Source organism: Paractinoplanes durhamensis (assembly GCF_016862175.1).
Classification (GTDB): domain Bacteria; phylum Actinomycetota; class Actinomycetes; order Mycobacteriales; family Micromonosporaceae; genus Actinoplanes; species Actinoplanes durhamensis.
Genome location: NZ_BOML01000005.1, coordinates 113,209 through 216,861, shown reverse-complemented (window position 1 = coordinate 216,861; position 103,653 = coordinate 113,209). Strand labels below are relative to the sequence as shown.

The 103,653-nt window shown below is 70.5% G+C and carries 95 protein-coding genes and 1 tRNA gene (1 of these 96 only partly in view); 52 read left to right on the top strand and 44 right to left on the bottom strand.

Going from position 1 to position 103,653, the window contains the following annotated elements; genetic code table 11:
• The 5 genes from Adu01nite_RS02920 to Adu01nite_RS02900 all read right to left on the bottom strand — a co-directional run.
• The coding region (locus Adu01nite_RS02920) for an AAA family ATPase (RefSeq protein ID WP_203724627.1) at positions 1 to 859 on the bottom strand (859 nt) is incomplete at its 3' end.
• Positions 849 to 1,025 carry a DUF6104 family protein gene (locus Adu01nite_RS02915; RefSeq protein WP_203724626.1) on the bottom strand — a complete coding sequence of 59 codons (177 nt, stop codon included), beginning with the start codon at positions 1,023 to 1,025 and terminating at the stop codon, positions 849 to 851. The genes Adu01nite_RS02915 and Adu01nite_RS02920, both read right to left, overlap by 11 nt.
• A gap of 55 nt (positions 1,026 to 1,080) precedes the next feature.
• On the bottom strand, positions 1,081 to 4,818 hold the full coding sequence (locus tag Adu01nite_RS02910; RefSeq protein WP_438871063.1) for a multifunctional oxoglutarate decarboxylase/oxoglutarate dehydrogenase thiamine pyrophosphate-binding subunit/dihydrolipoyllysine-residue succinyltransferase subunit: 3,738 nt from the start codon (positions 4,816 to 4,818) through the stop codon (positions 1,081 to 1,083).
• Between the two features lie 126 nt (positions 4,819 to 4,944).
• Entirely contained in the window at positions 4,945 to 5,763 is an 819-nt protein-coding gene (locus Adu01nite_RS02905; protein WP_203724625.1) for an ABC transporter permease, read from the bottom strand.
• Positions 5,760 to 6,677: an ABC transporter ATP-binding protein gene (locus tag Adu01nite_RS02900; RefSeq protein WP_203724624.1), complete on the bottom strand. Its 918-nt coding sequence runs from the start codon at positions 6,675 to 6,677 to the stop codon at positions 5,760 to 5,762. The genes Adu01nite_RS02905 and Adu01nite_RS02900 overlap by 4 nt, the downstream gene beginning before the upstream one ends.
• Before the next feature lie 161 nt (positions 6,678 to 6,838).
• Here Adu01nite_RS02900 and Adu01nite_RS02895 point away from each other — a divergent pair, with 161 nt between their 5' ends.
• The 8 genes from Adu01nite_RS02895 (at position 6,839) to Adu01nite_RS02855 (ending at position 17,922) form a co-directional block, all read left to right on the top strand.
• Positions 6,839 to 7,600 carry a GNAT family N-acetyltransferase gene (locus Adu01nite_RS02895; RefSeq protein WP_203724623.1) on the top strand — a complete coding sequence of 254 codons (762 nt, stop codon included), beginning with the start codon at positions 6,839 to 6,841 and terminating at the stop codon, positions 7,598 to 7,600.
• Complete coding sequence (locus Adu01nite_RS02890; RefSeq protein WP_239132089.1) at positions 7,597 to 8,367, top strand: lysophospholipid acyltransferase family protein; 771 nt, start codon at positions 7,597 to 7,599, stop codon at positions 8,365 to 8,367. The genes Adu01nite_RS02895 and Adu01nite_RS02890 overlap by 4 nt, the downstream gene beginning before the upstream one ends.
• 75 nt (positions 8,368 to 8,442) lie before the next feature.
• On the top strand, positions 8,443 to 9,156 hold the full coding sequence (locus Adu01nite_RS02885; RefSeq protein ID WP_275414612.1) for a response regulator transcription factor: 714 nt from the start codon (positions 8,443 to 8,445) through the stop codon (positions 9,154 to 9,156).
• 10 nt (positions 9,157 to 9,166) lie between these two features.
• Positions 9,167 to 10,717 (top strand): sensor histidine kinase, encoded by a 1,551-nt coding sequence (locus Adu01nite_RS02880; RefSeq protein ID WP_203724621.1) that lies wholly within the window; start codon positions 9,167 to 9,169, stop codon positions 10,715 to 10,717.
• Between the two features lie 87 nt (positions 10,718 to 10,804).
• Entirely contained in the window at positions 10,805 to 12,361 is a 1,557-nt protein-coding gene (locus Adu01nite_RS02875; protein WP_203724620.1) for a S1C family serine protease, read from the top strand.
• A 216-nt stretch (positions 12,362 to 12,577) separates the two neighbouring features.
• Positions 12,578 to 15,745, top strand: a complete 3,168-nt coding sequence (locus Adu01nite_RS02870) for a zinc metalloprotease (RefSeq protein ID WP_203724619.1) — start codon at positions 12,578 to 12,580, stop codon at positions 15,743 to 15,745.
• Between the two features lie 264 nt (positions 15,746 to 16,009).
• Entirely contained in the window at positions 16,010 to 16,510 is a 501-nt protein-coding gene (locus Adu01nite_RS02860) for a hypothetical protein (protein ID WP_203724618.1), read from the top strand.
• 50 nt (positions 16,511 to 16,560) lie between these two features.
• Positions 16,561 to 17,922 carry a chitinase gene (locus Adu01nite_RS02855; protein WP_438871065.1) on the top strand — a complete coding sequence of 454 codons (1,362 nt, stop codon included), beginning with the start codon at positions 16,561 to 16,563 and terminating at the stop codon, positions 17,920 to 17,922.
• 154 nt (positions 17,923 to 18,076) lie between these two features.
• Here the strand turns inward: Adu01nite_RS02855 and Adu01nite_RS02850 are convergent, their stop codons facing one another.
• The gene (locus Adu01nite_RS02850; RefSeq protein ID WP_203724616.1) at positions 18,077 to 19,387 is read right to left on the bottom strand and encodes a serine hydrolase domain-containing protein; all 1,311 of its coding nucleotides are present in this window, start codon (positions 19,385 to 19,387) and stop codon (positions 18,077 to 18,079) included.
• 73 nt (positions 19,388 to 19,460) lie between these two features.
• On the opposite strand from Adu01nite_RS02850, the gene Adu01nite_RS02845 reads away from it, so the two are divergent.
• Both Adu01nite_RS02845 and Adu01nite_RS02840 read left to right on the top strand, forming a co-directional pair.
• Positions 19,461 to 20,324: a patatin-like phospholipase family protein gene (locus Adu01nite_RS02845; protein WP_203724615.1), complete on the top strand. Its 864-nt coding sequence runs from the start codon at positions 19,461 to 19,463 to the stop codon at positions 20,322 to 20,324.
• A complete protein-coding gene (locus Adu01nite_RS02840; RefSeq protein ID WP_203724614.1) occupies positions 20,324 to 21,400 on the top strand; it encodes a 1-acyl-sn-glycerol-3-phosphate acyltransferase in 1,077 nt (358 codons plus the stop codon). Before Adu01nite_RS02845 ends, Adu01nite_RS02840 begins: the two co-directional genes overlap by 1 nt.
• Here Adu01nite_RS02840 and Adu01nite_RS02835 read toward each other — a convergent pair.
• On the bottom strand, positions 21,379 to 22,167 hold the full coding sequence (locus tag Adu01nite_RS02835) for an LppX_LprAFG lipoprotein (RefSeq protein WP_203724613.1): 789 nt from the start codon (positions 22,165 to 22,167) through the stop codon (positions 21,379 to 21,381). The genes Adu01nite_RS02840 and Adu01nite_RS02835 overlap by 22 nt on opposite strands.
• 140 nt (positions 22,168 to 22,307) lie before the next feature.
• On the opposite strand from Adu01nite_RS02835, the gene Adu01nite_RS02830 reads away from it, so the two are divergent.
• A complete protein-coding gene (locus Adu01nite_RS02830; RefSeq protein WP_203724612.1) occupies positions 22,308 to 23,462 on the top strand; it encodes an FHA domain-containing protein in 1,155 nt (384 codons plus the stop codon).
• Here the strand turns inward: Adu01nite_RS02830 and rocD are convergent.
• The 4 genes from rocD to Adu01nite_RS02810 form a co-directional block, all read right to left on the bottom strand.
• A complete protein-coding gene (rocD, locus tag Adu01nite_RS02825) occupies positions 23,459 to 24,667 on the bottom strand; it encodes an ornithine--oxo-acid transaminase (RefSeq protein WP_203724611.1) in 1,209 nt (402 codons plus the stop codon). The genes Adu01nite_RS02830 and rocD overlap by 4 nt on opposite strands.
• An 85-nt stretch (positions 24,668 to 24,752) precedes the next feature.
• Positions 24,753 to 25,541, bottom strand: coding sequence for a dimethylargininase (gene ddaH, locus Adu01nite_RS02820; RefSeq protein ID WP_203724610.1), 789 nt, complete (start codon positions 25,539 to 25,541; stop codon positions 24,753 to 24,755).
• Positions 25,542 to 25,729: 188 nt separating this feature from the next.
• Positions 25,730 to 26,320, bottom strand: a complete 591-nt coding sequence (locus Adu01nite_RS02815) for a hypothetical protein (protein WP_203724609.1) — start codon at positions 26,318 to 26,320, stop codon at positions 25,730 to 25,732.
• Between the two features lie 107 nt (positions 26,321 to 26,427).
• Complete coding sequence (locus tag Adu01nite_RS02810) at positions 26,428 to 27,021, bottom strand: ATP-dependent Clp protease proteolytic subunit (RefSeq protein ID WP_203724608.1); 594 nt, start codon at positions 27,019 to 27,021, stop codon at positions 26,428 to 26,430.
• 130 nt (positions 27,022 to 27,151) lie between these two features.
• Here Adu01nite_RS02810 and Adu01nite_RS02805 point away from each other — a divergent pair, with 130 nt between their 5' ends.
• Entirely contained in the window at positions 27,152 to 27,958 is an 807-nt protein-coding gene (locus Adu01nite_RS02805; RefSeq protein WP_203724607.1) for an Fpg/Nei family DNA glycosylase, read from the top strand.
• Here the strand turns inward: Adu01nite_RS02805 and Adu01nite_RS02800 are convergent.
• The 3 genes from Adu01nite_RS02800 to Adu01nite_RS02790 form a co-directional block, all read right to left on the bottom strand.
• The gene (locus Adu01nite_RS02800) at positions 27,949 to 29,277 is read right to left on the bottom strand and encodes a polysaccharide deacetylase family protein (protein ID WP_239132088.1); all 1,329 of its coding nucleotides are present in this window, start codon (positions 29,275 to 29,277) and stop codon (positions 27,949 to 27,951) included. The genes Adu01nite_RS02805 and Adu01nite_RS02800 overlap by 10 nt on opposite strands.
• A 123-nt stretch (positions 29,278 to 29,400) precedes the next feature.
• The gene (locus tag Adu01nite_RS02795) at positions 29,401 to 30,771 is read right to left on the bottom strand and encodes an FAD-dependent oxidoreductase (RefSeq protein ID WP_203724606.1); all 1,371 of its coding nucleotides are present in this window, start codon (positions 30,769 to 30,771) and stop codon (positions 29,401 to 29,403) included.
• A gap of 10 nt (positions 30,772 to 30,781) precedes the next feature.
• Positions 30,782 to 31,963 carry a carboxylate-amine ligase gene (locus Adu01nite_RS02790; protein WP_203724605.1) on the bottom strand — a complete coding sequence of 394 codons (1,182 nt, stop codon included), beginning with the start codon at positions 31,961 to 31,963 and terminating at the stop codon, positions 30,782 to 30,784.
• A 42-nt stretch (positions 31,964 to 32,005) separates the two neighbouring features.
• Here Adu01nite_RS02790 and Adu01nite_RS02785 point away from each other — a divergent pair, with 42 nt between their 5' ends.
• From Adu01nite_RS02785 to Adu01nite_RS02765, 5 genes are all read left to right on the top strand, one after another.
• The gene (locus Adu01nite_RS02785) at positions 32,006 to 32,269 is read left to right on the top strand and encodes a DUF6412 domain-containing protein (RefSeq protein WP_203724604.1); all 264 of its coding nucleotides are present in this window, start codon (positions 32,006 to 32,008) and stop codon (positions 32,267 to 32,269) included.
• Positions 32,270 to 32,658: 389 nt separating this feature from the next.
• Positions 32,659 to 33,318 (top strand): YidC/Oxa1 family membrane protein insertase, encoded by a 660-nt coding sequence (locus Adu01nite_RS02780; RefSeq protein ID WP_203724603.1) that lies wholly within the window; start codon positions 32,659 to 32,661, stop codon positions 33,316 to 33,318.
• A 107-nt stretch (positions 33,319 to 33,425) separates the two neighbouring features.
• On the top strand, positions 33,426 to 34,823 hold the full coding sequence (locus Adu01nite_RS02775) for a carbohydrate-binding protein (protein WP_203724602.1): 1,398 nt from the start codon (positions 33,426 to 33,428) through the stop codon (positions 34,821 to 34,823).
• A 167-nt stretch (positions 34,824 to 34,990) separates the two neighbouring features.
• Positions 34,991 to 36,235, top strand: a complete 1,245-nt coding sequence (locus tag Adu01nite_RS02770) for a chitinase (RefSeq protein ID WP_203724601.1) — start codon at positions 34,991 to 34,993, stop codon at positions 36,233 to 36,235.
• A gap of 14 nt (positions 36,236 to 36,249) precedes the next feature.
• The gene (locus Adu01nite_RS02765; protein WP_203724600.1) at positions 36,250 to 37,443 is read left to right on the top strand and encodes a chitinase; all 1,194 of its coding nucleotides are present in this window, start codon (positions 36,250 to 36,252) and stop codon (positions 37,441 to 37,443) included.
• Here the strand turns inward: Adu01nite_RS02765 and Adu01nite_RS02760 are convergent.
• Complete coding sequence (locus tag Adu01nite_RS02760; protein ID WP_203724599.1) at positions 37,440 to 38,096, bottom strand: DedA family protein; 657 nt, start codon at positions 38,094 to 38,096, stop codon at positions 37,440 to 37,442. The two genes, Adu01nite_RS02765 and Adu01nite_RS02760, sit on opposite strands and share 4 nt — an antisense overlap.
• Positions 38,097 to 38,166: 70 nt before the next feature.
• Between Adu01nite_RS02760 and Adu01nite_RS02755 the strand changes: the two genes are divergently transcribed.
• The 7 genes from Adu01nite_RS02755 (at position 38,167) to Adu01nite_RS02725 (ending at position 46,195) form a co-directional block, all read left to right on the top strand.
• On the top strand, positions 38,167 to 38,514 hold the full coding sequence (locus Adu01nite_RS02755; protein ID WP_239132087.1) for a PadR family transcriptional regulator: 348 nt from the start codon (positions 38,167 to 38,169) through the stop codon (positions 38,512 to 38,514).
• Positions 38,511 to 39,434 carry a hypothetical protein gene (locus Adu01nite_RS02750; RefSeq protein WP_203724598.1) on the top strand — a complete coding sequence of 308 codons (924 nt, stop codon included), beginning with the start codon at positions 38,511 to 38,513 and terminating at the stop codon, positions 39,432 to 39,434. The genes Adu01nite_RS02755 and Adu01nite_RS02750 overlap by 4 nt, the downstream gene beginning before the upstream one ends.
• Positions 39,431 to 41,077: an alpha-amylase family protein gene (locus tag Adu01nite_RS02745; RefSeq protein ID WP_203724597.1), complete on the top strand. Its 1,647-nt coding sequence runs from the start codon at positions 39,431 to 39,433 to the stop codon at positions 41,075 to 41,077. Before Adu01nite_RS02750 ends, Adu01nite_RS02745 begins: the two co-directional genes overlap by 4 nt.
• A 42-nt stretch (positions 41,078 to 41,119) precedes the next feature.
• Positions 41,120 to 41,884: a 3-oxoacyl-ACP reductase FabG gene (gene fabG / locus Adu01nite_RS02740; RefSeq protein WP_203724596.1), complete on the top strand. Its 765-nt coding sequence runs from the start codon at positions 41,120 to 41,122 to the stop codon at positions 41,882 to 41,884.
• A 39-nt stretch (positions 41,885 to 41,923) separates the two neighbouring features.
• Complete coding sequence (locus tag Adu01nite_RS02735; RefSeq protein ID WP_239132086.1) at positions 41,924 to 42,337, top strand: hypothetical protein; 414 nt, start codon at positions 41,924 to 41,926, stop codon at positions 42,335 to 42,337.
• 2 nt (positions 42,338 to 42,339) lie between these two features.
• Positions 42,340 to 43,803, top strand: a complete 1,464-nt coding sequence (locus Adu01nite_RS02730; protein ID WP_203724594.1) for a glutathionylspermidine synthase family protein — start codon at positions 42,340 to 42,342, stop codon at positions 43,801 to 43,803.
• A gap of 301 nt (positions 43,804 to 44,104) precedes the next feature.
• Positions 44,105 to 46,195, top strand: coding sequence for a tetratricopeptide repeat protein (locus Adu01nite_RS02725; RefSeq protein ID WP_203724593.1), 2,091 nt, complete (start codon positions 44,105 to 44,107; stop codon positions 46,193 to 46,195).
• On the opposite strand, the gene Adu01nite_RS02720 is transcribed toward Adu01nite_RS02725, so the two are convergent.
• On the bottom strand, positions 46,192 to 46,641 hold the full coding sequence (locus Adu01nite_RS02720; RefSeq protein ID WP_203724592.1) for a hypothetical protein: 450 nt from the start codon (positions 46,639 to 46,641) through the stop codon (positions 46,192 to 46,194). The two genes, Adu01nite_RS02725 and Adu01nite_RS02720, sit on opposite strands and share 4 nt — an antisense overlap.
• The gene (locus Adu01nite_RS02715; protein ID WP_203724591.1) at positions 46,634 to 46,999 is read right to left on the bottom strand and encodes a hypothetical protein; all 366 of its coding nucleotides are present in this window, start codon (positions 46,997 to 46,999) and stop codon (positions 46,634 to 46,636) included. The genes Adu01nite_RS02720 and Adu01nite_RS02715 overlap by 8 nt, the downstream gene beginning before the upstream one ends.
• 85 nt (positions 47,000 to 47,084) lie before the next feature.
• Here Adu01nite_RS02715 and Adu01nite_RS02710 point away from each other — a divergent pair, with 85 nt between their 5' ends.
• Entirely contained in the window at positions 47,085 to 47,990 is a 906-nt protein-coding gene (locus Adu01nite_RS02710; RefSeq protein WP_203724590.1) for a Gfo/Idh/MocA family protein, read from the top strand.
• On the opposite strand, the gene Adu01nite_RS02705 is transcribed toward Adu01nite_RS02710, so the two are convergent.
• The 3 genes from Adu01nite_RS02705 to Adu01nite_RS02695 all read right to left on the bottom strand — a co-directional run bounded on the left by Adu01nite_RS02705 (position 47,971) and on the right by Adu01nite_RS02695 (position 50,121).
• Positions 47,971 to 49,191, bottom strand: a complete 1,221-nt coding sequence (locus Adu01nite_RS02705; RefSeq protein WP_203724589.1) for a hypothetical protein — start codon at positions 49,189 to 49,191, stop codon at positions 47,971 to 47,973. The two genes, Adu01nite_RS02710 and Adu01nite_RS02705, sit on opposite strands and share 20 nt — an antisense overlap.
• Complete coding sequence (locus Adu01nite_RS02700) at positions 49,188 to 49,715, bottom strand: SigE family RNA polymerase sigma factor (protein WP_203724588.1); 528 nt, start codon at positions 49,713 to 49,715, stop codon at positions 49,188 to 49,190. Before Adu01nite_RS02700 ends, Adu01nite_RS02705 begins: the two co-directional genes overlap by 4 nt.
• A 115-nt stretch (positions 49,716 to 49,830) precedes the next feature.
• Entirely contained in the window at positions 49,831 to 50,121 is a 291-nt protein-coding gene (locus Adu01nite_RS02695) for a hypothetical protein (protein ID WP_203724587.1), read from the bottom strand.
• Between the two features lie 231 nt (positions 50,122 to 50,352).
• Between Adu01nite_RS02695 and Adu01nite_RS02690 the strand changes: the two genes are divergently transcribed.
• Positions 50,353 to 50,718 carry a hypothetical protein gene (locus tag Adu01nite_RS02690; RefSeq protein ID WP_239132085.1) on the top strand — a complete coding sequence of 122 codons (366 nt, stop codon included), beginning with the start codon at positions 50,353 to 50,355 and terminating at the stop codon, positions 50,716 to 50,718.
• A 14-nt stretch (positions 50,719 to 50,732) separates the two neighbouring features.
• Here the strand turns inward: Adu01nite_RS02690 and Adu01nite_RS02685 are convergent, their stop codons facing one another.
• Positions 50,733 to 51,737, bottom strand: a complete 1,005-nt coding sequence (locus Adu01nite_RS02685; RefSeq protein WP_203724586.1) for an AraC family transcriptional regulator — start codon at positions 51,735 to 51,737, stop codon at positions 50,733 to 50,735.
• A gap of 285 nt (positions 51,738 to 52,022) precedes the next feature.
• On the opposite strand from Adu01nite_RS02685, the gene Adu01nite_RS02680 reads away from it, so the two are divergent.
• Positions 52,023 to 52,379 (top strand): STAS domain-containing protein, encoded by a 357-nt coding sequence (locus Adu01nite_RS02680; RefSeq protein WP_203724585.1) that lies wholly within the window; start codon positions 52,023 to 52,025, stop codon positions 52,377 to 52,379.
• Between the two features lie 78 nt (positions 52,380 to 52,457).
• Here the strand turns inward: Adu01nite_RS02680 and Adu01nite_RS02675 are convergent, their stop codons facing one another.
• Together Adu01nite_RS02675 and Adu01nite_RS02670 are read right to left on the bottom strand one after the other, a co-directional pair.
• A complete protein-coding gene (locus tag Adu01nite_RS02675; protein WP_498371272.1) occupies positions 52,458 to 54,104 on the bottom strand; it encodes an MDR family MFS transporter in 1,647 nt (548 codons plus the stop codon).
• 1 nt (position 54,105) lies between these two features.
• Positions 54,106 to 54,714 carry a TetR/AcrR family transcriptional regulator gene (locus Adu01nite_RS02670; protein ID WP_203724584.1) on the bottom strand — a complete coding sequence of 203 codons (609 nt, stop codon included), beginning with the start codon at positions 54,712 to 54,714 and terminating at the stop codon, positions 54,106 to 54,108.
• A gap of 90 nt (positions 54,715 to 54,804) precedes the next feature.
• Here Adu01nite_RS02670 and Adu01nite_RS02665 point away from each other — a divergent pair, with 90 nt between their 5' ends.
• Positions 54,805 to 55,263 (top strand): VanZ family protein, encoded by a 459-nt coding sequence (locus Adu01nite_RS02665; protein WP_203724583.1) that lies wholly within the window; start codon positions 54,805 to 54,807, stop codon positions 55,261 to 55,263.
• Here the strand turns inward: Adu01nite_RS02665 and Adu01nite_RS02660 are convergent.
• Positions 55,214 to 56,014, bottom strand: coding sequence for an alpha/beta hydrolase (locus Adu01nite_RS02660; RefSeq protein WP_203724582.1), 801 nt, complete (start codon positions 56,012 to 56,014; stop codon positions 55,214 to 55,216). The genes Adu01nite_RS02665 and Adu01nite_RS02660 overlap by 50 nt on opposite strands.
• A 71-nt stretch (positions 56,015 to 56,085) precedes the next feature.
• Between Adu01nite_RS02660 and Adu01nite_RS02655 the strand changes: the two genes are divergently transcribed.
• The gene (locus tag Adu01nite_RS02655; RefSeq protein ID WP_203724581.1) at positions 56,086 to 56,436 is read left to right on the top strand and encodes a winged helix-turn-helix transcriptional regulator; all 351 of its coding nucleotides are present in this window, start codon (positions 56,086 to 56,088) and stop codon (positions 56,434 to 56,436) included.
• Here the strand turns inward: Adu01nite_RS02655 and Adu01nite_RS02650 are convergent.
• Together Adu01nite_RS02650 and Adu01nite_RS02645 are read right to left on the bottom strand one after the other, a co-directional pair.
• Positions 56,417 to 56,764: a VOC family protein gene (locus tag Adu01nite_RS02650; RefSeq protein WP_203724580.1), complete on the bottom strand. Its 348-nt coding sequence runs from the start codon at positions 56,762 to 56,764 to the stop codon at positions 56,417 to 56,419. The genes Adu01nite_RS02655 and Adu01nite_RS02650 overlap by 20 nt on opposite strands.
• 56 nt (positions 56,765 to 56,820) lie before the next feature.
• Positions 56,821 to 57,294: a hypothetical protein gene (locus Adu01nite_RS02645; RefSeq protein ID WP_203724579.1), complete on the bottom strand. Its 474-nt coding sequence runs from the start codon at positions 57,292 to 57,294 to the stop codon at positions 56,821 to 56,823.
• A gap of 32 nt (positions 57,295 to 57,326) precedes the next feature.
• On the opposite strand from Adu01nite_RS02645, the gene Adu01nite_RS02640 reads away from it, so the two are divergent.
• The 3 genes from Adu01nite_RS02640 to Adu01nite_RS02630 all read left to right on the top strand — a co-directional run bounded on the left by Adu01nite_RS02640 (position 57,327) and on the right by Adu01nite_RS02630 (position 60,957).
• Entirely contained in the window at positions 57,327 to 58,490 is a 1,164-nt protein-coding gene (locus Adu01nite_RS02640) for a serine hydrolase domain-containing protein (RefSeq protein WP_203724578.1), read from the top strand.
• Between the two features lie 112 nt (positions 58,491 to 58,602).
• Complete coding sequence (locus Adu01nite_RS02635) at positions 58,603 to 58,962, top strand: nuclear transport factor 2 family protein (protein WP_203724577.1); 360 nt, start codon at positions 58,603 to 58,605, stop codon at positions 58,960 to 58,962.
• A gap of 114 nt (positions 58,963 to 59,076) precedes the next feature.
• On the top strand, positions 59,077 to 60,957 hold the full coding sequence (locus Adu01nite_RS02630; RefSeq protein WP_239132084.1) for a protein kinase domain-containing protein: 1,881 nt from the start codon (positions 59,077 to 59,079) through the stop codon (positions 60,955 to 60,957).
• On the opposite strand, the gene Adu01nite_RS02625 is transcribed toward Adu01nite_RS02630, so the two are convergent.
• On the bottom strand, positions 60,897 to 63,704 hold the full coding sequence (locus tag Adu01nite_RS02625) for an AfsR/SARP family transcriptional regulator (RefSeq protein ID WP_239132094.1): 2,808 nt from the start codon (positions 63,702 to 63,704) through the stop codon (positions 60,897 to 60,899). The two genes, Adu01nite_RS02630 and Adu01nite_RS02625, sit on opposite strands and share 61 nt — an antisense overlap.
• A gap of 356 nt (positions 63,705 to 64,060) precedes the next feature.
• Positions 64,061 to 65,941 carry a serine/threonine-protein kinase gene (locus tag Adu01nite_RS02620; RefSeq protein ID WP_203724574.1) on the bottom strand — a complete coding sequence of 627 codons (1,881 nt, stop codon included), beginning with the start codon at positions 65,939 to 65,941 and terminating at the stop codon, positions 64,061 to 64,063.
• A gap of 268 nt (positions 65,942 to 66,209) precedes the next feature.
• On the opposite strand from Adu01nite_RS02620, the gene Adu01nite_RS02615 reads away from it, so the two are divergent.
• Positions 66,210 to 66,608, top strand: a complete 399-nt coding sequence (locus tag Adu01nite_RS02615; protein ID WP_203724573.1) for a hypothetical protein — start codon at positions 66,210 to 66,212, stop codon at positions 66,606 to 66,608.
• Positions 66,609 to 66,611: 3 nt separating this feature from the next.
• On the opposite strand, the gene Adu01nite_RS02610 is transcribed toward Adu01nite_RS02615, so the two are convergent.
• A complete protein-coding gene (locus tag Adu01nite_RS02610) occupies positions 66,612 to 66,812 on the bottom strand; it encodes a hypothetical protein (RefSeq protein WP_239132083.1) in 201 nt (66 codons plus the stop codon).
• A 63-nt stretch (positions 66,813 to 66,875) separates the two neighbouring features.
• Entirely contained in the window at positions 66,876 to 67,829 is a 954-nt protein-coding gene (locus Adu01nite_RS02605; RefSeq protein ID WP_203724572.1) for an ArsR family transcriptional regulator, read from the bottom strand.
• Positions 67,830 to 67,901: 72 nt separating this feature from the next.
• Between Adu01nite_RS02605 and Adu01nite_RS02600 the strand changes: the two genes are divergently transcribed.
• Positions 67,902 to 68,684 carry an isocitrate lyase/PEP mutase family protein gene (locus tag Adu01nite_RS02600; protein ID WP_203724571.1) on the top strand — a complete coding sequence of 261 codons (783 nt, stop codon included), beginning with the start codon at positions 67,902 to 67,904 and terminating at the stop codon, positions 68,682 to 68,684.
• A 199-nt stretch (positions 68,685 to 68,883) separates the two neighbouring features.
• Here the strand turns inward: Adu01nite_RS02600 and Adu01nite_RS02595 are convergent, their stop codons facing one another.
• Positions 68,884 to 69,543, bottom strand: a complete 660-nt coding sequence (locus Adu01nite_RS02595; RefSeq protein WP_239132082.1) for a type 1 periplasmic-binding domain-containing protein — start codon at positions 69,541 to 69,543, stop codon at positions 68,884 to 68,886.
• Positions 69,544 to 69,717: 174 nt separating this feature from the next.
• Between Adu01nite_RS02595 and Adu01nite_RS02590 the strand changes: the two genes are divergently transcribed.
• The 4 genes from Adu01nite_RS02590 to Adu01nite_RS02575 all read left to right on the top strand — a co-directional run bounded on the left by Adu01nite_RS02590 (position 69,718) and on the right by Adu01nite_RS02575 (position 75,425).
• Positions 69,718 to 70,914 (top strand): HupE/UreJ family protein, encoded by a 1,197-nt coding sequence (locus Adu01nite_RS02590; protein ID WP_203724570.1) that lies wholly within the window; start codon positions 69,718 to 69,720, stop codon positions 70,912 to 70,914.
• 115 nt (positions 70,915 to 71,029) lie between these two features.
• A complete protein-coding gene (locus Adu01nite_RS02585; RefSeq protein ID WP_203724569.1) occupies positions 71,030 to 72,991 on the top strand; it encodes a purple acid phosphatase family protein in 1,962 nt (653 codons plus the stop codon).
• A 58-nt stretch (positions 72,992 to 73,049) separates the two neighbouring features.
• On the top strand, positions 73,050 to 74,081 hold the full coding sequence (locus tag Adu01nite_RS02580; protein ID WP_203724568.1) for a WxL protein peptidoglycan domain-containing protein: 1,032 nt from the start codon (positions 73,050 to 73,052) through the stop codon (positions 74,079 to 74,081).
• A gap of 138 nt (positions 74,082 to 74,219) precedes the next feature.
• Positions 74,220 to 75,425: a helix-turn-helix domain-containing protein gene (locus tag Adu01nite_RS02575; protein ID WP_203724567.1), complete on the top strand. Its 1,206-nt coding sequence runs from the start codon at positions 74,220 to 74,222 to the stop codon at positions 75,423 to 75,425.
• A gap of 103 nt (positions 75,426 to 75,528) precedes the next feature.
• On the opposite strand, the gene Adu01nite_RS02570 is transcribed toward Adu01nite_RS02575, so the two are convergent.
• The 6 genes from Adu01nite_RS02570 to Adu01nite_RS02545 form a co-directional block, all read right to left on the bottom strand.
• Positions 75,529 to 76,104: a GTP-binding protein gene (locus tag Adu01nite_RS02570; protein WP_203724646.1), complete on the bottom strand. Its 576-nt coding sequence runs from the start codon at positions 76,102 to 76,104 to the stop codon at positions 75,529 to 75,531.
• Positions 76,085 to 76,423, bottom strand: a complete 339-nt coding sequence (locus Adu01nite_RS02565; RefSeq protein ID WP_203724566.1) for a DUF742 domain-containing protein — start codon at positions 76,421 to 76,423, stop codon at positions 76,085 to 76,087. The genes Adu01nite_RS02570 and Adu01nite_RS02565 overlap by 20 nt, the downstream gene beginning before the upstream one ends.
• The gene (locus Adu01nite_RS02560) at positions 76,420 to 76,845 is read right to left on the bottom strand and encodes a roadblock/LC7 domain-containing protein (protein ID WP_203724565.1); all 426 of its coding nucleotides are present in this window, start codon (positions 76,843 to 76,845) and stop codon (positions 76,420 to 76,422) included. The genes Adu01nite_RS02565 and Adu01nite_RS02560 overlap by 4 nt, the downstream gene beginning before the upstream one ends.
• Positions 76,842 to 79,121 (bottom strand): sensor histidine kinase, encoded by a 2,280-nt coding sequence (locus Adu01nite_RS02555; RefSeq protein WP_239132081.1) that lies wholly within the window; start codon positions 79,119 to 79,121, stop codon positions 76,842 to 76,844. Before Adu01nite_RS02555 ends, Adu01nite_RS02560 begins: the two co-directional genes overlap by 4 nt.
• Before the next feature lie 875 nt (positions 79,122 to 79,996).
• Positions 79,997 to 80,671, bottom strand: coding sequence for a permease prefix domain 1-containing protein (locus Adu01nite_RS02550; RefSeq protein WP_203724563.1), 675 nt, complete (start codon positions 80,669 to 80,671; stop codon positions 79,997 to 79,999).
• Positions 80,653 to 80,991, bottom strand: coding sequence for a PadR family transcriptional regulator (locus Adu01nite_RS02545; protein WP_203724645.1), 339 nt, complete (start codon positions 80,989 to 80,991; stop codon positions 80,653 to 80,655). The genes Adu01nite_RS02550 and Adu01nite_RS02545 overlap by 19 nt, the downstream gene beginning before the upstream one ends.
• 99 nt (positions 80,992 to 81,090) lie before the next feature.
• Here Adu01nite_RS02545 and Adu01nite_RS02540 point away from each other — a divergent pair, with 99 nt between their 5' ends.
• From Adu01nite_RS02540 to Adu01nite_RS47520, 3 genes are all read left to right on the top strand, one after another.
• Entirely contained in the window at positions 81,091 to 83,172 is a 2,082-nt protein-coding gene (locus Adu01nite_RS02540) for a PEP/pyruvate-binding domain-containing protein (RefSeq protein ID WP_203724562.1), read from the top strand.
• The gene (locus tag Adu01nite_RS02535; RefSeq protein ID WP_239132080.1) at positions 83,169 to 83,348 is read left to right on the top strand and encodes a PEP-utilizing enzyme; all 180 of its coding nucleotides are present in this window, start codon (positions 83,169 to 83,171) and stop codon (positions 83,346 to 83,348) included. The genes Adu01nite_RS02540 and Adu01nite_RS02535 overlap by 4 nt, the downstream gene beginning before the upstream one ends.
• 94 nt (positions 83,349 to 83,442) lie before the next feature.
• On the top strand, positions 83,443 to 83,613 hold the full coding sequence (locus tag Adu01nite_RS47520; RefSeq protein WP_239132079.1) for a hypothetical protein: 171 nt from the start codon (positions 83,443 to 83,445) through the stop codon (positions 83,611 to 83,613).
• Positions 83,614 to 83,917: 304 nt separating this feature from the next.
• Here Adu01nite_RS47520 and Adu01nite_RS02520 read toward each other — a convergent pair.
• From Adu01nite_RS02520 to Adu01nite_RS02510, 3 genes are all read right to left on the bottom strand, one after another.
• Positions 83,918 to 83,989, bottom strand: a tRNA-Arg gene (locus tag Adu01nite_RS02520).
• A 49-nt stretch (positions 83,990 to 84,038) separates the two neighbouring features.
• On the bottom strand, positions 84,039 to 84,707 hold the full coding sequence (locus Adu01nite_RS02515; RefSeq protein ID WP_203724561.1) for a DUF305 domain-containing protein: 669 nt from the start codon (positions 84,705 to 84,707) through the stop codon (positions 84,039 to 84,041).
• Positions 84,707 to 85,510: a thioredoxin-like domain-containing protein gene (locus tag Adu01nite_RS02510; protein ID WP_379131128.1), complete on the bottom strand. Its 804-nt coding sequence runs from the start codon at positions 85,508 to 85,510 to the stop codon at positions 84,707 to 84,709. Before Adu01nite_RS02510 ends, Adu01nite_RS02515 begins: the two co-directional genes overlap by 1 nt.
• An 85-nt stretch (positions 85,511 to 85,595) precedes the next feature.
• Here Adu01nite_RS02510 and argS point away from each other — a divergent pair, with 85 nt between their 5' ends.
• The 5 genes from argS (at position 85,596) to thrC (ending at position 91,502) form a co-directional block, all read left to right on the top strand.
• On the top strand, positions 85,596 to 87,260 hold the full coding sequence (argS, locus tag Adu01nite_RS02505; RefSeq protein ID WP_203724559.1) for an arginine--tRNA ligase: 1,665 nt from the start codon (positions 85,596 to 85,598) through the stop codon (positions 87,258 to 87,260).
• 3 nt (positions 87,261 to 87,263) lie between these two features.
• The gene (gene lysA / locus Adu01nite_RS02500; protein ID WP_203724558.1) at positions 87,264 to 88,649 is read left to right on the top strand and encodes a diaminopimelate decarboxylase; all 1,386 of its coding nucleotides are present in this window, start codon (positions 87,264 to 87,266) and stop codon (positions 88,647 to 88,649) included.
• Positions 88,646 to 90,001, top strand: coding sequence for a homoserine dehydrogenase (locus Adu01nite_RS02495; RefSeq protein ID WP_239132078.1), 1,356 nt, complete (start codon positions 88,646 to 88,648; stop codon positions 89,999 to 90,001). Before lysA ends, Adu01nite_RS02495 begins: the two co-directional genes overlap by 4 nt.
• 3 nt (positions 90,002 to 90,004) lie before the next feature.
• A complete protein-coding gene (locus Adu01nite_RS02490) occupies positions 90,005 to 90,376 on the top strand; it encodes a VOC family protein (RefSeq protein WP_203724557.1) in 372 nt (123 codons plus the stop codon).
• 76 nt (positions 90,377 to 90,452) lie between these two features.
• Positions 90,453 to 91,502, top strand: a complete 1,050-nt coding sequence (gene thrC / locus Adu01nite_RS02485) for a threonine synthase (protein ID WP_203724556.1) — start codon at positions 90,453 to 90,455, stop codon at positions 91,500 to 91,502.
• Between the two features lie 12 nt (positions 91,503 to 91,514).
• Here thrC and Adu01nite_RS02480 read toward each other — a convergent pair whose 3' ends face one another.
• Complete coding sequence (locus Adu01nite_RS02480) at positions 91,515 to 91,961, bottom strand: MarR family winged helix-turn-helix transcriptional regulator (RefSeq protein ID WP_203724555.1); 447 nt, start codon at positions 91,959 to 91,961, stop codon at positions 91,515 to 91,517.
• Between the two features lie 142 nt (positions 91,962 to 92,103).
• Here Adu01nite_RS02480 and Adu01nite_RS02475 point away from each other — a divergent pair, with 142 nt between their 5' ends.
• The 6 genes from Adu01nite_RS02475 to Adu01nite_RS02450 all read left to right on the top strand — a co-directional run bounded on the left by Adu01nite_RS02475 (position 92,104) and on the right by Adu01nite_RS02450 (position 101,748).
• Positions 92,104 to 95,349: an efflux RND transporter permease subunit gene (locus Adu01nite_RS02475; RefSeq protein ID WP_203724554.1), complete on the top strand. Its 3,246-nt coding sequence runs from the start codon at positions 92,104 to 92,106 to the stop codon at positions 95,347 to 95,349.
• Positions 95,350 to 95,564: 215 nt separating this feature from the next.
• On the top strand, positions 95,565 to 96,800 hold the full coding sequence (locus tag Adu01nite_RS02470; RefSeq protein ID WP_203724553.1) for an MFS transporter: 1,236 nt from the start codon (positions 95,565 to 95,567) through the stop codon (positions 96,798 to 96,800).
• 23 nt (positions 96,801 to 96,823) lie between these two features.
• Positions 96,824 to 97,735: a homoserine kinase gene (gene thrB / locus Adu01nite_RS02465; protein ID WP_203724552.1), complete on the top strand. Its 912-nt coding sequence runs from the start codon at positions 96,824 to 96,826 to the stop codon at positions 97,733 to 97,735.
• A gap of 330 nt (positions 97,736 to 98,065) precedes the next feature.
• Entirely contained in the window at positions 98,066 to 100,030 is a 1,965-nt protein-coding gene (rho, locus tag Adu01nite_RS02460) for a transcription termination factor Rho (protein WP_203724551.1), read from the top strand.
• Between the two features lie 133 nt (positions 100,031 to 100,163).
• Positions 100,164 to 101,333, top strand: coding sequence for a nitric oxide synthase oxygenase (locus tag Adu01nite_RS02455; RefSeq protein WP_203724550.1), 1,170 nt, complete (start codon positions 100,164 to 100,166; stop codon positions 101,331 to 101,333).
• A 19-nt stretch (positions 101,334 to 101,352) separates the two neighbouring features.
• Positions 101,353 to 101,748 (top strand): VOC family protein, encoded by a 396-nt coding sequence (locus tag Adu01nite_RS02450; RefSeq protein WP_203724549.1) that lies wholly within the window; start codon positions 101,353 to 101,355, stop codon positions 101,746 to 101,748.
• Positions 101,749 to 101,761: 13 nt separating this feature from the next.
• Here Adu01nite_RS02450 and Adu01nite_RS02445 read toward each other — a convergent pair whose 3' ends face one another.
• The 3 genes in view from Adu01nite_RS02445 to Adu01nite_RS02435 are tightly spaced (at most 3 nt apart) and all read right to left on the bottom strand, a layout consistent with a single transcriptional unit that may run on beyond the window.
• Positions 101,762 to 102,379: an RNA ligase family protein gene (locus tag Adu01nite_RS02445; protein WP_203724548.1), complete on the bottom strand. Its 618-nt coding sequence runs from the start codon at positions 102,377 to 102,379 to the stop codon at positions 101,762 to 101,764.
• A 3-nt stretch (positions 102,380 to 102,382) separates the two neighbouring features.
• On the bottom strand, positions 102,383 to 103,279 hold the full coding sequence (locus Adu01nite_RS02440) for a phosphatase domain-containing protein (protein ID WP_203724547.1): 897 nt from the start codon (positions 103,277 to 103,279) through the stop codon (positions 102,383 to 102,385).
• Positions 103,276 to 103,653, bottom strand: partial view of an RNA ligase gene (locus Adu01nite_RS02435; protein WP_203724546.1) — the 3' portion only. The gene runs 696 nt beyond the window's last position; the window shows 378 of its 1,074 coding nt (coding positions 697-1,074); its start codon lies off the right edge, out of view — the gene reads right to left on this strand; it ends in the stop codon at positions 103,276 to 103,278. Before Adu01nite_RS02435 ends, Adu01nite_RS02440 begins: the two co-directional genes overlap by 4 nt.

Genomic DNA, 103,653 nt, shown 5'->3' with positions numbered 1-103,653 from the left:
GAGCCAGCTGGACGCCAAGGTGGGCCAGCTGGTGGGTCACCTGAGCGTGCAGGTGGATCAGCTGAGCACGCAGATGACCCAGGTCATCGGGCTGCTCCAGCCGCCACCCGCGCCGGAGGTAGCGGCTGCCAACTGACTGGAGGAGCCGCCGCAGGTATGCCTCCGGGTCGGTGAGGAAGAGGCGCCAGCGGTTGGTCAGCTCCAGGTCGGGCCAGGTGGTGCGGCGGATGCCGTGGCCGCCCAACTCGAGGATCGTGGCGCCGGGCAGGGCGGTCAGCAGCGGGGAGTGGGTGGCCACCACCACCTGGGCGCCCGCCCGGCGCAGCGTGTCCAGGTGGGCGACCAGCCGCAGCGTGGACGTGAACGACTGCGGGGCCTCCGGCTCGTCCATCAGGTAGAAGCCGAAACCCCGGAACTTGCGTTCCAGCAGCTCCAGGAATCCCTCGCCGTGGCTGCGTTCGTGCAGGTCGTCGTCCGGCGAGCAGGGGAGGTTCTCGAGGTACGTGTAGAGGCCGTGCATGGTCTCGGCGCGCAGGAAGTACGAGTTGACCCGCTTGCCGGGTGTCCGGATCACCCGCAGGGCGTCGGCCAGCGGCGCCTCGGTCACCCGGGTGGAGTGCATCGCGCCGCGGGAGCCGCCCTCCGGGTTCAGCCCGTGCACGCCGGCCAGGGCCTCGATCAGCGTCGACTTGCCCGAGCCGTTCTCGCCGACCAGGAAGGTCACCCCGGCCGGAAGGTTCAGCCCATGGTCGAGGACGGCCGCGACCGCCGGGATCCGGGCCCACCACACGGCGCGGTCGATCTCGGCGCCGGGCGCCCGCTCGACCCGCCGGATCGGCGGCGGGGTCCTACTCGTCATCCTCGTCGTCGCGGGCCAGCCAGGTGGCGAACCGCTCGATCGGGGTCTCGAACTCGGGGTTCTGGTCGACGAACGTGCGCAGCTGCTCGCCGAGCCACTCCAGTGTCACGGACTCCTCGCCGCGCCGCTGGACCAGTTCCTCGATGCCCCGGTCGGTGAAATACACAGATCCTCCAATGAAAAAGGGGCGCCCTGGGGCGCCCCTTTTTATAGCAAGCTGCTTACGGCCGGGGGAGCGCCGCCTCGATCAGGGCCGACTGCTCGGCGTCGTGCATCTTGGCCGAGCCGACCGCGGGCGCGGCCGCGGCCGGGCGGGAGATCCGGCGCAGCCGGACACCCTCCAGGTGCTCCAGCAGGTTGAGCGCCACGAACGACCAGGCGCCCTGGTTGGCCGGCTCCTCCTGGACCCAGGCGAAGTCCTCCGCGTTCGGGTACTGCGCCAGCACCGCCTTGAGCTCGGCCACCGGCAGCGGGTAGATCTGCTCCATCCGGATGATCGCCGTGTCGGTGATGCCGCGCTCGGCCCGGGCCTGGAACAGGTCGTAGTAGACCTTGCCGGAGCAGAGCAGGACCCGCTTCACCTCGGCGGCCTCCAGCGGCGTGCCGTTGACGCCGGCGTCGGCGAGGATCGGCTGGAACGTGCCGGTGGTGAAGTCGGCGACCGACGACACCGCCAGCTTGTGCCGCAGCAGCGACTTCGGCGAGAACACCACGAGCGGCTTGCGCTTGCTCGAGAGAGCCTGGCGGCGCAGCAGGTGGAAGTAGTTGCCGGGGGTGGTCACGTTCGCCACCCGCATGTTGTCCTGCGCGCAGAGCTGCAGGAACCGCTCGGGCCGGCCGGACGAGTGGTCCGGGCCCTGGCCCTCCTGGCCGTGCGGGAGCAGCAGCACCAGCGACGACTGCTGGCCCCACTTGACCTCGCCGGAGGAGATGAACTCGTCGACGATCGACTGGGCACCGTTGGCGAAGTCGCCGAACTGGGCCTCCCAGAGGACCAGCGCCTCCGGGTTCTCCACCGAGTAGCCGTATTCGAAGCCCATCGCGGCGTACTCGCTGAGCAGCGAGTCGTGCACGAAGAACCGGGCGTTGCCGGTGGCGAGCGTGGACAGCGGCAGGAAGTCCTTGCCGGTCTTGGAGTCGACGATCGACGCGTGCCGGGAGACGAACGTGCCGCGCCGCGAGTCCTGCCCGGCGAGCCGGACCGTCACGCCCTGGTTGAGCAGCGAGCCGAACGCGATCAGCTCGCCGAACGCCCAGTCGATGCCGCCCTCGGCGGACATCTTGGCGCGCCGCTCGAGCAGCTGCTGCACCCGCTTGTGCGGGGTGAAGCCCTCGGGCAGCTCGAGGTGCGACTGGCCGACCGCGCCGACCGCGGCCGCGTCGATCGCGGTGTCGACCTGCGGCTCCGGCTCCTCGGAGATGACCCGCGGCCGCGGCGGCGTGCCGGCCGCGTCCCGAGTGGCCTTGAAGACCTGCTCCAGCTGGGACTGGTAGTCGCGCAGCTGCTCCTGGGCGTCGTCGACGGTGATGTCGCCGCGACCGATCAGCTCCTCGGTGTAGAGCTTCCGCACCGAGCGCTTGGTGTCGATGATCTGGTACATCCGCGGGTTGGTCATCGACGGGTCGTCGCCCTCGTTGTGACCACGGCGGCGGTAGCAGACCATGTCGATGACGACGTCCTTGTTGAACGCCTGGCGGTACTCGAAGGCCAGCTTGGCGACCCGTACGACGGCCTCGGGGTCGTCGCCGTTCACGTGGAAGATCGGCGCCTGGATCATCCGGGCCACGTCGGTCGAGTACATCGAGGAGCGGCTGTACTCCGGGGCGGTGGTGAAGCCGACCTGGTTGTTCACGATCACGTGCACGGTGCCGCCGGTGCGGTAGCCGCGCAGCTGGGAAAGGTTGAGCGTTTCGGCGACCACGCCCTGACCGGCGAACGCGGCGTCGCCGTGCACCAGGAGCGGCAGCACCGTGTAGCCGTGCAGACCGAGGTCGAGGCGGTCCTGCTTGGCCCGGACGATGCCCTCCAGGACCGGGTCGACGGCCTCCAGGTGGGACGGGTTGGCCACCACGCTGACGGTGGTCGAGTGCTCGCCGTCGGGCGTCGTGTACTTCCCGGTCTGGCCCAGGTGGTATTTCACGTCACCGGAGCCGTGCGAGGACTTCGGGTCCATCTGGCCCTCGAACTCGCTGAAGATCTTCTCGTACGGCTTGGCGACGATGTTGGCGAGCACGTTGAGCCGGCCGCGGTGCGCCATGCCGATGACCATCTCGTCGAGGCCGGCGTCGGCCGACGACTCGAGAACGGCGTCCAGCAGCGGGATCAGTGACTCGCCACCCTCCAGCGAGAACCGCTTCTGGCCGACGAACTTCGTCTGCAGGAAGGTCTCGAAGGCCTCGGCGGCGTTCAGCCGGTTGAGGATGTGCTTCTGCTCGTCCTGGTCCGGCTTGGTGTACTTGATCTCGATGCGGTCCTGGATCCAGCGCCGCTCCTCGGGACCCTGGATGTGCATGTACTCGATGCCGACCCGGCGGCAGTAGGTGTCGCGCAGGACGCCCAGCACGTCGCGCAGCTTCATCCGCTGCTTGCCGGCGAAACCGCCGACCGGGAACATCCGGTCGAGGTCCCACAGGGTCAGGCCGTGCTGGAGCACGTCGAGGTCGGGGTGGCGGCGGATCTCGAATTCGAGCGGGTCGGTGTCGGCCATCAGGTGGCCGCGCACGCGGTAGGCGTGGATCAGCTCGACGACCCGGGCGGCCTTGTCGATCTGGCCCTCGGAGGTGCGGGCCACGTCGCGGACCCAGCGGACCGGCTCGTACGGAATCCGCAGCGAGGTGAAGATCTCGTCGTAGAACCCGTGGTCGCCCAGCAGGTATTCGTGCATGGCCTTGAGGAACTCGCCGGACTGCGCACCCTGGATGACCCGGTGGTCGTAGGTGCTGGTCAGCGTGGTGACCTTGCTGACGCCGTGGTCGACGAGGGTGTCGTCGCTCATCCCGGCGTAGGGCGCGGGGTACTCCATCGCGCCGACGCCGATGATCGCGCTCTGCCCGGTCATCAGGCGGGGGATGGAGTGCACGGTGCCGATGCCGCCGGGGTTGGTCAGCGAGATCGTGGTGCCGGAGTAGTCGTCCATGGTGAGCTCGTTGCGCCGGGCCCGCCGCACGACGTCCTCGTACGCCTGCCAGAACTTACGAAAGTCCATCCCCTCGCAGTTCTTGATGGAGGGCACGACCAGGGCGCGGCTGCCGTCCTTCTTGGCGAGGTCGATCGCGATGCCGAGGTTGATGTGCTCGGGCTGCACCAGGGCGGGCTTGCCGTCGATCTGGGCGAACGAGTTGTTCATCTCGGGGTGCTTGATCACCGCGCGGACCAGCGCCCACCCGATCAGGTGGGTGAAGCTGACCTTGCCACCGCGCCCGCGGGCGAGGTGGTTGTTGATCACGATGCGGTTGTCGACCATCAGCTTGGCCGGGACGCCGCGCACCGAGGTGGCGGTGGGCACCTCCAGGGAGGCGTCCATGTTCTGCACGATCTTGGCGGCGACCCCACGCAGGGTGGTGACCTTGGCGCCTTCCGGCGCCTTGCCGTTCGAGGCGGCCGAAGCCGGGGCCGGCTTGGCCGCCGGCGCGGGCTTCGGTGCAGGCTTCGCAGTGTCGGGCACGGTCGGCTTTACCGGGGCGACGGTCGCGGCCGCCGGAGCGTCCGTGCCGGCCCGCGCCGCCGACGCGGTCGCGTTGGCCGCGGTCGCCTCGTCGGGGGTGACGATCGAACCCGTGGCCATCGCCGGCTTGTAGTCGGCGAAGAAATCGTGCCAGGCAGGGTCGACGCTGGTGGGGTCGGCCAGATAGCGCTGGTACATCTCGTCGACGATCCACTCGTTGGGACCGAAATCCGCGAGTGGGTTCTCATGCGAAGTCTGCTGGGTCGACACTTTCGTGTTCGCCTCTTTCACCATGTCTGTCAGCATGCGACTGCTTCTGGCCGCATGGGACGGGGAAGGATTCGGTGTCTAAGGCTACGCCGTGCGGGGACGGAGTCCGTCCCCGCGTCGGCTCTACGAAGGCGTAAAGATTATGTTGCTCTACGAGATGTCGCGACGTTTGGTGATCAGCGTCCCCACGACCCCGGCCACGATCGCGTAGCCGATCAACACCGCGGCACCGACCCATCGCGGGGGGTTACCGGGGAGTTCGGTTCCGGAGATCATCAGCGCCGACGCCGTGGTCGGCACGAGCACCTGCAGGTTCTCGAACCAGTGCGCCACGTACTGGGTGAGCAGGTAGAAGATCAGCCCGACCACCGAGGTGCCGATCACGTAGACGATGCCCAGGATGAGCGTGGCCGCCAGCTGGTTGCGGATCAGCACACCCAGGCCGACGCCGAGCACCGCCCACAGCACGAAGGCCAGCAGGTTGAGCCCGATCGCCCGCCACACCGCGCCCTCGCCGAGCTGAGTGCTCAGGTCGAGCTGGCTCATGATCGGCGGGACCACGATCATGTTGAGCACCGTGGTGAGCAGCCAGACGAACACGCCGACGATCGCCGCCGCGCCGAACTTGGCCAGGATCACCGATTCCCGCTTCGGGGTGACCAGGAACGTGGTGGTCGCGGTGAGGTGGAAGAACTCACTGGTCACGATGATCGCCGAGAGCAGCAGGACGATCAGGATGCCGAAGAACTGCCCACTGGTGTAGAGGCTGGTGGCCACGTTGATCGGCTCGAGGGCCGCGCGGACCTGCTCGGCCTGGTCGGTGCCGGCCGCGTCGTCCGGCGAGGTGTTGGCGAACTGGGCCCAGTTGGCCAGCACGCTCGCCGCGTACAGCGGAAGCAGGACGATGCCCATGATCCACCAGATCGCGGTGGTGCGGAGCTTGAAGAGCTCGGCGTTGATCAGGTTCATCGGATGCCCGCCATTCCGGCCGTGAGCTGCAGGAAGACCTGTTCGAGGTCGCCGCGTTCGCTGACGAGCTCGTGCAGCTCGACCGACGCGGTGAAGGCGGCATGGCCGACCGCGGCCGCCTCGGCCCCGCTGACCAGCAGCGAACCGTCGGACTGCGGCGAGACCTTGGCGTCGATGGCGGCGAGCGCGGTGGTGAGCTCGGCCGCCTGCGGGGTGCGCACCCGGACCTGGGCGGCGCCCATCGAACCGAGCACCTCGTCGACCGGGCCCTGCCGGATCAGCTTGCCGGCCGCCACGATCACCACGTCGTCGGCGAGCAGCTGCATCTCGCCCAGCAGGTGGCTGGAGACCAGCACCGTGCGGCCCTCGGCGGCGAGCGCCTTGAGCAGGTCACGCATCCAGCGGATGCCCTCGGGGTCGAGGCCGTTGGCCGGCTCGTCGAGGATCAGCACCTTCGGGTTGCCGAGCATGGCCGCGGCGATGCCCAGCCGCTGCTTCATGCCGAGCGAGTAGCCCTTGAACTTGCGCTTGGCGGCCGGGGTGAGCCCGACCAGCTCGAGCGTCTCGTCGGCCCGCGAGTCGGGCAGGCCGGCGGCGCGGCAGATCATCCGCAGGTGGTTGCGGCCGCTGCGGCCACGGTGCGCGCTGGAAGCCTCCAGCACCGCGCCGACCTGCCGGATCGGGTCGTGCAGGTCGGTGTATTTCTGGCCGCCGAACGTGGCGTTGCCCGCGGTCGGCGTCACCAGGCCCAGCAGCATGCGCAGGGTGGTGGTCTTGCCGGCGCCGTTGGGGCCGAGGAATCCGGTCACCCGCCCGGAACGCACGCTGAAGCTCAGATCGTCCACGGCTCGAAGTTTTTTGTACTGCTTGGTCAGGTGATCGACGACTATGTCGTCGCTCGCCGGGGCGCCCATCGACGGTGCTCCTTTTCGGCAGGTCGGAGAAGGGATCAACGTACTAGGTCGGGGCCACTCACGTGGGCCCGTGGGCGAAAGCACAAGGCGTTCATGTTTCGGCCATTCATCCCCACCAAGGCCGACATTCCATCGGCAGGTCTCGCCCTTACACAGATCACATGGCCGTTCTCCTGACCGCTCCCGCATCTACCGGGACCAGCGGTTACACCCTGCTCATCGCCGACGACCCCAACCAGGTCGCCGCCGCGCAGCGGCTGCGCCACGACGTCTTCGCCGGCGAACTCGGCGCCACCCTGCACGGTGCGGTGGAGGGGCGCGATGTCGACGAGTTCGACGAACACTGCGACCACCTGATCGTGCGCGACGATGCGACCGGTGACGTGGTCGGAACCTACCGGATGCTTCCCCCCAAGGCCGCCGAACGGGCCGGGCGCCGCTACGGCGACGGCGAGTTCGATCTGAGCGGGCTCAGCCCGCTTCGCGACCAGCTGGTCGAGACCGGGCGCTCCTGCGTCCACCCGGATCACCGCACCGGCGCGGTGGTCAACCTGATGTGGGCCGGCATCGCCCGGTACATGCACCTGAAGAACCTGCGCTGGCTCGGCGGCTGCGCCTCGGTGCCGCTGGACGACGGCGGCGTGACCGCGGCCGGCGTCTGGGCCCGGGTGCAGTCGAAGCACCTCGCGCCGCCGGCGCTGCGGGTCACCCCGCGGATCAACTGGCTGGAGCGCACCGAGCTGGTCGGCGACCCGAAGACGCAGCCGCCCGCGCTGCTCAAGGGCTACTTGCGGCTGGGCAGCTGGATCTGCGGCCAGCCGGCCTACGACGCCGATTTCGAGTGCGCCGACTTCTACGTGCTGTTCTCGATGGACCGGCTCGACCCCCGCTACCGCCGGCACTTCCTGGGGGCGGAGCGATGACGATGATGATGTGGCAGCCCGTCTCCGGGTGCGGGGACGACTGCCGGGACGGCGCCGACATGCGCGCCTTCCCGGGCCTGGCGGCCCTGCGCATGGTCACCCTGGCCGGCGTACTCCTCGGAGGGTTTCTGCTGGTGCCGCTGCTGCGCGGAAACGCGCTGCGGACCCTGGCCCGGGCCATGCTCGCGGTCCTCGGTATTCGACTCGTGCGGCAGGGGCCGGCAATGAAGCCGGGCAGCCTGCTCGCCGCCAACCACGTCTCCTGGCTGGACATTCTGGTGCTGCTCGCGGTGGCGCCGGTCCGGCTGGTGGCGAAGGGCGAGGTGGGTGGCTGGCCGGGGATCGGCGCGCTGGCCGGTCTCTCCGGCGCGATCTTCATCGACCGGTCGCGTCCGAAAGCGCTGCCCAGGACGGTGGCCGAGGTGACTGCCGCGCTGAAAGCCGGCCGGACGGTGGCGGCCTTCCCGGAGGGTACGACGTTCTGCGGCGCCAACCAGGGACAGTTCCGCCCGGCCCTGTTCCAGGCGGCGATCGACGCGAACGCGCCGGTGGTTCCCGCCTCGATCCGCTACGACACGACCGCGGCCGCGTTCATCGGCGACGACACGCTGTGGGATTCGGTCCGCCGGGTGGCCGCGCTACGGTCGCTCACGGTGACCCTGGTGACCGCCCCGGCCCTGCGCCCGGCCGTCGACGCTGACCGCCGCACCCTGGCCCGGGCAGCGCAGTCCTCGCTCGGCCCGAGCGGCTACCGACTGGCCGCCTAAAGGCTGGGTATTTTCCCAGACAACTTTCAGCCACCGTGCAGCGAAGGTGCAGCGTACTGATAAAGAATGGCCACCATGGCCGTTCAGACCCAGCCCAAGCAGAGCGAAGCGAAGCTCCTCGTCGTCGAGGACGACGCGAACATCCTCGAGCTGCTTTCCGCCAGCCTCCGCTTCGCCGGGTTCGACGTCAGCACCGCAACCAGTGGGAGTGCGGCCGTCAGCGCGGCGAAGAACGCGACACCCGATCTGGTCGTTCTCGACGTCATGCTCCCTGACCTCGACGGTTTCGAGGTCATCCGGCTGATGCGCGAGGGCGGCCAGCGTACGCCGGTGGTCTTCCTGACCGCCCGGGACGGCACCGAGGACAAGATCCGGGGCCTGACCCTCGGCGGCGACGACTACGTGACCAAGCCGTTCAGCCTCGAGGAGCTCACCGCCCGCATCCGGGCCGTGCTGCGCCGCACCACTCAGGGTGAGGACGAGCCGTCCCGCCTGGTCTTCGCCGACCTCGAGCTCGACGAGGAGACGCACGAGGTCTACCGGGCCGGCCAGCGCGTGCAGCTGTCGCCGACCGAGTTCAAGCTGCTGCGCTACCTGATGCTGAACGCCAACCGGGTGCTCTCCAAGGCGCAGATCCTGGACCACGTGTGGAAGTACGACTTCCGCGGTGACGACAACATCGTCGAGTCGTACATCTCGTACCTTCGGCGCAAGGTCGACAACGTGCAGCCGCGCCTGATCCACACGCTGCGTGGCGTCGGCTACGTGCTGCGCAAACCCGCGGTCTGAGTCCGCGGACATGACGCTGACCGAGCGGGTTCGTAATTCGATCCCGCCGCAGCCCAGCCTGCGCCAGGTGTCGCTGCGGACCAAGCTGATCGCGTCGGTGCTGATCCTGGTGGTGGCGGCACTCACGCTGATCAGCTCGGCCAGCACCTACGCGCTGCACAACTACCTGCTCCAGCGGCTCGACGACTCGCTGCAGATCTACGCGCAGACCCTGGCCGGCACCCGGGCCGGCAACATCCCGGTGCCCGGCGACTACTACGTGTCGTTCAGCTCGATCGACGGCGTGCGCCGCAACGACCCGATCGCCGGCGACCGGTCGCTGGAAGCGAAGGACTTCCCGCCCCTGGTGACCGGCCTGGAGAACGTCTACGCCGTGATGGGCCAGCCATACACGGTGCGGTCGCCCAACGGCAAGGTCTACTGGCGGGTCCTGGTCGACACCAACAACGCCGGCACGGTCATCCAGGTCGCCGAGAAGCTGTCGGTGATCGAGAAGGCGATCACCTGGATCGTCTGGGTCGACGTGCTGGTCGGCGTCGGGGTGCTGATCGCACTCGCCTCGGTGGGCGCGGCCATTGTCCGGCAGAGCCTGATACCGCTCGTCCAGATCGAGAGAACGGCGGCCGCGATCGCGGCCGGCGACCTCACCCAGCGGGTGCCCGATCCGGAGGCGCACGACGGCGAACCGGTCACCGAGCTGGGCCGGCTGTCCCGCGCGCTGAACGCGATGCTGACCCAGATCGAGGCGGCGTTCACCGCCCGGGCCGAGTCCGAGTCGGCGGCCCTCGCTTCCGAGGCGATCGCGAAGGACGCGGCCGGGGCCGCGCTGGCCTCCGAGTCCCGCGCGGTGCGCTCCGAGGCCAAGATGCGGCAGTTCGTGGCGGACGCCTCGCACGAGTTGCGGACGCCGCTGACCACCATCCGCGGTTTCGCCGAGCTCTACCGCCAGGGCGCGGTGACCGGTGCGGAGGACGTGGCCCGCCTGGTCCGCCGGATCGAGGACGAGGCGTCCCGGATGGGTCTGCTGGTGGAGGACCTGCTGTTGCTCGCCCGGCTCGACCGGGAACGCCCGCTCGAGCTCGGCCCGGTCGAGCTGCCGGTGCTGGCCCTGGACGCGGTGCACGCGGCCCGGGCGACCGCGCCGGACCGCTCGATCGAGCTGGAGATCCGCGACGAGCCGGAGCACCTGGTGGCCGTCGGCGACGAGCTCCGGCTGCGGCAGGTGATCGGCAACCTGATGACGAACGCCCTGGTGCACACGCCGCCGGAGGCCGCCGTGGTGGTCCGGCTGTTCGCCGCGCCGGACAACCGCGCCGTCATCGAGATCGCGGACACCGGCCCCGGCCTGTCCGCGGAGCAGAAGGCGCACGTCTTCGAGCGGTTCTACCGGGCCGACGAGGCTCGCACCCGGCGGGTCGACCGCACCGAGACCGGCACCGGCCTGGGGCTCGCCATCGTGGCGGCGATCGTGCACGCCCACGACGGCACGGTCGAGGTGGACAGCGAGCCGGGCGCGGGCGCGACATTCCGGGTCACTCTGCCCGCCGTGGCGCCCTCCTGATCCTCTTTTGCGCCCGATGTTCGACTCACAGAAGACGTTCAGGCGCTCTACAGGTATGGCCGAGCATGCTGGGGCAATCTAGTCCCCATGAACGAGAACGAGACCGACCCGCGCCCCGTGGACGCCTCCGCCGAGAGCAGCAGCCCGGAGCGGGGACAGTCCGAGCATGCGGCAACCGCCGCACAGCCGGCCGCCGCCGCGGCCCCGCAGTGGAGTGCCCCCGTGTCGAGCGCCCCGCAGTCCGGCACGCCGTGGCCGCAACAGCCGCCGCAGCCGCCGCACTCGCCGTGGCAACAGCCCGCCGGCTACCAGCCGAACCCGGGCTACCCGCCGCCCGCCGGTTACGGCCAGCACCCCGGTTACCAGCAGTATGCCCAGCAGCCGTCCTACGCCGGTGCGGGCGCCTGGTCCGGCACCGCCACCCCGACCACCGCGCAGCCGGCCATCGAGGGGCAGGCGACCTGGCAGGGTGACCAGCCCGGCCAGCAGCCCTGGCAGAACGCCGAGGGCCAGCCCGCCTGGGCGGTGCCGGTCGGCACCGACCAGCGCCCGCCGTCCTCCGGCCGGGGTCGCAAGATCTTCGTGGCCGGCGCCGCCGCCGTGCTGATCGCGCTCGGTGCGGGTGGGGTCGGCGCCGCCACGGCACTGGCCTTCGACGACAACGGCAGCAGCCCGAAGGTGCAGACCGGCAACTCGTCGGTCACCCGGGTGGTGGACCGGTCCTCGCTGGCGGAGATCGCCTCGGCCGTGCAGGACAGCGTCGTCTCGATCACCACCGAGTCCGGTGAGGGCTCCGGCGTGATCCTCTCCGCCGACGGCTACATCGTGACCAACAACCACGTGGTCGCCACCGCCCAGGGCTCGACCGTCACGGTCATCTTCGCCGACGGCAAGAAGGCCCAGGCCACCATCGTCGGCACCGACGCGCGCACCGACCTCGCCGTGGTCAAGGCGACCGGCGTCTCGGACCTGAAGGCCGCGAAGTTCGGCAAGAGCGCCGACATGCAGGTCGGCGACACGGTGCTGGCGATCGGCAGCCCGCTCGGCCTGGAGGGCTCGGTGACGGCCGGCATCCTCAGCGCCAAGGACCGCACCATCCAGTCCAGCAGCGAGGAAAACCAGCAGCAGAGCCCGTTCGGCAGCAACAACCAGCAGCAGTCGTCCGGCGCGACCACGATGTCCGGCCTGCTGCAGACCGACGCGCCGATCAACCCGGGTAACTCGGGCGGCGCCCTGGTCAACACGAACGGCGAGGTCATCGGCATCAACTCGGCGATCGCCACCCAGGGCTCGAGCTCCGGCAACATCGGCCTCGGCTTCGCCATCCCGAGCGACAAGGCCAAGCAGGTCGCCGACGACCTGATGGCGGGCAAGAAGGTCAGCCACCCGGCCCTCGGCGTCAGCGTCACCGACGCGGAGAACGGCGGCGCTCTGGTCAGCACCGTCACCGCCAAGAGCGCGGCCGCCACGGCCGGTCTCCAGCAGGGCGACGTCGTCACCGCGGTGGACGGCAAGACCATCGATGGCTCCGACGACCTGGTCGCCGCCGTGCAGGGCGGCACCGTCGGGCAGAAGATGACCATCGACTTCACCCGCAACGGTGCCAAGAAGCAGGTCACGGTCACCCTGTCCGAGGCCGACTGACACCACGGACCAGAAATCCCTCCCCGCTGCGGCGGGCGGTGTGACAAGGGGGTTGTCACGCCGCCCGCCGCACGTTTGGCTATGCCGTTATCCAGGAACATTCGGGACAAGCGGCTCTTTTAGTCACCGAGGACTCGCGCAGGTCACGGCCAAGCGCTTAATCTCCAATCCGCTATCGGCGGCTCCCCCGCCACCGAGCATGGAGAGGCCGCTCAGGTGACCTACGTCGAGACCCGGATGAACGTCTGGGAAGCCCTGGCCGGACGGGCTCCGGGTGAGCCCGGTGGCCCCGTCGACCCCGGTCTGTGGGGTGCTGTCGTCGACCGGCTCAACCCGGTCCGGGCGCGGCCCGTCCTGCGAGCCGGCATCGAGGCTGTTCAGCTGACCTCTGCCCGTGGCGAGGCGTACATCATGCTGCGCTCGCCGGACACCGGCACCCGGGCCGGCTATCTGCGCCTCACCCCCGAGGAGTGGCAGCTCGCCCTGCTGATGGACGGGGAGAACACGGTCGCCCGCCTGGTCGCCGAGTTCGCCCGCATCGCCGGCCGGCTCGCCCCCGACCAGGTCCGCCGGGTGGTGGCCGACCTGGCCGGCAACCGGATGCTCGACGAGCTGCCGATGGACGCGTTCCGTCCGGTCGAGGAGACCCGGCGCAAGGCGCTGCCGGAGCGCGTCGGCAACTCGATGCTGGCCGCCGCGCGCGGCCGCCGGATGCTCGTCTTCGACGTCGACAGCCTGGTCACCGCGCTCTACCGGGCCGGCGGCCGGTTCTTCTTCAGCACCGCCGCGTTCTGGGCCACCGGCATCCTCGCCGTCCTCGGCCTCGGGCTGTTCGTGGCCACCTGGTCACGCGGCAGCCGGTCGCTGTTCCTGACCGGCGACTCCTACCTGGTCGGCGCGATCGTCCTGGTCGTGCTCAACGGCTTGGTGCTGGGCACGCACGAGCTGGCCCGGGCGCTGGCCGCCAAGGCCGCGGGCCGCGAGGTCCCGGCCGCCGGCCTGCTGGTCTATTTCGGCATCCCGTCGTTCTTCGTGGACACCACCGACGTGTGGATGGCCGGCCGCCGGGCCCGGATGCTGGTGGCCGCGGCCGGACCGGGCAGCGCGCTGCTGCTCGGCGCGCTGGTCCAGCTGGGCGGCCTGGCCGTACCGGCCCTCGGCGGCCTGGCCTTCAAGCTCGCCTTTTTGTGGTATTTGAACGCCTTCTTCCAGCTCAGCCCGTTCCTGCCGCTCGACGGGCAGTACCTGTTGATGGACTGGCTGGAGATCCCGCAGCTGCGCGCCCGCGGTCTCGCCTGGGTCGGCGCCCGGCTGCGCGGCCGCCCGCCGCGCTGGTCGGTGCTCGACCGCGAGGGCCGGCTGGTGGCGCTCTACGGCATTCTCTCGGTGGCCTGGCTCGCGGTCGCCGCGGTGCTGGCCTTCCGGATCTGGGAGGACCGGGTCTCCGGCCTGGCCACCGGCCTGTGGCAGACCGGGCTGTTCGGCGGCCTGCTGCTCCTGCTCGTGGTGCTCGGCCTCGGCGCACCCGCCGTCTTCTTCCTGCTCGGCCGGCTGACCCGCTGGTGGCGCCGCTCCCGGCAGCGCAGTGCCGAGGGCGACCGCGAGGCGGACAGCCCGCGCCGGCTCGCCGCGCTGCGCGCCTCCGACCTCGGCGGCCTGCCCGAGCCGGCGCTGCAGGGCCTGGCCGCCCGGGCCCGCTGGGAGCACCCGTCCACCGGCCGCCCGCTGATCCTGGCCGGTGGCTCGCAGTCGGCCGTCTACGTCGTGGTCGAGGGCGCGCTGACCGCCCGTAAGCCCGGCGATCCGCCCGGCACGGTCCGCCACCACGTCGGCCCCGGCGGGGTCGTCGGCCTGGTCAACGCGCTCACCGGCCGGGCCACCCAGCTCGATTGGTACACGTCCGGCACCAGCCTGCTCTACATCCCGAGCGCCACCGTGGCCACCGTGGTCGGGCCGCTGCCCGGCCCGCCGCCGCAGGACCGCGCCGAGGCCGAGTCGCTGTTCGCCGACACCCCCGCGCTCTCCGGCCTCGCGGTCGACCAGCGGCTCGCGCTGATCGCCTCGGCGCACCCGGTCGACCTCGAGCCGGGCGCACCGGTGATCCTGCCCGGCCCCACCCACGCGGTGGTGGTCGAGTCCGGCGTGATCGCCATGGCCGACGGCACCGAGCTGCGCCGCGGCACCCTGGTCGGCCCGGTCGGCGACGGCAGCCCCGGCATGGTGGCGCAGACCCTGACCACGGTCCGCCTCTGGGTCCTCCCGGACGCCTCCGACCTGCCCCCGCTGGTCGGTGCCACCCACCGGCCCGGTTCGCCGATGCCGGTGGTCGCGGTCAACGGCGGGCTCCGGCCCGGCGCGCCCGCCCCGGACGCGTACCCGCCGCTCGCCGTTCCGCCCGGCCCGCCGGAGGGGCACGACAACCAGTCGGTCGACCGTCGTTTCGAGAGCCGCCTCTGGTGGCTCACCGTGGTGCTGCTGGTGATCGCCCTGGTGTTCACCGTGATCAGCTTCCGGCCCGGGCCGGCCTGGGCCGAGATGCCCCGCGACCGGGTGCTGATCACCGTCGACCAGGGCCGCGCCACCACCCAGGGCGACGACGGCGACCTGATCACGGTCGAGCCGGGCGGCGAGCGTTACCTGAACCAGGGCACCGAGGTCGACGTGCCGGCCCAGTCGACGGCCCGGCTCACCTTCCCGGGCGGCGGCGTCACCGTGCTCTGCGCGAGTTCGCGGATCATGGTCAGCGCCCTGTCCGTCGACGGTGGCCGGCACCAGACCCCGCGCGGCGGCCTCACCCTGCAGGCCGGCCGGGTGCTGGCCGACACCACCGGCACGAGCGGGGCGTTCAACCCGCTCGTCCTGAGCGTGACCCGTCCCGACGGCAAGGTGACCAACGCCGGTGCCGCCTGGTATTCGGTGGACCCGAGCGCGGTCACCGTCTCGACCGGCAAGGTGTCCGTCGCCGGCGCCGCCACCGAGGGCAACGGTGCCAAGCTGAGCTGCGGCGACGGCGTCGAGGTCACCCAGCCGTCGGAGGAGGCCACGCCCAGCGAGGAGCCGGTCCCGTCCGATGCGGCGACCGTGGACCCGTCGGCGAGCGTGGTGCCGTCGGTGAGCGCCGCCACCAGCGCGACGGCCGACCCGGCCGCCACCGGCGACTCGACCACCGAGCCGACCGAGGCCACCACCACGACGAGGGCCCCGACGACCCGGCCCACCACGATCCGGCCGCCGACGACCACGAACCCGACCACCAGGCCGACGACGGCGCCGACGACCGCACCGACCACCGCCGCCACCACGGCTCCGACGACCACTCCGACCCCGGAGGACACCGGAACCAATCCGTCGGTCTCACAGGTACAGGAGAGCCCCTCGGCATAGGTAATGTCTGAGGCATCGGAAGGGGAGCCGATGCTCTGCTGGTTCTGTGCCGAGGCCGCCCGTGCGAGTTGCCGCTTCTGCGGGCGTGCCGTCTGTCCCGACCATGCCCGCTTCGGGCCCTACCTTCTCCAGGTGAGTCGTTCCGAGATCCGGCAACGGGTCGAGGCGCTCGTCGTGGAGGACGCCGTGCAATGCGGCACCTGCCGGCCGAGACCACACCCGGTGGCGATGCCCGAACTGGACTGAACGCCGTACCGTCTAGGCATGACCCAACAGGACGCGGACGGCGACGACCTCGGCATGTGGTCGGAGTTCGGCACGGCGGCCGCGATGGCGGCTGCCCAGGTGCCCGAAGGGCGGGCGGGGGCGGGCGACCATCCCGATCACCCCGACCTCGACGGCCTGCCGGCCGTGCAGGGGCTGGGCGACGCTCCGTCGATCGGCCTCGACGAGGCGGTCCGGCACGCCACCGCGGCGGTGACACAGGCCGCCGCCCCCAAGGGCTATCACAACCGGGTCGACGCCGACGGCGACGGCCATCTGGACGCGGCCACCTACCGGGGTGACGGGCACGGCGGCGCCGAGATCCTGGTCGATCTCGACGGCGACGGAAAGGTCGACTTCATCGGCCACGACACCGACCTCGACAACCGGGTCGACTTCGCCGACTACGACAAGGACCACGACGGCGTCTTCGAGAAGCGGATGATCGACGACAACCACGACGGCTACCTGGACCGCGCGGAGTTCGGGCACGGCAGCTGACTCTTTACAACTACAGTTAATAATCCTAATAATTGGCCATGCGCCGATCGATGATCATCGTCATGGCCGCCGTCCTCGCCGCGGGCGGCACGACCGTCTACCTCGCCTCGACCGCGAGCGCCGCCACCGCGTGCGCGCCCGCCTGGAGCGCCGCCCAGGTCTACGTCGGTGGCAACTCCGCTTCGCAGAACGGCCACAACTACGCCGCCAAGTGGTGGACGCAGAACGAATCCCCGGCGACCCACTCCGGCCAGTGGGACGTATGGGCAGACAGCGGGGTGTGCGGGGGCACGACGCCGCCGACCACCAGCCCCACGACGGCACCCCCGACAACGACGCCCACCACGGCGCCGACGACTCCGCCGACCAGCTCCCCGGTCGGCGGCATCCCGAAGCACGCCCTCATCGGCTACCTGCACGCGAGCTTCGCGAACGGCTCCGGCTACCTGCGGATGGCCGACGTCCCCGCCGACTGGGACATCATCAACCTGGCCTTCGGCGAGCCCACCAGCGCCACCTCCGGCGACATCCGCTTCACGCTCTGCCCCGCGACCGAGTGCCCCGGCGTCGAGACCGAGGCCGCCTTCATCGCGGCGATCAAGGCGAAGCGGGCGGCCGGCAAGAAGGTCCTGCTCTCCATCGGCGGCGCCAACGGCCAGGTCCAGCTGACCACCACCGCGGCCCGCGACACGTTCGTCAGCTCGGTGAGCGCGATCATCGACAAATACGGCCTGGACGGCGTGGACGTCGACTTCGAGGGCCACTCGCTGTCCCTGAACACCGGCGACACCGACTTCAAGAACCCGACCACCCCGGTGATCGTCAACCTGATCAGCGCCCTGAAGAGCCTGAAGGCCCGCTACGGCACCAACTTCGTGCTGACCATGGCCCCCGAGACGTTCTTCGTCCAGCTCGGCTACCAGTACTACGGCTCCGGCCCGTGGGGTGGCCAGGACCCGAGGGCGGGTTCCTACCTCCCGGTGATCTACGCCCTGCGCAACGACCTGACGATCCTGCACGTCCAGGACTACAACTCCGGTTCGATCATGGGCCTGGACAATCAGTACCACTCGATGGGCGGAGCCGACTTCCACATCGCCATGACCGACATGCTGCTGGCCGGCTTCCCGGTGGCCGGCAACACCGCCAACGCCTTCCCCGCGCTGCGCGAGGACCAGGTGGCGTTCGGCGCTCCGAGCTCGGTGAGCGCCGGCAACGGCTACGTGGCTCCGGCGGCGGTCCAGCAGGCGGTCGGCTGCCTGGTGAGCGGCGCGAACTGCGGCGGCTACACGGTCCGCAGCGGCACCAACCCCAGCTTCCGCGGCCTGATGACCTGGAGCATCAACTGGGACAAGTTCTACAGCTGGGAGTTCCAGCTCCAGAACGGCAAGTTGGTGAAGGCGCTGCCCTAGAAGGTCAAAATCAGGATGTCGTGCCTGGGTGGTGGGTGACGGACCGTCGCTCACGCCGAGGCCGGGCCGGGGCCCAGCAGAGCTGGCCCTGGCCCTGACTTCATTCTGCGTGCGTGGCAAATTCAAAACCTGAGCACCCGATCGCCACGGCGGCTCAGCCGGCGATGGCGTTGTGCACGGCGACGCGGTGGGTGTCGGGGTTGGACCATGACCAGTTCGGGTGGGCGCGGTTGGTCAGCAGCACCACCACCGTCTGGCGGGCCGGGACCACCAGCAACGACGTACCCGTGAAGCCGGTGTGGCCGAAGGCCGTGGCCGAGGCCAGCTTGCCCATGAACCACGGCTGGTTCATCTCCACGCCGAGGCCGTGGTCGGCGGAGCGGCCCGGGCGTTCGGCGTCGATGGCCGGCTTGCCCTTGTTCACGTCGGTCAGCATCTGCTTGACCGTTGCGGCCGACAGGATGCGCTTGCCGTGGTAGGTGCCGCCGTTCAGCAGCATCTGGCCGATCACCGCCACGTCGCGGGCGGTGCCGAAGACGCCGGCATGGCCGGCCACCCCGCCCAGGGTGTTGCACACGTCGTCGTGGACGGTGCCGCGCAGCAGGCCACGGGACGTGCGGGCATCGGTGGCCACCAGGCGCTGCTTGTCGGCGACCCACTTCAGCGGCTGGAAGCCGGTGTCCTTCAGGCCCAGCGGGGTGGTCAGGTTGTCGCGCAGTGCCTTGTCCAGGGACTTGCCGGTGAATTTCTCGACCAGCCGGCCCAGCACCATGAGCCCGGTGCTGGAGTAGCGGAACGTGGTGCCGGGGACCCCGCCCTTGACCAGCGGCGTCGTCATCACCGACTGCCAGCGCGCGGTGTTGCCGGCGAAGCCGGTCACCTTGGCGCCGACCGGCAGCGCGCTGGTGTGCGCCAGCAGCATCGCCACCGTGATCTTGTCCTTGCCGGCGCCGGTGAAGTCGGGCAGGTACTTCAGCACGGGCGCGTCCAGCGCGATCTTGCCCTGGTCGACGAGCTGCAGCGTGAGGATCGCGGTGTAGACCTTGGTGAGCGAGGCCAGGTCGAAGATCGAGTCGGTGCGCATCGCCACGCGTTTGGCCGCGGGCAGGTCGACCGGGCCGGCTCCGTAGCGCAGGGCGTGCCCGACCGCCGTGGTCATCCGGGTGCTGCCGTCCTGCATGACGAGCGCGACCGCACCGGCGTACCCCGGATGCTTGGGGTTGTCCTTGGTGGGTTTCAGATATTTCGTCAGGGTGTCCTTGACCTTGGCGCCGTAGGGCGCCGGGGCCGACCGGGTGGCGGCGGTCGTGGGCCGGGCAGCCGCCGACGGGCCCGCGGCGGCGGCCAGCGGTTCCGACGTGGCCACCGGTTCGCCCCAGGTGGGGGTGGTCGAGGCGGCCCGGCCGCAGCCGGCGAGGCCGGCGGCCAGTCCGGCGGCGAGGACGGCGCGGCGCGGAAGGGTCACGGCGACGATGATGACACGGCTGAGGGTCAAAAGCAGAGGTGGGGACGCCAGTGGATCGTGACACGATGAGGTCATGGTCGACAGTTCGGTGGCGTTCGTGCTCGGTGGTGGCGGTGTTCTCGGCGCGGTCGAGGTGGGGATGCTGCGGGCGCTGTTCCGAGCCGGCTTCCGGCCGGACGTGGTGGTCGGCACGTCGATCGGCGCGGTGAACGGCGCCCTGGTCGCGGCCGACCCCAGCGAGTCGGTCACCGACCGGCTGGTCCGGCTGTGGACGTCGCCGGAGGCGGCCGCCGTCTACGGCGACTCGATCGGGCGCCAGGTGCGCCGGTTCGCGGCCCGCACCCACCTGCACTCGCCGATGCCGCTGCGCCGCCTGCTGGAGAGTGAGCTGGGCGAGCACACCACGTTCGGCGACCTGAAGATTCCGTTCCGCTGCTGTGCGGCCAGCATCGAGCGGGCCGCCGAGCACTGGTTCGACAGCGGGCCGCTGGTCGACGCGGTCCTGGCGTCGTCGGCGGTGCCGGGTCTGCTGCCCCCGATGGAGATGGACGGGGAGCACTATGTGGACGGTGGCATCGTCAACTCGATTCCGATCGGCGAGGCCGTCCGGGTCGGTGCGAAACTGATCTTCGTGCTCCAGGTGGGGCGGGTGGAGCGCCCGCTCAGCGTGCCCCGCCGGCCGTGGGAGGTGGCACAGGTGGCGTTCGAGATCGCCCGCCGGCATCGGTTCGCGCGCGAGCTTGCCGCGCTGCCCGACGATGTACGGGTGCATGTCCTGCCGAGCGGCAGTGGCGAGGGCCGCGACGACTCGCCGTGGGCCTACCGCGACATGGCCGCGGTCGGCCGCCGGATCAGCCGCGCCTACGTCGCCTCCCGCCGCTACCTGCACGCCAACGTGCATCCGCTGCCCGGGAGAGAAAGGCCAGGCGACAGCTGATGCCGCTGCCTCCGGTCTGGGTCCGCCGGCTGATCTTCGCGCCGTTCGTGGTGCTGCTCGCGATCGGGCTGCTCACCACCCTCCCGGTCTGGCTGCTGCTCGCACTCGCGGCGTCGCCGCTGGTGCCGGGCCATCTGCGGGTGCCCCGCCTGGTCTTCCTGGCCATCGTCTACGTGGTCTGGGACGCCGCCGCCCTGGTGGCGCTGGCCGCGCTGTGGGTGGCGTCCGGCTTCGGCTGGAGGATCCGCGGCCCGGCCTTTCAGCGCGCCCACTACGTGCTGACCGGCAAGTTCCTGGGCGTGCTGTTCTGGCTGGCCCGCTGGTCACTGCACCTGACCGTGGACGTGGTCGGCACCGACCCGGACACGGCGATCCCGGGCCGACCGGAGATCGTGGTGAGCCGGCACGCCGGGCCGGGCGACTCGTTCATCCTGATCCACGGGCTGGTCAACTGGTTCGACCGCGAGCCGCGGATCGTGCTGAAGGCGACCCTGCAGTGGGACCCGGCGGTGGACGTGCTGCTCAACCGCCTGCCGAGCCGCTTCATCATGCCGGGCCGAGCCGCCCCGGGGCGCAAGAGCCTGGAGGACGAGGTCGGCGAGCTCGCGGTCGGCCTGGACGAGAACGACGCGTTCGTGATCTTCCCGGAGGGCGGCAACTTCACGCCCCGGCGCAAGGTCCGGGCGATCGAGTGGCTGCGGTCCCGTGGGCTGTTCGACGAGGCGACCCGGGCCGCGAAGCTGCGCAATCTGCTGCCGCCGAAGCCGGGTGGCCTGTCCGCGGCGATCGACGCGGCCCCGGACGCCGGGGTGATCTTCGTGGCGCACACCGGGCTCGACCGGATGGTGACGGTCGCCGACGTGTGGCGCGAGCTGCCGATGGACAAGCAGCTCATCATGCGGTTCTGGAGCGTCGAGCCGGAGGACGTGCCGGCCGGCGAGGAGGAGCGGGTGGCCTGGCTCTACGACTGGTGGGCCCGGATCGACGCGTGGATCGAGGAGAACCGGCCGGCGGTCCGTCCGCTGGGCACGGACTGGACCGCCCGCCGGCGGTCTCAGGAGCCGAGCGAGCTGTAGAAGCTGTCCGGCGCTTCGGTCACCTCGGCGGCGGCCGGGGCGGTGGCGTTCACCGGCGCACCGTAATCGGCGTAGGTCACGTCGATCGGGTCACCCTGCGGGACCGTGATGGTCAGCTTGGACAGCCGGCCCTGGTCGTCGAGGGTCGCGGTGAACGGCACGTTCTGGGCGGCGGTGCCGTACCCGTCGATGGTCACCTGGCTCAGGCCGGCGAGACCGGCCGCCTTGGTGAGATCGAGCGAACCGGCGTACGTGTTGGTGCCGGTCTCCTTGACGTCGGTGGCGGCGCCGAGCAAATTGGCCGTACCCACCGGGTCGATCTGATTCGGCCGCAGGCCGATGGTGGTCCCGGCCGGCAGCCGGGAGCCGTCGAGGTGAGTCCAGGTGCCGGCCTTGGTGATCCCGGGAACCTGGGCGTAGAGGTCGTTGCCGATCAGCAGCGTCTTGATGTTGATCTCGGCGTTCGGCCCGCTCGCGGTGAGCTGGGCGGTCCCCTTGCCACCGGGCGCGTCGATCGCGCCGGTCAGCTTGAAGCCCGTCCCGGAGGTCGCGGTGAGGCCGAAGCTGGTCGTGCCGAGCAGGGCTGTCGCCTTCGACAGGGCCGAGACCGCGCCCGCATCGGCGGCGCCCGAGGAGGGGCCGGCCGCCACGCTCGGCGCCGGCGCACTGGAGGCAGGAGTAGCGCTGCCGTTGTCGCACCCGGCCATCGCGAAGGCGGCCGTGGCCACCGTCGCGAGACCCAGCCCGGTGAGCCGTGGTGTCCGCATGTACGTCCTCCCTGACGTTGCCGGAGCAAGGGGGATGTGGGCTCCGGCTCATCTACATCAATTCCCGACCGGGCCGCTGGGCAAACGGCACCTTCCGGGTACGGCATGATGGGGCCGAGGCAAGAACACCTGGAGGATCCGTGAGATTCGAGGTCAGCAAGGTCCTCGATGCGATCGAGGCGCGGCTGTCCACCGATCCGGCGCTGGCGCGCGCGGTGGTCGACCTGTCGGAGATCGTGCGTTACGCCGACCTCGACGGCGGTCGCCCGGCCAGTTCGGTGCGCCTCGGTCTGGTCGTCGACGCCCTCGGTCGCTACTTCGCCGAGGAGAATGTGCCGGTTTACGTGGTGTCCCCGCGGGGCCTGCTCTCCGACACCGACCTGACCTCGAACGAGCGGATGGTGATCCGCCGCTGGGCCGACGACGGCAAGGTCGAGGTGGTCCCGGTGCTCGACGACCGGGTCTTCGAGGTGGCCGAGATGCTCGGCGTGCCGGTGCTCACCCGCACCCGGGGCGAGCAGTTCCGCGGCCGCCGCCAGTGGGTGGACGAGCCGGGCCGGCTGCTGGCCGCGGTGGCCGGCGAGGGCGGCACCCCGGTGCTGGTCTCCCGGGTGGGCCGCGGCGACCCGGGCAAGCAGGCCGAGCGCACCCCGATGGCCGAGCGGTTGCTGGCCCGGGTGTGGAGCTGCCCGGAGTCCAACTGCACGAGCTTCGGCACGGGCATCGACACCGACAGCCCGTTCGCCGACATGCGCACCTACACCAGCCCGGTCGCCCAGCCGCCGCCTGCGCTGCGGGCCGGGGCGCCGACCTGCCCCCGGCACGGCGCGAAGCTCAAGGACGCGGGCCCGCGCCCGGCGGTGGAGGTGCTGTCGGTCCGCATCGACGGCGTCGTCCGCAAGCGATTCGTGGTCTCCACCGAGTCGCCGGTGGTGGTCGGCCGGGCCCCGGAGGGCGGCCAGGGCGTGATGCTCGGCCAGTGGCTGAGTGAGGACGCCCGGAAGTGGATCAGCCGCGGGCACGTGAAGTTCACGCTGCGCGAGGACGGCACGCTGACCGTGCAGGACGTCAGCACGAACGGCTCCGGCATCCGCCCGGGCGGCTCGAGCGACGACGACGAGCGCGTGACGCTGGGCCGCAGTGAGAGCCGCCCGCTGGCCCCGGCGGACGTGGTGGAGCTGTACGCCGGGGTCAACGTGGGCCGGTCGAAGATGTGGGCCACCGGCGGGGTCGTCCAGCCGGCCTCGGTGATGGGCGAGGCCCCGACGATGGCCCTGCGTAAATTCGAGCGCTAAAGGATGGCGGCCAGCTGGGCCACCGCGTGGTCCAGCTCCTCCGCCGTCACCACGAGCGGCGGGGCCAGGCGGATCGTCGACCCGTGGGTGTCCTTGGCCAGCACGCCACGCTCGGCGAGCCGCTCGCAGGCCTGCCGGCCGGTCATCAGCGCCGGGTCGATGTCGACCCCGGCCCACAGGCCGCGCCCGCGCACCGCGAGCACACCCTTGCCGATCAGCGCGTTGAGCCCGGCGTGCAGGCGGTCGCCGAGCTCCTCCGAGCGCTTCTGGAACTCGCCGGTGGCCAGCAGGCGCACCACCTCGGCACCGACCGCGCAGGCCAGCGGGTTGCCGCCGAAGGTGGAGCCGTGCTCGCCCGGCTTGAGCACGCCGAGCACGTCGGAGTTGGCGGCCACCGCGGAGACCGGCACGATGCCGCCGCCGAGGGCCTTGCCGAGCACGTACATGTCCGGCACGACCTCTTCGTGCTCGATCGCGAACGTGCGGCCGGTACGGCCCAGGCCGGACTGGATCTCGTCCGCCACGAACAGGGCGTGGTGCGCGTCGCACAGCTCCCGGACGCCGCCGAAGTAGCCCTCCGGCGGCACCAGCACGCCGGCCTCGCCCTGGATCGGCTCCATCAGCACGGCCACGGTGTTGGGCGTGAAGGCGTCGGCCAGCGCGGCCAGGTCCCCGTACGGCACGATCGTGAAGCCCGGGGTGTACGGCCCGAAGTCGGCCTTGGCGTCCGGGTCGGTGGAGAAGCTGATGATCGTCGTCGTACGCCCGTGGAAGTTGCCCGCCGCCACGATGATCTCGGCCTGCCCGTCCGGCACGCCCTTGACCTGGTAGCCCCACTTGCGGACCACCTTGATCGCGGTCTCCACCGCCTCGGCGCCGGTGTTCATCGGCAGCACCAGGTCTTTTCCGCAGAGCTCGGCGAGCCCGTGGCAGAAGTCGGCGAACTTGTCGTGCACGAACGCCCGGCTGGTCAGCGTGACCCGGTCGAGCTGGGCGTGCGCGGCCGCGATCAGGCCGGGGTGCCGGTGCCCGAAGTTGAGCGCCGAGTAACCGGCCAGGAAGTCGAGGTAGCGGCGCCCGTCGACGTCGGTGACCCAGGCCCCCTCGGCCTCGGCCACCACGACCGGCAGCGGGTGGTAGTTGTGTGCGGTCCAGCGCTCAGCGTCCGCCAAAGCGATGGCCGTACGCGTGTCGACACTTGTCATGCTGTGCCTCCTTTAGGCATGCCCTTTTGGCCCTCGCCTGCGGCCTGGGCGTGCAGCTCACCCACGTGCCGCTTGGTGCAGGCGGTCATGCCCTGACCTCCAACGTGCAGCACTTGGGGCCGCCACCGGCTTTGCGCAGCTCGGAGACGTCGACCCCGACGGTCTGGTAGCCGGCCGACTGCAGCTCAGCGGCCAGGTGGGTGGCCTGGACCGGCAGGACCACGGTACGGCCGTTACTGACCGCGTTGAGGCCCAATACCGCGGCATCCTCCGCATTCGCGATCACCGCGTGCGGGTAGAGCTGGCGGAGCACGGCCTGCGAGCCGGGCGAGAACGCCGACGGCAGGTAGGCGATGTTGGTGTCGTCGAGCACGCAGAGCGCGGTGTCGAGGTGGTAGTAGGCCGGGTCGACCAGCTGCAGGGTGATCACCGGCCGCTGCAGCACCTCCTGGGTCTCGGCGTGCGATGCGTGCGAGGTGCGGAAGCCGGTGCCGGCCAGCAGCACGTCCCCGGCGAGCAGGATGTCGCCCTCGCCCTCGTTGGTGTGCTTGGGCTCGGTGACGTCGAAGCCGCGCTCGCGGAACCAGGCCGCGTAGGCCGGGGCCTCGTCGGCCCGCTCGGCGTCGCGGAACTGCACGGCCAGCACCCGGCCGTCGACCACGGTGGCGCCGTTCGCCGCGAACACCATGTCGGGCAGGCCGGGCAGCGGGTCGATCAGCTCGACGGTGTGACCCAGGTCGAGGTAGGTCTGCCGGAGCGTCTCCCACTGCCGGACGGCGAGGGCGTTGTCGTACGGCGCCGTGGGGTCCATCCACGGGTTGATCCGGTACGTGACCGCGAAGTGGGTGGGGCGGCACATCAGGTATCGGCGCATGACTCAAACGCTAGGGCCGTTCGGACGTACGGACCCATGGCTCGATCATGCGTTCCGCAGCGATTCGTTGCGTCATTTTCAGGACAGCCGGAGATTCGTTGCAAACGCCGAAGGGCGGCTCACCATTGAGCCGCCCTCCGAGGAATGTCGTGGTCGCGAACCGCTGACCACGAACGATCCAATGCCCGTCAGAAACGGTTGACAAACTGTGAATCAAGCCACTCACGCAGGTTGTTCACCGGCTGCACATCGGTGCCCAGCCAGTAGAGCGAGCCGGTCAGGGCGAGCACGCCGAGCACGATCGCGCCGAGCGAGAGCACCATGCCGATGAGGGCGTCGGTCTTGCCGGCCACGTGCCGCTTGCCGGTGGCGTGGATGCCGCTCAGCGAGAGAATCAGGGCCAGACCGGCCACGCCGATGCCGTAGCCGAGCAGCGGCCCGGAGAGCACCAGCAGCACGGCCGCGACGCTGAGGATCAGCCCGAGCGTGGCGAGCAGGCTGGCCCGCGGCTTGGGTCCGGTGACGACCGGGGCCGGCTTCTCGACGACGGCCGGCACCTTGTCGATCTCGGCCGTGTCCCGGTTCTCCGGCCAGCGCTTCACGGCGGTCGGCGGGGGCGGCGGGGTCACGGTGCGGTCGGCCGGCCGCAGGTCGGCCGTGGTGTCGTCGGTCCGGGGCCGGACCGGTGAGGTAGTGGTGGTGACGGGGCCCGCCGTGCTCGGGCGGTCCGCCTCCGCGGTCTCGGTCTCGGTCTGGCGAGAGAACGTCGGGAGCCTCACGTCAGTACCTCCTTGACGTTGTGGGGGATGACACGCCTATACCCCGATCTCCCACAGGCCACACAAAGGGCGCGCGGCAACGGCCGCGCGCCCGGTGAAACAACTGGTCAGGCGGGCAGAGCCACCACGTCGCTGGCCCGGCTGATCACGTGGTCGACCATCCCGTACGCCTTGGCCTCGTCGGCGGTGAACCAGCGGTCGCGGTCGGCGTCACGCTCGATCTCTTCGGCGGTGTGCCCGGTGTGGAACGCGATCCGCTCGTTCATCACGTGCTTGACGTGCAGCATGCTCTCGGCCTGGATGGCGATGTCGGCCGCGGTGCCGCCGATGCCGCCGGAGAGCTGGTGCATCATCACCCGGGCGTGCGGCAGGGAGTAGCGCTTGCCGGGGGCGCCCGCGCACAGCAGGAACTGGCCCATCGAGGCGGCCATGCCGAGCGCGATGGTGGCCACGTCGTTCTTGATGTACTGCATCGTGTCGTACACCGCCATGCCGGCGCTGATCGAGCCGCCCGGCGAGTTGATGTAGAGCGCGATGTCCCGCTCGCTGTCGTTCGAGGCCAGCAGCAGCATCTGCGCGCAGATCCGGTTGGTGACCTCGTCGTTCACCTCGCTGCCCAGGAAGATGATCCGCTCCCGGAGGAGCCGCTCGTAGACCTGGTCGTCGAAGGATCCACCACCGCGCATCGTCAGCTCGTTCATGCCCCCACCCTCTCGCATCAGCCGTGGGGCGTCCCAACCGGCCCGTCAGTTGACGTCCCCCAGCTTCGCTCAGCAACAGGGGTCACACCCAACGATTCCCCTCTGGGCAGAACGGATAGCGTTGCCCCTCGTGCCAGAGGGACACACGATTCATCGACTCGCCGCCCGGCATCGGGAGCTCTTCGCCGGGCAGCCGCTCTCGGTCAGCAGTCCGCAGGGACGCTTCACGGCCGGCGCCGCCCTTGTCGACGGGCGCACGCTGCGCGACACCGAGGCGTACGGCAAGCATCTGTTGCATCACTACGACGGCGATCTCAGCGTGCACGTCCACCTGGGACTTTACGGAAAGTTCGCGGACGGCGAGCGGCCCGTGCCGGAGCCGGTCGGGCAGATCCGGATGCGGCTGGCCGGCGACCGGCACTGGCTGGAGCTGCGCGGCCCGACCGCGTGCGAGGTGTTCGATCCGCTGCAGGCGCAGCGGCTGCGCGACCGGCTGGGCGCCGACCCGCTGCGCGACGACGCCGACCCGGCCGCCGCGTTCCGGAAGATCGGCACCAGCACCAAGCCGATCTTCGCGCTGCTGATGGATCAGTCGATCGTGGCCGGCTGCGGCCTGATCTACGCGAACGAGGTGCTGTTCCGGGCCGGGCTGGCGCCGACCACGGCGGGGCGCCTGGTCGGTGCCGAGGGCTGGGACGCGCTCTGGGCCGACCTGCGGGCGCTGATGAAGGAGGGCGTGGCGCGCGGCCGGATCGACACCGTGCACACCGCGCACACGCCGGAGGCGATGCGCCGGGCACCGCGGGTCGACCGGCACGGCGGCGAGGTGTACGTCTACCGCCGTCCCGGTCAGCCGTGCCTGGTCTGCGGCACCGCGGTGAGCCGCGGCCCGCTGGCCGGCCGCAACCTCTACTGGTGCGGGGTCTGTCAGGCCTGAGGGGCGGCGGACGGAACCGTGGAGGCCGAGGGGTCGGGGGTGGCCGGCGTCTCGGCGGGGGTGGGCTCGGTGGTCGGCGCGGACGTGACCGGCGCGGGCTGACCGGGGATGCCGAGGGTGAAGTTCTCCTTCAGCCAGGGCAGCAGCTTCTGGTACGCCGCGATGGTGTCCGGCTGGTTGAAGTCGTGCGACAGCACGATCGAGCCGGGCTTCACGTGCTTCTTGACCTCGGCGATCACCCGGGCGATGTGCGCGTCGTCGGTCTCGCCCACCCTGTGGTCCCAGTCCTGCGGGTCGACCTGCCAGTAGAGCGAGGTCATCCCGTCGGCCGCGGCCACGCCGACCAGCCGGTCGGTGAAGTTGCCGCCGGGCGCCCGGAAGAACGGGACGGCCGCACCGGGCACCGCCGCCTCGATCGCGGCGTTGGTGCGGGCCAGGTCCGCCTGGATCTGCGTCGGCTTGTCCTTACCGATAGTGAGGCTGTGACTCCAGGTGTGGTTGCAGAGCGTGTGCCCCGCGGCCACGATCTGTCGCACGATCTCGGGGTGCTTCTGCACCTGCTGGCCGACCAGGCAGAAGGTCGCCTTGATCTGGTACTGGTCCAGCAGGGCCAGGATGCGCGGCGTCTGCGCCGGGTCCGGCCCGTCGTCGAAGGTGAGCGCGACCGCGGTGGTGCCGGTGACCAGCAGCGAGTTGCCCGGCCCGGTGTGCTTGGCCTCGGTGGCCTGCACCGGGGTGTCGGCGGTGGTGGACGCGGTCGGCGCCGGGGCGGACGCCGCCGGGTCGGCGGCCTTGCCGTCGGCGGAGTCGTCCTTCTGCCCGGACGAGTCCGAGCCGCCGCCGGGCTTGGTCTTCTGCGCGGCGTGCGTGCCGGCCGCCCGCTGGGCGGCGGCGTTCACCGCGTCGATGCTGTTGTCGTTGTTTCCGCCGCCGGGCACCGCGACCAGCAGCAGGCCGGCCGCGACCAGGGCGGCGAGCAGCACCTGCTGCCGCTTCTTGCCCATCAGCAGCCAGGACTCGATCGGCAGGGTGCCGGGGGCGCGGTGGCTGCCGGTGACCGGCCGCTCGTTGCGGTGCCGGGCGGACCGGGTGTTGCGCGGCCCCATGGCACTCAGCGCGGTCAGTTGATCCAGCACGTTGCGCTGGGCTGGAGCGACACGCTGGTGCCGCCCGCTGCGCGAAGCGGCAACCCGTGGCGGCAGGTCGTAGGTGACGCGCGGCCGGGCGTCCTCAAGGGACTCGGCGCGGCGGTGTCGGCCGCCCGGCTCGGCGACGTCGCCGGACGCCGAACTCGGGTACGTGAGGGATTGCGGCGACATGCTGCATGCCTACCGTGTTGCAAGATCGAGCGCGATACCAGATCGGTGATTCCGTATTTACGGCGCGTAGTAACGCCTGCTGGCGCTCTGTGACCCCGAAAACACAAAATCGACCAAGTCGGCCTACATCGCCTTGTGCACCGCGTCGGTCGCCTTGCGCGCCGCGATCAGCACCGGGTCCCACACCGGGGCGAACGGCGGCGCGTAGCTGAGGTCGAGCGCCGTCATCTCCTCCACGGTCATCCGGTTCCACACCGCGACGGCGAGCGCGTCGATCCGCTTGGCCGCCTCGGCCTTGCCGACGATCTGCGCGCCGAGCAGTGTCCCGGTGCGACGCTCGGCGATCAGCTTGATCATCATCTTGCTGGCGCCCGGGTAGTAGCCGGCCCGGCTGGTCGACTCGACCCGGGCGGTCACATAGGCGAACCCGGCCCGCGCCGCCTCCTTCTCGGTGAGGCCGGTCCGGGCCACCTCGAGCTCGCAGACCTTGGTCACCGCGGTGCCGATCACCCCCGGGAACGTGGCGTAGCCGCCGGCCAGGTTGATGCCGGCCACCCGGCCCTGCTTGTTGGCGTGGGTGCCGAGCGGCACGTGCACCGGTTCCCCGGTGATCAGGTGCCGGGACTCCACACAGTCGCCGGCCGCCCAGATGCCGTCGGTGCCCTCGACCCGCATCCGCCGGTCGGTGCGCAGGCCACCGGTGGGTCCGACCGGCAGGCCGGCGGCGGTGGCGAGCGCGGTGTTCGGGCGTACCCCCAAGCCCATCACCACGATGTCGGCCGGCAGCGAACCGCCCGGGGTGACCACCGCCCGCACCCGGCCGCCCTCGGTCTCCAGCGAGTCCACGTGCGCCTCGGTGACCACCTTGATGCCCTGGCCGCGGATCGCCTCGGCGACCAGCTCGCCGACATCCGGGTCGACCGTCTTGCCCATCGGCTGCGCCGACTTCTCCAGCAGGGTGACGTCGAGACCGCGTTTCAGCAGCGCCTCGGCCATCTCCACGCCGATGTAGCCGCCGCCGATCACCACCGCGGTGCGCGGCGCCGGGTCGCTCGCCAGCCACTCCTGAATGGCGGCGCCGTCGTCCAGGGTCTGCACGCCGAACACGCCGGACGCGGTGACGCCGGCCCACTCGGGGATGACCGGGGTCGCTCCCGTCGCGTACATCAAGTGGTCGAAGTTTTCCCGGACCTCGCCGCCGCCGGCGAGATCGCGCGCGATGACCAGCCGTCGATCCGGGTCGATGGTGACCACCTCGTGCCGCAACCGGACGTCGATGCCGGCCTCGCGGTGCACCTCGGGCGTGCGGGCGATCAGCTTCGCCCGCTCGGTGACCGCGCCGCCGATCCAGTAGGGGATGCCGCACGCCGAGTAGGAGGTGAAATGCCCCCGCTCGAACGCGACGATCTCCAGCTGGTCAGGGCCGAGGCGCTTGCGGGCCTGCGACGCCGCCGACATGCCGGCCGCGTCACCGCCGATCACGACGAGCTTCACGCGGTCCAACTTACGTCGCGGTGGCGTCCTCGGGGTCACTTCCGCCGCGGGTGGCCCGGGCCAGCCAGTCGACCACGTCGGCGACCGTGCCGTCCCGGTTGAGGATCGCGCGCTGCCGGGCGGCGCCGGTGCCGTGCGACCGCAGCCGTCCCATCAGGACGGTGGTCATCTCCAGGTCGCCGTGCCGCTCCAGCTCGGGCCGGACGTAGTCGAAGAGCTGCCGCATCAGGCGCCAGGCCGGCCGCGGTTCCCGGGTGGCCAGGTCGAGCAGCTGACCCTCGAGCCCGTCCCGGGCGGCCCGCCAGTGCGCGGCCATCAGCAGCGGATGCGGCACGTCCGGCGCCGGGGCGCCCTCGCGGATGTTCCGCAGCAGCGTCGCCACCAGGCCCCGGGCCAGGGCGGCCAGCAGCATCGCGTCGTCCAGGCTGGGCATCACGTCGCCCATCCGGATCTCCACGGTGGGGTAGCTCGCGGAGAGCCGGGCATACCAATAGAGCATGCCCTCGTCGAGCATGGCGCCGCTCGCCCGCAGGTCGGCGACCAGCGTCTCGTAGTGCTCGGGCGATTCGAGGTGCGGCGTCGGGCCGACCGTCGGCCAGCGCTCCCAGAGCATCGAGCGCCAGCTCGCGTAGCCGGTGTCGCGTCCGTCGGCCAGCGGCGAGTTCGCGGTGGCGGCCTGGAAGACCGGAAGCCACGGCCGCAGGTGGTTCAGCACGTGGATGCCGCTCTCCGGGTCCGGGATGCTGACGTGCACGTGCGTGCCGCACATGCCCTGACCGGGGGAGAGGTCACCGAAACGCTCCCGCATCCGGTGGTAGCGCGGCCGGTCGACGAGCCGGGCGACGGGCCCGGCCGCCGGTCCGGTGCCGACCGCGACGAGGCGCACGCCGGCCTGCTCGGCCGCGCCGGACACCACGCCGCGGAGTTCCTTCATGGCTTCGTAGAGGGTCGCGAGGTGCAATTGCGGCGGGCTGGCCACCTCGATCTGGGTGCGCAGATATTCGTGCTGCACCGCTTCGGCGTACTCGGCCGGGATGTGGTCGAGAACGTCCTCGACCGCCTCCACGCCGCGCGGTTCGACCGCGTCGACCAGGAGGTATTCCTCCTCCACGCCGAGCGTGAGAAGGTCCTGCGCCTCGGCCTCCTGGGCCATCTCGTCGGAGATCGTCGTACCACCGGAAGCCGCATCCATGCGCCCCCGTTACCCGTTGCGGAACGGAGCTAAGCTTCGCCCATGCTGCTCGAGGGTTTCTGGGCCCTTCTCGACCCCACCACCTTCGGGGCGCCGACGCAGCTCGTCCTCGGCCTGGCGCTGGTCGCCGCCGCCATTCTCCTGGTCGCCACCACCGCGCTTCCGGCGCTGGCAGCGATCATGGCGCCCGCGACCTTCGCTTTCGCCCGCCGAGCCCGCATCGCGACCCGCCCTCGCCTGGCCGACCCGGACGCACCCGGTCGCCCGCGCTCCCGAGCCCCCGCCATGAGTCCCGCGGCAGCGTAAGGCTCTTTTTCCGGGCAACATCAACATCAAGATCCAGCTGTCGTGCCGGGGTGGTGGGTACAGACCGTCGCTCCCGCCGGGACCGCGGCGGGGCGAGCTGGCCGCTGACGCGTCCAAACCACTCACCCCACCACGGCGACGTGCGTGCGTGGTTGCGCCCAAACCCCCACCCGGCCGCCCCGCGTTCCGGCGTCGCACTCGCGGCTGGATCGTGGATCGGCCGAACCCGCGCTCCGATGCCGCGATCGCGGCTCGATCGCGGGTTGGTCGAACCCGCGCGTGGGTGTCGTTCGTGGGTCGACCCCGTCCATCTTGATCTTGAGCTTTCGGATACTCGCCTTTCTGCCGCCTCTGCGTTCTCGTCTCTTCGGACCGCAAGGGGTCGCACCATGTCTGTTTCGCACGCTTTCGGGGCCGTGGTCGGCGCCGCTCACTCCGCCATCGAAGCCCTCGCCACCCTGCTCACCCCGCTGGCCGGAAACCTCGCCACGGCCGCCGCGATCATCGTCTTCACCCTGCTGATCCGGCTGCTGATCAGCCCGATCACCTACCTGCAGGTCCGCGGTGAACGCCGTCGTGCCGCCCTCAACCCGCAGATCGAGAAGCTGCGCGAGAAGCACGGCAGCGACCCGATGGTGCTGGCCACCGAAACCCTGGCCCTGCAGCGGGCGAACGGCATCAACCCGTTCGCCGCACTCCTGCCCGCTCTGGCCCAGGCTCCGTTCTTCATGATCATGTACCGGGTGGCGATGACCGCCCCGGCCGGCGCGGTCTTCGGCATCCCACTGACCGCCCACCTGATGGCCGGCCTGCCGATCTTCGCCGCGTTGCTCGCCATCGCCGTCCTCATCGCTCGTTGGTCGGCCCGCCGGATGCCGGCCGAAGCCCCGAAGTTCCTGAAGGCGATGCCCTATTTCACGGTCGCGGTGGTCGCCTGGATGCCCCTGGCCGGCGCCCTCTACCTGGTCACCTCGACGTCGTGGACCGCCTTGGAGCACGCCGTCCTGCGGCGCCCGAAAACCGCCGCGGTCAAAACGGGCAATCAATGATCGCCAATATTGACAACCTCCCCGTAACAAGCGTGAAATCTGCTGAGAGCGCTCTCACAGCGCTCCGACTCCCGCCAAACCGACCCCCCTGCGGAAAGGCGCAACCCATGTCCCGTTCCCGGAAGAGACTCCGCGGTCTCCTCGCGATCGCGACCGCCACCGTCGCGGTCGCCGCGACCGCCGTCTTCACGATGGATGCCAACGCGGCCGTCCCCGCCGCCCCGTCCGGCATGACCACCGTCTTCAGCGACGACTTCACCGGCGCGGCCGGCACCGGCCTGAACCGCACGAACTGGCTCTACGACATCGGCACCGGATACGCGGGCGGCGCGGCCAACTGGGGCACCGGCGAGATCGAGACGATGACCGACTCGACCAGCAACGTCTACCAGGACGGCAGCGGCAACCTGGTGATCAAGCCGATCCGGGACTCGGCCGGCAACTGGACGTCCGGGCGGGTCGAGACACAGCGCACCGACTTCGCGGCGCCGGCCGGTGGCAAGGTGCGGATCGAGGCGCGACTGCAGCAGCCGAACGTGAGCGGCGCCGCGGCGGCCGGCTACTGGCCGGCGTTCTGGGCGCTCGGCGCGGCCGCCCGCCCGGTGGGTGCGAGCAACTGGCCGAGCATCGGCGAGTGGGACATCATGGAGGACATCAACGGCCGGTCCTCGGTCTTTGCGGCCCTGCACTGCGGCACCAACCCGGGCGGTGTCTGCAACGAGACCACCGGCCTCACCAGCGGTGAGAAGGCCTGCTCCGGCTGCCAGACCGCGATGCACACGTACGCGGTGGAGTACGACCGCAGCGTCTCGCCCGAGCAGATGCGGTGGTATCTGGACGGCGTCAACTACTTCACCCTCAACTCGTCCCAGATCGACGCGACCACCTGGAACAACGCCACCCAGCACGGCATGTTCGTGATCCTCAACGTGGCGATCGGCGGCGGCTTCCCGGCCGCGTTCGGCGGCGGCCCCACGTCGGCGACGCAGTCCGGCGTGCCGATGACCGTCGACTACGTGGCCGTCTACCAGTCCTCGGGCGGCACGACGACCACTCCGCCGACCACGTCGCCCACCACGGCGCCGACCAGCGGCACCACCCGGGACGCCTTCGCCAAGATCGAGGCCGAGTCGTTCAACGCGCAGTCCGGCGTGATCGCCGAGACCTGCTCCGAGGGCGGCCAGGACATCGGATCCATCGCGAACGGCGACTGGGCCCAGTTCAACAACGTCAACTTCGGCAGCGGCGGGGTGAAGGACTTCGTCGCCCGGGTCGCCTCCGGTGCGGGCACCGGGATCAGCGGCCTGGTCGAGGTCCGCCTGGACAGCCGCTCGAACGCGCCGATCGGCAGCTTCGCGCTGGCGAGCACGGGCGGGTGGCAGTCCTGGACGTCGATCCCGGGCAACGTCTCCGCGGTCACCGGCACCCACACGGTCTACCTGACCTTCACCAGTGGGCAGCCGAACGACTTCGTCAACGTCAACTGGATCCAGTTCCGCAAGTAGTCACCAGGGTCGATGGGTCGAACGCGCTGACCTGCGCGTTCGGCCCTGTTCGCATGTCTGCAAAAGGTGCGAAAGATTTAAGGTTCTTTAACGTCCGCCCCTCTGGACTTTATTGTTAACAGTCCTAAAGATTGACGCATATCACAGGACTACGTGGAGGGACGGCGATGAAGCGCTCCAGATCGGTGGTCCTCGCGACCGTGGCGGCGCTGGTCGCCGGCGGCGCGGCGGTCTACTTCTCCGGCACGGCCGGCGCGGCCGTCGCCTGCACCTCCGCGTGGAGTTCCACCCAGGTCTACGTCGGTGGCAACAGCGCGTCGCAGAACGGCCACAACTACACCGCCAAGTGGTGGACCCAGAACGAATCCCCGGCCACCCACTCCGGCCAGTGGGACGTGTGGGCCGACAACGGCACCTGCGGAACGTCGACGCCCACGACGACTCCGCCGACCACGGCCCCCACCACAACTCCGCCGACCACCGCGCCCACGACGACGCCCCCTGGGAATGGCACGCTGCCGGCCCACTTCCTCACCGGCTACTGGCAGAACTTCTACAACGGCGCGGCCGCCCTCAAGCTCGCCGCCGTCCCGACCAGCTACGACCTGATCGCGGTGGCCTTCGCCGACGCGAGCGGCACCCCCGGCGCAGTCACCTTCACCCTCGACTCCGGCCTCGCGGCGCAGGTCGGCGGCTACACCGACGCCCAGTTCAAGGCCGACATCGCCACCCTGCACTCGCGCGGCAAAAAGGTGATCATCTCGGTCGGCGGGGAGAAGGGCACGGTCAGCGTCGCCGACTCGACCGCCGCCACCAACTTCGCCAACTCGGTCTACACCCTGATGACGACGTACGGCTTCGACGGCGTCGACATCGACCTGGAGAACGGCCTCAACTCGACCTACATGGCCTCCGCGCTGCGCAGCCTGCGGGCCAAGGCCGGGGCCAACCTGATCATCACGATGGCGCCGCAGACCATCGACATGCAGAGCACCGGTTCGTCGTACTTCGCGCTGGCCCTGTCCATCAAGGACATCCTCACCGTGGTGCACACCCAGTACTACAACTCCGGCGCGATGCTCGGCTGCGACCAGATGAACGCGTACTCGCCGGGCAACGTCAACTTCCTGACCGCGCTGGCCTGCATCCAGACCCAGAACGGCCTGCGCCCCGACCAGGTCGCCCTCGGTCTGCCCGCGTCGACCAGCGCGGCCGGCGGCGGCTACCAGTCACCGGCCAACGTCAACGCCGCCCTCGACTGCCTGGCCCGCGGCACCAACTGCGGAAGTTTCAAGCCGCCGGCCACCTATCCCGGCATTCGGGGCGCCATGACCTGGTCGATCAACTGGGATGTCACCAACGGCAACTCGTTCGCCAACACCGTCAAGCCGCACCTCTCCACACTCCCCTGAAAACTGGAGTCCCCGTGAAACTCGGCAGAAAACTGCTGGTCCTCGGCGCGGTGGCCGCCACCGGCCTGTCCGCTGCGATCATCCCCATGACCATGTCGAACGCGGCCACCGCCTGTGCCGCCGCCTGGTCCTCGAGCGCCGTCTACGTCGGCGGCAACAGCGCTTCGCAGAGCGGCCACAACTACACCGCCAAGTGGTGGACCCAGAACGAGTCGCCGGCCACCCACTCGGGCCAGTGGGACGTGTGGGCCGACAACGGCGCCTGTGGCGGCACGACCACGCCGACCACGCCGCCGACCACCGGCCCGACCACGACCCCGCCGTCGACCGGCACCAAGATGGCCTCGTCGCCGTACGTCTACCCGGGCTGGGGCAACCCGCCGGCGCCGTCGACGGTCACCAGCGCGACCGGCATCAAGGCGTTCACCATGGCGTTCGTGCTCGCCAGCAACGGCTGCAACCCGGCCTGGGACGGCGAGACCGGCCTGACCGGCGGCGTGCACGCCAGCTACATCGCGCAGATCAAGGCGGCCGGCGCGGACATCGTCCCGTCGGTCGGCGGCTACAGCGGTAACAAGCTCGGCCCGAACTGCACCACCACCGCGGCGCTGGCCGGCGCGTACCAGAAGATCATCGACGCGTTCGCGCTCAAGTCGATCGACATCGACATCGAGAACACCGACGAGTTCGAGAACACCGCGGTGCAGGACCGGGTTCTCGGCGCTCTGAAGATCATCAAGCAGAACAACCCGTCGGTGAAGACGATCCTCACCTTCGGCACCGCGACGACCGGCCCGACCTACTACGGCACCCGGCTCGTGCAGCAGGCCAAGGCGCTCGGCGCGAACATCGACATCTTCACCCAGATGCCGTTCGACTTCGGCGGCGGCGCCGACATGTACGGCAACACGGTGAACTCGTCCGAGGCGCTGAAGAACCTGCTCAAGACCACGTTCGGCTACACCGACGCGCAGGCCTACAGCCACATGGGCATCTCCGGCATGAACGGTCTGTCCGACCAGCAGGAGCTGACCTCCACCGACACCTGGACGCGGATCCGCGACTACGCCAAGAGCAAGGGCTTCGCGCGGTTCACCTTCTGGGCGGTCAACCGGGACCGAGGCTGCGCCGGGGGCGGCGTGGTCTCCAACTGCTCGGGTATCGCGCAGGCCGACTGGGCCTTCACGAAGATCAGTGCAGGGTTCTAGTCACGGTTGACGGGGCGCGCGGCCGCTTCCTTGCGGCCGCGCGTCTTCTTCACGACCCACCAGATGACGGTGCCGGCGAAGATCGCGCCGACCCCGTAGTCGAACCAGTGGCTGTACTGCTCGACGTTCTGCCAGCGCTCGCCGAGCAGGTAGCCGGCCAGAACGAACAGCGCGTTCCACACCCCGCTGCCGATCGTGGTGAACACCACGAACTGCCCGAGCGGCATGCGATTGGCGCCGGCCGGGATCGAGACCAGCGAGCGTACGACCGGGGCGCAGCGCCCGAAGAGCACGGCATTCCGCTCGTGCTTCTCGAACCACCGATCCGCCTTGTCCAGGTCCGTCGCGTCGACCAGCGGGATCCGGTCGAGCCATCGCCGCAGCCGCTCCTCGCCGAGCGCCCGGCCGAGCCAGTACAGGATCACCGCGCCGCCGACCGAGCCGGCGGTCGCCGCGATCAGCACCAGGACCAGGTTCACCCGGCCCTCGGCGGCGAGGTAGCCGGCCAGCGACAGCACGATCTCGCTCGGGATCGGCGGCACCAGATTTTCCAGCGCGACGAGCAGGCCGACGCCCACCTCGCCGAGTGACTCGATCACCGACGCGACCCAGCCGGTGAGCCCGCTCAGCTGCCCCAGATCGCTTTCTGCCATCGCTCATGTCTACCCGACTCCGCTGCTCTCAACCGTTCTCATATACCGATCATCGGTATATGCTGCCGACGTGACCGACGGACCGATGCGCGAGCCGACCTTCCTGGTCCTCACCGCCCTCGCCGGCGGGCCGCAGCACGGCTACGCGGTGATCGAGGACATCGCCGGGATGACCGGCGGCCGGGTCCGGTTGCGGGCCGGCACGCTCTACGCGGCGCTCGACCGGCTGCGCACCGAGGGGCTGATCGAGGCCGACCGCGAGGAGATCGTCCAGTCCCGCCTGCGGCGCTACTACCGGCTCACCGCGACCGGCGAGCGGAGCCTGACCGCCGAGACCGCCCGCCTGCGCACACAGGCCACCATCGCGGAGCGCCGCCTGCGCATCCGCCGGATCGAGCTCGGGGGAGCCACCTCATGACCACGCCGGAGAAACGCTTCCGTCGCCTGATCGCGCTCTACCCCAAGGACCACCGGGCCGAGTACGGCGAGGAGATGCTCGGCGTCCTGCTGGCCGACGGCCGCACCGGTCCGGCCGTGACCGCCGATCTCGTGCGGGCCGCCCTCGGCGCCAGGTTCCGGGAGACGTTCGCCGGGTTCCGGGACGAGCGGTGGCGGCATGCGGCGTACGCGGTGCAGTTCTTCGGCTCGCTTCTGCTGTTGGCGATGGCCGTCCGGCGGTTCGCGATGGCGATCCTGTCGATGGTGCGGTGGCCGGGTTACGACATCTCCCCGTTCTACGGGGTCGACATGGTCCGGCTCCTCGGCTGGGCGGTCGCGCTGACCGGTGCCGTGCTGGGCATCCGGCTGCTCGGTGTGACGGGCGCGGCGGCCGGGCTGGCCGGCGAGATCGTCGCCCCGTTCCGGTACTACTTGGACACTCCCGCCCAGGTCCTGAACGCGTACTGGATCTTCGTGGCCGCGACCGTCGTACTGATCGCCGCCGCGGTGTCCGCCCGGCGTGCCATCCCCCGAGGGTGGCCGTTCGTGGTGGCGGCCGGGGTGGTGCTGATCGCCCAGGGCATGGCGCCCTTGAACCTGCGGGTGCCGCTGTTCGGTGCGGCCGCGGTGCTGACGCTGATCGGGGTCGCCCGCCTGGATCCCGCCATCCGCGGCCGGGTGATCGCCTTCGGGGTTCCGGTGCTCGCGGTCTTCCCCCTGATCCGGCTCGGGTTCGACGGCTTCGTCCGGCACAACATGGGCCACCCCGAGGCGATCATGCTGATCAGCCCGGTGCAGTGGGCGGTGCTCGTGATCGTGCCGGCCGCCGCGTTCGTCGTCGCTGCCGAAATCGACAGGCGGTTTCGGGCCCCGATGGCGGGGACAAGTAAGGGGGCATGAGTGACCGGTGGTACCAGAAGGCCGTCGTCTACTGCCTCGACATCGACACGTTCGCCGATTCCAACGCCGACGGTGTCGGTGACATCCGTGGCCTGATCGGCCGGCTGGACTACCTGGCCCGCCTCGGTGTCACCTGTCTGTGGCTCAACCCGATCCATCCGACCCCCGGCCGCGACGACGGGTATGACGTGGAGGACTTCTACAACGTCGACCCGCGGCTCGGCACCCTCGGCGACTTCGCCCAGCTGCTGCACGAGGCGGGCAACCTCGGCATCAAGGTGATCATCGACCTGGTCGTGAACCACACCTCCGACCAGCACCCGTGGTTCCAGTCGGCCCGGTCGTCACCGGATTCGCCGTACCGCGACTGGTATGTCTGGGCCGACAGCGCGCCCTCCGACCGGCACCAGGGCATGGTTTTCCCCGGCGAGCAGGGCGAGACGTGGTCCTACGACCGCACCGCGAAGCTCTGGTATTACCACCGCTTCTACAAGTTCCAGCCCGACCTCAACATCAAGAACCCGGCGGTCCGCGAGGAGATCAAGAAGATCTGCGCGTTCTGGCTGCAGCTCGGGGTGGCCGGGTTCCGGATGGACGCGGTGCCGTTCATCATCGAGGAGACCGAGCCGGGTAACCCGAATTCGCCCAAGGACATGGACTACCTGACCGACCTGCGGCAGTACGTCCAGTGGCGCAAGGGTGACGCGGTCCTGCTGGCCGAGGCGAACGTCGAGCCGGACCAACTGGTGACGTTCTTCGGCGATGGCGGTGGCTCGAACAACCGCATCCACATGCTGTTCGACTTCATGCTCAACGGTCAGCTGATCCTGGCGCTGGCCCGGCAGAACCCGGAGTCGATCATCGCGGCGCTGCGCGAGACGCCGAAGCTGCCGCCGGGCGGCCAGTGGGCCACGTTCCTGCGCAACCACGACGAGATCGACCTGTCCCGGCTCACCGCCGACCAGCGCAACCTGGTCTTCGCCGAGTTCGGCCCGGACGAGGACATGCAGCTGTACGGGCGGGGAATCCGGCGGCGGCTGGCCCCGATGCTGGGCGGCGACCGGCGGCGGCTCGAGCTGGCCTACTCGCTGCAGTTCAGCCTGCGCGGCACCCCGGTGGTGCGCTACGGCGAGGAGCTCGGCATGGGCGACGACCTGCGGCTGGAGGGGCGCAACGCGATCCGGACGCCGATGCAGTGGAACCTGCTGGCCAACGCCGGCTTCTCCACCGCCGACAGCGAGAAGCTGATCCGCCCGGTGGTCAGCACCGGCGAGTTCGACTATCGCAAGGTCAACGCGTCGGATCAGCGGGCCGACCCGAAGTCGCTGCTCTCCTGGTTCGAGCGGATGATCCGGACCCTCCGGGAGGCCCCCGAGGTCGGCGCCGGCGCCTGCGCCCACGTGGATGTGCCGGTTCCCGAGGGCGTCCTGGTGCACCGCGCGGACGACGCCACCGGTACGATGATGTTTGTGCACAACCTGTGCACAAATGATGCGGTCGTCGACCTCAGCTCCGTCTATGCCGACGCCGATTCCCCGACCGACGTGCTGGCCGACCAGAAATATCCTGACCTGGGCAAGTTCGACCAGGTTCCGGTCGCCGGGTATGGCTATCGGTGGATCCGGCTGCGGCGCTGCTCGTGAGCCGGGTTACAGTCGGCCGTCGGTAGATCAGTGGAGGCCGCAATGTCGCAGTCCGCACCCACCCGGGTAGCCATCGTCACCGGAGCCGCGCGAGGGATCGGTGAGGCCACCGCCCGCAAGCTCGCCGCCGACGGGCTCGCCGTCGCCGTCGTCGACCTCGACGAGGGTGCCTGCGCCAACACCGTGACCGCGATCCACGACGCCGGCGGCACCGCCCTGGCGGTCGGGGCCGACGTCTCCGACCCGGTGCAGGTCGCGGCGGCCACCGAGCGGGTGGTGGCCGAGCTGGGTGCGCCGACCGTGCTGGTCAACAACGCCGGCGTGCTGCGCGACAACCTGCTGTTCAAGATGAGCGAGGACGACTGGGAGACCGTGATGGCGGTCCACCTGCGCGGCGCGTTCCTGTTCAGCCGGGCCGTGCAGAAGCACATGGTGGACGCGGGCTGGGGCCGGATCGTCAGCCTCTCCAGCACCTCGGCGCTGGGCAACCGCGGTCAGGCCAACTACTCGGCGGCCAAGGCCGGTCTGCAGGGCTTCACCAAGACCCTCGCGATCGAGCTCGGCCGCTACGGCATCACCGCCAACGCGGTCGCCCCCGGCTTCATCGTCACCGACATGACCGCCGCCACCGCCGCCCGGGTCGGGGTCGATTTCGCCGATTTCGAGAAGGCCGCCATCGGTCAGATCCCGGTGGGCCGTTCAGGTCGTCCCGAAGACGTCGCGAACACCGTATCCTTCCTCGTCAGCGAGGGCGCCGGGTTCGTCTCCGGTCAGGTCATCTACGTGGCCGGTGGCCCTCGGGATTAGTTTGCTGAGGGGCGCTACAAAGAGATGATGAATAGACGCATGACCTCCCGCAGTGTCTCGCTGACCAGCACCTTCATGTTGCTGGCGGCGGGCGGCGCGGCGGCCTGCGACAGCGGCAACCGCTACCAGGACGAGGGCTTCTACTGCGCCGACCAGAATGGCGTGATCGTCGACGAGGACTACTGCGACGACGACCACTACCACTCGTCGGGCGGCATCTACCCCTATTACATCTGGCACTCGCCGTCCTACGGCCGCGGCTACTCGGTCGGCAGCAGGCTGCCGTCCGGGGGCACCAAGTTCGCCTACAACGACAAGGCGTCCCGGTCCGCGTTCGGCCTGCCGTCCTCCGGCAAGATCGGCAACGGCACGGTCAAGACCAGCGTCGTCGGCAAGGGTGGCAGCGGCACCAGCAAGTCCTCCGGAAAATCCTCGAGCAAGTCTGGTAGCTGATCGTGCGCCGAGTTCCGTATGGTCCGGTCCGAGACGGGTGGAAACTCACCAATTACAGTCTCGGACTGACCTACAACGACACCGAGTTGCCCGACGGGACGATGATCTCGTACTGGCAGGAGGGGCCGTATTACGACTTCACCGCGGCCGAGATCGAGGAGCTGGAGTCGGCCACCTCGACCCTGTTCGCGATGTGCCTCGAGGCCGGCGACTGGATGGTCAAGCAGTGCCCGCGGCACACCGTGCAGGGCCGCCGCGACGGCTTCTTCAACTCGGTCTGCAACCCGCAGAGCTGCTTCCTCGCCAAGATCGGGATCCCCGAGTTCACCCACGAGCAGATCATCCGCACCTGGTTCGACGGCGACGCCGACACGTGGACGCACTACGACAAAGACCCCGACATGCGGTTGCCGATGCAGACGCCGGACTACTCGCCGAGCATCTACGCCCGCTTCGATCTTTGGTACAACGGGGCCGGCTCCACTCCCAAGATGCTCGAGCTGAACGGGCAGACGCCGACGTCGCTGGTGGAGAGCGCGGTCATCCAGTGGCACTGGGTCGACCAGACCGGCGTGACCCAGCACCCGTGGCGCCAGTGGAACTCCCTGCACGACCGCCTGGTCGGCTGGGAGGCGGCCGACGGCGAGCCGGCCAACCCCGGCGCGTGGCGGCGCAACATCGACAAGCTGCGCGAGGCCCGCACCTGGCTCCCGGAAAAACCGAAGATCTTCTTTGCGTACGAGACGAGCGAGACGACCGGCGAGGACCGGATGAACGTCGCCTATCTCATGTCGACCGCGGAGGAGGCCGGCTACCCGGTCGAGCTGATCGCGATGAGCCAGATCGGCTGGGACGTCGCCGGCGACCGCGTGCTCTTCGTGCCCGAGCCCGGCCGGGAGGACAAATCCCAGCCGATCGACATCATCTTCATGCTCTACCCGTGGGAATGGTTCTGGACGGAAGAGGGCGGCAAGGGCTTCTTCCGCAACATGGCCGACCCGACGAAGCACGGCACGGTCTGGATCGAGCCGCCCTACAAGGCCGCTCTCCTCGGCAACAAGGCCCTGCTGCCGGTCCTGTGGAAGCTGTTCGGTGACGACCCGGAGCGCAGCAAATACCTGCTCCCGGCCTACTTCGCCGGCTCCGCCGGAGCGGCCACGCTGAAGAGCTACGCGAAAAAACCGGTGTGGGGCCGGGAGGGCGGTTCGGTAACGCTGGTCGGCGACGGCCGGACAATCACCGAAAACCCTTCCGAGTACGGGTCGGACGGCCTGTTCGTGGTCCAGGAGCTGTGCGAGCTCCCGTCGTTCGACGGCTTGGAGGGCACCGTCCACCCGGTGATCGGCTCCTGGCTGATCGACGGCGAGCCGGCCGGCATGGGCATCCGCGAGGGCCTGGGCACCGACGGCCTGGTAACAAAGGACCAGAGCTACTTCGTCCCGCATACCGTCGAGGCCGACACCTGACGGCGGCCGCATCGGGTGCCGTTTGATGTCCGTTTAAGACATCCGGACAGATCCGAACGCGGCCACCTGTCGACACGGAGCGAGGTTAAGTGGTCACATTCTGTCTATGGCCACCCGTGTCGAAGATGCGCCGCTGAGCGCACGCCAAGCGTATGCCGCAAAGCTCCGGCAGTGGCGGGTGGATTGCGGTACACCACCCTATCGAGCGATCGAAAAACTGACCCGGGCCGCGGGTGATGGTTATCCACACGCGACAATTCATGACAAATTGTCCACCGGGCGGGCCGTCGACCAAGCCTTCGTGCGAGCGGTGGTGGCCGCGTGCCACCGCTACGCGAAGTTTCCCGGCGAGCCCGACCTCGACCCGTGGCTGCGGGATCTGCGCCGGATGCTCCGCGACGAAGCCCGGGAGACCGGCCGACAGCAGTGGGTCGGTGGGCGGCCGCCCTCGTTGGCCGGCGCGCACCAGCATCGGCGGGTCGCCACCGACCTCGACGACGCCTTCCGCCCCGGTCACCTCTTCGTGCTCAACGGGCTCGGCGGAGTGGGCAAGACGCAGCTCGCGGCCGAGTTGGCTCGGCGGTCCTGGGCCGACTACCAGGTCGAGATCGTCGTCTGGGTCACGGCGACCTCGCGCGAGAAGATCATCGCCGGGTACGCCGATGCGGCGGCGCTTCTCGGCATCGAGGAGACGGACGCACCGGCCGCCGCCGACCTGTTCCTGGCCGCGCTGTCCGAGCCGGACGGCCTCCGGTGGCTGATCGTGCTCGACGACCTCCAGGACCCGGCCGACCTGAGTGGGTTGTGGCCACCGGCCGGCAACGGCAACGCCGTGGTGACCACCCGGAGCCGTGAGGCCGCCCTGGCCGGGCATCACCGCACCATCCTGCCGGTCGGCCCGTTCGAGCCGGCGGAGTCACATCGCTACCTGAGTGAGAAGCTCGGTCCGGGGCTCCATGATCCGCACGCTGTCGATCGGCTGGCCGACGAGCTGGGTCACCTTCCGCTCGCCCTCGCGCAGGCCGCGGCGTACCTCATGGACCGGCATCTGACCTGCGACGAGTATCTGCGGCGGTTCCGGGCACGCCGGCTCGACGAGCTCCAGACGAGGCTTCGGCCCGACGACTACGCGGCCACCCTGACATCGACGTTCGCGCTCTCGATCGAGAGAGCGAACGAGCGCGACCCGTCCGGTGCGGCCCTGCCCCTGCTCGAACTGGCGGCGGTGCTCAGCCCCAACGGCATCCCGGCCGGCATGTTCACCGCCGCCCCCGTGCAGAAGATGCTCACCGACCGCCGTGGCCGGGCGACCACCGCCGACGACTCCTGGGACGGCCTGGCCAACCTCGAGGTTCTCAGCCTCGGCCGGCTCGACGACGAGCGCCGGGCCGTTGTGGTGCACCAATTGCTCCAACGGAGCGTCCGGGAGTCCGGGCCGGCCGACCGTATCGCGGGAGCGGCGGTGTGCGCGGCGGACGCACTTCTGGAGATCTGGCCGGACGTCGAAGGCGACCTCGGGCTCGTCGACCTGCTGCGGGCCAACGTCGAGGCGCTGATCGAGCACGCGGGGGGAGCGCTGTGGGACGGCAAGCTTCACCAGCTCCTGCTCCTCGCCGGCAACAGTCTCCCGCGCCAGGGCCTGTTGTCGGCCGCCGTGCGGTATTGGGAACGGCTCCTGCCGATCGCGATCGAGCGACTGGGGCCCGAGCACGCCGACAGCCTGACGATCCGGAACAACCTCTGCTGGGCAGTCGGCCGGGCCGGCGACGCCGTTGCGGCGCTGGCCGGGCTACGGGACCTGTTGCGGACGAGGGAGCAGCTGCTCGGTGCGGATCATCCGAACACGCTGGCCACCCGGCACGCGGTTGCCCACTGGCAGGACGAGACCGGCGACCACGACGAGGCGGTCGCCGGTCTGCGCAGGTTGATCGACGACTACGAACGCGTGCTCGGCGGTGACCACCGCGACACGCTCAACACCCGGATCGCCCTCGTCGAGACCCTCGGACCGGACAACCCGGTGGCCGCCGTCGCGGAATTGCGACTGCTGCTCGACGGCCTCGGACGGGTGCTCGGTCCGGACGATCCGGAGGTTCTCGAGGTAGGAATCGAGCTCTGTGCCGGGTTGGAAGCGGCCGGCGAGGGCGCCGAGGCACTCTCCGAAATGGAACGCCTGCTCGGCGACTATCGGCGCGTGCTCGGCGCGACCCACGCCGACACGCTGACCGTGCGCTACCTGATTATCGGGATGAAGGGACGGCGGGGCCGATCGGCCGAGGCCGTCCCGGCCGCGCGCGAGCTCCTCGACGAGGTGATCGGCTTGATCGCTCAGGGACGGACCGAGCTCGAAGCGCTGCGGGCCGCGATCGTGTCCTGGCTGGGACAGATCTAGGCGTTGTCGTCGCGGGTTTCCGGCTGAGTGGGGCGGTGTTTCCAGATCCACCCGAGGCCGAAGAACGGGAGCACGAGCGGGACGTAGCCGTAGCCGCTGCCGAACCGCGACCACACGGTGTCGTCCGGGAAGGCGACCGCGTCGGCGACGCTCAGGGTGCCGACCACGAGTACGCCGATCAGCTCGATGCTGCAGCTGACCAGGGCGATCCGCCGGCCGCGCTCGCCGCCGATCGCGAGGCCGACGGTGGCCGCGATGTAGACCACGCCGGCCAGCGCGGACAGCAGGTAGGCGAGCGGCGCCTCGTCGAACTTCGAGAGGATCTGCACGAGGGCGCGGGCGCTCGCCGACAGGGCGAAGACGCCGTAGATGAACAGCAGCACCCGGCCCAGGCCGGTGTGCAGCGCGGCGTCGACCGGGCGGGTGCGGGCGGGAGAGTCAGGCAACGGTCACCGACGCAATCTGCTGCAGCCGCAGCACGAGGACCGGCAGCACCAGACAGGCGACGCCGAGGATCAGGTTGCCCCATCGGGTCGGCTCCATCCGGGCCAGGTAGATGGCGGTGGGGGCGAACGCGATCGTAGTGATCAGGTAGCCGCCGAAGGTAGGTGTATCGGACGGCCGGTGGTCTCCGAAGAGGCCGACCACGGCGACCAGGACGAGCACCGCGACCAGCGCGCCGAGCACGGCGGTGGCCAGCAGGTCGAAGCGGCTGGGCGCACGGTTGAGTGCGGCGCGCAGCAGGAGCCACGCCGCCAGCACGAGGGCGACGACGATCGTCGCGACCGACAGGGGACCGTTCACCCGGCCAGCGTACTGATCTCGGTTTGCGGGATAAACCAGCGGGCGGATAGCTTGCGTTCTAGCAGCTAGAGAGGCAGGTCGTGGCATGCGCTTCGGACTATTCGGCACGGGACCCTGGGCCCATCAGGCGCACGCGCCCGCGTTGGCGGAACACCCGGATGTCGAGCTTGTCGGGGTCTGGGGCCGCAATCCCGACAAGGCGGCCGAGCTTGCCGCATTGCACGGCGCCCGGGCGTACGCCGAGATCGAGGAGCTTCTCGCCGACGTCGACGCGGTGGCGATCGCGTTGCCGCCGGACGTGCAGGCGCCGCTCGCGCTGCGCGCCGCCAAGGCCGGCAAGCATCTGCTGCTCGACAAGCCGGTGGCGTTCACCGCGGCCGAGGCGCAGGAGATCGCCGACGCGGTCGCCGAGCGCGACCTGGCGTCGGTGGTGTTCTTCACCCGGCGGCTGATGCCCCCGGTCGCCGAGTTCCTGGCCGAGGCGGCCGCGACCGGCGGCTGGCGGGAGGCCCGGGTCGACCACCTCGGCTCGATCTTCGTCGGGGACAACCCGTTCGGCGCGTCGCCGTGGCGCAAGGAGAGCGGCGGCCTGTGGGACGTCGGCCCGCACGCGGTCGCCGCGCTGCTGCCGGTGCTCGGCCCGGTCACCGAGGCGGCCGCGATGGCCGGCCCGCACGACATGACCCACCTGCTGCTGCGGCACGCCGACGGTGCGATCAGCAGCCTCACCCTGACCGTCGACGCCGCCCCGGCCGCGGAACGCGAGGAGACCGTGTTCGCCGGTGAGGCCGGCTTCCGGGTGGCGCCCGAGGCCGAGTGGCTGCCGACCGAGGCACTGACCCGGGCGATCGACCAGCTGCTCGCCGCGGCGGCCGGCGGCCCGAAATCCGAGCTGGACATCCGCTTCGGCACCGTGGTGACCGCCGTCCTGGAGGCCGCCCAGGAGGCGGTCACCACCGGCCGGACGGTGGCTATTCGCAGCGCCAGATGAGCGGCTGGAACGGCACGGCCGGATCGGAGCGGTTGCTGAGGGCGTTACCGGCCACGGTGCGCCCGTCCGCACTGACCGCCGCCACGTCGAAGGTGCCCTGACCGGCCTGCACCAGCGCCGGATCCGTCGGCAGCTCGACGACCGTGGCGCCGATGATGACCTGCGGCCCGGAACCGCCGGTCGTCGCGGCGCCGGGTAACTTCTGCCAGGTGCCGCTGTGCGGCTCGTAGCGGTACATGGCCGAATCCGGAGAGTTCGGGCTTCCGACCCCGTGGCCGTTGAGCGTGGTCAGCGCCGTGAACCGGCCGTAGACCCAGCCGAAGCGCAGCGCCGTCGGGCCGAACCGGCCGTCGATGCCCGTCGTCCCCGGCGGCTTCCCGATGTCGTGCACCGTGCCGTCCGGCATCCAGAGGAAGCTCCGCCCGTCGATGTCCGTCTGGATCCCCAGGATCGTGCCGTCCTCGGCCAGGTCGAAGAAGCCGTAGAGGTACTTGGCTCCGGGCGATTTCGGCTCGCTGCGCCCCGAACCGGGCGGGACGGTCAGCGGCTCCGGCTCGGCGTCGGCCGACCGCCAGCGGACCGGGACGCCGATGCCGCCCTTCTGGAACAGCTTGCCCACGATCAGGCCGTCGTCGTTGATCTTCGAGGCCTCGCCGGCGCCGCCCTTGAGCCGGCGGAACTCGCCGTTCTGATAGACGTAGGGGTAGTGCGTGCCGGACTGGCTGTAGCCGACCGCGACGCCCGACGCGTTGATGTCGTAGAGGACGGTTTGCTTCACCGGCGCCACCGCCTGCTCGACGATCTTGCCGTCGTGCCAGATCACCACCGGTGACTGGGCTCCGCCGGAGACCGGGTCGACGATGCCCACCTGCCACCGGCCGGCGGCGTCGGTGCCGTAGACCTCGACACTCCGGTGACCGCCGCGGGGCAGCTGCGTCAGCGTGCAGGCGGCCGGCACGACCGGGTCGGGCGGCAGGCTCGGCCCCGGATCCGGGGTGCCGTCGGTGGCCGGTGCCAGCAGCAGGCTGCCGCCGACCAGGGCGGCCGAGGCCGCCGCGAGCAGTCCCGAACCGCCCACCCACCAGCGGCGGCGCATCCGGCGGCCGTCGCGCATCGCCTTCGGCACGTCGATCGCGGGCAGGCCGCCCGGCTCGCCGCGCAGCGGCTCGAGCAGGCTCGTGCCGTAGTCGTCGTCGTTCATGACCGCCTCCCGCCCTTGTCGTGGCCGGCGGGCAGCGGCTCGCCGAGGATCTTGCGCAGGGCGTTGAGGCCGTGCGAGGTCTGGCTCTTGACCGTGCCCTCCGAGCAGCCCAGGATCTCGGCCACCTCGGCCACCGGGCGATCGCAGAGGAAGCGCAGCACGAGGACCGCCTGCTGGCGGCGCGGCACCCTGGCCAGCGCGGCCCGCAGCACGGTGCGGTCATCGGCGGCGGCGTGCGCCGGACCGGAGGCGGCGCGGTCCGGCCCGGCGCCCCACAGCCCGACCCGCCACCAGCCGCGCCGCTTCTCGTCCAGAAAGGCGCGCACCATCATGGAATGCACGTACGCGTCGACGTTCTCGACCGCGGAGATCCGCGGCCACCGCGCGTACAGCTTGGTGATCGTCTCCTGCACCAGGTCGTCGGCCTGATGTTCGTCGCCGCTCAGCAGGTACGCGATCCGCCGCAGCGCCGGTATCCGGCCGTGGACGTACCCCAGGTACGCCGCATCCGTTCGGTCATCCATCCCCGCTCCCGTCCGAGTCTCCCCACTAGACGGGAAACCGGCCGGTTGGGTTGTACCGAATCAGCGCCTGTTTCAAGAGGGGAGACGGGCTACGGCCCCCCTCTTAGAACAGGCGCTAGGGAACGGTTCGCTCGATGGCCGCGGGGCCGTCCTCCTCGAGTTCCTTGCGGGCCCGGGCCACGTTCTCCGGGGTGGGGTCGCGGCCCTCGGCGACGGCCAGATCCTCCGGATCCCAGGGCTGGTCGGCCCCGGTGCGCCAGGCCGGCTCCTGGCCCGGCGGCAGAAACTCCGGATTGTCCCGGTCGGTACCGCCGCCGGTGATGAAGGCGTCCACCGCCACGTCGTCCTCGATCGCGTCCGCCACCGCGTCGCTCTCCTCGAGCGGCGGGCGAAGTTCGTCGGTCATGTCGTCCCTCCAGGAACTTGAGTCCCTTTCGTCTTACCCCGTTGTGCCCATCGTGACCATGGGGCGGAAACGGACGATCATGCCGTCGGGGGACGAACTGAGCGCTAACTGGACAGGGATTGCGCGTTACGGATGGACGCTACGTAGTGGGCCGAATACATTTTCGCGTGGCACGTGTTGGGAAAGGCCCGCCTTGGGCCGCCCCCGATCGTGTTGGTGAGGGGGAGACGCGTGACGAGCCTGTCCGACGCGGAGCGGGATGCATGTGACGCGATGCAGGCCCTGGCCGGTGTGGCCGCCCTGTTGCGCCGGTCGGCGGGCGAGTTGCCCGGCTTCGACCAGGACGACCAGGATGCCGCCGAGACGCGCCGCATGCTGCTGGGCATCGCCGAGGACGGTGGCGTGGCCGCCGCCCGGGTGGTGGCCTACCTGCGCGAGCAGCGCGGCGCCGGGGACGGCGAGCTCATCGCCGTGCCACGTCGCCTGGGCCAGTTCCGGGACTGGGTTCCGCCGCGTGGCCACCTGTTCGGCGCGCCGGGCGGCATCCGCCGGCCGAACGGCGTACCCCAGCCGCGCCGCAGTGATCCGGGCGAGTGATCCGGGCGAGTGATTCAGCCCGCTGACCGTAGGGTCTCCGACGGCGGCACCCCGAAGCGCCCGCGATAGGCGGAGGCGAACCGGCCCAGGTGGGCGAAGCCCCAGCGATGCGCGACGGTGGCCACCGTGACCCGCAGCGGGTCCGAGCGGCGCAGCGTCTCGTGCACCCGCGTCAGGCGTTCCTGCTGCAGATAGGCCATCGGGGTAGCCCCGACGTGCCGCCGGAAACCCTCCTGCAGGGACCGCACGCTCGTCCCGGCGATCGCGGCCAGGTCGGCCACCGTGAACGCGCGTTCCGGCTCGTCGTGGATGGCGTCCACCACCCGGCGGATCGCCCGCGGCGGCCCGGCGACGGCCGGGCCGGTCAGCTCGGCGTGGAACTGGTGCGGCACGCTCAGCAGCAGGCCGCTGAGCACGCTGCTGCGCAGCTGCTCGGCGATCAGCGGGTGGCAGATCAGGGTCTCCGGGTACTCCAACTCGTCGCGCAGCAGCCGCACCAGGCGGCTCCACGCATGGCTGGGGCCGGAGGACAGGTCGATGGCGGGCGGCAGGGCGATCGGTCCCTCGACCGGGCGACCCAGCAGGCCGGCGAGCTCCTGCTCCAGCGCGGCGCGCTCGATCTTGATGGCGAGCTCGGCCGAATTGCCGTCGTGCCGGGTGTAGACCGGCTTGCCCGGGCCGAAGACGGCGGCGGTCGACGGGTCGGCCATCACCTCGTGCCCGGCATGCCTGGCCTGCATACGGCCGGTGGTGGGCATGCTGACGTGGTAGGCGTCCAGCTCGGCCATCGTCAGGATCATCGGCGAGGCATAACTGAGCTGCCCGACCGTGAGTGGTCCGAGTTGGATCACTTCCATTCCGAGGCCGAAACCTTCCGCACCGTCCAGGACGCCGACTGCCACCGGATAGTAGAAACGATTTAGCGCAGTTCGCGCTTGATCGATATCTACGCTGCTGAAGTGGATTATGTCGGGCACTTCGGATGGTGCTGGTCCGGACCTTGGGTAGACGTCAGCCATACCGAAGGGGACTCCATCGCATACCGTGAGTATTCGGCCCCGATACGTGGAACGTCAACGTTCCCGCCACGCGCTGACCGTTCCAGCACATTCAGGCCATATGAACTACTCTGGCGTTCCGCGCCTACGTGGCGTAACTTACCGACCAGCGGATTGTTGTAGGAACGCGGTGGGAGAAGCGGCGCCTGGGCGAGGTGCTCGACGCTCGGCCGAGCCATGGGCCGGCGGGCGGGACTCCACGCGGTAGTCGGCGTCGGCCCGCTCGACGCCAGGAAGAGGGCAGCCGTGTATCTGCCGATCACCACGCGCCAGTTGGCCGATGGCACCGTCGAAATCGCGCCAAGCGGTGAGATCGACCTAGACAATGCTCACGTGATGCGGGACGCCGTCAATGACGTCCTGACCAGCAGTACACCGGGCAGGATCTGCCTCGACCTGCAACGGGTCATGCTGATCGACAGCATCGGCATCGGCATCCTGGTGGCCTGTTTCCACACCGCCGCCGCCAGCGGCGTGAAGCTCGTGGTCAGCCACCCCAGCCCCACGGTCTACCGCCAGCTCTGGGTTTCCGGGCTGGTCGGCCTGCTGGGCTGCGCCGAGCCGCCGTCGCCGCGCACCTCGGTGGGCCTTCGCCCGTCCTGACCCGGCCCGACCAGCGCCCGGGGAGATTCACTCGTCCGGGCGATGGTCGTCGACCGTTTCCGGCCAGGTCAACCCTGCCTAGTGCAGCGGGATCCCGGCCGCCTCCTCCTGGGCCCGGCGCTCGTCGCCGGAGAGGGCGGACAGCGGCTTCTCCTTGATGAAGATCACCGCGATGATCGCCAGGAACGCGATCGGCGCCCCCACCAGGAACAGATCCGCGGTGGCCTCGCCGTAGATGTCCTTGATCACCGCGAGGACGTCCGGTGGCAGGGTGCTCAGGTCCGGCACCTTGCCGTCGCCGGCCGACGCCGCGGCCGCACCGAACTTCTCAGCGAACAGCGACGTCACCCGGTTGGCGAGCACCGCACCGAGCGCGCTCACCCCGATCGCACCGCCCAGGCTGCGGAAGAAGGTCAGCGCCGAGGTGGCCGCGCCCAGCTCGGTGGCGGGCACGTCGTTCTGGGCGGCGAGCACCAGGTTCTGCATGAGCATGCCGACCCCGACGCCGAGCACCAGCATGTGGATCGACAGGAGCAGCACGCTTGTCGTCGCGTCGATGGTGGCGAGCAGCAGCATCCCGGCGGTCATCACGATCGCGCCCGCGACCAGGTACATCTTCCATTTGCCGAACTTCGTGATGAGCTGCCCGGCAATCGTCGAGGAGAGCAGCAGACCGAAAATCATCGGCAGGCTCATCAGGCCCGCGACGGTCGGCGACTTACCGAGAGCGACCTGGAAGTACTGCGACAGGAAGACCGTGCCGCCGAACAGGGCCACCCCGACGAGCACGCTGGCCACGATCGTCAGGCTGACGGTGCGGCTGCGGAAGATGCCGAGCGGGATGATCGGCTCGGGCGCCTTCGACTCGACCAGGACGGCCAGCGCCAGCAGCACGATGCCGCCCACCACGAAGGCCGCGGTCTCCCAGGACGCCCAGTCGAAGTGCTGACCGGCCAGCGTGGACCAGATCAGCAGGGTGCTGACGCCGGCCGTGATCAGGAACGCGCCCAGCCAGTCGATCTTCACCGCGCGCCGGGCGGTCGGCAGGTGCAGGGTCTTCTGCAGCAGGATGATCGCGGCCACCGAGAACGGCACGCCGATGAAGAAGCACCAGCGCCAGCCGAGCCAGTCGGTGTCCACCAGGACGCCGCCGATCAGCGGGCCGGCGATGGTGGCGACGCCGAAGACCGCGCCGAACATGCCGGAGTAGCGGCCGAGCTCGCGCGGCGGGATCATCGCGGCCATCACGATCATCGCGAGCGCGCTCATGCCGCCCGCGCCGACGCCCTGCGCGATCCGGCTGACCAGCAGGACGCCGACGTTCGGGGTGAAGCCGGCGATCAGCGAGCCGGCCACGAACAGCAGCAGCGACACCTGGATCAGCAGCTTCTTGCTGTAGAGGTCGGCGAGCTTGCCCCAGAGCGGGACGGTCGCGGTCATCGCCAGCAGCTCGGTGGTGACGATCCAGGTGTAGACGGACTGGCTGCCGCCGAGGTCGGCGATGATCCGGGGCAGCGCGTTCGAGACGATCGTCGAGGCGAGGATCGAGACGAACATGCCGAGCATGAGGCCGGACAGCGCCTGGATCACCTCGCGGTGGGTCATCCGGGCGGGTGATTCGCTGCCGCTGATCGCGGCGTCGACCGCTTCGGCCGCGATCGGCTCGCCGGCGAGGGTGACGGCGTCTTCCGCGACCGTCGCTTCGGCGTTGTCGGTGACTGACATGTCACACAACTTCCTGATGGGTAGGGACAGGGTGGGCAAGGCCGGCGGCGAGCAGTCCGAAGGCCTCGCAGACGAAATCGGCGAGCCGGTGGTCCGGGCCGGCCGCGGACCAGCGCATCATCGCGACGCGGAACGCCGCGCCGGTGACCACGGCGGCCAGCTGCGGGAAGGTGTCCTCGGCGGAGAGTCCGCCCCGGGCGGCGACGGCGGCCACGAACAGTTGCTCGTCGGCGGCTCCCCGGGCGAACAGGATCGGGAGCAGCGCCGGGTTGTTCTTGATCACGCGCATCCGGAGCAGCCACAGCTCGCGGTCGGCCTGGATCTGCTCGATCGCCGGTGTGAACACACCCAGCACGGCATCGATGATCGGAACCTCGCGCGGAACGGCGAGCAGCCGCTCGCAGACCGTCTCGGCGGTGATCACCGGGTCGCCGAGGATGGCGTCGTCCTTGGTGGCGAAGTAGTTGAAGAACGTCCGCGGCGAGACGTCGGCGGCCGCGCTGATCTCCTCGACGGTCACGTGGTCGAGGCCGCGCTCGTCGGCCAGACGTAGCGCGGCATCGGTCAGTGCGGAACGGGTCTGTTGCTTCTTGCGGTCCCGGAGGCCCATGGGGCAGGAGGCTACGGCCAAACTTGCAGGCACTGCAAACTTTTATCGACTGCAAGTGACCCGAGTTACGCCGGCTCGTTAGGGTGGGTTGTGCGGCGCTTCCTTCTCCTGGCGTACGCCATCGGTGTCATCGCCGTGACGATCTTCCCGATCCGGCCGCATCCGTCGGCGTACTGGGCCGGTCAGCCGTGGTGGACGATGATCCACTACATCCCGTTCGTGGTGGATGCGCCGAGCTTCGTGCTCAACGTGATCATGTTCGTGCCGGTCGGCGTGCTGCTGCCGCTGCAATGGCCGCGGACCGACGCGTACCGGAAAATCTTCGGTCATGCGCTTGTCGCCAGTGGCTGCATCGAGCTCACTCAGCTGATTCTCGGACTGACCCTGGGCAGCCGGCGCACCGTCGACATCAACGACCTGATCGCGAACACGGCCGGCGCGCTGGCGGGCCTGGCGGCACTGCGTCTCGCCGTACCCCACAAAGCGCACCGCGCCGCGCTCAGCCGTGCTTCCGCAGGAAGCCTGCGGTCGCCGCGACCGCCTGAGTGACGTAGGGCTCGGCGTCGTAGAGGTCGACGTGGCGCTCGCAGTCCAGCCAGACCGTCTCGTCGGCATGCAGCGCCTCGGCCAGCTCGGGCGAGCAGTAGTCGTCCGTGCGGCCGTGCACCACCAGGCTGGGCGGCAGCAGTGGCCGGGCGGACAGCACGTCCAGGGTCATCAGGCTGTGCAGCGAGCCGCGGGTGACCTGATTGACCCAATTGTCGCTGTGGGTGGAGTAGTAGGACCACGGCTCCTCGCCGGGCATCGCGGCCTCGCCCTCGGCCGCGACCGCCGGGAGCACCTCGTCGTAGCGGTCGAGCATGCCGCGCAGCGCGTCGCGATAGCCGGCCAGGCCCATCCGCTCGGCGAAGAAGGCCGGGCTGTTGTAGGCGCCCGCGATGCCGGCCACCGCGGCCACCCGCGGATCGGTGGCGGCCGCCTTCATCGCGTAGCCGCCGCCCAGGCAGATCCCGACCACCGACACCCGGTAGCCGTCCGCGGCCAGCAGCCCCACCGCCGCCCGCAGGTCGGCGAGTTTGCCCTGGCTGTCCTCGTGCTGCGGACGGCCCTCGCTCGCGCCCCAGCCGCGGTGGTCGAAGGCGAGCGTGGTGAAGCCCTCGGCCGCGAACCGCTCGGCGTAGACGCCGGTCACCTGCTCCTTCACGCCGGTGAACGGTCCGGTGAGGACGATGGCCTGTGGGTCGTCGGTGCGATGCAGAACGCCGGCCAGACGAAGGCCGTCACTGAGGAAAGTGGTCACCCGGCGACATTAAGCTGACCGTGCGGCGGGAGGACAGAAGGCACTTCCGCGTACCCATGGGGAGGGTGGCCGTGGATCTGTTCGTGCCCGACGTGCTCGTGGAGAGCTGCACCACCCGGCAGGCGCTGGAACGCCTCGCCGCCAAGTGGCGGGTGCTGCTGATCTATTCGCTGCTCCCCGGCCCGCAACGCCCCGCCGACCTGCGCCGGCGGGTGCCCGGCATCACCCAGAAGATGCTCACCGAGACGCTGCGCGGCATGGCGGAGGACGGCCTGGTCGCCCGCCGGGTGCTCAAGGCCGAGCCACCGCAGCACGTCGAGTACGAGTTGACCGAGCTCGGCCGGACGCTGGAGAAGCCGCTGGCCGCGATCTGCGAGTGGGCCCGATCGAGCGGGGTCCGGCCTATGGCTCCCGCTGACTGATCTTGATGAGCGTGCCGTCCGGGGTCCGCACGCACAACTGCTCGCCGAGATCGTCGTCGGCCGCCACCTCGGCGATCGGCACGCCGGCCCGGACCAGCCGCCGCTCCCACTGCTCGAGCGGCCCGGCCGAACCGAAGTGCAGCTCCACCGGCGTCTCGCCGCGTTCCTCGTCCACCGGCCGGGCCAGCAGGCCGATCTGGACCGTGCCGAGCTGCAGCAACACCCACTCCGAGTCGCGGCCACCGTGGATGATCTCGGCGCCCAGTTTCTCGTAGAAGGTGATCGAGGCGGCCATGTCGCCGACGTGCACCAGCGGCCGCAACTCCATGACCGTATCCCACCCTTTCGCCACGATTTTCGGGCTCGTGGGTGTTCAACGACCGATCAGTCGTTGAGCTGCGTCCGCTCGATCTCGATCAGGGCAGCGTTCAGGAACGGCGGCACCGGGCGGGGGCCGAGCAGGTCCGCGAGCAGCAGCGCGGCGTGCCGGGCGAGCTGGTCCGGCTTCGGCGGGGGAGTCTCGTCGTCCTCCGCGACGACCCCGAGCGCACCGGCCAGGAGCAGCAGCACGACGTGCGGGTCCACCTCGGTCTGCCACGCGGCCGCGCCGCGCACGCAGCGCTCCAGCACCGCGCGCACGCTGTCCGCGTCGATGCCGTCCGGGCTGGTGTCCTCCAGCAGCAGACGGACGGTCACGCCCAGGATGAGACCGGTCTGCGCCGGGTCGAGCGCCGCCAGTTGGGCGACCGCGCCGGCCAGCGCCTCGCCGTCCTTGAGTTGTGCGGCCTCGACCGCCGCGCTGGTTGCGGCCGCGATCGGCCGGGCCGGGGGCGGAAGATGCCGCCAGTTCTGTTCCATGCCGAGACCCTAACGGTGGCAGGCTGTCTGTCATGAGTGCGCTGCGTGACGCGATCGCCGCCCGGGTCGATCGCGGCGAGTTCCCCGGTGTCGTTGCCCTGGTCGCCCGCGATGACGAGGTGGTGGTGCACACCGTGGGCGTGACCCGCGTCGGCGGGGACGTCCCGATGCGGCGCGACACACCCTTCCGGATCGCTTCGATGACCAAACCGGTACTGGCCGCGGTCACCCTGATGCTGGCCGAGGACGACCGGCTCGACCTGGAGGAACCGGTCGTCAAGCTGCTGCCCGAGCTGGCCGGTCAGCGCGTTCTGCGCCGGCCCGACGGCCCGCTCGACGACACGGTCGAGCTGAATCGCCCGGTCACCGTGGCCGACCTGCTCACCTTCACCTTCGGCTTCGGCATGATCGTCGAGGACGGCCAGATCGACCCGCCCTACCCGATCGTGCAGGCCGGCCGCGACCTCGACCTGGTCCTGAGCGAGCCCTACCCGCCCACCCCGCACGACCCCGACGAGTGGATCCGGCGTTTCGGCACGCTCCCGCTGATGAACCAGCCCGGCGAGGTGTGGCGCTACAACGCCGGCACCCTGGTCCTCGGCGTCCTCCTTGCCCGGGCCGCCGGGCAGCCGCTGGACGAGTTGCTGCACGAGCGCATCTTCGCGCCGCTCGGCATGACCCACACCGGTTTCTGGCTGCCCGCCGACCGGGCCGCCGAGCTGCCGACCTGCTACATGACCGACCCGGCCACCGGCGTCCTCGCCGAGCAGGACGGATCCACGGCCGCGACGTGGACCGAGCGGCCGGTTTTCCCGTCCGGCTCCGGGGGCCTGGTCTCCACCGCCGACGACTACCTGGCCTTCGCCCGGTTCCTCCTGGACGGCGGCGTGGTCGGCGGCACGCGGCTGCTCAGCAAGCAGTCGGTGGCCGCGATGACCACCAACCACCTGGCTCCCGAGCAGATCGAGGGCACCGGCTTCCTCGACGGCCAGGGCTGGGGGTACGGCATGAGCGTGACGGTCAAGGCCGACGAGGTGTCCGGCCCCGGGCGGTACGGATGGTCCGGCGGGTACGGCACCGACTGGTTCAACGACCCCGGCGCGGGGCTGACCGTGATCCTGCTCAGCCAGGTCACCGATCTCCTGTGGAACGGCGCACTGCAAGAGTTCAGCCGACTCGCCTACGCTCCTGACTGAACCTTTTCAACGTGGCCAGGGCGCAGCGCCCGGCGCCGAACGTCGTCGGCGGAACCACAGGCCCCACGTCAGGTTGAAAAGGTTCAGCGAGGCGACCTGGGGAGGCGCGGGGATGAGCAGTCTCGACGCGGTGACGGCGTGGGTGGCTAACTACCGCAAGGCATGGGAGTCGAATGATCCGCATGACATAGCGGATCTTTTCGCCGAGGACGCGGCCTATTTCACCGAGCCGTTCGCGGACCCGTGGCTGGGCCGCGACAAAATCGTGGAGAACTGGCTGAAAGTTCGGGATGCGCCGGATTCGACCACCTTCGAGTGGCATCCGATGTTGGTCACCGAAGATCTCGCCATCATCGAAGCAACCACGAAATATCCGGACAAGACCTACAGCAACCTGTGGGTCCTGCGCCTCGACATCCTGGGCCAGGCCCGCCAGTTCACCGAGTGGTGGATGCAGCACCCGTCCTCTTGATCATTTATTGAACGCGCCGGAAACAATTCCATCGGCGTCGAGAAAATGAAACGTGAATGGCATTCGAGTGGTTCTCGATGTGCGCTTTTCCGTTGGGACGGGCACACTGCCACGGTGGAGGTTCGGCAGACGCTCGGCGGGCGCTACACATTGCTCGACGAGCTCGGCAGGGGCGGCATGGCCGTGGTTTGGCGTGCCCGCGACGAGGTCCTCGGCCGCCCGGTCGCGGTGAAGTTGCTCGCCGGCCGCTACGCCGGCGACCCGCAGTCCCGCGCCCGGATCCGCGACGAGGCCCGCTCCGCCGCCACCCTCTCGCACCCGAACATCGCCCAGGTCTACGACTACGGCGAGACCGCCGAGACCGGCACCCCCTACGTGGTGATGGAGCTGATCAACGGCCCCACCCTGCAGCAACGCGTCTCGACCGGCAAACTCCCGCCGCGCACCGTCTTCCGGATCTGCGGCGAGGTGGCGGCCGCGCTGGCCGCCGCGCACGCCGACGGCCTGGTCCACCGCGACATCAAGATGGCCAACATCATGGTCACCCCGGCGGGTGCGAAGGTCGTCGACTTCGGCATCGCCGCCGTCGCCGGCCCGGCCTCCCCCGAGGAGATGCTGGTCGGCACCCCCGCCTACCTGGCCCCCGAGCGCCTCACCGGTGAACTGATCGTCCCGGCCTCCGACGTGTATGCCCTGGGCGTCCTCCTCTACCGCCTGCTCGCCGACGAGGCGCCGTGGTCGGTGGAGAGCACCACGCAGATGCTGCGCGCCCACGTCTACCTGGAGCCGGCCCCGCTGCCCGACGTTCCGGGCGTGCCGCCCTCGGTGATCAAGCTGGTCGGCCGCTGCCTGGCCAAGGACCCGGCGTCCCGCCCGAGCGCGAGCGAGGTGTCCGGCATTCTCGCCGACGCGGCGGAGGCTTCGGCCGCGATTGACCCCATTGGTGTACGCCGGGAAGCCGCCCCCGCCGCACCGCGAATTCCGCACCCGGCTGTCGGGGAGCCGGACGATCTGGACGCCGAGACCGGGGTGTGGCAGCCGTCGTGGCGCGGGGGTGCGACCGGCGCGGCCGCGGGCGGTGCGGGCGCGGGCGCTGGCGGCATCCCGAGCGCTCGAAACGCCGGTGTCGCCCGGGACAGGGGCGCCCGCGACGGGGCCGGGCGCGACGGGCTTGGGCGCGACGCTGAGCGGGCCACCAACTCCGGTCCGGTCGGGCGCGGTGAAGCCGGGAACGAACGCGGTGCGGGGGCCGGTCCGGCCGAGGTGTCCGGGCGGCGGAACGCCGGGCAGGCCGCGGGGGCGTCGCCGCCGGTCGAGCGGGCCGGGCGCAATCGGCGGGATGCGGCGGCCACCGAGGTCTTCGCCGGGGCGCGTGGTGCCTCGCCGGTGGGTCGGGGACGACCGGTGGTGGGCGGGCGCGGTGCTCGACGCGTACCCAAAAAGCAGTTGATGTTGATTGTCGCTATTGTCGCCCTGCTGGCCGCCGCCGTCGCGGGCCTGGCGTTGCAGGGCGGATCGGACGCGGAGACCGCGACGCCGAATGCCGCCGAGAGCGTTGCCGCCGCACCCACCGTGAGCAAGCAGGCAGGCGCTCCCACCGTGAGTAACGGCGGCGGCGTCACCCATCCGGCCGCCACCGGCGTGCCGGTGAGCCCACCGGTAGCCGGGAGTGAACCGATCGCCTCGGTCAGCCCCGGCGGCTCGGCCGGCTCGTCGAGCGCCACCGGATCACCGGAACCGAGCACTTCGGACGGTCCCTCCTCGGTTTCCGAGGGCAAGCTGCTGGAATCGCCGGGCGGCGTCGTGCGCGCCGTCTGCGAGCAGGGTAGGGCGAGGCTGACCGGGTGGGCGGCCAAGCCCGGCTACTCGGTGGAAACGGTCGAACCGGGCCCGGCACTGACCGTGATGGCCATCTTCAAGGGCACCCTGACCCGTTACCGCATCACGGTGACGTGCGTGGCCGGCTCCCCGACCCCGGTGGTCCTCCCGCTCTGATCGAGATCGGCCAGCGCGGTGCGAATGTTGCCGGCGTCCGGGTGATCCAGCGCCAGCAGGATGTCGAGGGCAGCGGTCCAGGTGTCCCGGGCGGCGGTGGTCCGGCCCATCGCGCGCTGGGCCTCGGCCAGGTGGTTCAGGACGTCGGCCTCGTTGTAGCGGTCGCCCTGCTCGCGGAAGAGGTCAAGCGCCCGTCGGTAGCAGGGCTCGGCGCTGTCCGGATCGCCCTTCTGAGAGTGGAAGAAGCCGATGCTGTCCCAGGTCGCGGCCTCGCCGGTGGCGTCGCGGGCCTCGCGGAAGAGCTCGAGGGCCTGCCCGCAGCAGTCGAGTCCGCGGCGGCGGTCGCCGAGCTGGGCGCTGTGCCAGCCGACCGAGTTCAGCGCGTAGGCCTGCCCGGACCGATGCCCGGCCAGCCGGTAGGCGGCGAGGGCGTGCTCGGCGTGCTGCAGGGCGCGGTCGGCGATCTGCTGCCGGCTCCACAGCAGCGAGATGTTGTATTCGGTGTCGCCCAGGCCGCTCTGGTCGCCGGCCTCGGTGTACGCCGTGAGTGCCGCGGCGAGGTGGTCCAGGGCCTCGTCGTAGCGGAGGAGCAGGGTCAGCGCGTACCCGAGAAGCCGGTGGGCCAGGCCCTGGGCGGGTAGGTGGCCGAGCTTGACCGCGCACGGAAGCGCGGCCCGCCACGCCGTCTCGCCGGCCGCCCAGTCGCCGCGCCGGACCAGGTGGGTGTGCAGCGCCCAGGCGAGTTGCCAGGCCCGCGCCTCGAAGCCGTGGTCCGCGGCGGCCGGCAGGGCCGCCAGCAGCACCGGCTGCTCGACGGTCAGCCAGTCCGCGGCCGCCCGATAGTCGGCGAAGCACTCCGGAGTGGTCGGCTCGAAGCGGATGACCATCGCGTTGCGGGCCGGGTTGAGCAGGTGGTCCGCCGCGCACGCGGTCGCCACGTAGTGGTCCAGCAGCCGGCCGCGCGCGGTCTGCCGGCTCGCGCCGTCGTCGTGCCGGTGGCCGAGATCGGCGGCGAACGCGCGGAGCAGATCGTGGAAGGCATACCGGCCGGGGGCCGACTCGACCAGCATGCTCGCCCGGCGCAGCGTGGTCAGCAGACGCTGCGTCTCGGCGGCGGGCCGGCCGGCCAGGGCGGCCGCCGACGCCACCGAGATCTCCGGGCCGGGGTGCAGGCCGAGCAGCCGGAACAGGTGGGCCGCGTCGGGCGGCAGCACCGTGTACGACCACGACAGCACGGCCTGCACCTGGGTCGCGGGCTCGCCCGCGTCCAGGGCCGCCCACCGTTGCGCGGCGTCGGCCAGCTCGGCCACCACGGCCGCGATCGGGAAGTCGTCGTATCGCAGCCGGGCGGCCGCGACGGCCAGCGCCAGCGGCAGCCGGGCGCACGCCCGGATCAGGGCGGTGACGGCCGTCGGTTCGGCCGCGAGCCGGCCCTCGCCGAGTCGCCGGGCGAGCAGTTCCCGGGCGTCGGCCTCGGTCAGCAGGTCGAGGGCGAGCGGCTGGGTGCCGTGCGTGGCCACCAGCGAGGTGAGCTGGCTGCGACTGGTGAGGACGACCAGCGATCCGGCCGTGCCGGGCAGCAGCGGCCGGACCTGCTCGGCGTCGCGGGCGTTGTCGAGCAGCACCAGCATCCGCCGGTCGGCGAGCAGGCTGCGGAAGAGACCGGCCTGCCCGGCGACGCCGGCCGGGATCCGCTCGGCCGGCACGCCCAGCGCGTCGAGAAAACCGCGCAACGCCTCGCCGGGCGCGACCGGCCGGCCGTCGGGGTCGAAGCCGCGAAGATTGACGTACAGCTGGCCGTCCGGAAATTCGGCCCGGACGTGATGGGCCCAGTGCACCGCGAGCGTGGTCTTCCCGACGCCGCCCGCCCCCACGATCGCGATGACCGGGCCGGCCCGGACCCGGTCCAGCTCGGCGAGTTGCCCGGCCCGGCCGGCGAAACCGGTGACCGGGCTCGGCAGCTCCTGCGGCACCGCGGCCGGGCCGGCCGCCGTCGACTGCAGGACCTGCTGGGCGGGAGCGTCGAGTATCGGGTCGTCGCGCAGCATCGCGGTGTGCAGGGCGTCGAGCATCCGGCCCGGCTCCACGCCCAGCGCCGCCACCAGATGCCGGTAATTGTCCTGGTAGGCGTCCAGCGCCTCGGCCCGCCGGCCGGTCCGGTAGAGCGCCAGCATCAGCAGCGCCACCGGGCGTTCCCGCGACGGGCTCGCCGTCACCAGGCCGCGCAGCTCGGCCACCACGTCGTCGGCGCCGGCGTCGAGGTCGGCCAGGATGCGTTCCTCGACCGCCTGGGTGCGCAGTTCGTCCCACTCGGCGCAGATCCGGGTGCGCAGGTCACTCTCGGACAGCTCGGCCAGGGCGTCCCCGCGCCACAGATCCAGCGCCCGCCGTAACAGCCGGGCCCGTTCGACCGGCACCGGCGACCGGCGGGCAGCCTGGACCAGAGCGCGGAACTCGTAGGCGTCCACGGTCTGCGGGTCGGCCCGGATCAGGTAACCGCCGGCGGTGCCGGTCAGCTCGGCGCCGGTGTCGGCCAGTGCCCGCCGCAGCCGGGCGACGTGTGCGTGCAACGAGCGGCGGGCGCTGTCCGGCGCGTCCTCGCCCCACAGCAGCTCGATCAGGTCCTCGGTGGACACCACCTGGCCGAGCCGGGCCAGCAGGACGGCCAGCAGGCACCGCTCGCGACGCCGGCCGAGCGCCAGCGCCCGTCCGTCGACCTCGGCCTCGACCGGGCCGAGAATCCGCATCAGCAGCACCACTCGACCATAACCAACCGTCGATATAGCGCCTGAGCTGCCATGGCAACCGGCTGCGGGCCGATGCTGGCAGGATGCCGCCCTGGTCGTGTGCCGGTGACCAGCGTGAGGCGGCGAACGAGCCACCCGCGACGGCGAGCGCCACGGCCGCTGCCGGTGCCCAGGCGCGGCGTGGGCCACCGGACCGCAGCGCGGCCCATGCGCCGCTGACGGCGAACCTGCGGCACTCGGCTGCTGGGTCGATCGCCGCGAGTTCGGCCCGCAGGGCGGCACCCCCACGCGGACCGGTCCGTTGTGGGTGAGGTCTCGCGCGCGCCTCCCCCCGTCCCGTCCGAATCGTCCTCGGATCACGGTTCGCGGCTGACCCGCTGGTAACTCTGCGTGGAGTTGTGCTCGTCCCCGTAGATGGTCAGCTTCGTGTCGCTGCAGGTGTACAGGAGGTTCGACTGCGTGCTGACGTCCCATTCGGCGCTTACCGCCCGGCCGTTGCGGGTCATGCGGTGGACTCTCTTGTCGGAGAAGTCGCTCGACAGGAGACGCCCGCCTTTCGTCTCGTTGTAGGCGCTGCTTTCGCCTCGCAGCGTCTCCACGTACTTGGCGCCCTTGATGGTCGCGTTCAGTGGCGCCATCTTGCTGTAGTTCTCGACGCTGCGGCCGTTTGGCCAGACTCGGAGGACCGCGCCGCCGGTGCTGGTGAAAACGCTGACGGCGACGCCTTCCCATTTTCGGCCGACATTCTGCATCGATGTCATCCGCCAGGTGCCCACGAGGCATTGCTCCAGTAGCGGGTTCACCGACACGGACGGCGACGCGGTCGGCTTGCCCGACGCGGTGTCGGCGATCGCCTGGGTGCGGCCGGACGGCGGCGCGCTGGATCCGGTGTGGCCGGTAGGGCCGTTGTCGGAACCTAGCCAGCCGGCTCGCAGGAGGCCGCCGGCGGTCAGGAGCAAGGCGGCGACGGCGAGACCGGCCAGCCACGCGGTCATGGTTCGGGCGGTCCGGGGCCGGGCCAGGGCCGGCGGGTACGCGGCCAATGGCACGGGCGCGGGTCTGGGGGCCGGCAAGACGGCCGGTCCGGCCGCGACCGTCTCGGTGTCGGCTTGCCTTGAGGCGACCGGCTCGGTGGAAACATCCACCGCGGCAACGGTCGGTGCGGCAACCGTCTCGGCGGCGTCATCGTGGTGTTCGGTCGTGTCGCCCGGATCAGCCCCTTGGGTGCCGATCCGATCAGCGGGGTGAGCTTTCCGTGGTGCCGGCACAGCCGCGGCCCGCTCCTGATGAGCGGTGGGCGCCGCCAGCGTCGGGGACGGCGCCACGACGGTTCCGGCCGGTCCGCCATCCGGCTGATCCGCCCGCCACCCGGCCGGCCACCATCGGGGCCGCCGCGCCGGGGCGGCCGCCACGTTCGGACTTCCCGGCTGGGCCACCTTGGCGAGCAGGTCGCGGGCCGCTTCGAGCCGGAGACGACCGACCGGATCCTTGATCAGCAGCCCTTTGATGACCGGCCATAGCTGCCCGGCGTGCGCCGGTGTCGTGGGTTGGCTGTGGAGGATCGCGGCGAGCGTCGCCTGGGTGTCTTCCCGCTGGAACGGCGATTTCCCGGTGACCGCCAGGTACAGCGTGACCCCGAGTGCCCAGAGGTCGGCCGCGGCCGTCGCGGGCTGCCCGTTGATCCGCTCGGGCGCCAGGAAGGCCGGTGAGCCCACCACCTGCCCGGTCGCGGTGAGCGCGGTCGCGTCCTCGATGGCGGCGATGCCGAAGTCGGTCAGGACCACCCGGTCGTTGTCCAGCAGGATATTGGCGGGTTTCACGTCGCGGTGGGCGATGCCCTCCTGGTGCGCGGCCCGTAGCGCGTCCAGGACCTGCAGCCCGACCTCCGCGGTTCGCTGCTCGGTCAGCAGGCCGGCTTCGTGGATCGCGTCGGCCAGTGACCGTCCGTCGATCAGTTCCATCACGATCCACGGTCGGCCCTGGTCGGTGACCACGTCGTGCACGGTGATGATGCCGGGGTGTCGCAGCCGGGCGGCCGCTTTCGCCTCGCGCAGCGCCCGCCGGACCTGCGGGTCGGCCGGGTCGACCGGATGGTCGCCGACGCTGGGCAGCCAGATCTCCTTGAGTGCCACGTCGCGGTCGAGCAGCGTGTCGTGCGCACGCCAGACCGCTCCCATGCCACCTCGGCCGAGGGGCCCGGTCAGTCGATAGCGGCCGATGACCGTGCGTTCCGCCATCTCTGAAATCTATCGTTTCGATGCGAGCCTGTCGTGGGAGGCCGAGAGGGGTTCCGGCGTACGCGGCCAAGCCCGGCAACGATGTCATGCGGGCCCGCCCGCCCGTCGACCTCGGCTTCGACCGGGGCAAGAAACCGCATCAGCAGCACCACTCGACCTAACCAGCCGTCGATATAGCGCCTGACCTGCGATGGCAACCGGATGGCAACCGGCTGCGGACCGTTCCTGGCAGGTTCCTCGATTGAATCCGATTTGAGGGAGGCCACAAATGAGGAACGCATTCAAGCGGCTGGCGACCATCGCTGCCACGACGGTCGCGCTGGGCGTGGCCGCGACCGGCTGGGCGTACGCATCGCCGGCGCACCACGGCTACGGCCCGGTCTACATCTACGAGTCGTGCAACGTCGTCCTCTCGTGCGATGCCGGATCGGCCAACATCAATTACATCAGCGGCAACCACTTCAACCTGGCGGTGCAGGACGCCCGGGCCGACGGCCGCAGTGCCTGCATCAACATCTACCCGAACGGCAGCAACACGGCGATCGCCTACTGCGACACCAACGGCTCGGAGAACACCGCCACCCACTACGACATCTACTACAACTGGGACGCGGCGTCGTTCTGCGTCTCCAACCTCGAATGCAAGCGGATGGTCTGGGAGCGCTGACGGTCAGGGGCGCTCCCGCCAGGGAGCGCCCTCCGCCTCGCGGCGAACCTCGGCCGCGATCGCGGCGATCCGCTTCGCCGTGGCCGCGGTGATCCGGGCGCCGCCCGCGATGAGCAGCCGGTCAAGCTCCTTGTCGGTCGCGACCAGGACGTCGCGCGGCAGGCCGTGCACGCTGACCACGGCGGAACCGACGAAGATCAGCACCGGGGCCGGCCGGGCAGCTCCTTTTCGAGATCACCGTTCTCGATGCGACCGGCCGGCCGGCGGTCAGGACGAGGCGGCCAGCAGGGCTTCGGCGACCTCGGTCCGGGTGTTCAGCAGGGATCGGCCCTGGCGATGGGTCACCACCAGGCCAGCCGCGCGCAACGTGGTCAGGTGCTGGGAGACGCCGCCGGGCGTCAGGCCGGTGCGGCGGGACAGTTCCGTCGTGGACAGTGGGGCGACCAGTTCCTGCAGCAGGGCGGCCCGGCCCCGGCCCAGCAGCGCCACCAGCGGTTCCGCCGAGCGGGACGAGCGCTCCCACAGGGTGGCCACGCCGCGGGCCGGATAGGCCAGCTGCGGGATCGGGCCGGCGGTGACGGTCAGCACCGACGGCCAGACGAAGACCGACGGGATCAGGACCAGGCCGGTGCCGTGCGGGACGTCGGGCGCCGCGCAGTGCGGCTGGTCGATCGCCAGGAGGCCGGCCTGCCAGCTCACCTGCGGGTGCAGGTCGTTCAGCAGGGCGGCGCTGCCGCCCTCGGCCAGGCGGCGGGCCCGGCGCTGCACCTCGGCGTCCAGCAGGGCGCACATCCGCGGCCAGTCCGGCGCGATCGCCGCCGCCCAGTACGACGAGATCTCGTCGGCCAGACGGGCCAGGCCGCGCGCGGGGTCGGCGTGCAGCTCGCGCACCGGCGGCGGCAGGTCCGGGCCGATCAGGTCCAGATGTTCGCGGATCAGGGCGGCCGGTGTGGCCCGCAGGCCGGCCAGCTCCCGCGCCAGGTCGGCGGAGAGGCCGGCCGGCGGCGGGGTGACGAAGTCGGGCGTGTAGCCGCCGCTGGGCGCGATCAGATTCCAGAGCAGCGTCTCGGGGGAGAGGGCGGCCCGGGCCGCCCAGGCGCGGTGCACGGCCGGCACCCGGGGGTCGCGCAGGATGCGGACGCTCGCCAGCACCTCCCACAGGCAGGACACCGCGAAGCGGATGTTGGTGGCCGCGGTCGCCGACAGTCCGATGATGGCCAAATCCGCACCCCCGTAGATTTAGCTGGCGCTGAAACCTTATGCCGCGGCTCGCCCGTCGCGAAGACTGTGCGAGTGACCGAACAAGCAGCTCTTCTCCGTTCCCTGCACGTCCCGGGCTCGCCGCTGGTGCTCGCCAACGCGTGGGACGTGGCCAGCGCCCGCGTCGCCGAGGAGGCCGGCTCGCCGGTGGTCGCCACCACCAGCGCCGGCGTGGCCTGGAGCCTGGGCGCACCGGACGGCGACACCCTCGACCGCGAGCTGGCCGTCGACGCGGTGCGCCGGGTGGTCGCCGCCGTCAAGGTGCCGGTGACCGCGGACATCGAATCGGGCTTCGGCGCCGACCCGGCCGGAGTGGCCGAGACGATCCGCGGCATCGTCGCGGCCGGGGCGGCCGGCATCAACCTCGAAGATGAAGTGCGGCCGATCCCGGAGTACGTGGCCCGGCTGACCGCGGCCCGCGCGGTGGCCCCGCCCGAGGTGCTCTTCATCAACGCCCGGATCGACACCTACCTGCGCGGGGGTGGCGACTTCGAGGAGGCGGTGGCGCGGGCCGAGGCCTACGTGGCGGCCGGGGCGGACGGCATCTTCGTGCCGGGCCTGATCGATCCGGCGGCGATCGGCGCGCTGGTCGCGCGGGTCAACGCGCCGGTGAACATCCTGGTCTGGCCGGGCGCGCCATCGGTGGCCGAGCTCGCCAAGGTGGGCGTCGCGCGGGTCAGCCTGGGATCGGGGGTGGCGGAAGCCGCGTACGCGGTGATGCGTAAGGCCGTGCGGGAGGCGCTGAGCGAGGGAACGTACACCTCGATCGGCGAAGCCATTCCCTACGGCGACCTGAACGGTCTGCTCTCCGCATGACGATGGACCCGTGCGACGCGGCCACCCACTGCCGCGCCGCACGGGCGTCTGTTATCGACAACCGTCGTTGCGACTCATCCTTGGAGTCCGCCCGGCGAAAGTCAACGGCGAGTTTCCGACGACTTGCCGAAAGTTACGACAGCGTGTCCTGCTGCGGGCGTTCGCCCATGCTTGCCGGTGCGGAAAACTGCGGCTGAAACTATCGAAGCCAGACCACGATGCCGGTCAGGTTGTGGAGCACGGCCGCGACACCCGCCCGGATGGCCGCGGCGCAGCGCTCGGCGGTGAACGACGCCGGGTCGTACGTCGAGGACGCCCCCAGACCCTCGCCCCGGAACGATGCGCCGGACCAGTCGACCGAGGTGACGTTGGCGGTCGGCTCGGCGACCTCGGCCCCCACCACCAGGAACTGCTGCCCGAGGTGGTTGGCGGTGACGATCGCGAGCGCGTCGATCAGGTCGTTGCCGGCGCCGACGATCAGGTCCGGCTTCATGTCCATCGCCGTGGTGATGCTCGGGATCGGATCGGCGCCCGCGGTGACGGTGCGCAGGTCCACCTCCTCGGCCTTGGCCCAGTCGCGGACTCCCTTGACCAATGCCGTGGTCGGTGCGTCGTCACCCGCGGTGAGCAACACGACTCGGTAGTGCTGCGGAGGGTGAACGCCCGCCCAGGAGCCGGAACTCGGCGTGATCGTGCCCTCCGGCATCGGCGTGGCCGACGGATCGACGAAGCCGGCGCCGAGCACCCCGACCGGAGTCGGTGACGGATGCGGCTGCGCCCAGTCGTCACCGTTGCCGGCGCATCCGACGGTGAGCATCGCCGCGGTGAGCACCGCCGCGGTTCGGATCAGGGTGCGCAAGGTGGCCGTCTTTCGGTCGGTGCGGTCGCTGCGGGCTCCTTCTTATCCCAGTTCCGGCCCGGTTCGAGGCCCAGCGACTTGATCTTGGCTGGTTGTTCGCGGCGGTTCGCCGCCCGGCCGGATGTTGTTCACCCGGGACAGGGAGCGTGCACTCGCCCATCCTGAAGGAGTCGTATGTCCCGCCCCCTGCGCGCGGCCGTTCTGGCGGTCGTCGCCACGGCGATCGCCCTGGTGAGCGCCGGTCCGGCGGTCGCGCACGGTTTCTCGTCAACCGTTTACGTCCACGTCACCAAGGGTGAGCCGGGGCATGTGCGGACCGCGTTGGAGCTCGAATACGACCTGTTCGTCGTCTCCGCCGCGGACGCTGGCCGTGACGACGCGCTCTTCACCGACGGCACCACCGCCTTCGACGGCGGTGACCCGGGCGAACAGGCGACGGCTTTGGAGGAGCATGTCGACTCTGCCATGGCGTACATCAATAACGGCTTTTCGATTAGTTCGTCAGGGACGGCGTGCACCCCGGCCAAGGTTGGTGCCGTCACCGTGGGTCAGCGGGAAGGCGTGCCCTACGCAGGCCTGACGCTCGACTGGGTCTGCCCTCAGCGAGGCAACTCGCATGAGGTGCGCAGCGTCCTCTTCCCGGACAGCGAGGGCTACGTCAAGAGCACAAAAACCATTATTACGTACGATCTGGACGGTCGTTCCGGGAGTGCCGCGCTGGACGGCAACCAGCCGTCGTTCTCCACCGCCCAGGCCTGGTACCAGCGGTTCTGGGAGTTCTTCCGGCTCGGCGCCGAGCACCTGCTCACCGGCATCGACCACATCCTGTTCCTGCTGGCACTGATCGCCGGCTCCCGGCGGCTGCGCGAGATCGTGCTCGCCGCCACCAGCTTCACCCTGGCCCACTCGGTGACGTTCATGCTGGCCGCGCTCGGTGTGGTCGACGTGCCGGGCGCGGTCGTCGAGCCGATCATCGCGCTCTCCGTCGCGGTGGTGGCCGGCTGGTACCTGTTCCGGATCTGGCGGCGCGGTGACCACGCCACCGATCTCGCGACCAGCGGCGACGGACACTTCGCGCTGGATCGGGCCGGGTGGCTCCGGCTGGCGGTGGTGTTCTGTTTCGGACTCGTGCACGGTCTCGGCTTCGCCGGCGCGCTCGGTATCGACGAGGCGTGGTCGTGGACCCTGCTCTGGTCGCTGCTCGTGTTCAACGTGGGCATCGAGGCCGTCCAACTCGGCCTGATCGCGATCATCTTCCCGCTGCTGATGCTGCTGCGCCGGCGCTCGCCGCGGGCCGGGCTCTGGGCCACCGGTCTGGTTTCCGGGGGAGTGTCTCTTATGGGGCTGATCTGGTTCGTCGAGCGCGTCTGACCTTGCGTCAAGATCCATCGCTGCGAGCGCCGTCATTCATATCCGGTTCATCGGGGACGACGAACTTGATCACGCTTTTCGAAAGTCTCATCAGGGAAAAGGGGAAACAACACCGATGAGAACGAGCAACTCGGCATCGGCGCGCCGCCGTGTGGTCGCCGCGGCTTTTCTTGGCCTGGCCGTCGCTCTCGGCAGTGGCCTGACCGCCCCCGCGCTCGCCGCTGACCCGGCCACGCTCTCCGGCGTCATCCTCGGCGTCGGCTCCAACGAGACCCAGCGCATCGTGACCTGGTACTCGTCGGCCGACACCGCGCAGCAGGTGCAGCTCGCCCCGACCGGCGCGCTGGTCAACGGCGAGTTCCCGGCCTCGGCCGTGACCTTCGCGGCTTCCGGTGCGGCCAACATCGCCACCAGCGGTGGGTACAACCGGCACGCCACGATCACCGGGCTCAAGGAGAACACCGCCTACTCGTACCGGGTGGGCTCCACCGACGGCTGGACCTCGGCGTACGCCTTCACGACGCAGTCCTTCGAGGGCGACTACGACTTCCTGTTCTACGGCGACCCGCAGATCGGCTCCTCCGGCAACCTCGCCAAGGACCAGGCCGGCTGGGTCGACACGGTGAACGTCTCGCTCGCCGCCAACCCGAACGCCGAGATCCTGGTGTCCGGTGGCGACCAGGTCGAGACGGCCAACACCGAGGCGCAGTGGGACTCGTTCCTGGCTCCGACGCAGCTGAAGTCCTACCCGTGGGCGGCCACCATCGGTAACCACGATGTCGGCGGCAAGGCCTACGAGCAGCACCTCTACACGCCGAACACCGACCGGTCGGGCGCTTACTACTCCTCCGGGACCGCGACTGGTGCTCAGTCCGGTGGCGACTACTGGTACATCTACAAGGACGTGCTGTTCATCGACCTGAACAGCAACAGCTACGCCACCTCGCAGGGTGGCGGCGGCGACGCGGCCCACCTGTCCTACGTCACCGACGTGATCAACCAGCACGGCGGCGAGGCCAAGTGGAAGGTGCTCGTCTACCACCACGCGATCTACTCGCCGGCCGACCACGCCAAGGACGCCGACAACAAGGTCCGCCGCGTGGACTTCTCCAGCAAGTTCTCCGACCTGGGTGTGGACCTGGTCCTGCAGGGCCACGACCACAGCTACTCCCGTAGCTACCTGATCAAGAACGGCGCCAAGGCGAACGCCGACGAGCAGCCCGGTGCGGCCGACGTCTACCCGGGCCCGGGCGGCGTGCTGTACGTGACCGCGAACTCGTCCTCCGGTTCCAAGTACTACGACATCACCAGCCCCGACACCACCGGCACCAGCGGTGCCGGCAACGGTGCCGACCCGCTGGACGCCGGCAAGTACTGGTACAACTCGGTGCAGAACCAGGAGCACGTCCGGTCGTACGTCAAGGTGGCCGTGCGCAGCGACAAGCTGGTCGTCGAGAACCTGCGCTCCGGCACCTGCGCGGCGCCGAACGCGGCGGTCGAGCTCGGCAAGGTCAGCTGGTGCAACAACACCGACGCCGCCCAGCCGGTCGGCTCGGTCGTCGACAAGGTGACGGTTCACCCGTTCCACGGCGACGGTCAGGACATCCAGGTCAACGTGCCGAACGCCGCCCCCGGCGAGTTCGGCTGGACGATCGACGGTTACAACGGCCTGGTCGACCTGGGCACCGCCATCGACCACAACGGCGACTACTTCGAGGCCACCGGGTCGATCAACCCGATCGTGGTGTCGGACAGCCGCCGGTCCCTCGCGCCCTGGTCGATCTCGGCCGGCGTGGGTGACTTCAAGGACGCCGGCAAGACCTTCTCCGGTGCCTACCTGGGCTGGACCCCGAAGGTCGTCACGGCCGGCGCCGGTGCCAAGGCCAGCGCCGCGGTCGGCTCCGCCTACGACGACGGCGGCCAGGGCCTCTCCGTCTCGCGCGGCCTCGGCTGGGCGGACCAGGGCCACGCCCGCGGTACCGCCAAGCTCGGCGCCGACCTGGACCTCAAGATCCCGGGCACCGTCGACAAGGGCAGCTACCGCACCACCCTCACCATCACCGCACTGAGCAGCTGAGTTTCATCCCGATGGGGCGGGCGCCACGGCGCCCGCCCCATCACCCTTCGGAGGAATCATGAGAAAGACCGTCGCCGCCCTGCTTGCGGCCCTCGCATCCGGCCTGTTCGCCGCGCCCGCCCACGCCGCGGGCGGCGACGTCACCTGGACCGTCCGGACCGCCTCGAACAGCTACGGCGACGACCGGTCCAGCTACAGCTACGCCATCAACCCCGGCAGCACGATCAAGGACGCCATGGTCGTCGCCAACCGTGGCAAGGACCCGCTGAACCTGGCCGTCTACACCGCCGACGGCTTCACCACCGAGGCCGGCCAGCTCGACCTGCGCACCCGGGACACCAAGGCGCTCGCCATCGGCGCCTGGGCCAAGCCGACCGGCGCGACCATTGCGGTCGCGCCCGGCAGGACCGTCCAGGTGCCGTTCGCGGTGACCGTGCCGGCCAACGCCACCCCCGGCGACTACGTGGGCGGCATCCTCACCTCGCTGACCCAGGCGAGCAGCACCGAGACCATCAACGTCGAGCGCCGCCTCGGCATCCGGATCAAGCTGCGGGTCGGCGGCGACCTGGCCCCGGCCCTGTCGGTCGAGGGCCTGGCGGTCGACTGGAACGGCTCGGCCAACCCGATCGCCGACGGCGACGCCACCGTCAGCTACACCATCCACAACACCGGCAACGCCAGCCTCTCCGCCGACCAGGCGGTCCGGATCGAGGGCGCGTTCGGGATGTTCCACGCCGACGCCGCGAAGATCGCCGCCCCGCCGGAGCTGCTGCCCGGCGAGAGCTGGAAGGTCAGCGTCCCGGTGCACGGGGTCGCCGCCGCCGTCGACCTGACCGCGACCGTCACGCTCACCCCGAAGATCACCGACGCCTCCGGCACCACCACGTCGCTGCCCGCGGTCACCGAGAGCACCCATTTCCGGGCCGTCTCCTGGACGCTGATCCTGCTGATCGTCCTGGCGATCGCCCTGATCGTGGTGGCCGTGCTGCTCCGCCGCCGGAACCGGGCGCGCCGCCGGGCCCGCGAGGACGACCGGGTCGCCAAGGCCGTCGCCGACGCCCTGCGCGAGAAGGCCGACACCACGGCGTAGCCCGCTCTGAATCCAGTCATCCGCGCCGATCCTGCCGCGCCTCGCCGCCGTCCCTGTCGCCGGCAGGCGAACCTTCCGCCGCAGCCGGTGGTACAGGGATGAACCACCCGCCGGAGCAGCAGCGCTACCGTCGGCCATATGACCCCACGCCGGAACGCCGACCCCGAGGTCGGCGAGCGGATCCGCGCCCGTCGCCTGCTTCGCGGGTGGAGCATCCGGTACGCCGCCAGCAGAGCCGGGGTGTCCCACGCCACCTGGAGCCGGATCGAACGGGGGCGGCAGGCGGCCGACAACCGCTTCATGCTGGCGGACATCGCGGGCGCGCTGGAGTGCGCCCCCGCCGATCTGGCCGGCACCGGCGTGCCGGCCGCCGACCGGGCCACCGCGGCGGCCAGGGCGGGCGTGCTGGGCCTGCGCCGGGCCTTGATCGACATCGACCTGACCGAGCCGCCCTCCGAGGACGCGCCGCCGGTGACCGACCTGGCCCGCGGCGTCGCCCTGGCCGACACCCTGTACCGGGCATGCGACTACGCCGGCGCGGCCCGCCTCCTGCCCGGCTTGCTGCGCGACCTGCACACCGAGACGGCCGGCCCCGACCATCCCGAGGCCCTGCGCCTGCTGTGCGATGCCACCCACATCGCCTCGACGGTGCTGCGCAGCCTCGGTCACCCCGCCGACGCCTGGCTGGCCGCGGAACGATGCCGGGACGCCGCGGAGGCGGCCGGCGACCCGGTGCTGCGCGGTTTCGCGGCGTACGGCCTGGCCCGGGCCGCGGTGGCGTGCGGTTCCTACCAGCGGGGCCAGACGTTGGCCGAACGCGCGGTCGACGACCTCGCCAAGCATCGAAGCCGCCCCGGCGGCCCGGAGATCCTGGGCTCGCTGCATTTGGTGGCGGCGTTGGCGAGCCACTGCCGCCGCCGCCTGGACGACAGCCGGGAGTGGTTGACCGAGGCAACGGCCCTGGCCCGCCAAACCGGCGAGTCGGACGAGATGGGCATGTTCTTCGGGCCCACCAACGTGGACATCTGGCGCATGAGCATCGAGGCCGACAACGGCGACCCGGCCCAGGTGGTGGAGATAGCCCGCCGCACAGACCCCACCGCGATCCCGGCCGGCGTACGCCAGGTGTTCTACTACGCCGACACGGCCAGGGCCCTGACCCGACTGGGCGGCCAGGACCGAGAGGCGATCCGCTTCTTGCTGACCGCAGAACGAATAGCCCCCCAGCACGTACGCACGTCCCCCGACCTGACCGAGACCGTCCATACCTTGCTGGACCGCTCCCGCCGCCAGTCCGGCGGCACCGAGCTACGAGCGCTGTGCGAACGAATGCAAACCACGTGACCTGACAACAGCGCGCTGGGTCGCCTGACGCTGCCGGCGATGACCGGGCACGGGTGCCTATCCACGTGAACTTCCCGCGACCGGCGGATCGACCGGGCCGCGGTCACACAGGCGCCGTCTGCCGCCGCGCCAGCACCTGCTCGGTGAGGGCGACCAGCACGGTCTTGACCGACTCGCGGTCGCGCGCGTCGAACTCGACCAGCGGCAGCCCGCCCGGTACGCCGAGCGCGTCCCGCACCTCCCCGGGCTCGAACCGCCTCGCCCCGTCGAATGCGTTGACCCCGACGATGAACGGGATCTCGTGCTCCTCGAAGTAGTCGATCGCCGGGAAACTGTCCTCGATCCGGCGGGTGTCGACCAGCACGACCGCGCCCAGCGCACCGTCGACCAGGTCGTCCCAGAGAAACGCGAACCGGTCCTGCCCCGGGGTACCGAACAGGTAGAGCAGCAGGGCGTCGTCGAGCGTGATCCGGCCGAAGTCGAGCGCGACCGTCGTGGTCGTCTTGCCGGAGACCGCCGACGTGTCGTCGACGCCGATCGACCGCTCGGTCATTTCGGCCTCGGTGACCAGCGGCTCGATCTCGGAAATGGAACCCACGAACGTCGTTTTGCCGACGCCGAAGCCGCCGCTGATCACGATCTTGACGGCGATCGGCGGGCTAGAGCGCTCGTACACGATCCCGGATCCTTTCGATCAGGTCGGTCGGCAGGTCGCCCGTCCGACGGTCGAGGAGCACATAACCCTCGGTTATCAGGTCACCGACGATGACCCGGACGACGCCGAGCGGCGCGGACAGCGCGACCGCCAGATCGGCGATCGACTTCGGCGCTTGGCACAGCTCGACGATGCGGCGCGCCTCGAACCGCAGGGGCGCCGACAACGCGGCCGGGGTCGCCCGCAGCTGGGTCTCGATCCGCAGCCCGTCGTGCATCGGCTGGGTCCGGCCGTTGGTGATCATGAACGGCCGGACGACCGGCTCCTCGCCGCCGTACCTCATTGCGGCAGGTACTGGCGGGACTCGACGATCAGTGCCGGGGTGAGCAGCTCGCCGAACCGCTCGGCCAGCATCGAGATCTCGTAGCCGACCAGGCCGACGTCGCTGTCCCCGTCGGCGACCACACCCAGGCAGCTGCCGCCCGGGATCACCGAGATGATCAGGAAGCCGCGCCGCATCTCGATCATCACGAGTTTGAGGCCGTCGAAGTCGTACCGCCGCGACGCGCTGCGGGCCAGGCTGGCCATGCTCGACACAATCGCGCCCAGTTGGTCGGCCTCTACCCGGCCCAGCCCGTCCGAGAACGCGATGAGCAGCCCGTCCGAGGACACCGCCACCGCGTCGCGTACGCCGTCGGTGTGGTGCACGAAGTTGCCGAGCAGCCAGTTGAACTGATGCCGGTCGGCCGGCGCTGCCACGCTCATGAAATTCCTCCGATGTTCTCCGTATGGGCGGCACCGCGCTGGATGCCGTCCCGCAACGCGGTCAGCCGGACGCCGACAGCGACAGGTGAGTCGGGCACCGGCTCGGAGCGGCGCACAACCTGGGCCGTCGCCGTGGCCGGGCGCGGGCGGCCCAGTCGCGGTTGGCGTTTGCGCAGGCCGTTGGGCGTACGCGTGGGCTCCTCGGCGGCAACGGGCGGCAACTCCGCCACCGCGACTGCCGGTTGCACCCATCGCGGCTCCGCGCGGTGCTCGCCGCGCGGCTTACCGAACTCGGCCTCCAGATGGACGCCGGAGGACAGCGACGGCTCGTCGACCACCACGTAATCGACCTCCTCCGACTTCGGGCGCTGACGCGGTGCGGTGAATCGCAGCCTGTTCGAGGCCTCCTCGACTGGCGGCGCCTCGACCAGTGGCGCCTCGACCAACGGCGCCTCGACCGGTCGGACCTCCCCGACCAGCGATTCCGGCAGGCGGATGCGGGCGGTCACGCCGACCACCGGCGACGGTGTGAGCTGGACGATCGCGCCCATCTCAGCGGCCAGCCGGCCGACCACGTGGTGGCCGAGGAACCGGGCCGGCGCGGTCAGGAAGTCACCCGCGCCGCTCAGCCGTGCGTTGGCCTTGGCCATCTCCTCCTCGCTGAGGCCGATGCCCTGGTCCGAGATCGCGATCAGGTAGCCGTCCTCGAGTCGCCGCCCTTGGATCTCGACGTCGAGATCAGGCGGCGAGAAGGTCAGCCCGTTCTCGATCAGCTCCGCCAGCATGTGCGCCAGGTCGCTGGCGATCGAGCCCTGGACCAGCGCCTCGTCCATCCGGCGCAGGTTCACCCGGCGGTACTCCTCGACCTCGGACACCGCAGCCCGGATGACGTCGGTGAGCGGCAGCCGGCGGGACCATTGCCGCGGGCTGGACGCGCCGACCAGGACCAGCAGGCTCTCCGCGTTGCGCCGCATGCGGGTGGCCAGGTGGTCGAGTTCGAACAGGTTGGCCAGCCCGGCCGGGTTCGGCTCCTCCTGTTCGAGCCGGGTGATGAAGCTCAGCTGGCGGCGCAGCAGGTTCTGGTTGCGACGACCCAGGTTGGCCAACGACTCGGCGCTGGTCCGGCGCAGCCGCGCCTGCTCGGTGGCCAGGTTGTACGCGGTTTCCTGCACCCGGGCGAACGCGGCCGCGACCTGCCGCACCTCGACGCTCGCGTCCGGTCCGGTCCGCACCGGCTCCGGCGGGCTGGAGGTGTCGCCCGCGACCGCCCGGCCGACCGCGTCGGGCAGGCTCTCCCGGGCCAGCCGATCGGCCTCGCCGGCCAGCCCGGCCAGCTGCCCGGCGAGCGATCGGATGCCGGAGAAGGCCAGCCAGATCGTGCCGACCAGGCAGAGCAGCACGATCGTGGCGAGCACGGCGAGGCGTACAGCGGCCTGGTCGCGCAGCGACCTCGCGTCGTGCTGAGTGCCGGCGCCGATGTTCTTGGCCAGCGTCTCCATGTCGCCGAGCACCGTGGTGGCGTCGGCGTACCAGGGCCGTGCGGCCGACGGTTGCTCCGGCCCTGCGCCGCTCTTCAGTACGGCCTGCTCGCGGGCCCGAACGTTCCTCGCGGCCGGCGTGGCGTCCAGGCGTTTCTTGGCCGCGGCGACGTCCGGGGCGGCGAACTCGTTGAACTCTGCGAGCTCGAGGTCGCGGGCCGCGACGATGTTGGTGAACTCCAGATATTCGGCCGGCACCAGACGCCCGGCGGTGAACGCGGCGTTGAGCAAGACCTGCTCCTGGGCCGTCGACTCGATCACCTCGTTGAGGTATTCGAGCGACTCGAGACCGTGGCGCAGGCCCTCGTCGTCGACCAGTTCGAGGTGCCGATAGATCCCGCTGAGGCGCTCGATCAGCCCGGTGTAGAGGTCGAACGTCGCCTCGACATCGGCCGTACCGGCGTCGGAGGTGGCCCGCTGCTGGGCGAGATCGTCGAGCGCGGCGATGGTGGACGCGGCCTCGCGGTCCAGCGCGCTGTCACCCAGCCCGGATTCCACCCAGGCCCGGGTGGTGTCGACGCCCCGCCGGGCGGCCGCGATCTCGGGGCGGAACTCGGTGTTCCCGTTGAGCACGGCCACCGTGACGGCCCGCTCCTCCTGCAGCTTCTGCGCCAACCCCTGGACCGCGATGATCAGGCCGGCCCGGCTCTGGCTGGCGGCGGCCACCTCGTACCGCGAGATCTCGCCGCCCGCGACCACGACCAGCAGCACGATCATGGCCGCGAGGGGCGGCGCCACGGTCCGTACGATACGGCCTCGGATCGTCACTCCGAGCGACGAACCGATTCTGCGCACCATATCGCGACTCCTCCATCAGAGGCATGCATTTGTGGAACCGCCACAGACTCACCAAAGCTGAGGCGCTCTTCAATTCCCCGGACGAGTGAAGGGTCCATCCTGGACGGACTCGTTGTCCGGTTCTGGCCCGGCGCTCCCGGCTTCGCGGGACGCCGGGCGGTTTCGGGGCGGGTCTTGGCTGACGGGGAAGGTGACTCAGAAGGGCCGTCCTGCGGCGTGGGGTCACCGCACGTAGCTGGACTGCGCGCCTCGCCGGCCTGGAACTTTCGGGTACGTGGTGATCAGGGCGTTGCCGATCGCCTCCTGCGAGCCGCCCGCCTCGGCCGGCTCCAACGCTGCTCAGCGACGCGCCAGCTCGGGCAATCCGCGACCTACCACACCGTCACCCGCACAACCCGATCCTTCTCCTCGCCACCGCCTTCGGTAGGCCGATCAACGCGGGGTTGGTCGGGGTCCGCAGCCGGGTCGGTGGCCGGTCGAGTCGGTGCGCGGGTCGCGCGGAAAGCGACGCAGCGCGAGCCGGATGAGGGGTACGCCGACAACGCTGGGCAGCAGCCAATAGGCGATGTGGGGTAGCTGGTTCCAGAGAGGCAGGGAAGGTCCATTGTCGACGTAGAAGCCGGCCCATCGCGTGATGCGGTGGCCAGCCCGGACGCGATGTGCACGGACAGTGCTGTGGCGAAGAGCGGTCCCGCGTCGGGGGTGGGTAGGCCGACGAGGTCACTGCCGAGCATTACGGGTTCGCATCCATGTGGGTGCGCGGGTGGGGCTCGCCGGCGATGCCGACCCGCTGGTGTCGGTGCTGAACGTGGGGGTCATGGGTGACGCATCCCGGTTGCGTGGCGCATCGTGGTGATGCTGCTGGCGATGCGGGTGAGGCTGGCGGCGATAGCGACGGCTGCGAGTGGCCGGGCCGGCATCCCGGACAGCAGGTAGATCGTGATCATGGTGAGGTCGCCGATCAGGCAGAGCGCGGCGATGGCGGTGGTACCGGTCAGGGCGCGGCGCGGGTTGGTCTCGGGAAGCCAGCGCATCAGGCGTCCGGTGGTGGCGAGGGTCGCGCCTGCGGCGGCAACCGCGATGAGGATCAGCGGGACGACCGGGATGGCCGCGACGAGCGCGATCAGGCCGGTACGCCACGGGCTGGGATGAAGCAGGAGCAGCCACCAGACGCCGACGAGGGGACCGGTGGCGATGAAGCAGGCGATAGTGCGTCGCGCGTAGGCGATTGCCAGTTCACCGCTGAACGACTCGGCGACGGCCTGCGGTGTGCCGAACTGGGCGATCGCCGCCGCAGCGGCCCGCTCGGGAGGCAGTCCCGCGGCGATACGGTCTTCGGCGGCGTGGCCGAGGCCGTCGCGGAGTTCGGTGAGGATCGCCGCCCGGCGGCGACGCGGACCGCGTAGCCGGGCTGTCAGCTCGGACAGGTACGCGGCGAGGGCCGCGTCGGGCTGCGTATCGGTGGTGCCGGCTATGCGGTGCTCGGCCATGGTCGCCTCGCCAGGAGTGCGGTGACGGCGGTGGAGAACTGGTCCCAGACGGCGCGTTGCTCACCGAGGGCGGCATGCCCTGCCGGAGTGAGGTGGTAGGCGCGCCGACGGCGTCCGCCGACGGTGTGCCAGTCGCTGGCGATCAGCCCGGCGCGTTCGAGCCGGTGCAGGGCCGGGTAGACCGTGCCGGTGGGTAGGTCCAGGGCGCCGTCGCTGCCGGTGCGCAGTGCCTCGATGACGGCGTACCCGTGTTGCGGGCCGGGTTCGAGGACGGCGAGCAGCAGCGCGTCGAGGTGGCCTTTGAGCAGTTCCGGACGCATCGGCAGCACACGCCCTCCCTCCGTCGATCGTCTCGTTTCCAGCACAGCGCCGTTAGCGTAGTATCGCAATACTTTGCGATACTACCTATAGGGTGAGTGATGGATGCCAGCGAGATAGTGATCATGTTGTCGGCGGCCGGGACCGCCGATCGGGCGTTGGTCGGCGGGAAGGCTGGTGTCCTCGGCGAACTGGCGGCGGCCGGATTCTCGGTCCCGCCGGGCCTGGTCGTCACCGCCGCGGCGGTGGACATCGACGGGTGGGAGGCGTCGGTTGAGGCGGCGGCACGCAGCCTAGGAGCGGCGCGGTTCGCGGTGCGGTCCTCGGGCGCTGCCGAGGACTTGCCGGACGCGTCCTACGCCGGCCTCTACGAGACGTACCTGAACGTCAGTGAAGACGGGCTGGCGGCGGCGGTGCGGCGGTGCTTCTCCGCTGCCGCCGCCGAGCGTGTGTCGGCGTACCACGAGCGCCACGGTGGAGGTCCGGTCGCGATGGCGGTCCTGGTGCAGGCGATGGTGGACCCGGTGGCGGCGGGGGTGGCGTTCACCGCCCATCCCGTTTTCGGCGACCGCGACCAGACGGTGATCACCGCTGTGCCGGGCTTGGGTGATCCGCTGGTGTCCGGCGAATCGGTCGGTGCGGAATGGACCGTCACCGGCCGGGATGTTCGGACGTCGCGTCCCATGCCCGCCGGAGAGCGGGTGCTGACGGCCGGGCAGGCGCAGCAGGTGGCGGAGCTGGCGCGCACGATCGCCGACCGCTACGAGAGGCCCCAGGACATCGAGTGGGCGATCGACCGAGACGGCCGGCTGTGGCTGCTGCAGGCCCGGCCGATGACGGCGATACCCGAGCCGGTGTCGTGGACGGCGCCGGGACCGGGGTTGTGGATGCGCAACTTCCGGCTCGGCGAGTGGCTGCCTGAAGCGGTCACCCCGCTGTTCGGCACCTGGCTGCTGCCGGTGTTGGAAGCCGGATACCTCGACGGGATGCACGACAGTGTCGGTGTGCGGGTGCCGTTTCGGTATGCGCTGGTCAACGGCTGGTACTACAACGCCACCCCGATCCCGTCACCCAAGCTCCTGGCCCGGGTGTTGTGGCAGGGACGCCGCCGGGCGGTGAAGATCCTCTACAACGCGTTGATCCGGGTCAATCGCGACCCGGCGGCTGCCGACCGCGCTGTGCTGTCCGATCTGGACCGGCGGTGGCGCGAGACCCACCTGCCCGTCTACCGAGGGCTCGTCGCCGACGCCCGCATCGAGGCCGTAACGGCCACCGCGGACCGGTTGGCGCAGCTGATCGACCAGCTCGGCCGGGAAGCCGGGATCTACCTGTGGTACTTGGCGATCGTCGGCGGGTCGGCATGGAAGATGGAAGCCAGCCTGACTCGTTTCTGCCGCCGGCACCTGGCCGACATCCTGCCCGACGAGCAGGGCGGCGCGCAGGTCCTGCTGCGTGGACTGCCCGGCGCCCAACCGGTCAGTACAGCGCACGCGGTACAAAGCGTCGACTGGTATCACCCCATCGCCACCGAGCTGCCCACGGCGGAGGTCACGCTGCCGGATGCAACCGCACGGCTCACGCGGCTGGCTGCGCAACGGGCGACCGCCGAGCAAGCGTGCCGGGCTGCCCTCGCCGGTCGACCGAGGCTGCTGACCCAGTTTGAGCAGCTACGGCAGGTGAATCAGCGCTACGCGGTCATCCGTGAGGAGCAGGCCCGCGACTTCACTCTCGCCTGGCCGGTGCTTCGCGCCTGCGCCCGGCAAATCGGCGAGCACCTGGTCACGGCCGGCGCCCTTGACCAGGCCGATGACGTGTTCTTCTGCACCCACGACGAAGTGCTTGCCCGCGCGGCCGGGAGGGCCGGAGCTCTCGATGCCGCTGTGCGTGAACGCCGTGAGCGGTGGCAGCGTCAATGCTCGCTGTCCGCGCCGTTGGCCCTCGGCCGTCCGGCCCGGCTCGTCGGGGATGTGATTGACCGTGCCGTGCAGGAGGCCCGCGGGCGTGGCGAGGTCGGCGAGGGGGTGATCATGGGGCATCCGGCGTCGGCGGGCCGCGCGACCGGGCCGGTCCGCATCGTGCACGGCTCGCAAGACTTCGCCGCATTCCGCGACGGTGACGTACTGGTCGCGAAAGCGACCGCCCCGGCCTGGACACCCTTGTTGCCCGAGCTGCCGCCGTCGTGACCGACGGTGGCACTCTCGCCGCGCACGCCTCGCTCGTCGCGCGCGAGTACGCCATCCCCGCCGTCGTCGCGACCGGCGATGTCACCCGGCGCCTGCGCGCTGGGCAGCAAGTGACCGTGGACGGCACCGCCGGAACTGTCACTCCTCATGACGAACCTGTCGCCGAGCGACGGTGAGAGTGTCGTCGGGCGGGCAGCGCAGTGGGTTCGTGTGGGAGATCTTGGGCCTACCCGGCGAATCTACCGTCTCAACCCGGCCGGGGTAACCGCCTTGAAAGACCAGCTCGACACATTCTGGCGCCGGGCACTGGATGGCTATCAGAACGTCATCGAGGACAAGACCGAGGGCCCCGGCTGGGAATCGGTCCGCGACGGCGTCGGCCACGACCAGGGCCGGCCGCTCTACCTCGACCGCTATGCCGCCCTCTTCGGTGACGACTGATGGCACCGATCACCACCACTATCCAGGTGGAGCGCTCCGCCGACGACGTGTTCGTCCACGCCACCGACCCGACCCGACCCGACCCGATTCGCCGAGCGGAAGTGGTGCGGGACGGTGCCAAGGCAGGGTGGCGGCGCGGTCGCCGTTTTGGGTGTGATGGTGGGTGGGGGCGGAGCCCCTTCCAGCGGAAGACTCACGCGGGGTGCCCACTACACGTGGGGGTCTGGGGGCTCGGGCCCCCAGGAGAAATGACGAGGCCACCAGGTTCGCGCTTCTCAGCGAACACATGGTGGCCATGGACTCGTGCCCCCGGCAGGATTCGAACCTGCGCTTTCGCCTCCGGAGGGCGACGCTCTATCCCCTGAGCTACGGGGGCTCAGTGGTTCCAGAGCCTAGCAGGCCCCCTGGAACCACTGCCAACCGGGTTACGAGCCCTGAATCTTCTTCAGCATGTCGTCGATCAGGGCGATCTCGCCCTGCTGGGAGGCCACCATCGTGCCGGCCAGCCAGGTCACGTCGTCGTTGCTGGAGAGCCTCTCGGCCTCCTGGGCCATGTGGATGCCGCCCAGGTGGTGGGCCCGCATCAACGTCAGGTATTGAACGTCCAGGTCCTTGCCGGTCGCCTTGCGCAGCGTGGCCAGCTGGTCGGCCGTGGCCATGCCGGGCATGAGGCCGTTGACCACCGAGCCGGCCGAGTCGGGCATCCAGGCCATCGGCTGCTCGGAGCTCGTCGGGCTGAGGTTCCAGTCGCGGAGCCACGCCTGCATGTAGCCGATCTGGCCGTGCTGGGTCAGCGCGATGTCGTTCGCCAGGTAGACGATGTCGGGGTCGGTCGACTTCTCGTGGGCGATCATCGACATCTCCACGGCCTGGGCGTGGTGGGTCGACATGTCGCGCAGGAAGCCGGCCTCGACCGAGTCGTCGCCGGGGGTGCGCAGGTGCGGGATCACCAGGCCGATGCCGAGGCCCAGCATGGTGCCGACCAGCAGCGCCGCGCCGATCAGGAGCCAGCCGCGGCGGGCGCGGCCGGGGCGGTTGCCGTTCACGGATGCGGCGGCCTCGGCCGCCGCATCCGAGTCGGTGGAGACGGTCATCAGCTGCCTGTCATCCCCGTGCCGGTGGCGGCCGCGGTGACCGGGCCGGTGGTGGTGTTACCGCCGGAGCAGGAGATGCCGGGCTCGAGGGCGGCCAGGATGCGGGTGTCCTTGATGAACTCGTCGATCCGCGAGTCGTTGACGTCGTCGGTCTTGAGTTGGTAGCCCCACACCTGGACGGACACGTTCTTGTCGAGGCCGGCGTACGGCGACATGAACGTGTAGTCCTTGCCTTCCACCTTCTTCTGCAGGACGGCCACCTGGTCGGCGGCGAGGCCCTGCTTGTAGGTGATCCAGACCGCGCCGTGCTCGAGGCTGTGCACCGCGTGCTCGTTCGCGATCGGCGCGTCGTACACATCGCCGTTGCAGTTCTGCGGGGTGGCGTTGTGCGCGCCGCCGACCGGCGGACTGGTCACGTAGGTGAGCGTGCCGTCCTTGTGGTCGCGGGCGTCGATCTGCGCGTTCTTCTGGGCGCGGTAGTTGACCACGCCCTGAATGTCGGCGACCTTGTCCTCCCAGCTGCGGGAGCCCCGGACGACGCTGAAGACGCCGAAGCCGATGATGCCCAGGGCGATCACCGCGACCAGACCGATCACCGCGATCGGGCCCCAGCTGCGACCACCGCTGACCTTGACGGGGGTGACGGGCTTGCGGCCTTTGCCGCCCTTGGCCGCGCCGGGCCGGTTACCGCCGGACTTCGCGGCTGCGGACTTGGCCGCGGTGGGCGGCTTGCCCTGGCCGGACGTCTTGCCGACCTTGACGCTGGACGGGACCCGTTCGGGGCCCGGCGTACTCATGCTCATCGTGCCTCGTCGATTCGTAAGAAGCGGAAGGGCGGGGCTCGGGTGGCCACCGAATGCGGAAGTCTACCCCCGATAGCATGGTTGAGTGACTCCCGCCAACCTTGCTTCCACCGTTCTCTCAGCTGCTCGTGCCGTGTTCGAGACCCGCGGCCTCGACGCCTCCGCGCTGCCGGAGACGACGACCATGGAGCGACCCCGCAACCCCGAGCACGGCGACTACGCCTCCACGCTCGCCCTGCAGTTGGGCAAGAAGGCCGGGGTGGCGCCGCGTGAGCTGGCCGCCGCGCTGGCCGAGGAGCTGGGCCGGCAGCCGGGCATCAAGTCGGTGGAGATCGCCGGTCCGGGCTTCTTGAATATCCGGCTCGACGCGGCCGCGGCCGGCGTGCTGGCCCGTGACATCGTGCTCACCGGCGCAGATTACGGGCATACCGACACGCTGGTCGGCGAGCGGATCAACCTGGAGTTCGTCTCGGCCAACCCGACCGGGCCGGTGCACATCGGCGGCGTGCGGTGGGCCGCGGTCGGCGACGCGCTCTCCCGGCTGCTGCGGGCGGCCGGCGCCACCGTGGGCACGGAGTATTACTTCAACGACGCCGGTTCGCAGATCGACCGGTTCGCCCGCTCGCTGTATGCGAGTGCGAAGGGCGAGCCCGCCCCGGAGGACGGCTACGGTGGCGCCTACATCGCCGAGATCGCCACCGCGGTCCAGGCCGAGGCGCCGGACGTGCTGCAGCTCGGCGAGCAAGAGGCGCTGGAGACGTTCCGCCGGGTCGGCGTCGAGCTGATGTTCGCCGAGATCAAGCAGTCGCTGACCGAGTTCGGCGTGCACTTCGACACGTACTTCAATGAGAAGGACCTGCACGACCGGGGTGAGCTGCAGGAAGCTCTGGACCGGCTGCGGGCGCAGGGGCACATCTTCGAGGCGGACGGGGCGACCTGGCTGCGCACCACCGAGTTCGGCGACGACAAGGACCGGGTGCTGCGCAAGTCGGACGGCGACTGGACGTATTTCGCCGCCGACTGCGCCTACTACCTGGACAAGCGCAAGCGCGGCTTCGACCGGGTGGTGATCATGCTGGGCGCCGACCACCACGGCTACATCGGCCGGATGAAGGCGATGTCGGCCTGCTTCGGCGACGACCCGGCGGTCAACCTGGAGATCCTGATCGGCCAGCTGGTCAGCCTCATCCGCGACGGCGAGCCGCTGCGGATGAGCAAGCGGGCCGGCACGGTGATCACCCTGGAGGACTTCGTCGACGCGATCGGGGTGGACGCCACCCGCTACGCGCTGGCCCGCTACTCCTCCGACTCGCCGATCGACATCGACATCGACGAGTGGACCCGGGCCACCAAGGACAACAAGGTCTACTACGTGCAGTACGTGGCGGCGCGCACCGCCAACGTGGCCCGCAACGCCGCCGACATCGGCCTGACCCGCGGCGAGCCGGCCGGCTTCCACCCCGAGCTGCTCAGTCACGAGAAGGAGAACGACCTGCTCAAGGCGCTGGGCGAGTTCCCGGCGGTGGTGGCGAGCGCGGCTGAGTTGCGCGAGCCGCACCGGGTCGCCCGCTATCTGGAGGACCTGGCGGCGGCCTACCACCGGTTCTACGACAACTGCCGGGTGCTGCCGCTGGGTGATGAGCCGATCACCGATCTTCAGCGGTCGCGGCTCTGGCTGAACGACGCCACCCGTACGGTGATCGCTAACGGGTTGGGCCTGCTCGGGGTCTCCGCCCCGGAAAGGATGTAGAGCATGCGAGCTCATGAGGCCGGAGCGCTGCACGGCGACCTCGGATACACCGGGCCCGCCTGGTTGCGTACGCCCCAGGACGTCAATGACCTCGTGCCGCAACTCTGGCCGCGGACCGTGCGCCGCACCGAGGCCGGGGCCTTGGAGATCGGCGGCGTGAGCGTCGCCGAGCTGGTGGCCGAGCACGGCACGCCGGCCTATTTCCTCGACGAGGTGGACCTGCGCGAGCGGTGCCGGGAGTTCGCCTCGGCGTTCGGCGACGCGGACGTCTACTACGCGGGCAAGTCGTTCCTCTGCAAGGCGGTCGTCAAGATCGTCGACGAGGAGGGCCTCTTCCTCGACGTGTGCACCGGTGGCGAGCTGGCGGTGGCGCTGGCCGCGGGTTTCCCGGCGGAGAAGATCGGCTTCCACGGCAACAACAAGTCGGCGCGGGAGTTGGAGCGGGCCCTCGACGCGGGGGTCGGCCGGATCGTCGTCGACTCCTTCGACGAAATCACCCGTTTGACCGCTTTATCACAAAAGATGAATAAAAGGCCGAAGGTTCTCGTACGGGTAACCGTCGGTGTCGAGGCTCATACCCATGAGTTCATCGCCACCGCCCACGAGGACCAGAAGTTCGGGTTCTCGCTGGCCGGCGGCGCGGCCTTCGCGGCGGCGGTGCGCATCCTCGACGAGGGCGTGCTCGACCTGCGCGGCCTGCACTCGCACATCGGCTCGCAGATCTTCGACACCAGCGGTTTCGAGGTGGCCGCCCGCCGGGTGCTGGAGCTGCAGGCGCAGATCCGGGACGCGCGCGGGGTGGAGCTCGAGGAACTCGACCTCGGCGGCGGCTTCGGCATCGCCTACACCACCCAGGACGACCCGTCGCCGGCCGGCGACCTCGCCAAGCGGATCAACAAGATCGTCGAGTCCGAGTGCGACCTGGCCAACCTGCGGGTGCCGAAGCTCTCCATCGAGCCCGGCCGGGCGATCGTCGGGCCGGCCGTGTTCACGCTCTACGAGGTCGGCACGGTCAAGGACGTCGACGGCATCCGGACGTACGTGAGTGTCGACGGCGGGATGAGCGACAACATCCGGACCGCGCTCTACGACGCGTCCTACTCGGCGACGATGGCCAACCGGACCAGCTCCGCCGAGCCGATGCTGGCCCGCGTCGTGGGAAAGCATTGTGAAAGCGGGGACATCGTCGTGAAGGATGAATTCCTGCCCGCTGACGTGCAGCCCGGAGATCTTGTTGCGGTGCCGGGCACCGGCGCCTATTGCCGGAGCATGGCCAGCAACTACAACCACGTGCCTCGGCCACCGGTGGTAGCGGTGCGCGACGGCGCTTCCCGCGTGATCGTGCGCCGGGAGACCGAGGACGACCTGCTCGCATTGGATGTTGGATGAACTCTGAGCCTGCCCGCGGCGGAAAACCCCAGAATGAAAAAGAAGGGGACAAGCCAGCAGTTCGCGTCGCCCTGCTCGGGTGCGGCACGGTCGGCTCGGAAGTGGTCCGCCTGCTGCATGAGCAGTCCGCCGACCTGACGGCCCGGATCGGCGCCCCGCTGGAGATCGTCGGCATCGCCGTGCGGCGGCTCGGGCGGGCGCGCGGCGGCCTCCCGGTCGACAGCGGCCTGTTCACCACCGACGCGCTCGGCCTGGTCAAGCGGGACGACGTCGACGTGGTCGTCGAGGTGGTCGGCGGCATCGAGCCGGCCCGGAGCTGGCTGGTCGAGGCCCTGCGCACCGGCAAGAGCGTGGTCACCGCCAACAAGGCGCTGCTCGCCGAGGACGGCGCGGCGCTGCACGACGCGGCCGCCGACGGCAACGCCGACCTCTACTACGAGGCGTCGGTGGCCGGCGCCATCCCGCTGCTGCGCCCGCTGCGCGAGTCGCTGCACGGCGACCGCGTCACCAAGGTCACCGGCATCGTGAACGGCACCACCAACTTCATCCTGTCGTCGATGGACGCCACCGGCGCCGGCTTCAGCGAGGCGCTGGAGGAGGCCACCGAGTTGGGGTATGCGGAGGCCGACCCGACCGCCGACGTGGAGGGCTTCGACGCCGCGGCCAAGGCGGCCATCCTCGCCTCGCTGGCGTTCCACACCCGGGTGACCGCGGCCGACGTGTTCCGCGAGGGCATGACCGGGGTGACCGCCGGCGACATGGCCAGCGCCAAGGAGATGGGCTGCACGATCAAGCTGCTGTGCATCGCCGAGCGCGGGCCCGACGAGGCCGGGGTCGATTCGGTCAGCGTGCGGGTGCACCCGGCGATGATCCCGCGCAGCCACCCGCTGGCCGGCGTCGGCGACGCGTTCAACGCGGTGTTCGTCGAGGCCGAGGCGGCCGGTCAGCTGATGTTCTACGGCCGGGGCGCGGGCGGCACGCCGACCGCGAGCGCGGTGCTCGGCGACATCGTGGCGGCGGCCCGCAACCGGCTCACCGGGTTCCGGGCGCCGAGCGAGAGCAACTACGCCCACCTGCCGGTTCGCCCGATCGGCGCGGCGGTCACCCGATACCACATCAATCTCGACGTCGACGACAAGCCGGGCGTGCTGGCCGCGGTGGCCGGCGTCTTCGCCAAGCACGAGGTGTCCATCGCCACGGTCCGCCAGTCGGGCCGCGAGGAGGACGCCAAGTTGGTCATCGTCACCCACGGGGCACCCGACGCGAACCTTGCCGCTACGGTCGAGTCACTGTCGCAACTGGACATCGTCCGATCCATCGCGAGTGTGCTGCGCGTCGAGGGAGGGGTCTGAGCCGTGCTCGACCACGTGGGGTTCCAATGTTCCGATCTGGCGGCGAGTGCGGCGTTCTACGACGCCACGCTGGCGCCGCTCGGCGTGAGCCGGCTGGCCGATTTCAAGGTCGCGCTGGGGTATGGCGGGGGCGAGCACGCCGACTTCTGGATCAGCGAGCTGAGCGAGGGCGACGGGTTCCGTGAGTCGCACATCGCGTTCGCGGCCGCCGACCGGGCCCAGGTCGACGCGTTCTTCGCGGCGGCGGTGGCGAGCGGCGCCGAGGTGCTGCACGAGCCGCGGATCCACGAGGAGTACCACGAGAACTACTACGGCGCGTTCGTCCGCGACCCGGACGGCAACAACGTCGAAGCCGTGAGTCACCGTCCCGAGTAGTGGACACTCGGTCCCAAGATTCGGCGCCCTGGGGCAGTCTTGGACCGGTCTGAGCAGCGCGAGTGAGGAGTCGACCATGTATCGGGGACTGATCGAGCGGTATCGGGACCGGCTGCCGGTCACCGACGCCACCCCGGTGGTCACGCTGCACGAGGGGAACACCCCGCTCGTGCCCGCGCCGGTGCTGTCCCAGCGGGTCGGCGCCGACGTCTACCTCAAGGTCGAGGGGGCCAACCCGACCGGCTCGTTCAAGGACCGCGGCATGACCATGGCCGTGTCCAAGGCGGTCGAGGAGGGCTCGAAGGCGATCATCTGCGCCTCCACCGGCAACACCAGTGCCTCCGCCGCGGCGTACGCGGCCCGGGCCGGCCTGACCTGCGCGGTGCTCGTGCCGCAGGGCAAGATCGCGCTCGGCAAGCTGGCCCAGGCACTCGTGCACGGCGCCAAGCTGCTGCAGGTCAACGGCAACTTCGACGACTGCCTCGCGCTCGCCGCCAAGCTGTCCCAGGACTTCCCGGTCTCGCTGGTCAACTCGGTCAACATCTTCCGCCTGCACGGGCAGAAGACCGGCTCCTTCGAGATCGTCGAGGCACTCGGCGACGCACCCGACATCCACTGCCTGCCGGTCGGCAACGCCGGCAACATCTCGGCGTACTGGATGGGCTACCTCGAGGACAAGGACGCCGGCAACGCCACGAAGCTCCCCAGGATGTACGGGTTCCAGGCGTCCGGCGCGGCCCCGATCGTGAACAACAAGGTCGTCCCGGAGCCGTCCACGATCGCCACCGCCATCCGGATCGGCAACCCGGCGAGCTGGACCAAGGCGCTGGACGCCCGGGACGCGTCGGGCGGCCTGATCGAGGCGGTCACCGACCGGGAGATCCTCTCGGCCTACCGGCTGCTGGCCCGCGAGGTCGGCGTCTTCGTCGAGCTGGCCAGCGCGGCCAGCGTGGCCGGGCTGCTGCAGCAGGCCCAGGCGGGCAAGGTGCCGGCCGGTTCGACCGTGGTCTGCACGGTCACCGGGCACGGCCTGAAGGACCCGGAGTGGGCCATCTCCACCGCGCCGTCGCCCACCACGATCCAGAACGACGTCCTGATCGCCGCCCGAGAGCTCGGCCTCGCTTAAAAAGGGCCTCGCTCAACGAGCTGACTCCTCCTCGGCCGCCTTCACCATCAGCAGGGTCGCCTGGGCCACCAGGTCCAGCTGCTCGGCTGTGAGGCGGCTGAGGAGCGCGCGCATCTTCGCCTCGCCGGCGTTCATGATGCTCCCGATGAGCTCGGTGCCCTTTCGCGAGAGGCCGATCCGGCGCACCCGCCGATCGTGCAGATCCTCCGTGCGTTCCACGAGATCCTGCTGCACGAGCCGGTCCACCATGCCGCTGAGTGCGGCCAGGCCGACGCCGAGAAGCCCGGCCAATTCGCCGCCCGATACATTGCCGTGCCGGGCGAGCAGCATGAGGATCTTGAATTGGGACAGCGTCAAATGGGACGAGAAGAGCGGATCGGACCGGTCGTACGCGAACAACTGCTGGAGCCGTTGCTGCGTGCCCATAATGTCCGCGATGAGCTGTTCGTTCCCGGCCAACGCCGACCTTTCTTCGTGACGCGCTGATGGCGGTCGTGCGTCCTTCCGATGACGGACGGTACCAGCGCACCCCCGGCAAAAACCATTTGTTCGCGTCAGGCAAACTATTCGTACAGGCCGAACTTTTACGGGGGGAGCGCCAATGTCTTTCCTGACCCGACTCAGTCTTGCCAATCGAGGCCTCGTCGCCCTGATCGCCATCGTGATCAGCGGTTTCGGGGTCGTCGCCATCCCATCCTTGAAGCAGCAGTTGTTCCCGTCGATCGAGCTGCCCGCCGCGTTCATCAGCGCGGCGCTGCCCGGCGCCGGTCCGGAGATCATCCAGGACCAGGTGACCAAGCCGATCGAGGAGGCGGTCAAGGGTGCCGACGGCATCGACACGGTCCAGTCGACCACCGCCGAGGGTTTCGCCACCATCGTGGTGTCGTTCACCTACGGCACGGACATCGACCAGGCGGTCAACCAGCTGACCACGTCGGTCAACCGGATCCAGGCCACCCTGCCGGACAACGTCGAACCGCAGATCTTCTCGGGCAGCACCGACGACATCCCGGCGATCATCCTGGCCGCGTCCGGCGGCACCGACGAGAGCGACCTGCTCGCCAAGCTCAACCAGACCGTCGTGCCCGAGCTCAACGCGATCAGCGGGGTCCGCGACACCCAGGTCACCGGGGCCCGGGCCAAGCAGGTCGTCATCACGCCCGATCTGGCCAAGATGACGGCGGCCGGGGTCAGCCCGCAGGCGCTCACCACGGTCCTGCAGTCCAACGGCATCTCCATCCCGGCCGGCGCGGTCACCGACGGCGAGAAGTCGCTGAACGTCCAGGTCGGCAACCCGATCACCTCGGTCGACGACCTCAAGGGCCTCTACCTCTCCGGCAGCCGCGGCCCGGTCCAGCTCGGCACCGTCGCCACGGTGGAGAGCAAGCTGCCGACGGCCACCGCGTTCACCCGGACCGACGGCAACGACAGCCTCGGCATCGCGGTCACCGCCAAGCCCGACGGCAACCCGGTGCAGATCTCGCACGAGGTCCGCGACAAGCTCGCCGACCTGGCCAAGGACAGCGGCGCCACGCTCACCGTCGTCACCGACCAGGCGCCGTTCGTCGAGCGGTCGATCAAGAGCCTGACCACCGAGGGTCTCCTCGGCCTGGCGATGGCCGTGATCGTCATCCTGATCTTCCTGATGTCGGTGCGCTCGACGCTGGTCACGGCCGTGTCGATCCCGCTGTCGGTACTGATCGCGCTGATCGCCCTCTGGGTCGGCGACTACACCCTCAACCTGCTCACCCTCGGCGCACTGACGATCGCGGTCGGCCGGGTGGTGGACGACTCGATCGTCGTTCTGGAAAACATCAAACGACATCTTGAGTACGGCGAGCCGAAGGGTCACGCGATCATCGCGGCGGTCCGTGAGGTGTCCGGTGCGGTTACCGCCTCGACGCTGACCACGGTCGCGGTGTTCCTGCCGATCGCGCTGGTCGGCGGGTTCGTCGGGCAGATCTTCTCGTCCTTCGCGATCACCGTGACGGTGGCCCTGCTCGCGTCGCTGTTCGTGGCGCTGACCGTGGTGCCGGTCCTGGCCTACTGGTTCCTCAAGCCGCCACCCGCCGACGCCGACACCGAGGCGATCCGGCAGGCCGCCGAGAAGAAGGAGCTGCGCAGCCCGCTGCAGCGCGCCTACCTGCCGGTGATCCGGTTCGCCACCCAGCGGCGGATCGCCACCCTGATGATCGGCCTGGTCGTGCTGCTCGGCACGGGCGTGCTGTCCACCCAGCTCAAGACCAACTTCCTGGACCAGTCCGGGCAGGACTCGCTGACCATCACCCAGGAGATGCCGGTCGGCACCAGCCTGGCGGCCACCGACGACGCGGCCAAGAAGGTCGAGGCGGTGCTCGCCGCTCGCGACGACGTGAAGACCTACCAGGTCACGGTCGGCAACAGCAGCGACTTCAACCCGTTCGCCGGTGCGGCCGGGGCCAGCGCGGCCAGCTTCCAGGTCGGGCTCGAGGAGAAGGCGGACGCCGGGAAGGTCACCGACGAGCTGCGCAAACAGCTCGACGCGATGACCGGCATCGGCGACGTGACGATCGGTGGCGACAGCTCCGGCCTGGGCGGCAGCGAGCTGTCCGTGCAGGTCCAGGCGGCCGACAACGACGTGCTCCAGTCGGCCGTGCAGCAGGTGCAGCAGGCCATGTCGGCGACCGGCGGGGTCACCGACGTGACCACCACGCTGGCCGCCAGCGTGCCGCGGCTGGACGTGAAGGTGAAGCGGGACGTGGCCGCGAGCTACGGCCTCACCGAGGCGTCCATCGGGCAGAGCGTGGCCGCGGCGTTCCGGGACGCCCCGGCCGGCCAGGTCACGGTCGACGGGGCCAGCGAGAGCGTGGTGATCTCCTTCGGTAACGCGCCGGCCGACGAGGCCGGCCTCAAGGCCCTGCCGCTGACCACCGCGCGCGGCCCGGTCCGGCTCGACCAGGTCGCCGACGTCAGCGAGGTGTCCGGCCCCGAGCAGGTCACCCGGGTCGACGGCAACCGCAGCGCCTCGGTCACCGGCACCGCGACCGGCTCCGACGTCGGCGCGGCCACCAGCGAGCTGACCAAGAAGCTGGACACGCTGACCCTGCCGGCCGGTGCGTCGTACTCGCTCGGCGGCGTCAGCGCCGACCAGGCCGAGGCGTTCCAGCAGCTGGGTCTCGCGGTGCTGGCGGCGATCGCGATCGTCTTCATCATCATGGTGGCGACGTTCCGCAGCCTGATCCAGCCGATCATCCTGCTCGTGTCGATCCCGTTCGCGGCCACCGGCGCCATCATCCTGCTGCTGGTCACCGGCACCGCGCTCGGCGTCCCGGCACTGATCGGTGTGCTGATGCTGGTCGGCATCGTGGTCACCAACGCGATCGTGCTGATGGACCTGATCAACCATTACCGGGCGGCCGGGATGGGTGTGCAGGAGGCGGTGGTCGAGGGCGGCCGGCACCGGCTGCGGCCGATCCTGATGACCGCCATCGCGACCATCTTCGCGCTGCTGCCGATGGCCCTCGGGCTCACCGGCGAGGGCGGCTTCATCAGCCAGCCACTGGCCATTGTGGTCATCGGCGGTCTGGTCAGCTCGACGCTGCTCACCCTGGTGCTGGTGCCGACGCTCTACACGATGGTGGAGAACGGCAAGGAGAAGCGCCGGACCAAGAAGGCGGAGTTCCGGGCCCGGATGGGCCTGCCGCCGGACCAGGCGGTGCCGGACGACGCGGTGCCGGCCACCGTCCCGGCCAACGGCGGCCCCGTGCCCGAGCCGGTCGAGCCGGCCGCGCCGAACGCGGCGCTGCGCGGCTACACCGATCAGTTCGAGGTGCTGAAGGTGCCGCGGCGTAAGGACGAACCGAAGTAACAGGTGCGGGGCCGGTCCGGGCGGACCGGCCCCGCCAGGGCCTGTCCTGCCGATCACGCGGGGCTGCGGCGTGGCCCAGCCGCCGCCTGGCCGCACGCCGAAATCACCCGGATCCAACACCGGGAGCCGGGCAATTCCGGCGCACACCCAGCCGACGCCTGGACCTCGCCTCGCTCCCACGTGATCGGCAGGACAGGCCCTGTAGGTTCCGGTACGTGCCATCGATGATCTCGGTTCTTACCCGCAACCGGGATTTCCGCCGGCTCTTCGCCGCCGAGCTGGTGGTCTTCGGCTCGGACTGGTTCGTGATGGTGCCACTGCTCGTGCTGCTGCCCGAGCTGACCGGCAGCGGGGTCTGGGGCGGCCTGGTGCTGGCCGTGGACACCGGGATCAACGCGCTGCTGCTGCCGTTCACCGGCACGCTGGCCGACCGCCTCGACCGCCGCCGCATCCTGGTGCTGGCCAACCTGGCCGCGTTCGCCGCGGTGCTGCTGCTGTTCGCGGTGCGCTCGGCGGCCACCGCACCGCTCGCCCTGGTCGCGATCGGCGCGATGGCGGTCGCCAAGTCCTTCTACACCCCGGCCGCGTCGGCCGCCCTGCCCAACGTCGTCGAGGCGGCCGACCTGCCGGCCGCGAACGCCATCGCCGGCTCGACCTGGGGCACGATGACGATCGTCGGCGCGTCGCTGGGCGGCGTGGTCGGCGCCGTCTTCGGGCCGTACGTGAGTTTCGGGGTGACCGCCGCCCTGCTGCTGGTCGGGGCGGCGCTGACCGCCCTGATCCGGCGGCCGTTGCAGGCGCCGCGGGCGGAGGTCGCGCCGCCCGCTTGGCACGCGATGCGCGAGGCGCTGGGTTATCTGCGTGACCGGCCGCTGGTGCGGGCCCTGATCACGGTCAAGTCGGCGGCCGGCCTCGGCAACGGCGTGCTGATCGTCTTCCCGCTGATCGCCGGCCTGCACGGGGCCGGCGTGCTCGGGGCCGGGCTGCTCTTCGCGGTGCGCGGCGCGGGCGCCCTGGTCGGCCCGTTCGTGCTGCGGCCGGTGCTCGGCCACCGCTCCTGGCTGCTCACCGGCCTGGCCCTGTCGATGGGCCTCTACGGCGTCGGCTATCTCGGGGTCGCCGCGACGCCGTGGTTCCCGCTCGTGCTCGTGCTGGTCTTCGTGGCCCACTTCGCCGGCGGCGCCAACTGGACGCTGTCCAACTACGCGCTGCAGGGCGAGGTGCCCGACCGGCTGCGCGGCCGGATCTTCGCCCTCGACATGATGCTGGCGACGCTGGCCATCGCGATCAGCCAGCTGGTCGCCACCGCGGTGGTCGACCACGTCGACGAGCGGGTGATCCTGGCCGGCTGCGGCCTGGTCACCGCGACCTACGCGGTCGGCTGGCGGATCGCCACCCGGCGGCTCACGCCGGCCGGCGAGCCACCGGCGGGACCAGGACGTTCCGCGTAATGATCAGCGCTTAGCATGTGCCGATGGGCCTGACCTTCGTGACCGATCCGGTTTCCGTCCGCACGCCGGCCACCAGCGCGAACCTCGGCCCCGGCTTCGACGCGCTGGGCCTGGCGCTGACCCTCTACGACGACCTGACCGCCCGGGTCACCGGCGACGGCGTCAAGGTGACGGTCAGCGGCGAGGGCGCCGGCGAGCTGCCCGGCGACGAGACGCACCTGGTCGTGCGGGCGATGCTGGCCACCTTCGACGAGCTGGGCGGCCGGCCGCGCGGGCTGGCCGTCGAGTGCGACAACCGGATCCCGCAGGCGCGCGGTCTCGGCTCCTCGTCGGCGGCCATCGTCGGCGGCGTGCAGCTGGCCCGCGGCCTGGTCGTGGGCGGTCTCGAGCTGATCGACGACGAGGCGGCGCTGCGCATCGCGGCCCGTCTCGAGGGGCATCCCGACAACGTCGCGCCATGCCTGCTCGGCGGGTTCACCATCGCCTGGACCGAGGGGGCGGGCGCGCGGGCCGTGCGGTTGCCGGTGCACCACGACGTACACCCCAAGGTTTTCGTCCCCACCGAGCGTGGCTACACCGCGAGCGCTCGTGCCGCGCTGCCGCCGGATGTTCCGCACGCCGACGCGTCGTTCAACGCCGGCCGGGCGGCACTGCTCACGCACGCGCTCACCACCGACCCCTCGGTTCTGCTGCCGGCCACCGCGGATCGATTGCATCAGGGCTACCGGGCGGAGGCGATGCCCGGCACCGCGTCGCTCGTGGCGGCGCTGCGATCGGTCGGCGTGGCCGCCGTGGTGAGTGGCGCCGGGCCGACTGTTCTCGCATTGTCCGAGGTCCCGGGCGATTTCCATGCTGGCGAACAATGGCGCGCGGAACCGTTGGGCGTGGATGCGCACGGTGCTCTTGTCAAAGGGAGTATGGTGGAACTCGCCTAGCGGGGCCCTGTTGCCGCAGGTCGTACGAGTTGACTACGCTCAAGACCTGGCACAGCCGCGAAGCGAGCGATCTCCTGCGATTCGGCGCGCGCACCCCGTGAGACTTTCAAGGCTTCTGCCGTCTCATTTCTCAGCACGCAAACGCCGAGAAGCAGTCTCCCAGGTTGCTGCACTCGCCGAGACCTACCCGTCAACGTAGGACGGGGAGGGAAACCGTCGAGCTGCCGTGCTGCACAAACTCCCGCGCCGCCTCGGCGAAGCGGGTTCCGAGCCTCCCGGCCACCAGGCTGCAGACCGGGGTCCCGGGCTTTTTCCGACGGAAGGAATCCATTGAGCGACACCACCGACGTGACGTCGGGTGTTTCTGACGTCGCTGACGACGGCGCCGGCACCACCGCGACCGCCACGAAGCGCCGCCGCGGCGGCACCGGGCTGTCCGCGATGCTGCTGCCCGAGCTGCAGAGCCTCGCCGCTTCCCTGGGCATCTCCGGCACCGCCCGGATGCGCAAGGGTGAGCTGATCACCGCCATCTCCGAGAAGCAGAGTGGTGGAGCGCCGGCCGCTGAGAAGGCGCCGCGTCCGCGCACTCGCGAGGTGGCGGCCACCGCGACCGCTCCGGTCGCCGAGTCGGCTCAGGTCCAGGTAGCGGCCCCCGTAGCGGCGGCTCCGGTCGTCGAGCGGCCGGCCGTGGCCGAGGCGCCGCAGACCGCCGTCGCGCAGCCGGAGGCCGCTCCGGCGACCGCCCCGGCGGAGGGTGGCGTCAGCCGGCGTAACCGGGAGCGCAACGCCCCCCGCGAGACCGTGGCCCCCGCCGCCGAGCCCACCACGGCTCAGCAGCCGGACGGCAACGAGCAGCGTGGCGAGCGCCCGGAGCGCGGTGACCGCAACCGGGACCGGCAGCGCAACAACAACCAGCGCGACGACCGCGACCGCGGCCCGCGCAACAGTGAGCAGAGTCACGATGACGACGACAGCGACGGTGGCGAGAACGGCCGGCGGAGCCGGCGCAGTCGCTTCCGGGACCGTCGTCGCGGTCGCGACCGGGACGGCGAGCCCGCCGGCGGCGGCCCGCGTGACAGCGGCCAGCGCGACGGCGGCCAGCGCGATGGTGGTCAGCGGGACGGCGGCGGCCGCGAGCCGCACGTCAGCGAGGACGACGTGCTCGTCCCCGTGGCCGGCATCCTCGACGTGCTGGACAACTACGCGTTCATCCGCACCACCGGTTACCTCGCCGGGTCGAACGACGTCTACGTCTCGATGTCGCAGGTCAAGAAGTACGGCCTGCGCCGCGGCGACGCGGTGACCGGTGCGGTGCGGTCCACCCCGCGCGAGAGCACCGGCGACAACCGCCGGGACAAGTACAACCCGCTGGTCCGGCTGGACACGATCAACGGGATGGAGCCGGACGAGGCCCGGCGCCGCCCGGAGTTCTACAAGCTGACCCCGCTCTACCCGCAGGAGCGACTGCGTCTCGAGACCGAGCCGCACATCCTCACCACCCGGGTCATCGACCTCGTCATGCCGCTCGGCAAGGGGCAGCGCGCGCTCATCGTGTCGCCGCCCAAGGCCGGTAAGACGATGGTGTTGCAGGCGATCGCGAACGCGATCACCCACAACAACCCCGAGTGCCACCTGATGGTCGTGCTGGTCGACGAGCGGCCCGAAGAGGTCACCGACATGCAGCGTTCGGTCAAGGGCGAGGTCATCGCGGCCACGTTCGACCGCCCGCCGCAGGACCACACCACGGTCGCCGAGCTCGCCATCGAGCGGGCCAAGCGGCTGGTCGAGCTGGGCCACGACGTGGTCGTGCTGCTCGACTCGGTGACCCGTCTCGGCCGGTCCTACAACCTGGCCGCGCCGGCCTCCGGCCGCATCATGTCCGGTGGTATCGACTCGACCGCTCTCTACCCGCCCAAGCGGTTCCTGGGCGCGGCGCGCAACATCGAAAATGGCGGCTCGCTCACCATTCTCGCGACCGCGCTGGTCGAGACCGGCTCGATGATGGACACGGTGATCTTCGAAGAGTTCAAGGGCACGGGTAACGCCGAGCTCAAGCTCGACCGAAAGATCGCGGACAAGCGGGTGTTCCCGGCGATCGACATCGACCCGTCGGGTACGCGTAAGGAAGAGATCCTGCTCGGCAAGGAAGAGCTGGCGATCATCCACAAGCTCCGCAAGGTGCTGCACTCGCTGGATTCGTCGGCCGCGCTCGACCTGCTGCTCGATCGGCTCAAGCAGACCCGCACGAACGTCGAGTTCCTGATGCAGATCGCGAAGTCGACGCCGGGCGAGTAACCGGTCATTTCGGACGCAGCCCCGCCAATAGGCGGGGCTGCGTTCATTTCGTCGCACACGGTGTCTGATCAGACGCCCCCGGGGTCGTGCAAACCTCCGAGGGCACATCGGCTGATCCGTGGGAGGCTTCGCGATGATCGTGCCCGGGTACCGTGACCATCCCTCCGAGACATGGGACCCGGTGGCACCGGTTGACCCGGGCGAGGCCGAGGACTTCCTGCGCCGCTGCTACGCCGAGAACCCCCGCCTCGGACCGGTCGAGCCGCGGCTCGCGATCGTCCGGGCCCAGGTCGCCGCGACCGGCACCTACGTGCATACCACCGACGAGCTCAGCTTCGGCGCGAAGATGGCCTGGCGTAACGCGAGCCGCTGCATCGGCCGGCTCTACTGGCGCAGCCTGGTGGTCCTCGACCGGCGCCGGGCCCGGACCGCCGACCAGATCTTCTCGCTGCTCGTGCACCACCTCCAGGCGGCCGGCACCGGCCAACTCCGGCCGGTGATCAGCATCTTCGCGGCGGCCCAGCCCGGGCAGCCGTTCGCCCGGGTGTGGAACGAGCAGCTGATCCGCTACGCCGGCTACCGCGGCGAGGACGGCCACGCCGTCGGCGACGGCCGGCAGGTCGCTTTCACCGCCGCGATGCGGGGCTTCGGCTGGCGCGGCAAGGGCGAGCACTTCGACGTGCTTCCGCTGGTGATCGAAACACCGACCGAGGGGGTACGCCTCTACGAGCTGCCCGAACGTGCGGTCCGCGAGGTGCCGATCACCCACCCCGAGTACGGATGGTTCGCCGAGCTCGGGCTGCGCTGGCACGCCGTCCCGGCCATCTCCAACATGCGGCTCACCATCGGCGGCGTGCACTACCCGCTCGCGCCGTTCAACGGCTGGTACATGGGCACCGAGGTCGGCGCCCGCAACCTGGCCGACACCGACCGCTACGACGTGCTCCCGACGATCGCCGCCCGGATGGCGCTGGACACCACAAAGGAGTCGACGCTCTGGCGGGACCGCGCCCTCCTCGAGATCAACCGGGCCGTGCTGTGGAGTTTCGAGAAGGCCGGCGTGCGGATGTCCGACCACCACACCGAGTCGCAGCGGTTCATGGCGCACATCCGCAACGAGGAGAAGGCCGGCCGCGAAGTCCCGGCCGACTGGACGTGGATCGTCCCGCCGATGTCCGGCAGTCTTTCCCCGGCGTTCCACCGCTACTACCCGGAGATGGACCTGCGGCCCGCGTTCTACCTTGACGACGAGGCGGCCGCCCTGGCTCGCGACGGCAGCCGGTGCCCGCACGGCCACGGATGAGATGCGGGATCATGTCGGGATGACTTCGTTCATCTCGCACACCACGGTCGACTGCTCGGACGCGTACGCGTTGTCCAAGTGGTGGGAGAAGGTCCTTGACTACGTCGAGAACCCGGAGGACCCCAACCTGCCCGGCCACGAGGAGTGCCCGATCTCCAGCCGGGACGGCTCGCACCGGGTGCTCTTCATCGAGGTGCCGGACACCAAGCAGGTGAAGAACCGGATCCACTTCGACCTGCGCCCGGTCGAGGGCACCCGGGACGAGGAGCTGGCCCGGCTCATCGAGCTGGGCGCCAAGCCGCTCGACGACCTGCGCAATCCGGACGGCGGCGGCTGGGTCACCCTGGCCGACCCGGAGGGCAACGAGTTCTGCATCCTGCGCAGCCACGCCGAGCTGGCCGCCGCCAGCGTCTGACCGGGCCGGGGCGTCAGGCGAACTCGTTCACGGCGAAATCGTCGCGGTGGCGCCAACCGGCCTCGGTGCGTACGTGATCCGGGCGTACCCACTTGAGGAGCTTGTGGGAAAACTCAGCCGCCGGGATCCGCCCGGCCGCACGCACCACGTAGCCCTCGGAGGTTTCCGGGTCGCGCTGCGCCGACCAGGCGGCGCGGGCCTCGGAGAGGCTGCCGCCGCGGTAGAGGACCGGGACCACCGGCAGCTCCAGCCGGCGCGCCCAATCGACCGTGTCGTCCCAGCCCAGCAGCGTGTCGGTCTCGTCCCAGATGCCGAAGACGATGAAGACGCCGGGCAGGTCGGAGTACGCGATGCTGCGCCGCGCCCACATCGACTCGCCGCAGACCCGCCAGTCGTCCGGGATGCGGTAGGCGGTCATCGCCCACAACGCCTTGGCCGGCCGGTCCCACGGCTGGGTGCCGGAGTCGACCGACCGGGCATACATGGCGTCGCGGGTGAAGGTGAGGTTGCCGCCGTCGAGTTTCTCGGTCACCACCAGCTCACCGTCCAACCAGGACAGATCGGGCTGAATCCGGTCGTCGGCGGTGGCGCCCGGTGAATCGGGCAGGTGGAAGGTGCGTGGGTACTTCAAGGCTCAGAAGTCTCCCTCCGCGACCTGGAAAACGGTGAGCCCGAGCGCTCGCCACATACGTACCACCTGTTGGCGGTCGTCGAAAACCCCGGCGATCCGCCAGGTGTCGCGCACTTCGGTATCGAAGATCTCGCGCTTCACGATCGCGTCCTTGCGGCTGTCGCCCTCCGGTCGCATGAACAACGCCGCATACGGGACACCGACGTACAGATCGAGCCACGCCTCGGTCTCCGCGCGGCACACCGCGTCCCGGCCCGAGCAGAAGACGATCGCGTAGCCGGCCGCGTGCATCGCCCGGACCGCCGAGATCACCGCCGGATTCGGGGCGTCCTCGCCGACCCGCGACCATTCGAACGGGCTGCGGCCCGCCATCAGTGCCACGGTGCCGTCGATGTCGACCAGCACCGCCTCCGGCAGCGCCGGATCCGGCTCGTAGACCACGCCCGGACCGCCCGGCTCGACGAACGGCACCGGCAGCGGAAGGTTGCGGCCGGCCAGGTAGCGCTCGTGCATCCGCCGGATGCCGACCTCGCCGACCCGCACATCCTCCGGGCGGGTCTCGTCGCGCCGCAGGCATTCCTCCAGCGGTACGTCGGTGAAGTCGTGCACCTCGAACGTCGCACCGTGCCGCGCGGCCATCTCGGCCCACTCGCGCACGGTCCTGGCCCGCAGGTTGGTGTCGTCGACGATCACGTCGGCGTGCGCGCGCAGCAGCGCCTCGACCGCGGCCCGCTGCGCATGCGTCACCTGCCCCTCGGCCCACTGCGTGTAGAGCCGGTCGCCGTGCAGCATCCGGCGCAGGTCGTCCCGGTTGACCCGGACCACCCGGGGCTGCAGCTTGCGCGCGAAGGTGGTCTTGCCGGACGCCGGCAGCCCCCGGGTGATCAGCAGTCTCGTCATTCCTCGGTCACCTTGGTCCCGTGCGGAGTCCGATCGCCCTCCGGCCGCACCCGCTGCCACAGGCTCGGACGGTAGTCCTTGTCGTCGAGCCGGGAGAACAGTGCTCCCCGGTGCTCGCTGCGCACCGCCGCGGCCGCGAACTCCTTGCGGCCCCAGCCGTCCGGCAGCTCGGCCACGATCGCGGCGAAGGCGGCCTCGATCGCGGTCGCCTGGGCCTCGACGATGGCGGTGAGCTCGGCGGCGACGCCACGGACCCAGGGGTGGAACTCGTCCGGCAACGGCTCGATCATCGCGTCCAGGTCCCCGTCGCCGTTCACCATGACCTCCCAGACGGTACGCGCGGAGAGCCCGGTGACCAGGCGATGCAGCCGGAC

Coding starts and splice junctions, on each gene's coding strand:
- Adu01nite_RS02565 (WP_203724566.1), bottom strand. CDS start 76,423: ATGAGGTACGGCGGCGAGGAGCCGGTCGTCCGGCCGTTCATGATCACC.
- Adu01nite_RS02635 (WP_203724577.1), top strand. CDS start 58,603: ATGAGCAGTCTCGACGCGGTGACGGCGTGGGTGGCTAACTACCGCAAG.
- thrB (WP_203724552.1), top strand. CDS start 96,824: ATGGGCCTGACCTTCGTGACCGATCCGGTTTCCGTCCGCACGCCGGCC.
- fabG (WP_203724596.1), top strand. CDS start 41,120: ATGTCGCAGTCCGCACCCACCCGGGTAGCCATCGTCACCGGAGCCGCG.
- Adu01nite_RS02910 (WP_438871063.1), bottom strand. CDS start 4,818: ATGGTGAAAGAGGCGAACACGAAAGTGTCGACCCAGCAGACTTCGCAT.
- Adu01nite_RS02475 (WP_203724554.1), top strand. CDS start 92,104: ATGTCTTTCCTGACCCGACTCAGTCTTGCCAATCGAGGCCTCGTCGCC.
- Adu01nite_RS02705 (WP_203724589.1), bottom strand. CDS start 49,191: ATGAACGACGACGACTACGGCACGAGCCTGCTCGAGCCGCTGCGCGGC.
- Adu01nite_RS02875 (WP_203724620.1), top strand. CDS start 10,805: ATGAACGAGAACGAGACCGACCCGCGCCCCGTGGACGCCTCCGCCGAG.
- Adu01nite_RS02775 (WP_203724602.1), top strand. CDS start 33,426: ATGTCCCGTTCCCGGAAGAGACTCCGCGGTCTCCTCGCGATCGCGACC.
- Adu01nite_RS02455 (WP_203724550.1), top strand. CDS start 100,164: ATGATCGTGCCCGGGTACCGTGACCATCCCTCCGAGACATGGGACCCG.
- Adu01nite_RS02790 (WP_203724605.1), bottom strand. CDS start 31,963: ATGGATGCGGCTTCCGGTGGTACGACGATCTCCGACGAGATGGCCCAG.
- Adu01nite_RS02670 (WP_203724584.1), bottom strand. CDS start 54,714: ATGGGCCTCCGGGACCGCAAGAAGCAACAGACCCGTTCCGCACTGACC.
- rocD (WP_203724611.1), bottom strand. CDS start 24,667: ATGACAAGTGTCGACACGCGTACGGCCATCGCTTTGGCGGACGCTGAG.
- Adu01nite_RS02515 (WP_203724561.1), bottom strand. CDS start 84,707: ATGACCGTCTCCACCGACTCGGATGCGGCGGCCGAGGCCGCCGCATCC.
- Adu01nite_RS02575 (WP_203724567.1), top strand. CDS start 74,220: ATGACCCCACGCCGGAACGCCGACCCCGAGGTCGGCGAGCGGATCCGC.
- Adu01nite_RS02620 (WP_203724574.1), bottom strand. CDS start 65,941: ATGGCGGAACGCACGGTCATCGGCCGCTATCGACTGACCGGGCCCCTC.
- Adu01nite_RS02845 (WP_203724615.1), top strand. CDS start 19,461: ATGGTCGACAGTTCGGTGGCGTTCGTGCTCGGTGGTGGCGGTGTTCTC.
- Adu01nite_RS02750 (WP_203724598.1), top strand. CDS start 38,511: ATGACCACGCCGGAGAAACGCTTCCGTCGCCTGATCGCGCTCTACCCC.
- Adu01nite_RS02785 (WP_203724604.1), top strand. CDS start 32,006: ATGCTGCTCGAGGGTTTCTGGGCCCTTCTCGACCCCACCACCTTCGGG.
- Adu01nite_RS02840 (WP_203724614.1), top strand. CDS start 20,324: ATGCCGCTGCCTCCGGTCTGGGTCCGCCGGCTGATCTTCGCGCCGTTC.
- Adu01nite_RS02800 (WP_239132088.1), bottom strand. CDS start 29,277: ATGTCGCCGCAATCCCTCACGTACCCGAGTTCGGCGTCCGGCGACGTC.
- Adu01nite_RS02700 (WP_203724588.1), bottom strand. CDS start 49,715: ATGGATGACCGAACGGATGCGGCGTACCTGGGGTACGTCCACGGCCGG.
- Adu01nite_RS02760 (WP_203724599.1), bottom strand. CDS start 38,096: ATGGCAGAAAGCGATCTGGGGCAGCTGAGCGGGCTCACCGGCTGGGTC.
- Adu01nite_RS02585 (WP_203724569.1), top strand. CDS start 71,030: ATGAGAACGAGCAACTCGGCATCGGCGCGCCGCCGTGTGGTCGCCGCG.
- Adu01nite_RS02695 (WP_203724587.1), bottom strand. CDS start 50,121: ATGACCGACGAACTTCGCCCGCCGCTCGAGGAGAGCGACGCGGTGGCG.
- Adu01nite_RS02625 (WP_239132094.1), bottom strand. CDS start 63,704: ATGCGGATTCTCGGCCCGGTCGAGGCCGAGGTCGACGGACGGGCGCTG.
- ddaH (WP_203724610.1), bottom strand. CDS start 25,541: ATGCGCCGATACCTGATGTGCCGCCCCACCCACTTCGCGGTCACGTAC.
- Adu01nite_RS02900 (WP_203724624.1), bottom strand. CDS start 6,677: ATGGGCGCCCCGGCGAGCGACGACATAGTCGTCGATCACCTGACCAAG.
- Adu01nite_RS02560 (WP_203724565.1), bottom strand. CDS start 76,845: ATGAGCGTGGCAGCGCCGGCCGACCGGCATCAGTTCAACTGGCTGCTC.
- Adu01nite_RS02440 (WP_203724547.1), bottom strand. CDS start 103,279: ATGACGAGACTGCTGATCACCCGGGGGCTGCCGGCGTCCGGCAAGACC.
- Adu01nite_RS02580 (WP_203724568.1), top strand. CDS start 73,050: ATGAGAAAGACCGTCGCCGCCCTGCTTGCGGCCCTCGCATCCGGCCTG.
- Adu01nite_RS02615 (WP_203724573.1), top strand. CDS start 66,210: ATGAGGAACGCATTCAAGCGGCTGGCGACCATCGCTGCCACGACGGTC.
- Adu01nite_RS02495 (WP_239132078.1), top strand. CDS start 88,646: ATGAACTCTGAGCCTGCCCGCGGCGGAAAACCCCAGAATGAAAAAGAA.
- Adu01nite_RS02735 (WP_239132086.1), top strand. CDS start 41,924: ATGACCTCCCGCAGTGTCTCGCTGACCAGCACCTTCATGTTGCTGGCG.
- Adu01nite_RS02645 (WP_203724579.1), bottom strand. CDS start 57,294: ATGGAACAGAACTGGCGGCATCTTCCGCCCCCGGCCCGGCCGATCGCG.
- Adu01nite_RS02640 (WP_203724578.1), top strand. CDS start 57,327: ATGAGTGCGCTGCGTGACGCGATCGCCGCCCGGGTCGATCGCGGCGAG.
- Adu01nite_RS02895 (WP_203724623.1), top strand. CDS start 6,839: ATGGCCGTTCTCCTGACCGCTCCCGCATCTACCGGGACCAGCGGTTAC.
- Adu01nite_RS02835 (WP_203724613.1), bottom strand. CDS start 22,167: ATGCGGACACCACGGCTCACCGGGCTGGGTCTCGCGACGGTGGCCACG.
- Adu01nite_RS02510 (WP_379131128.1), bottom strand. CDS start 85,510: ATGAGCATGAGTACGCCGGGCCCCGAACGGGTCCCGTCCAGCGTCAAG.
- thrC (WP_203724556.1), top strand. CDS start 90,453: ATGTATCGGGGACTGATCGAGCGGTATCGGGACCGGCTGCCGGTCACC.
- Adu01nite_RS02685 (WP_203724586.1), bottom strand. CDS start 51,737: ATGGCTGACGTCTACCCAAGGTCCGGACCAGCACCATCCGAAGTGCCC.
- lysA (WP_203724558.1), top strand. CDS start 87,264: ATGCGAGCTCATGAGGCCGGAGCGCTGCACGGCGACCTCGGATACACC.
- Adu01nite_RS02810 (WP_203724608.1), bottom strand. CDS start 27,021: ATGAACGAGCTGACGATGCGCGGTGGTGGATCCTTCGACGACCAGGTC.
- Adu01nite_RS02770 (WP_203724601.1), top strand. CDS start 34,991: ATGAAGCGCTCCAGATCGGTGGTCCTCGCGACCGTGGCGGCGCTGGTC.
- Adu01nite_RS02545 (WP_203724645.1), bottom strand. CDS start 80,991: ATGCGTCCGGAACTGCTCAAAGGCCACCTCGACGCGCTGCTGCTCGCC.
- Adu01nite_RS02780 (WP_203724603.1), top strand. CDS start 32,659: ATGTCTGTTTCGCACGCTTTCGGGGCCGTGGTCGGCGCCGCTCACTCC.
- Adu01nite_RS02855 (WP_438871065.1), top strand. CDS start 16,561: ATGATCATCGTCATGGCCGCCGTCCTCGCCGCGGGCGGCACGACCGTC.
- Adu01nite_RS02745 (WP_203724597.1), top strand. CDS start 39,431: ATGAGTGACCGGTGGTACCAGAAGGCCGTCGTCTACTGCCTCGACATC.
- Adu01nite_RS02890 (WP_239132089.1), top strand. CDS start 7,597: ATGACGATGATGATGTGGCAGCCCGTCTCCGGGTGCGGGGACGACTGC.
- Adu01nite_RS02540 (WP_203724562.1), top strand. CDS start 81,091: ATGGATGCCAGCGAGATAGTGATCATGTTGTCGGCGGCCGGGACCGCC.
- Adu01nite_RS02710 (WP_203724590.1), top strand. CDS start 47,085: ATGCGCTTCGGACTATTCGGCACGGGACCCTGGGCCCATCAGGCGCAC.
- Adu01nite_RS02650 (WP_203724580.1), bottom strand. CDS start 56,764: ATGGAGTTGCGGCCGCTGGTGCACGTCGGCGACATGGCCGCCTCGATC.
- Adu01nite_RS02905 (WP_203724625.1), bottom strand. CDS start 5,763: ATGAACCTGATCAACGCCGAGCTCTTCAAGCTCCGCACCACCGCGATC.
- Adu01nite_RS02885 (WP_275414612.1), top strand. CDS start 8,443: ATGGCCGTTCAGACCCAGCCCAAGCAGAGCGAAGCGAAGCTCCTCGTC.
- Adu01nite_RS02450 (WP_203724549.1), top strand. CDS start 101,353: ATGACTTCGTTCATCTCGCACACCACGGTCGACTGCTCGGACGCGTAC.
- Adu01nite_RS02590 (WP_203724570.1), top strand. CDS start 69,718: ATGTCCCGCCCCCTGCGCGCGGCCGTTCTGGCGGTCGTCGCCACGGCG.
- Adu01nite_RS02550 (WP_203724563.1), bottom strand. CDS start 80,671: ATGGCCGAGCACCGCATAGCCGGCACCACCGATACGCAGCCCGACGCG.
- Adu01nite_RS02860 (WP_203724618.1), top strand. CDS start 16,010: ATGACCCAACAGGACGCGGACGGCGACGACCTCGGCATGTGGTCGGAG.
- Adu01nite_RS02880 (WP_203724621.1), top strand. CDS start 9,167: ATGACGCTGACCGAGCGGGTTCGTAATTCGATCCCGCCGCAGCCCAGC.
- Adu01nite_RS02675 (WP_498371272.1), bottom strand. CDS start 54,104: ATGTCAGTCACCGACAACGCCGAAGCGACGGTCGCGGAAGACGCCGTC.